The organism is Neorhizobium sp. CSC1952, assembly GCF_030378245.1.
In the GTDB taxonomy this organism is placed as follows: domain Bacteria; phylum Pseudomonadota; class Alphaproteobacteria; order Rhizobiales; family Rhizobiaceae; genus Neorhizobium; species Neorhizobium oryzae_A.
This window is the reverse complement of sequence record NZ_CP128416.1, coordinates 3,908,817-4,024,159: the sequence shown is the minus strand read 5'-3', so window position 1 is coordinate 4,024,159 and position 115,343 is coordinate 3,908,817. Positions and strand designations below refer to the sequence as shown.

The following is a 115,343-nucleotide window of genomic DNA, read 5'->3' as shown; positions in this document are numbered from 1 at the left end:
GCACCCGCCATTGGTCGCAGTTATCGACGACGACGAATCCGTTAGGGAGTCCCTCCTCGATCTACTTGAAGTATTCCGCTACTCGGCAGTCACTTTCGCGTCGGCCCGCGAATTTCTTGAGTCTCCGCGTCTTGCCGATGCCGACTGCCTCCTCCTTGATATTTCAATGCCGGAAATGAACGGCGTCGAGCTCTACAACGAATTGAGACGGCGGAAAAATCATAAACCCGTCGTGTTCATGACAGGACATGCGCAGCACGCGGTTATCAATGAAGCAAGACGCGCTGGCACATGCTTGTTCAAGCCATTCACCAGCAACGACCTTCGCTCGGCCCTAGAAACTGCGGTCAACTCCTAACGGAACGATCTCAGGCAGCATCCGCGACCTCGACCGTCGGCAATGTGAAGAAGAAAGTGGCCCCTCGCTCCGAATTGTTTTCGGCCCACAAACGTCCTCCGTGTGCCTCGACTATGGACCGGCAAATCGCCAGACCCATGCCCATTCCCTCCCCTTTGGTCGTGAAGAAGGGTTCGAAAATTCGATCAGGATTCTGGACACCCGGTCCGCTGTCTTTGATCGCAACCTGTAGCCATCCTGCCACCTCTTCGGCCGTGACCTCGATCAAGCGATCGTCCTGGCGGGGGTCCATTGCCTCCATTGCGTTCCGAACAAGATTTACCAATACCTGCTGGATTTGGATCCTGTCGAGTACCGCCTCGGGAAGATGTTCGCTAACGGACGCTTGCACCCGGACGCTTCGCCGTGCCGCCTCCTCGGCCATGAGTTCCCTTGCATCCGCGACGACCGCCGCGAGTGACGTTGTCGATTTGGCCTCGTTAGAGTGCCTGAACAGAGCACGTATTCTAGTCACGACAGCAGTTGCGGTGTTAGCGCTTCTGATAACTCGCTCTAGTGCCCTCTGGGCACGCTCCAGGTTCGGCGGCTCCGCTGACAGCCATTGCTGGCAAGCATCAGAACTCGATAGCAGAGCCGCGAGCGGCTGCCCCACTTCGTGCGCGATCGAAGCCGTGAGTTCCGCCATGCTGGCAGCCTGGCTCGCACGAGCAAGATTTCGTTGTGCGAGGCCTAGTTCCTCCTGGGCACGGATCAAATCGTCGATATCCAAGCAGACACCATTCCATTGTACGATTTTGCCCTCCTCGTCGAGCATCGCCGCCGATCGAGTTTCAACCCAGCGGTAGGTACCGTCAAAACGTCTGAGGCGGTGTTTCATTACGTAAGGAATGCCCGTGGAAAGCGACCGAGCATAGCGCTCCCTCACAGCCGGAAGATCGTCAGGATGAATGATGGCCGCGAGCGTGCCCTCCAGTCTCGTAGGGCCGATGTTGTCCTTGTCCTCAATATTGAAACCGAGGAACTCACGGAGCCTCTGGCTTCGGTAGATTGGCTTTCCTTCTGGAGTGCTGCAATAAATCAAAGCAGGAAGAGTCTCGACGAGCCGTTGAAGCGATCTCTCCCTTTCTCGCAGCGACTGCTGCACCTTCATCTCGTCGTCCACGTCGATCGTCATGCCGAACCATTCGGAAATCTCACCGTCTCGGGCATGAAGGGGCTCAAACCGACCATCGGTCCAACGATAGGATCCTTCCTTATCCAGTCTACGGTAGCGTACGGAGAAGGCCTCACCGCCCATTGTGCCCCGTCGCATCTGTTCTGCGACTTGAGCGACTTCATCGGGATGAACGCGCGACAATACGGCCGCCGCCAATTCTTCGCGGGTCGTGATCGGACCGCCCAGGTCTTCGAGGTACCGCTGATTGATGTAGGAGAGCCTACCATCTGGTGTCCAGCTGCACACGTGCACCGGGAACGCACCGACCAGCCGCTGAAGGTGCCATTCGCTACGCTGCAGTGCCTCCTCCGCGTGCACCTGATCGTCAATGTCGTGACATAGCCCGTACCATTGTGTGATCCGGCCCTCGCGGTCACGCATCGCCACAGCTCGACTCGACATCCATCGAAACGTTCCGTCTGAACGCCGCAGTCTGTACCTCGATTCAAAACTATCGCCCGTGAGTAGCGACTGCTTCAACGCCTGCCCGAAAACGGTGTGATCATCGGGGTGGATGGCGAGGTTTATCATAGCCTCCAGACGACTTAGTCCCGGCTTCTCGATTTGCGGAACGTCAATCCCGAGATACTCAACCATTCGCGTGTTGAAGAAGTTGGGTTCGCCATCCGGTCCGAGCCGCCAAATGTTGCTCGGCACCATGTTGACCAGTTGCAGGAGTTCTCGCTCACGCTCGTGGAGTGCCTCCATGGTTTTACGCTGTACGTCGATGTCTATCGATGTCCCATACCAACCGACAATGTCGCCGCTTCTGTCCCGTACACAACGAGCCGCGCTACGGGCCCAAGCATACCCGGTCGTTCGGCGAATACGGAACTCAGCGTTAAAAGGGTCTCCAGTGCGCAGAGATCGCAGCCAGCTCTCAGTCACTTCGTTACGTTCATCAGGATGGAGGAGCTTTGCCCAGGCGGATACGCCGTCCGCAATGGATTCATTTAGCTGTTCCGGCGTGAAGCCGAGGGTCGTCTGCGCGAAGATGGGCAGGTATATCCACCTTCCTTCAGCGTCGAAGGCCCAGCCGTTTCCGAAAAGGTTCTCGATTTTTTTCGCTGCAGCGACAGGTTCGGAGGGGTCACGAGGCGCGGTGTCTGTCCACGCAATCCGATTTGCCGAGGTATCAAGTTCATCAACCTCAACCGCTAACTTGGTTCCTGGTTCTGACCTGACTTTGTTCCACTGCAAACTGCCATCAGGTTGGCGCACGCGCAGGCTCATGACCTGCGTGACGTCGGTCCAAAACGCGCGCGAAGAGGCGAACGCAGCAGCCTCCCGATCGGCTTCATGAATCATGACGCCGGTATCAGCCTCGCTCGCATCCTGTCTCGACTTCCTCGATGGGGTCAGAGGGCGGCTCGACTGTGGTGTGACCGTATCTGCCTTCGAGAACGTAATCGCCCTTGCGATGCAGAGGGCGGCCGCGCAAAGTATCGTAAACGATATTGCCTGCTGTCTTACTACTCCCTGAAAGAGGACTGCCGTTCCAGCAAACACGATCAAGCCAGCGAGAAGCAGGACGTTCGCAATTTTCAGGTCACCCCGGCGAGCAAAAAGTAGGACAATCGTGAAAAGCGGTAGGAAACCCAGGATCGAGGAACCAAACCATAACGTAATAATCCCGATCGCCAGGGCCACTATGAGAAGGAAGGTGTGCTGTGCCTTTCGAATAACCATCCCAGCCTCTATGGCGCGCACCACAAACCAACCGGGCGCTTGAAGCGTATCTTTGCTTGAAGACTACCTAAAACTGTCACAGCCGCGACCGCAAGCGCTACGGCCGCTGTCACCTCACCGAGTATGTCATTTATGGTCAATTGTGGAGTGACACACCAATAGGCTCGAAGGCGGTCACGCCTGGTAGTTCGGCGGCGAGGAAGTCGACAAGTGAACGAACCGCTGGCAGCAGGCCATTTCTGTAAGGCATGAGCGCGCTCATCCGAGCATCGGCGGCGATCCAGCCGGGCAGAGTTTGGCGAAGTCTCCCCGCCCTGATCTCCTCTCGGCAAATGTAGCCTGGAAGAGCAGCGATCCCGAGGTTTGCGCACGCTGCCTCCCTGAGAGCAATTAAGTTATTGCTCAGGAACCTTGGCTCGATCGCCACCTCGGCTATTTGTCCCGGTAGTCCGGTCAGTCGCCACATTTCGGCACCGTGTCGATCCATTGCGAGAGTTGAATGATGGGCCAAGCTGTAAGGATCACAGACCTCGCCTGCCTCCTCCAGGTACTCAGGGCTGGCAAACAGAAGCCATGGGACGCTAGCTATACCACGCTGTATCAGTGCCGAATCCTGAAGTGGCGATACATGCCCCCGTATCGCCAGATCGAAGCCCTCGCCCACCAAATCGACGAGCCGGTCGGTGGCTATTTCGACTATCTTTACCTTTGCGTGCCTCTTCAGAAAGACGGGGATGAGGTCACGCAGCGCGAACTGAGCGATCTCGACTGCTGTCGTTATCCGAACGGTTCCACTGGGTTCGGTCAGCCTCTGACGAACAAACTCCTCCGCCGCCTCGGCACTGTAAATCATCTGAAGCGCATACTGGTAGAATTCAGAGCCCACGTCAGTCATCCCGAACTGCCGCGATGTCCGATTTATCAGGCGCACGCCTAGGTTCGTTTCCAATACTCGCACCCTGTGGCTTAGGGTCGATTTCGGAATCCTTAAGCTTTGGCTAGCGGAGGTGAACCCTCCGCGGTCAACGACCTGCACGAAGAAGTATACATCCTTGATATCAAGCATCGCCAATAACCAAATTCACACCACCTCTGAGCAAGACGAAGGCTCGTACGCCTCGGATGATCCAAGCCGATCAGATCACGGTTGAACAGGAATTCAGCCGCGCACAATTGATGTCCTCGCTTGATCGAGACAAGACAAGTAGATTTAACACCGGCTAGTCCGAAACGGAAAAAAACGAAGAGACTTTAAGAGGCGGCAGACACGCCTGGATCTTCGGAGGATTCGGCGAAAATCGAAGCTGGATCGATCTCGTATACCGTGGCCCGAGTGATCGCCCGGGCGTCTGTGTTCCGCGAGCACTGATCTTGCGGCTCCAAAGCGCCAATAGTATCACCTGGTGCAAGCCGAATGTTCTCATCGTCAGCCCCGCGAACCTCAACGACTCCCGTCCGAATTACAGCAAATCGATTGGTTAGCTTTTCCCCGGCCTCATATGATTTCAACACGGCCGAAGCAAGCAACCTGTCCCGCTCTTCCGGTTTCAAGCGAGAAAGTTCGGTGGTCGATCCGAGCAATGAGCTAACAGGGCGTACATCTTTCTTCGGCGGTGCTTCTAGTACGGCCTGTGTAGCGGGAGGAAGCGAGAGAGAGATATCGTTCGCGACGCAATGGCGGTAGACGAGATCGACAACTTCGTTGCGCGCCGAAACCCGCTGCGACGGACTCCTTACTTGAAAGAGAAGTTGAATTTCGATTGCGGCACCATTGATGCCAACGAGCGAGACGATCGGCGGGGGATTGTGCACAATAGTATTGCTGCCGTTTACAACCTCTTGCATGACCGCAAGAATCAGGTGCGGTGATCGGTTTGGCACGATGTTGACGGGCAGTACAATCTGATGGGTTTCATCGGGCTTGCTGACATTGGTCAGGCTCTGCTTGGCCAGTACGCTGTTCGGGAGAACGACAACGTTATTTGCGCTGGTCAGTAGATAGGTTGATCGCCAGTTGCTTGCGATAACCCTTCCTTCACTTCCATCGCCGAGCAAAATCCAGTCGCCAATTGCATACGTCCGGCCGAGCGTGAGCGCCACGCCCGAGAACACGTCCCCTAACGTATTTTGTAGCGCTAAACCGAGGATGATCGCCACCACACCTGAAGTCGCGAGCAGCGTCGCGATCGGCGCGCCGAACACAAATGCTAATATCGAAAGGAAGACACCGAGGTAGACTATGGCGACCAGGAGATCTTGCACAAGTCTCGCTTCCCGAGGTCTGCGGTCAAGGACGATGTAGATGCGGACGAAACCGATCGTTGCCCAAGAAAGGTGAGTCCACCACAAGATCTTCGCGGACACCACCAGCGCGCTGTTTTCGTCAAAATGGGGCGCTTCGAACCGGAAGGGAACCACATCAGCAAGATGAATAGTCAGTGACATGCCAAGAAAGCAAATTATCTGCGCTAATAGCCGCCCTGTCGGCCGATTTCGGCCCTGGAAGTGCCAAACGATTATTCCCGCTACACCAAGGACAACAGTAGCTATGACGAAGAGATACGCATGTTGCGGCATTGCGACGGCACCTGTGAGATAGTCGCGCCATCTGGCAGGCCAATTTTCCTACCCCGATGTGTCGCGATGAATTGCGGCAGGCTACAGCGAAAATTTCAGCGGGGGCACCTATCCATTTGGTAGGTGCTGCGGGTCGAATACCGAACAAATCCGGCTGCTATTCATAAGAGAGGAATGCAGAAGCGATCCGCTCAACTATCGTCCGAATTTTTGGACGCAGGTTCCACGGATGGGATGCTTTCGATACGTCTCACGACTCGCCATTTTCGGACCCAACACAGGCGTCGCCAAGCCGCTGAAGGAGAAGAGGATGCACAGCTCAAAATCTACTGGTCGTATCTACGGCCGGTCCGGCGGAAGGCATGGTCGGAGGCGCAACGAATAGCGCGGGTTCCTGAAAGGGCAGCTCTTTGATCGAAGTTGACCATCAAGATTGATTAGAAAATTCCATGCTGTCGAAAATCCAAGAGAACGTACATCTTGATTTGCAGGTCGCAGAGGCGGTCAGCGAGTGTGTAGTCGTCTATGATCAATTTGGACAGATCGTCTACTGGAACCACGCCGCGCAACTGCTTTATGGGCGGTCTAAGGCCGAGGTGCTTGGTAAGCACGGCAAAGATGTCTTCACGAATCCAGGTGCCAATCCTGATTGGGCCGAACTTGAAAGGGTTGGCCTTTGGGAAGGGATAGTCCACCGAACCGATAGTGAGGGAATGCCAGCCCTGGTGCACATAAGGGTGCGGACGGCACGGGATCGCAATGGCAACAACGACAAATATATAGAGTGCGGTTCCATTGCCGACACCAGCAACGTCGAACTGCAGCCCGATGGCCTCCAGAAGGATTGGCTCGCCGTTTGGCGCATCGACGCCTCGCTCGCTGCGACAGCGCTTCATCAGCTTGAAGGACGACTGGGACCAGATCGTATTGAACTAACAGACAGGGATTTCGCACTCATCGCCGAGCATCTCCAAGTCATTGATCGTAACGCGACCGCCGCGAAGTTGTTCGCCGGAAATGAGATAGCCGAAGCGGCCGTTGGGGAAAGTGCGTATACCTCTTGGCCGAAGAAGCATCGGGATAGATTGCTCCAGATGACAATCAAGATGCTATCGGGCCAAGCTGCTGATCAGACGATCATTCGGGAAACGGTGGATAAAGACGTCCTCGCAGTTTGGCGCGAGGGCTCGAGGCATGCGACCACCATTTCCGCGTGCGTACAAGGCTCCTGGAGAGATTTGGAACCCTACTGGGACCTTGCGGCCAGTGAGCAGCGATATCGGAATCTAATAGACAATGTGCCCCTTCCGGTCTGGCAGGTAGACGCACGTGTAATGACTGGCGTTATTGAACAGCTGAAGTACGCAGGCGTGACCGATATTGGCGTCCACCTCCGGGACCACCCTGATCTCGTTGCTTTCTCGAGCGAGGCAGTCGTTGTCACGGATGTGAACGAAAGTGCGATCAAACTCTTTAAGGGCTCTCGCAAAGAGGAATTTATAAGCGACGTCAGGTATATTTTCGCTGGTACTCCAGACGCTGGGGCGCGTGTTGTCATGGCCCACTTCGAAGGCGGCCGCAACTATAGCGAACAGATGAAAATCCTCACATTCGACGGAGAACTCAGAGACGTCCTGTTCTACGTCACCTTTCCGCAGTTTCCGGAGAAGCTCGACAAGACTTTGATCATAATGATCGATGTGACGGAACAGCGACGACTCGAACAACAATTTCGAAAAATTGAGGCGGATCTCGCCCACGCTGCGCGCATTTCCGCTCTCGGCGAGCTCGTAACATCCATAGCACATGAAGTCAGGCAACCTCTTTCTGTTGTAGCTACGGATGCCGAGACGGCACTTCAATGGTTGATGAGAGACAACTCGAACCTCCCGAAGTTGCAGGCAATCATCGGGCGGATCCAGACAAATGCACACCGCGCCAACGAGGTTATTAGCCGGGTGAAGGACATGGCTGTCAAAACCGATCCCGCCCGATCGCTTGTCAATGTTAATGACATAATACGCGAGGGGGTGCTTCTCGTGCAGCCCGAGAGCATCGCGCACCGTATCACCATCGGCATGCGGCTGCATGCCGACCTTCCGCAGGTTCTTGGCGACAGGGTGCAAATACAACAAGTTATAGTAAATCTCCTCATCAACAGCATTCACGCGATTACTACCCACGTCGGTCCGTCGCGGGATATTATGATCACGACCTCAGCAGATCTCGATGGAATGATCCTGGTATCCGTCGTGGATACGGGTGGCGGCATAGCGCCCGACGACATTGAGCGAATCTTCGACGGATTCTTCTCTCGAAAAGCTGAAGGGATGGGAATGGGTCTAGCTATATGCCGCTCCATCATAGCCAATCACGGAGGCACGATCACTGCTCGGAACAACGGCGCGGGCGCGCAGTTTACTGTAGCTCTGCCCCTGCCCGCACAAGCGGAAAGCGAGCCGGGTTTCCGACCACCTGAATGGTCTGCCGCCACATAGCAAACGTTCGTTTACTTGCCCAAGGAAGCGGTGACGATAAAATGAAGCCTGGACGTGAAGTCTATTTCGGTTGGAGGACCGCTTATGGCACAAGCTGCTGCCCGCGACCCTAACGCTGCTTGCTCGACCCATCAGGTCGTACACATCGTCGAAGACGACGAGTTGCTTCGATCGTCCCTACTGGACCTTTTCCAAGCTAATGGAATAGAGGCCGAGGCCTTCGAAGACGCGGCAGCGTTCTTTTCCCAAGTATCTCGCGCCACAAGCGGTTGTCTTCTGGTTGACGTTCGCTTGCCAGGTGTCGGGGGAATCGACTTCGGAAGGCAGCTCAAAGCATCAGGTTACGACCTCCCCTTAGTGTTCATGACAGCTTACGGCGACGTGGCCACAAGCGTCGTTGCGATGAAAACGGGCGCTGTCGACTTCCTGCAGAAGCCCCTCCTTACCCGCGAACTTCTTGATGCAGTAAGCGCTGCTTTCGCGATCGACCTGGAAAATCACCAAAGACGTCTGTTTCAACAAGCGGTCAGGGAGCGCGCTGCGACCCTCACGCGAAGGGAGGACCAGGTAATGCGCCTTGTAGTGTCGGGGCTGATGAACAAGCAAATTGCCTTTGAACTCGGGATCAGTGAGATCATGGTCAAACTGCATCGCGGCAGCATGATGCGGAAAATGCAGGTAACCTCCCTCGCCGAGCTCGTTCGGCACTCAGTCATACTTCTCTAACCAACTGAGTAACGTCGCTCTTCCATAAACAGATCACCGCGGGGACAGGACCTCATGGTCTATACTAGGATTTTATTTTAATGCAGCAGACAACAAGCAAAACGGTGGCTATCGTGGATGACGACCAGTTCCTCCTGGAATCATTACACGACTTCTTCGATGCGATGGGAATCGAAAGCTGGACCTACAATTCCGCGGATGAATTTCTGAAATCTGGTGATATTCCGCGCGTCCACTGTGTGCTCGCTGACGTAAAGATGCCGGGCACCAGCGGGCTTGAGCTACTGGAACAACTTGTGAAGCAGAACGGGCCTCCGGTCTGCTTGATGACCTCGTTTGCGGATGATCGGACCAAGCGAGCGGCTGAGAGGGGCGGTGCCATTGGTTTTCTCGAAAAGCCGATCAGCCCAGCAGCCCTTCTTGCGTTGATTTCATCGTCCGGAGGTCAATAGGAGACGGTTCCGCCGCAAGCTGGGCGCGAGCTGGCGGCCTCAAATGTCGTGTATCTCGAAGGTTGAGGCCATTCTTTGAGGGATCACACGCTGCAGCCTAGCATGCGGGTACTTTCGCGTCAGGATGTCGCGAGTATGTTCGATGGTAGCGTTCGAAGCCTTCGCACCAACTATTACTGAGGTAACAGCTTCAGTCGGAAACGACCGTAGATGAATCTTATCTTGCCCAATGTCGACGGTCTTTTCGATTTGTTTCATTGCACAGTTGATGCGCCATTCGCGTTCGTACGCCCAGTCCGCCCCTTTCGATGACAATGCGGCTTGCAGATCATCAAAAAGCTCTTCGTTCTGCTCATCCAGATACTTAATCTTCTGCAGCTTCGACTTTCCCTTATCGTTCATAAACCAAGGGTGGGCAGTGTCGAAGGCAACGACCACACCCGTGTGATTTCCGCCGTAGTGAGCCCACATGGTAGCGATGTCGCAGCGTTCGGATAGTGAGAAGCACATCAGGATCGAGCCAATATCGGTCAGGAACTCTTCTGGTGTCTTGATCATATCAATACCACCTAGGAACTTGTCGACAAACTCGCTCATCTGACTGCGCATGAAATTGTCGAGAGACAGGCCAAATTGTTGCCGAAACATCTCCTTCACCTGAGAAGTCGGCACCTGGATGCCGCGTTCGGCAAGGTTTGAACGCAACTCCTTCTCTATGTATTCGGGCGTGACCATGGCCCTGATTGCGCGCTGCATGATCTTGATGAGCTTCGGACCTGCAAAGTGCCGAAAGGTTTTCCGAACCTCGAAGCTGTCATTCGTGTCTAGGAGATGCGTAAATCGGACCATTCCCTGTTCGAGAACCCCATCGATACGATCCGCCACCATATACTTATAAAGAATTGGCGGCGGTGATTCGGAAATTTTGAAGTCTTCGGGGTCGAAGATATCCGGAATGGCACTAGGATCAGACATTATCGCTCTCACGAATCGGGTTCTTGATCCAGTATTTCAGGGTCGCCTTTGATGATGCAATGGCTTCGCAACTTCCACGAACTAGAGGAACTCCTGGTTTAAAAAAAGCTCCTAACCTCCCATTTCTTAATCTCTATACCGCTAAACGCCAACTCCACTCAGCGAGCGTCTCAGATCTTGGTCAGCGATCGATGCGTTGGAGGCATCAAGCTCCGAGCCGTACGTGTGCCTATTCGTCATCTCATGCCTGAGAATGCCTTTCTGAGTTCAGTGGCGAAGATCTCCGGCTGTTCCCACGCAGCGAAGTGGCCACCGCGTGGTGCCGTGCTCCAGTAATAGAGATTTGGCCAGGCCGCTTCAGCCCATGAACGCGGCGTGCGATAGAACTCTCGGGGAAAGATCGTTGCTGCCATAGGGAGATCAATTTGACCCGCCGAGTAGTTGGAAAAGCCGGTTCTGAAGACTTCCCAATAAAACCGGGCTGATGAACCAGCCGTGTTGGTGAACCAGTAAAGGGAAATATCGTCGAGCACCGCATCGATCGACAGCGCGTCCTGGATGTTTCCATTGTTGTCGGACCAGGATTGCAATTTCTCATAGATCCACGTGGCTTGGGCTACAGGTGAGTCAGCCAATCCGTACGAAAGGGTTTGGGGTCGGGTTCCCTGCTGGAACGCGTAGGCGGAACCTTCGCTGCCGAGAATTGACATGTCCTCCAGCGCCTTTTGCTCTTCCGCACTAGGATCAACTGGCGGTTCCATCGGGAACACGAGAGGGAGGTTCACATGCGCGGCGATAAGCCCGCTCGGTTTGCGCTGCGCCAGACGATGCGTGATCAGCGAACCCCAATCTCCGCCCTGGGCAACCCACCGGGTATAACCAAGCCGTTGCATCAATAAGCCCCAGGCGTCAGCAGTGCGCTCGGCATTCCAGCCGGAGCCGGAAGGTCTGTCTGAGAACCCAAAACCGGGAATTGATGGTATTACAACATGAAACGCATCTTCCGCCCGGCCACTATGCGACGTCGGATCCGTGAGAATTTCGATCGTGTCAAGAAACTCAACCACCGATCCGGGCCACCCGTGCGTCATAATGATTGGGAGGGCGTTCTGATGTTTGGACTTCACGTGGATGAAGTGAATGCCCAAACCATCTATTTCAGTACGGAATTGCGGATACTTGTTGATGCGGGATTCGAATTTTCGCCAGTCATAATGTTTAGCCCAATAATCCACCAGTGCTTTGGCATCATGAAGCGTGGCACCTTGGCTTCGATCACCAACCGTCTCCTGGTCGGGCCACCGGGTGCCAGCCAACCTGCTCTTTAGATCATCAATAGCCGCCTGCGGAATCTCAACGGTGAAGGGCGTGATTTGGGATGAGGCTCTCGGCAGAGTGAGACCTCCGGAGCTCGCTAACATCGTATTGGGCGCTGTTAACGTCGCGCCTACAGCTGCGATACCGCCGAGAAACCTCCTTCGGCTCTGTGAGTTCAAGGCATTCCGATCGGTAACGAGCTGATGGTGCATCGAATTTAATCTCCAAGATATGACAGATGCTGAAATGGGGCACGACGGGCGGTCTCGTTTATCGACCCTAGCAACGTATCCTCTCAGCAGCTGGGATTTAGTCACGTCGGGGCGAAATCATTAGACGGATCACGGACACAAGACTTGTGCCTACCGGGCGTACCCTGCCCTCCGCCAACGGCTCGGCGTTAATTTATACTGCGAGGCCGAGAAATTGGCGTTGGACGCGGCGCTGTCGAAAGCCTCTTGGGCATTGGCTGGAAAAATGGGTCCAATCCCTCCTTTCCCAATCAATTTGCGGCAGCCCAGCACTTAGCCGCTTAATAACTCTTCAAGAAGATCTGCAAACCTATAGATCAACTGAAATTATTCTATGTCGTATAAACCTGGGTATCCACCAAACGCACGTATAGTTCCTCGAGCTAACCCCAGCCGCTAGCCTAAGCTGTCACTATGCCCCTGAACCCTGGGCATGATCGTGGCGTATTGGCTATCGAACGGAGAAGCTGAAATGAAGAAGGAAGAACTGATTACCAGCCGCCGCAAGGTCATGACGGGAAGCGTTTCGCTCGCCGCCGCCGCAGCGGTCGGATCAAAGGCTGCAGCTGCTGAACCGGGAAAAGGATCGCAGAGCGTAGTGGGCGAGACTGGCTATGTTACCACCAAGGATGGCGTGCACATTTTTTACAAGGATTGGGGACCGCGGGACGGTCAGCCCATCGTTTTCCATCACGGATGGCCTCTAAGCAGCGATGATTGGGATAACCAGATGCTCTTCTTCATGAACAAGGGCTATCGGGTAATCGCGCACGACCGCAGAGGACATGGTCGATCGAGCCAAGTCAGAGACGGGCACGACATGGACCATTACGCTGCGGACGTAGCGGCCGTTGTCGAACATCTCGATCTCCGGCAAACCGTTCATGTCGGCCATTCGACCGGCGGCGGCGAAGCCACTCGTTACACCGCCAAGCACGGCAAAAATCGCGTTGCCAAACTCGTACTCATTGGTGCAGTCCCCCCGCTTATGGTGAAGACTTCGGCCAATCCTGGCGGTCTTCCAATCTCGGTATTTGACGGCTTCCGTCAGGCGCTCGCCGCCAATCGGTCGCAGTTCTACTTTGATGTCGCGAGCGGTCCCTTCTACGGTTTCAATCGCGAAGGCGTGACGGCATCTGACGCCATGATCCAAAACTGGTGGAGACAGGGCATGACTGGAGCGGCGAATGCCCATTATCTCGGCATCAAAGCTTTCTCCGAAACTGATTTTACGGAAGACCTCAAGGTCATCTCGGTTCCGACGCTCGTGTTGCATGGTGACGACGACCAGGTTGTACCTGTGGCGGACTCAGCTGAATTGTCCGCAAAGCTCCTCAAAAAGGCTGCGCTCAAGATCTACAAGGGATTACCGCATGGAATGGCTACAACTCATGCCGATATCATTAATGCCGACATCCTGGATTTTCTGAAAGCATAAGAAGGCTAGATGGGGGTGCTCTAGGGAGCACCCCCCGGCCGATTAACGGCCTAAAGTTTCCCGCCTAACGCTCACCCCCCCTGCGCGCGTGCTATATAGATCACCGTGGCCGGACTAACATCTGGGCCTTTTGCTCTCCTCGACCGCCTTGCGACCAGCGTCATTCTTCCAGAATGATCACGCCAGAAAGACACACTGAGGGTCCAGCGCACGCTACGGCGGTCACGCATCATCCTGCTGCCGACCCGTTGAAGCTTCAGCCTTGGCCCGTGTTTCGCCCACCGCGTTCGCTACTAGACGCTTTCCCCCCTTGCTGGGGATTGACCAGCCATAAGTGGCAGCGCCAACTCCATCTTAGCTCGACTCAATAACAGTTCGAAAAGGGAGTGAGATGTCAGCTAGTTCCATTACGTCGCAAGATCTGAGCATTGGGCAGATATTTCAAAATTTCTACAGAGTTCCCGACTACCAGAGGGAATATGTTTGGAGCGAGTCTGATGCGAAAGGAGAACGCGGGGAAGAGGTCGAGCAATTCCTGAAGGATATCCTGAGCGAGTTCGAGCAGGCGACAAAAGACGGTGCACCTGAGTATTTTATTGGCACGATCGTTGTTTGTCCGGGCGAGGACTCGGTATTTGACTTAATCGATGGGCAGCAGCGTAGCACAACCTCCTTCTTGACCCTTTGTGCCCTGCGAGATCTGCTCGTGGAACTCGGGGAGACTGTACCCAGTACCCTTGCGGGACAAATCGCTGCGCAAGATACGAACTGGCAAGGCGAGACGAGGGAGCGCATGCGCCTGGATCTCCAATATGAAGATGCAAGCGGCGTTTTAGTTGAATATGGAGAAGGCCGAGGCAAAAATGCGCGAAGGGAAGGAACTCGCTCTATAAGAAATCTCGCCAACGCCTACGACACCATTCGCGAGTTTCTCAGCGTTCAATTTCCAAGTGATGCCAACGGCCTACGACGCTTTCATGGTTACTTCACGAACAAAGTGAAGCTGATCCGGATAGAAACCCCCAACGTCAGCCGCGCACTCAAAATTTTTGAGACAATCAATGATCGTGGCGTTGGACTCGACGCCATGGATCTGCTGAAAAACCTCCTCTTCATGAAAGCAAAGCAGAGTGACTTTGGGAAGCTGAAGGACGTTTGGAAGGGCGTAACCCAAGCAATCTATGATGCGCGTGAGAAGCCTCTTCGGTTCTTGAGATACTACCTCTTGGCGACCTATGACGTCGACGCAAAGCTTCAGGAAGAAGACATCTATGACTGGCTTACACGCAACGAGGCTCAAACCGGTCACGGTATCGATCCGATTGGGTTCGCGGAACGCTTGCGGCAAAGCGCTTTAGCCTACCAAAATTATTCCAGAGGACGAAACCCTGCGGGCGGCGCGGACCATGGCATCTACAACACGCGGCTCCTTGGAGGCAGCGCGGTAAAAACCCATTACATCCTGCTGCTGTCAGGTCGGCATCTTGCTCCAGACCTTTTCGAACGTCTGACCCGTCAGATTGAAGAGACGATGTTTGTATGGCTGATCGCCGGGGTAGCGAGCAAGGACTACGAAAGAGTCATCGTTCAAGCGGCGCGGAACCTACGCCGCGCGACGGATGCCGCGACATTCGCGAAGTTCGAACAGGAGTTCCTCGTTCACCAGAAGTCTCTCAACATGCAGATGTTTAGGAACGCGCTGCTTAGGCTCCATACGTACGATCTTAGAAAGTTCAGGCTCCGGTATTTGCTGGCGAAGCTCACTCGTCATTTTGATGTTCTAGCCTACGGTGAGGCTGGCCGTGAAAGTCTGTCGCATTACATGGAGGCCAAAAACGACATCGAGCACATTTTGGCTCAAGGTGCCGACGATGATGCGAAACTTGAGTTCGGAGAAGGTGCGGACTCATTTGAGTTGATACAGCGGCTCGGCAATCTCATGTTAATCGAGGCATCCTTGAACAGGGTCATCAACAATCGCCCCTACTCCGAAAAGATCGCGACGTACCCTTCGTCACAGTTCTTGCTGGCCCGCTGCCAAGCTGCCCCCCTCACCATCGGCGTAAACGACAGGATCACCCGTGCGATCCAGAAACTAGATCCCGCATCTTCTTGGGACCGCTCAGCTATTGACCGTCGGCAACAGTGGATTGCCGATGCTGCGCTCGAAATTTGGGGCGTTCCGAGCCCCAATCCTAAAGCAACTAGTGAGTTCGAGATGCTGATCCCGAGTCCAAATCCATGACCGCACGAGAGGCATCCCAGTGGGGATACAGGGCTCTTCGAAACCTGGCGAGCTTGTGGTGGTGGCGATCGTTGATGCCCCTCAGAAGACAACACATACGAAGTTCCGCTTCCAGCAAGCGTTAAGGCTACGCTGCTTTAGTGCACTATGAATCGAAAGCGGCAACCCTGTATTCGGGCTGCCGCTTATCCGTACCCACCTGCTGCCGAAGCAGGGCCTTATCTAGAAGTTTTGGCTTAGCGCGCCGGGGGTGGCGTTGCCGTTTTAACCCATTCGGAGAACAACGTCTTCCCGAGCCGTGCACCGTCCGATGGCATGAGAGTCTTGTCGTCCAGACGAACACCGAAATAAGGAGTTTGGCTGTCGATAACAATCTCGCGGTTGTCGCCGATCTGACGCATGTACTTTTCAACCGCATCGGAGATACGGATCGGCTCAGGACCAGCTATTTCGGCCATCCCATCGAGAGGCTTACCCAGAACGAAGTCAACAAGCGCGTCTGCGACGTCATCCGAGTAGATCGGCTGCATCATAGCAGGGGAGAGATGCACTTTATCACCCTGAGCACCAGATTGAGCGATGCCGAACATGAACTCAAAAAACTGTGTTGAATGGACAATAGTGTAAGGAATGCTAGCTTCCTTGATGAGCTTTTCCTGGGCGAGCTTCGCGCGAAAATAGCCGCTACCCTGCAAGCGATCAGTTCCGACGACGGAAAGCGCTACGTGGTGCGTGACGCCAGCGGCAGCCTCTGCCGCCAGAAGATTACGACCAGAAGACTGGAAAAACTCCATGACTGCCTTGTCTTCGAAGGATGGAGAATTGGCCACGTCCACCACAATTTGAGCGCCAGCAAGAATCTCTGCCAGCCCCTCACCTGTGACAGTATTGACGCCAGATGCAGGCGAAGCGGCGATGACATCATGCCCCTTTGCCTGCAGGCGCTGGACAAGCTTTGACCCGATTAGGCCCGTACCACCAATGACGACAATCTTCATTTTTGCTCTCCTTTAGATGATTATGACGGGTGCCACACCGACGCCGATGCAACACATTCCTTAGTTCAACTCAGCCTTGTCGAGCCCGAGAGCTGTATCGAATGATCCTGGTACGGTCATGAAGCCAGCGTTGACGCGGGTCCAGGCGTTGGCAGACATGACGACGAAGGTCAGGTCAGACAGCTCCTTTTCACTAAGCTGCGAGCGAACGCGCTCGTAGATGTCATCCGGCACCCCAAGGTCAGGAAGCTTCGTGAGGATTTCTGCCCAGGCCAGCGAAGCGCGTTCGCGCGGAGAGAAAAGCATTGACTCGCGCCAGGATGCGAGGTGGTAGAGCCGGAGCTCCCGCTCGCCGTGGAGCTTGGCTTGCTTGATATGCATATCCAGGCAAAAGGTGCAGTTGTTAAGCTGCGCGACGCGTACGTTCACCAGATCCCGAATGGATTCTTCAACGACGTTGTCCTTTGTGGCAGTCACGAATTCCATGAACTTCTTCATGATATCCGGAGATTCCTTCGCGAAGTTGATGCGCTGTGTCATTGCGTTTTCCTGAGTTGGGAGTGAAGAACCGGTCGCCTGCATCGGGCTACCCTGAGCAACTCTAAGCGATCACCCATCGGGCGATAGATAAACGTAGGTTTAAGTGGTCACAGTGCGCGACAGCTACGATCTCAGGTGGAATGACGTAGCGGCATAGTCCCGCTTCAGGATTTTAACGAAGGCTTCCGACATGCCGTTTGACTGCGGACTGGCCACCGGCGTGAAGCAAGGCGTCAGATTGAGCGCCTGTGCAAAGAGCCTCGTATTCCTCGCAGTGTAAGCTGAGCCATTGTCCGAGAAATGCTCGATTGCGTGCGGGACTCGGGTTGCTGCGAACCGCTTCTCGACCGCCTCCAGCATCATATCGCGCACGTCTGAGCCCGAGATGCCTGCGTTGGCGACCGCCGTCCAGGCAATGATCTCGCGGTCGAAGACATCGATGATGAAGGCGAGACGAATGACCTCGCCATTCCAGCAGGTGAACTCCAAACCGTCGGAGCACCAGCGCAGGTTCGAGCGCATGACCATGACCTTGCCGTCATGGATGCGGCCCTTGCGAACGGCCGTATGCTTCTCGCCTGGTTCGAAACTCTGCTCAATGATTGTCAGCTTCTGCTCGGTTGTCCACCGCCTGCGGCGGACATCGCCCGTCAGCAATTCAATGTGTCGGTACTCGTTAGACATAAGCCTATACCCAAGCCTGTGCTTGGGCCTTTCTGCTTATGCCGACTGTCCGGTCGAAACGGGGGGCAGTTCACGTCGTTTCGAGATCCTGAACCACGGTTCATACCGTCCATCTTGTCTGATGGAGAGCCACACCCTAGGTGGAGCGGATGTGATCTCTAGATATCCTTCTGCTCTCTGTCAGCCGTAAGGGTTTTCTGAATTATCGGCAATGTAAAAGAAAAGCTCGCGCCTTTGGGCTCATTCTTTTCGACCCAAAGTTCGCCGCCGTGCGAAGTAACGACAGAGCGACAAATCGCTAGGCCCATCCCCATCCCATGCTCTTTTGTAGTAAAAAACGGCTCAAATATTTTTGCAGAGTTCTCAACCCCTTGGCCTGTGTCGCTGATTGAAGTGAGAACAGAATTGCCTTCACGGCGTACGCGCACAGTTAAGACCCGATCGTCGCCACTCGCTGCGATCGCTTCGATGCCGTTTCGCATGAGATTGATAACCACCTGTTGGACCTGAACACGATCAACTATGAGCATTGGAAGATTTTCTTCCAGATCTACGTCAAGTTTTATTCTGTGTCGCTGAAGATTGCCGGAGAGTAGCTCTCTTGCCTCCCCAATGAGCTCAGATAGATCAGTAGGGGCTCGGGCTTCGGGAGACTGGGCAAATAGTGCACGGATCCGCCGAACTATGTCTGTCGCAGACTTACCGCTTCGAATGATGCGTTCCAACGTTTGTTGAGCACGACCTATATTTGGAGGGTCTGAAGCCAGCCATAGCTGGCATGCCTCGGAGCTTGAAAGGAGCGCAGCTAGCGGCTGAGCTACCTCATGGGCAATAGAAGCGGAAAGCTCTGCGAGATTTGCTGCTTGGCTTGAACGCGCAAGATTTTCTTGCGCTACGCGCAACTCTTCCTGGGCGAGGACCTGGTCGTTGACGTCAAGGGATACCGCGTACCATTCGATAATCGCCCCTTTTGCATCACGTATCGGTTCTGCACGACTGTCCATCCACCGGTAGACACCATCGTAGCGCCGGACACGATATCTGATTGCGAGGCGCTGACTGGTCGCCATTGCTTCCCAGATTGATGTGCTAAGTCTCTTTAAATCATCTGGGTGAATAGCCTCTCTTACGACATTGAGGGTGGCTGTAGGATCGTTCACCAACTCCTCTCCCAACGCGAAGAAATCGAATGTGGCTTTACTGATGAATGTTGGATGCCCCTCGCCATCGAGCCGCATTATGTGGACCGGCACCATATTTACGAGTTGTGACAGTTCTTGTTCACGGAGTCGAAGTGCAGCTTCGGTTTGTTTATAGACGGTGATGTCGATAGACATGCCGTACCATCCGGTTATGCGCCCCTGTTGATTTCTCGTTGGCCTCATTGCAACTCTGTGCCAGCCGTACTCTCCGGTTGAGACCCGTCTGAGACGGTACTCGTTGTTCCAATGCTCGCCGGTTATCAAACTGTGTCGGAGAGAGATGGCGACGCGCTCATACTCGTCCGGGTGAAAGATATGTTTCCACCCCAGATCGCCACCCGAGAGAAAATCTTTGGATGTGAGACGCTCATTCATCTGTTCAAGGGTCTGGCCAACAGTCGTTTGTGCATTCGGGGTCGCGTACGTGAAACGTCCGGCCGTATCCATTGACCAACCCGTACCGAACAATGTTTCCAACACCAGCGCGATGCGCGCAGCTTCGACTGTTTCACCGACCGACTCTGCTATTGACCAAGGTAGATGCTGTGCTGAGATTTTAGCCGGTGTATCGCCTGCAATATCGTAACCCGGTTCAGCTCTGAATTCGCTCCAATCGTAATCACCTTCTGATTGCAGTCTTCTGTAACGGACAATCTGGGGGAATCCGCTCCAGAACGCTCTGGATGAAGCCTGACTCACCACATCTCTGTCTTCAGGATGGACGGTCTTCAAGAATTTTTCATTCAACGAGTGAGGCCCTGGCTCACTTTGCTCTCGCGATACGTCTTTTGTGGCACGTTGTCGCTCTGCTGAGTGCGCGATAAACAAGGCGCTTATACATAAAGCGGTGATGAAGAAAGAAGTCCACGATTTGGTTTCGAGGCCCTTCCACCCCAGCCAATTGATTGATATCCCGCTAACAAGTGCTACGCAGATAACAACGGTAAGGATGACCATCGTGCGCCGGTTGGCATAGAGTCCAATGGCAACGACTGCCAAAAGAAGTCCAATTTCGTTGGTTGTCAGCCAATAGAGCAAAAAGCCGATGATGCACCCTAAGATGAGAAATGCTCGGCGCACGTGATCGGGCTCGGGCTTATCCGTCATACTATCCGATCTCATTTATCCAACGAGAATGCATCGGCGCGCACGTTCATAGTCCATCGTCCTTAAAGGCCTGTAGCGCGTTATCAGTTTGCGTTTACTTTCGGCAAAATGAATGTGAGAAAAAGTACGCCAGCAATCAGGAAAAGCGAGCCAATGATCGGACTGTCGGGGTCGTGTTGGTAGAGCGTTGTGCCAACCACGGGCCCGATTGCCGAACCGAGTCCTCTTGCTGCCATGTTCAATCCGCCGATTTTACCCTGTGTACCTTTACCACCAAGCAGGCTAATCGCACCGAGTATCGCCGGTGCCAAAAAGCCGACAGCAAGCCCGATGATCGCCATTGCCAGGCACATTTCAAGTGTATCGTTTGCGGGCAGCAGCATAATTAGGCCGATGAAAATACCAATGCTGCCAAACTGCAGCATTAGAGTTGGTTTCCAATTTCGCCGGGTAGCGATCAGTACCTGTGCTGCGCAAACCGCGATGACTCCAACTGTTAGGACTAATCCCGTTTGCGATGCGGCAGACCCGCTATCGAAACTAAACTTGTCTATTAGCCTAAGCGCGAAAATTGGTGGCACCGTCGTGTAGCATGTAAAGCCTACGAGCGTGATCAGCAAGTACGGCCAAATCTTGTGTACGGGAACTACAGATTCGGCCTTGGAGATTGCCATTCGTGTGCCATTCGTCGGCAAAAAGGCTGCCGCACAAACGCTTGCCAGCACTCCAAACACGGCAATTGTTGCGAAGCCAGAAACGACACCGTATTTGCCCGTGAGCCAGAGGAGCGCCGAACCAACCAAAGTACCGGCACTAACCACAGCGCTCAGGGTTCCCATCCCGCTAACACGACGCGAGGGCAAAGTGTAATGTGCCATCGATGCCTGTGCCACGGGTATGAGAGCCGCTCCAAAAACGGCTTGGATCAGCCTCGCGACACCAAGTGCAGTTCCAATCATGGAAGCTGGTAACAGTATCCATTGACTGATAATTACCGCCATCGCGGCGGGGCCAAGCGTTACCATTGGCACGGCAACGAGCAGCATCTTGCGTGGGCTCAATATCTCGGAAACGTAACCCCAGAATGGAGCCGCGATGACCCCGATGAGTGCGCCACCACCAAGAATTAGTCCAGTCTCGAGTTCGCTGAGGCCGAGTTGTCTTCCTGCCACGGCGAGACCTCCAGTCATGAAGCCGTTCGCCGATGTATAGATGACTACACCGAATAGCATTGTCGCGACTTCACGTAGAGAGTAGTTTCGCGGCATCTCAATCCCGCTGATGTTGCCCGTCATCTTTCGTTATTCACCTCATTGTTAGATTTTATGTTGCCAGGAATTTGTCGCGTCGATTGACGAAATACTCGATGCACTTCAATTTCATGGTCTTATTCGCTCAAACAACGAAGTCCCGGACAACTTTAGAACGCACCGTTAGTATGACGGATACGCCGATTAACGTTCCTAGAGTTTGCTCAACTTACGTCGATCGTATCTATTCACGCTATTCAGACTATTGTCATTCGCAGACTTATTCACGTTTGGCATCCTATTAAGGCACTCAGGCTAGCCAAACGTTGGTTTTATATGAACCGTTGACGATTTGAGGCTCTCAGGTTCGTTTTCAATGCCTGGGAGTTTGCGATGCATTTTGGTGTTTTAGCCGCCCTGATTTGTTGGTTTCCGCGCAGAACTGATGGAGTGGATGGCCCCTCCCGTCGGCCACGCCGCGTCGTGAGAACTTCCAACGTAGTCTCCATGTAGCTACTTCTCGTCGCTTTTTCATGAAAGCTCGATCACGCATCAGACGGCAGTGGGCAACGTGGGGTGGAACAGCGGTTACCTTGGCTCTGTCGCGAAGAATTCGTTGTTCGCTGAAGTTTCCGCCGTACCTCGCGAACCTTGCTGAGCTATGCTGACCGTAACGGCAGGGTAGACCTACCGCTCACACCAAGTCGTGGCGATCCGGAAGCCGTGGTGCGGTTCACCCGTTCTGTGCGGGTTCAAGGTAGCTGACATGGGGGGCTGCTTAGCGTTGTCTCGCTGCCACAAAGGCCCCAGTTGGAGCTACGCCGCCTGAATGCGGGGAGGCTCCCCCGCGACCCGCTGCAACTGCTCGACACACCGCACCAGCGCGGCCAGAGAGCGGCATTGCATCTTCCTCATTACGCTCATCCGATGCAACTTGACCGTCATTTCGCTGATACCGAGCTCGAATGCGACCTGCTTGTTCATTAAGCCGCTTACGACAGCGTGCATAACTTCTTTTTCTCTCGGCGTCAGCGTGTCAGCCAAGAGGCGGATCTTATCGAGTTCTTCATCTGCTTTGCGCCGCTCTGAGTCCAGCTGGATGGCATGCTCGACTGCTTTCAGAAGCTCCTGATTGGCAAATGGTTTGGTGATAAAGTCACTAGCTCCCGCCTTCATCGCCTTGACGCTCGTGGGTACATCCGCATAGGCGGTGAGAAAAATAACTGGCAGCCTGCTACCCATGGAGATGAGCTGACTTTGAAGATCCAGGCCACTACCGCCCGGCATTCGCAGATCAACTACCACGCAGCCTGGTGCTTTTGTGTCGGCTAGTTCGATGAATTCAGTCCCGCTCGCGAACCCAGATGCGCGCTTTTTCGTCACCATGAACAGATCAAGCAACGCCTCCCGCATTTCCAGGTCGTCGTCAACAACGTATACGATAGGTTCGGCGGACATTTCTATTCCGGCCTGAGCGCTTTGCATCGTGTCGCCTCAATATCTGAAAAAGAGCTCACGTTTTCGCGCCTCTTTCCCACGTTCATATCTCTATTCAACCGCGTCCGTTTCATATCACCGATTTTCTGATAACCAGTGCTCTATATCACAAATTCAAGTCATATGGGACCAAACCTTGGTTTAGGTTCCCAGCGGTTCGCTAATGTAGAACCCCCGAAAGCTTGAGGCGATAGAAGGGTGGCTCGGTACTAGCACGCTGCCTGAACAGCAGCTCGCCACTTGCCGTTCAAGGGTGCATCTGATCTTCCAACGCGCTATTTGGACCGCCTGGTCCGTGCGGATGTTCCGAACTGTACGAGTGCGTTGTTTTTTGAATGTCACCGATGGCCTGGTTCCCGTCCATTCCATAAAACGAGAAATGAAGGCCCCAGTACGAAGCGCAGAAAACAACCAGCGCAGTAGTGAGGCCGATCGGAATGTTCACCAGCCTGCGCTTGAAGGATGTCATGAGATCCACACCTGAACGCTGATCAGCCGACACTGCAATTAAGATTGCCATGATGAGCCCGTGACCGATGAGGTCCACCCGGCCGAATGGCCAGACCGCGGCTGTAAAAATTACGAGGAGGGCGATAGCAGAGAGTCTGCGGATCAATGGCGTCCAAAGCAGACCAAATCCCAGTGTAAACTCCGTAACTCCCGCCATTGGGATGAACACATCACGCGGCATCCCGAAAGTGAGGAATGGCTTCTCGACAACAAGCGGATAGAACCAGCTAGGGAAGGCAAACTTCTCCAGACTAGACCACATCAAAGCTATTGCCAGCCCCCAACGAAGCGCTTCAAAGCGGCGCGACCGAAGATTTTCATTGCTCATTGGTTCGAGGATCAGGTATCCGGCTACGCCGAGCCCTAGTGCAAGGTAGTCAAACAAATGAAAGAGCTCGTAATCACGTAGCGCAAAGATCCAGAGGGCAACAATACCGGCCCCAGCTATCGGCATGGTTGGGCGAAAGAAGATGCAGCACGCGATCACGAGCTGCAACCAAGAAACCCATTCCGCGGGCGTCTTCAGATCAGGTGTGAGATAGACGCCGCCAACGGCGAAGATTGCAACAAAGAAAGCGGCAATGATCGACCTGATGTAGTCGTCTTGCCGCCTCCAGAGCGGGCCGGTGGCATAGTCGAGCCCCTGAATAATGCTGGCTCCGTATGAACTGCGTTCGATCACTCGAGCCAGCATGAAGAATAACAACACAAGGCCGATGCCAACCCAAAACCAAAGGTCATGCAGGGTGCGCGTAACTGATTCGGGCGGAGCCCCCACAATAAAGGGGGCGAACCATTTCACATGAGCGGAGACCGAACTCGGGAGCAAAACGATACCAGCCGCGAACGGCATCGTGATCACAAGGCATCGCGATGTCTTGAACATGACTCTGCTTTCTTTTGGCTAGGACCACGCGTTGCCTGTGCCCGCCGAACATTCTGACCGACAACGACGTAGTGTTTGGCTGCCGATGGAATGATTGGTGGGTAGGTCGCTTAGTAACCGCATGGCCGATGAACCAGGCGGGCGAGTGCTCGACGCGATCATCGGTACTGAGTGTCAACGACAAGGCAGAAGGAGACGCCCTCCCCCTCTGCTGTCTTATCAAACGCCTGCTATCGCCATCTCCGCATTGGAGCTCGAGCGTTTAGCCTGAGCGAACGCCCACCACGTTGCTGCAATTCCGAACAACGCAGGCAAGCTGACTGCCGGAAAGTCGCGTATGATGACCGACGACGAGCAAATACCGACTGCCACTTCCCACAGATGGAAACATCCATGTGCAATGAGCCAGAGCGTGGCGGCGGCCCAGAGCTCTATACGCCGGTTGGGCTTGAACAATCCCACGGCGAAGGCGGCCGCAACGAAGCCCTGGATGATGCCAATGTCCCGGATGAAATGCTGGTTAAACATACCGGTATCGGTTACCCCCGGTACGAAGTAGTACCAGCTTTCCGGATCGTAAAGCATGTGAATGGAGAGCCAACCCGCCAAAAGGATGTTGAAGCATACCATGGCGTACACGCTGATTTTCACCGCTCTCATATCTATCTCCTGCCGTTGAAATGATTGGAAACGTAACACCGAGGTTCAAGCGACACCTCCCAAACCATGGTTTAGGACCCCCGCGAGGTTTCCCTGTCATCGTGCGAACAAGGACCTGATTGAGAAAGGGGAGCGGCGGCGATGGCCGGACCTCCCATCACGAACGCAGATAGGGCCGGTGATACTGAGCCGAAACCCATTTGAGATGGAAAATAGCGGCTTATGTTCCGAATCCACGGAGGATTATGGTCGGCAAGACGAACGCCCGCTCCTTCACTCACCTTGTGGTGACATACGAAATCTTCAAATTCAGAACTGCTGTTTCGCCTTCGACGATCCACCGAGACGAAACGCATAGAATTTCCGCAGGCCACTAAAACGAAAGTTTGCGTCGTCCCTTCCGCATCGAAGGGTTAACTTTGCGGCACCTTGCCTACCCGACGGATGGCGGCGGCACCAGTGGCCTGATGACAGCTTTTGCCGACACTCCTCGCGTCGTGAGAGGCCGAAATCGTTTCGGAGATGCGATGTCTTACGAGTTCGGACCCTTTCGTTTGGTACCCGCCGAGCGAACCCTGGAGAGGGACGGTTCCTCCGTAGCTATTGGTAGCAGAGCGTTTGATTTGCTTACTGCTCTTGTCGAGAACGGCGGCGCTGTTGTCAGCAAGAAAGACCTGCACGCGCGCGTATGGCCGGATATGGTTGTGGACGAGGTCAGTCTGCGCGTTCACGTATCCGGTCTACGGAAACTGCTTGGAGAAGCGAGTGGCGGAAAGCAGTACATTACGAATGTTTCCGGACGGGGCTACGCTTTCTCAGTTCCCGTCCGTCGAGCACCTAGTGATGCAATTCCCCCAAGCATCTTACCCGACGGCGCGACATCCGTTCTTCCTCCTCTCCTTTCGCGTATGGTGGGACGCGAGCATCTAGTACAGGACATCGCGGAGCGGCTGCTACAGTGCCGCTTCTTAAGCCTCATTGGACCGGGCGGCATTGGGAAGACGACCGTTGCGGTGGCGACAGCTCACGCGGCCCAAGCCGAATTCTCCCACGGTGTGGTCTTTGCGGATCTTACTACGATCGTGGATGGTGACTTGGTCGCATCCGCTATCGCTAATCTTCTGGGAGTTCCCGTAGCTTCCCGTGACCCAACCTCAGATATCACCTCTGTCGTTCGGCAGAAACGTCTTCTGTTGGTCCTCGACAACTGCGAGCACATCATTGATGCAGTCGCCCGGTTCGCCGAACACGTTTTCCTCGAATGCCCGGAGGTCTATCTCCTCACGACTAGCCGGGAGACTCTGAGGGTCGAGGGGGAGCATGTGCTCGTCGTCCCGCCGCTCGAAGCACCGCCCGAAGGACATCCTCTCAGGCCGGAAGAAATGCTGGCCTTTCCAGCCGTTCGGCTGTTCGTAGACCGAACTTACGCCAGCGGCGGGAGCCTCGAACTGACCGCGGAGGAAATTTCTGTGGCGGCGAGTATTTGCCGACGCCTAGAAGGAGTTGCTTTAGCCATCGAGCTTGTCGCGGGACGCGCAGGCGTCCACGGCCTGCTACAAATGCCGGACCTGCTTGACTATCGATTCGGACTCTACTGGCAAGGCCGTCGCACGGCGTTACCTCGTCATCAGACTATGGCGGCTCTGCACGACTGGAGTTACAACCTTTTAAGCGACCGGGAAAAGCTGGGTTTCAGAAGACTTGGCTGGATAGTCGGCGAGTTCAGTATTGACGCCGCCATGGCCATCTGCGGCTTCGATGATATCGCGGAAGCCTCACTTATGATCGAAGGACTCGCCGATAAGTTCCTACTCTCACGATTCCTCAGCCAGGATGGGACCCGTACTTATAGGATGTCTGAAACCGCCAGGGCATATGCCCTAGAGAAGCTGCAGCGGTCACAGGCAAATGAATTGCGAGAAACAGCTCTCGGGCACGCGAGGTATCACTTGCGTGTGTTGGAGGATGCCATCGGCAAAGCCGATACGTTTCGTCTAACCGGAACCCCGGCTTCACATCGGAAAGCTCTTCCCAACATAAGACTTGCTCTGCGGTGGTGCTACGACGACGAGGCGAGCGTCGAGACTGGAGCTCGCCTCGCCGCAGCGAGTGCACCTGTTCTCCTTGAGCTCTCCCTTCTCGATGAGTGTCATAGATGGACCGCACTCGCACTGGACCGTCTCCCGGCAGAAATGGCGGGGTCCGTTGAAGAGGCCCGCCTCCAGCAAGCGCTTGCCGTCTCCGGCATCATCGTCCGGAACGGCAATAGCAACGTTTCCGAAGCATTCTCCCAGGCCCTTGCTATAGCGGAGCGGATAGCCAACGAACGGATGCAGCTTGACATCCTTGCTGGTCTCAACATTTTCGAGATGCGCGCCGGGAATTGCTACAAAGGCCTTGATATCGCGCTAGAGAGCCAGCGGATCGCGAGCGTCAAGGACCTGGAGGCTCGTAATCTTGTCCAATGGATGCTTGGGGTTGCTTTCTCCTATTCCGGCGACCTGAAACGGGCCTCAGAGCATCTCGACGCGAGTTGTTCCGACTGGCGGTCCGAGCCTGTGAGATTCAATCTCTGCGTCTTCACCCAGCGTATTCGGGCTTACGTCCAGTTCGGCCGAGTGCTTTGCCTGCAGGGCCACGGAAGTGCGGCTAGACGCTACGTATTGAAGGCGATTGAAGATGCGTCGGCGTACGGCCACCCGATTCCTCATTGCATTGCCCTTGCATACGCTGCCTCTACCCTCATCTGGCTTGGGGACTGGAATGATGCGGCGGACTTGGTGATGAGATTACGCACCATCGCTGGAGAAAATTCCTTAGCGGCCTTCAGCGCTGTTAGCAAAGGCCTGGAGGGAGAGCTGGCCGTTCGAAAGGGGCTCTCCGACGTCGGTGTTCCGTTGCTCGAAGAAGCGCTCGATATCATGACGTCCGAAAACCACCACCACATGATTGTCAGCTTCCTTGCCGCGCTCGCCGAAGGTTTGGCGCGAACGGATCGATATGACCGGGGCAGAGCCACCCTTATCGAGGCATTTCGCGTGGCTGAGGCTAGCGGCGAAAAATTCCAGATCGCAGAGATGTGTCGGCTACAGGCGGTGCTGGCTCTCCAAAGTGAGGGCCAGCCAGTTGAAGAAGCTCGGAAACATTTGGACCGGGCGTGGGATCTCGCGTGCGAACACGGAGCCCTGGCGTTCCAGTTGAGGGTCGCTCTTACGGCGCGACACTACCCGCAACTCTTGAGCGACAGCGTCCCGAATGTCGAAGAGGTTTTGGCGCGTTTCGTATCCGACGAAGACAGCCACGATATCAGGTTGGCGAAATCGTAGATCCGTCACGTTGCCACTGAGCCCGCAGCAGTATCTATGCTAGCTCGGGTGTTTAGCGGCTCCCGGGCGATCTGCTGTGGCCTCGGCAACGCGTCGAGGCTCATCAGCAAGTCCGCGGCTCTGATTTGCGACCATGAGCCGCGGACGAAGTTCGATGTCTTGAATAAACTGCTCTTAGTTCGGACGGGTTGCACCCTCGTAGTAGTCGCCGCTATCGATCTTCGCTTCATCGCCTTGAGCGGCCTGGAAGCTCGGCACAGATCCGGTGCTATCGTGGCTGATTGCTGCTTCCGTCTTCTGCTTGGAGGCACCTTCGTAGTAGTCGCCTTCTGCAAACGACACGCCGGAGAATAGCGGCATTGCAACGACGGTGGCGATGACAGCTGTAGTTACTCTAGTCATATTAGACTCCTTTCATAATTCGCCGCTGGCGAGCGCCAGTTCGGCTGGCGGTGGTGAGGTCTCGTACGGAAAGATCCGTCGAGATTTCAGAGAGACCTTGCTCTGAAACGGAGCGACCCCCGGACGCGGGTCGTGTCTGTAATTTTTCGAGGTTCAGCCCGCTGCCTTCTTCGACATGATCGGAGACTTTGAGCGAACCAGGATTGAGAAACTTGCCAATGATGATCTTCGACGTGATCAGAACTGGAGCTGCACCAACGAAGAACAGTGCGACAGCAAGGAAGGCCGTGTCGAAGGCGACTATGCTCGCCTGTCTTGTAACCTCTTTCCCGAGAGTTTGAACGGCGGCGTCAGCGGCTGCACTCGCGTCCAATCCGCGCGAGGCGAGGCTGTTCATCAAAAGCGCAATACGATCTGAGACGGCAACGCGGCCTGGGACGATGTAGGTTACGAGCACGCTTTTATTCAATGCGGTTTGATGATCAAGCAGAGTCTGCAGGGCAGCGACGCCCAGGAGACCGCCCGTTTGGCGACCGACATTGAAGAGACCCACGCCGTACGCCATTTGCTGCTCCTCAAGATCGGGCAGCGTGATCAGCGTGATTGACAAGAACAGGAAACCAAGTGCAAGGCCCCGAAGGAGGATAGCTGGCATCAAGTCGGGAAAGCCGCTTTCACCGGTAACGCCAGAAAGCATCCACATAGCTGCGATGAAGCAAAGAATGCCGAATGGAACGGTTACGATTGGAGGAAGCCCACGCCGCTGCACCAGAAACGTGGTCAAAAGCAGCGTTGAAATAAACATGAGTGTGCTTGGAAGCAGAAGCATTCCCGCTTCGGTAGGCGTCATCCCGATGATCGAGACGGCGAAGGTTGGTATAAGATAGGCGCTGCCAAAGAGCGCGAACCCTGCTGCGAAGCTTGCGATGAACCCGAACGCAAATCCGCTATTCCGAAAAATTGTGAGATCAAGAACCGTGTCAGGCTTCTTCGTATTGAACTGGTAAACGAGGAACAGGAGCAACGCGAAGCCACCAACAATCAGCAGATGCGCGATCATCGGTTCTTCAAACCAATCCCATCGACTTCCCTGATTTAAAACGTACGTGAGGCAAAAGGCAGCTCCGGCAAACAAGACCGCTCCAAGCCGGTCAAACTTCCCTTCGCCAATCCGCTCATCCAGGCCTTCCTTGGTAAAAGCAAGGAGGATCAGGGCTCCCATGCCGATCGGCACGATGCATAAGAATATCCACGACCAGGACAAGCTGTCGACCAACCATCCTTGCATGTACGGAGTAAGCGTAGCAGGCGCGACAACTGCGCCGATAGCAAAAATGCACTGTACAATAGGTTGATGTGAACGGGGAAACATCAGGAACAGCATTGTCTGTCCGCTCACTAGCAAGCCCCCTCCCGCTGCGCCTTGAAGCAGGCGCAGCACAGTGAGAGCGTCCAGATCCGACGTTATGGCAGCCGCACCACAGACGACCGTCATGGTACCTGTTGCGGCGCGAAGGCAGCTTAGTGGCGAAAGCCGAGCCATGAACCACGGCGCGAGGATATAGGCCACAAGCTTGGCGGCGGTGTATCCGACGTCCAAACGCGCCAACTCATCGGATGTCGCATAGGTATCGCCAATAATATCGAGGCGGGCAGTAGACAAAACGGTACCAGCAACTGCTTCCATCAGCGCGGCAAGCACGACACCGGCTACAAAGAGTATGGCAGGCGCACTGTTGCGGGAGTCTGGTAGGGTAGCGACATGACGCGGATCGATTACCTGCACGGTCACAACGCGCCCTCCCCTGCGGAGGTTTTAATCGCTACTCGAGCAGACAAACCTGGGACGAGATGAACGTGAGAAGGGACATCAGTGAGTGTGATCTTCACAGGCACTCGTTGTACGACACGAACGAAATTGCCTGTCGCATTGTCAGCGGGAATCAGGCTAAAGGCCGCTCCGCTGCCCGGTGCAAGACTATCAACGACGCCAAGCACTTCCGCATGGGGATAACCGTCAACAGAAACACGTACCGGCTGCCCAACGCGAATATCCTCAAGCTGAGTCTCTTTGTAGTTCGCGACGATCCAGACATTGTGGACAGGAACAATATCGAGCACGGGGGCACCCGTGTTCACTAGTCGGCCGACCCGGATTTGACGGTTGCCAACGACACCGTTCACCGGCGCGCGCACGGTGGTGTTGTCTAGATCAATCTGCGCCAAAGTACGTGCAGCCTCAGCTTGAGACAGCGCTGCTCGGGCAGCGTCTCCTTGAGCAGCCAGAACCTCTAGTTTCCTCTGCTGAGCCTGAATGGTGGCTTTCGCTGCGCTGACGGAAGCTTCAGCCTGTGCAATTCCAGCTTCGCTCTCCTCGAACTTTGCTTGGCTGACGGTGCTGGTGCGTACTAGCGACTGGTTGCGATCAAAGTTTTGCATTGCCAGTGTCTGGGTGGCGAGCGCAGACCTGAGTTGAGCTTCACCTTGCGCGATAACTGCTTTCTGGAGGCGTGCCTCGGCTTCAAGGTTCAGCAGGGCGGCACGGGCAGAAGCGATATTTGCCTCTGCTTGCGCAAGCCGAGCCTTGTAATCCTTGTCATCGATCTGAAAAAGAACGTCCCCTGCCTGGACGGTCGCGTTATCCGCCACACTCACCTTGAGAACGTAACCTGTAACCTTGGGGGCCACCGAAGTTATCTCGGTACGTACGTAGGCATTATCGGTTGTCTCCTCAAAGCGGGCTGTCGTCAGCCAATGCCACCCCCATGACCAAGCAAGCGCCACGACGAGGACCGCTAAAGCCCCTAGAATTCCAACTCTTATAACGCTTCGCATTGTGAGGATTCCGTTTGGTACTGGTCATTACCATTGACAAATACGGTAACGTACCGTACCAGTCAAGAGGCTCTCAAAAGGATGAACAGAATGGATGCATACAGGGGCAAGAGATTGTCTGCCGCAGAACGGAGGACGGCAATCCTGCAGGCCGCTGCCACAGTCTTCTTCGAGCAAGGCTATGCAGCTACAAGCATGGACGCCATCATCGAACGAGTTGGGGGCTCGAAACGAACCATCTATAGCGAGTTTGGGAATAAGGAGGGGCTGTTTACCGCTCTTGTTTCTGAGGGAGCAGATAAAGCACTCGCCGCACTGGCTGTCGAAGAAATCGGTGGCCGTAATTTGCGGGAGACTATGCTGGAATTCGCTCGAAGACTTGTTGAGGTCTATATGTCGCCTACTATGATCGGCGTGTACCGTGCGATCATGGCCGAGGCCTTGCGGTTCCCGGAGCTTGCGAAAGCCTTCTATGATCGTGGTCCAGGTCGTGCCGCCATCCGCCTCGCCGAGGTTCTGGAGGAGGCAAAGAAACGCGGTGAAATTGACGTTGACGATTGCAGGTTGGTTGCCGACCAGTTTGCGGGAATGCTGCGCGACAATATCCACCTTCAAGTTGTTCTCGGCTTGCGCCCACCTCTTAGCCCTAGCGAAACCGAGAGAATGGCGCGGTCGATAGTGAGTATATTTCTCGACGGCCTTCAATACAGAGCGGGAAAGCCTGATTGAGCTATATGCCAGCATCGTGAGGTTACTCTCAATGCGGTCGTAGGCCCGGGCATCTGGTGCGGAGGTCTTCGCTTCAGCCAAGACCTCTGGCAGGCAGATCTGCGGAGTAGCCGGGCTTCTCACCTGCGTTTTCCGATACATGGCGAGCTCCTTCGCATCTTGGGCGTCGTCTACGAGAGAGGTTCACATCAAGGTCCGCTATCCACGGAGGTTCGCTTCCGAAAAAGGGGGCTCGTCAAGGAATATATCCGCGCCTATTGAGCGATCGATATACTTGAAGACCAAGATGCTGAGGATCGATGCCACCATCGCCGCAATTATGAAGCGCATACCTCTTCCCTTTCCGTCCAGGTAGTTTCGTCGTCTTGGCAGCACTTTTACTGTTAGTCGCGCCCTCCGGAGATTTACCAATAGAGGATCACGTCCCCGGAGGACCGGAAAGCCAGTCTGATTACTGTCGGAAATCTAGTTCAACCTATATGGTGCAGGAAGCTATACGTTGGTGTTGATGATAGGCATCATGTATCTGATGCGAGCTTCCTTAGGGAGACGGACGCGAGGATTTCAAAGCCAACCTATTTGATCCATGCGGCTCAAGTGCCTTGCGATTCTGCGCGGGAAAACGACATTTAAGGTGGTGATCGAGAGCGATACGTTTACAACGCCGCATTACTTCCACTTCGGACGCCATCCGCTTCTTAAGCTGGGACATAGTCGCGGCTACCTTGACGGCGTGTTTGTTAGAAAAGAACCCTGTGGAGAGGAAAACGGCACGACTTTCATATTCCACTGTGACGGGGATGGGGTTGACCACTCTACAGCCGATTTAGCCGCGGTGCTCAGGGCGACCACTGCTTATGTAGGTTTTTGGATAGCGGACTCAGAAGCGCATGAGCTACATCCTAGACATCGGCGTTGGGGCGACACAGACCTTGCGGCTAGTTGGACCGTCAAACCCGCCTTGCGCTTCACGGCGGCTGCTATGCGCATGCTTGACAACTTAGACTTGAATACAGAATTCGGCGTGATGAGGCTCTGAGCAACTGCAGAACGCAAACAGGCGGCTGTGGCGCGTCACTGAATTTGTCAATGCGCCTTCAGATGACACCACGGCGGCCCGGCAGCCTCTTCCGGGTGAAGGCCTTGAGGCTTCGGAACCCCGATACGCCGATTGCGGTCATTCACCCGTGAGTCGATTTCGGCATTCTCCCCAGCCTCGCCGTACCGAAGAGGCTTGCCACAAGATCTCGGATTTTCATTTCGGCTTCGGCGTCGGCAGTTCCAAGGCGACAGTATGACGACAAGGCCATGCTCGACTGCACTTTGGCTGGAAGCCGTAGCCACCGTCTTCCTCGATAATGATCAATCGGCTTGAGGGCCGGGCATGGTGTAGGTGTCAGGGTGTGACTAGCGGGCCGATAAAATCGCGATGTCCATTGATCAGCACAGCCGGGATCTCCTAGCTCTCGGACACCAGAACATTCCCACATTTGCGCATTCTCGATTCGTCGTTATGAGGATTGCTGGGTCACTTACCCCGTTTGCTCTGTCCGTAATTTCGCTTCCGGGGGTTGTACGTGTGCTGTTTCTCTGGCGCAGCTGCCGCCTCTTCAGGTTCCGGAATCGCGCCTGCGAGGACCATCAAATTATCTTGGTCGGCAGGAAAATTTATTGGCGAGAATAACATGTCTCAAACCGAAATCTTCATCAATTTCATGATTGAAATATGGCGCGGGCTAACTGCGATTTCACGGTCACGCTCGGTCGCTGACGCGAACACTTGGCGGACTATGATAACCTTGGGGGAAGCGTTTGAACTATTTAGAAGACGCCGCACATGCGGTTGGTTCGGCAATTTTCATTGCTGTGCTCTTCACGCGATTGCGACACTCTCTGGCAGCATTTTCTCTATACATGCTATTGACTGGAGCCGTAATCTTTTACTTTTCAGGGCCACACACGCTGACGCAGACATTGGGCGTCGCCTTTATCTGCGTGTTGGCCCTAACCATCAATTACTTGGTGAACAGAGGATTCGTGGCCAAAGTCGCAGAGGCCAAAGGATCGGAGATAAAGCACCTCAAGATCGACGTCGATGATCCCCGTTTCTTGATGATTATGCGGTTGTGGGTATTCACCTTACTTGTAACACTCACAATGCGCCGCTTCATCGTCCAGGGCGTACCTCTGGTAACCCAAGAGTTCTATGTTTCTTGGGGCGTCAACGTGGCATTCTTCACCGTGATCGGCTTTGCGGTAGCTTTGGTTTCACTTCGCCTACCACATAGAGAGGATTTCAAAGATCGTATTGGATTCCTTTTTGCTGCCCGGGTGGAAGCTGACCCAGAACTTCGTAACGCTGCACTTGAGCATCTCAGTTCCGACATCAAGAAATTGGGATTTGTTAGCTCCAGGACTGAGCGGAAAATAACGGTCATTGAATACAATCCCGATTATGATGCCTATCGAGCTTATGTCACTGTTAACACGACTCTGGTCAATCTCTTCGGTGACGTAGAGGCTAAAGACGACACCAATTTCGAAATTAGGCCCGATAAGTTCGAGGAAGGCAAAGGTCCAGTTCTGGCTGGACAAGTCATTTCCTTAGTAGTCGACGGTACGGAAAAAATCAGCAGCGGTCCCCTCAACATCGAGCTTAACAGCAGCAAAAAATTCAAAGAGGAGTTCACTGTTGGAAGAATGGAAAAATGCTTCACTTTGAAGTATTGGGCTTGGTTCAAAACCGAAGAGCCCGCCGCCTTCACCTCACGGCGTTTTTGCAGGTCGTTTTCCGTCACGATCGTCAATCGAATGAAAGATGATGCCTCAGGCGAGGTTACGATAAACCGACTTAGCAACAACCAAAAGCTACCGACAGTTCTCCGGTACAATGAGAAGACGGTGGTTCAAGAAATAGATAATATGCAGCCCGCCAAGCGGTATGAGCTCTTCAAGTTCGATAGGCCAGCCGCTAAAGCCCTTGATTCAAGCGAGAATTCGCCTATTGTTAAAAGCGAAGCGGACCCGTAGTTACTCTACGGCCACTGGCGTTAGGGTTTGGAGAGACGGAAGGAGATTAGCATGTTTAAGAGTGACGAAATCGGCATCTAACGACTAGAAGGAGGCTTGAGGCCTCCTTTTTCATGTTCTCTTTCTTAGACATGGGGACAGCCCGAACGCCACGCCGCAAGGGATAGATGTGCGGGGGGTAGGTTGCTAGCGTCGCCGCCGCTGCTCAGCACATCTATAAACGTTCTGGTTTCATGTATCGCGACGCTGCTATGGGTAAACATCGCATCCCCGTCAGCCGATGCTACGGGATCGTGAGTGCGGTAGTGCTCAAGCGCAGCCTGCTTCTGGGCCCGGGAAAACTTCGGCGCGCGAGCCACAGAACGAACGCGCAGGTCTCAATGCTGCTCGTGTTCGCGGTACCAGTTCCTAAGCGCATTCTTGGTCGGATAACCCAATTGGCGGATTGTCGCCTTAACCCGCTTGCCGAGCTTGATATACAGCTCGACCGCGCGAATTCTGTCTGCATGGGAATACATGAACCACCTCCTGGTGGTCTAAGTTTTCGTCTGCATCCCCCCGGGGTCAATTCTCAGCGCAAATCAACACCCGCTGCTTTGCGAGCTTTGTTCCCGCTCCTTTTTTAGCGTAGCTGGCATGCACCTCGGTCTGTGCTTTCGTATAGCTAAGCCCTTGTATAACTCGGAAAAAGCCGCTCCCCGTACGATAGTCTTCTCGTCAATGCAGGAAATGCTTCCTGCCAAACAGGAGACACGAAAAATGAAAATCCTCATAAGCGTACTTACCCTCGCCGGGTTGTCGGCAACCTCTGCTTCCGCACTTGAGCCCATCCCGGGCAGCATCACCTACGGTGGCCAACCGCACTCCAGGCTTCAGAAGGCACCGGTCGGAAGCGTCGTTACTCATGACTTCTACAGCGGCGGTAACCGTTACCGCGAGATCTACCTCCTTCAGCCCGATCGTTCACTGAAACTGACCGACCGATCGCAGTCTAGCAATCACTAAACAAGATGTCAGTCGCCGATGGCAGTTCAACGCGACGACGTGACTAGCGTTACGAGAGCGTCCCTCTGGACCAGGCTCACCGAGAGCCTGTTATCCCGCCATCGATCTCAGCAACTCAACGAGCATACAAATGTCTGCTCTCTCTTATCAAAGGAAGTCCGTTATGAACATCATGAGCGTAACAGCAGCGACATTCGGAATATTGTTTGCGGTTACCACAACCGTTGCTGCTCTCCCGGTTGACAGCGGCGATTACTACGAAGGCATCGATCGCAACTCGGCGGCCGACGACGTGGCAAAGCATAGTTTCGGCTATTCCGGATCGATCTCCCGCGTCGTGGGCCCCACCAATGTCACGAACCGCAGCCTCCCCGACTCTGGGGACTACTACGAGGGAGCAGTACGCCCAAACTGAGCGATCTTCAACACAATGAACTATGGCTCGCTCGCAAGTTCACGACTTGCAGCGGGCCGTCCTAGCAGAAGCCCAAGATCATGAATTGTCGCGATCAGGGGCCTTGTTTACGGCTGTTTGCTTTCAATGTCAGATAAAGAATCCAATAAATCACAAGTTCAGGATATGTGGGAAGTGGCCGAATATTGCATTCGGGTAGGAATTGACGAAACCCAGCAAAAGCGGTTGGTACAACTGCTCGGCCGATATGCGTCAAGTCACGAACTGCAGATGAATGTCCGCCGCCACATCCGCCTCCGTTGAGGCGGAGTGACAAGATGAAATTGGCTTCGTCGCAATGTACTTCGCTATAGGCCACACTCACAAGGTTCGGTGAGTGTCTGACGTATGGGAATCACATTCGCGTTCAACTATTTGTAGCGATCATCCTTTCACTGACAATCCAAAGCCTTTCTGCAGCGGTGTCGTCGATAGCCCATTTATTAACGCCAAAGCGTGACGAGCCGTCCTCGGGCGTCACCGAGGCGACATCGCAGTTCTCGCAATAAACACCTCCGAGACTAGCAAGGCGTGGACTTGTCGCGCACCAAACGGCGGTCGCGGCTCCCTGCTCTGCGTTCTTAAGATCCCGCTCCGGATCTACGATCACCCTACCCTGGTCATCGTAGACATCGAACTCCTTGATCTCGTCCTCAGTGAGATGCCGAGCCAGCGGCCCGAGGACCGTGCCGGGATGAAGCGCGAAAGCTCGTATTCCTTGTCTTTCGCCCCGTTTGTCTAGAGCGACGGCAAAAAGCACGTTCGCAGTCTTCGATTGGCCATACGCTATCCACTTGTTATAGGGTCGCCGTTCAAAGTTGATGTCGTCGAAATCGACGGGCGCAATTTGGTGCCCCCCGGACGAAACACTTACAACCCTGGAGCCATGGGCCTCTGCTAGGGCTGGCCATAGTTTTTTGGTCAGATGGAAATGACCAAGGTGATTAGTCGAGAACTGCGCTTCGTACCCGCGACTATCGCGCATCAGCGGAGTCGCCATGATGCCTGCGCTGTTGATCAGGATATGGAGGGCCCTTCCCGAAGCCAGAAACCGCTCAGCAAAAGCCTCGATCGAGGCCGCGTTCATCAGGTCAAGCTCATCTACTTCGGCGTTTTCTATGTTTGCCACCGAAGCTAACGCTCTCGCGGTGTCTCGCGCGGGAATGACGACGTTGGCTCCCGCTTCTGCTAATACACGGGCCGTTTCCAGGCCCAATCCGGAGTAACCACCGGTCACGATTGCCGTCTTACCGGAAAGATCGATACCTTTGGCTACCTCTCGGGCAGTCGTCGCAGCTCCATAACCGCTGTTTAATGGTGCCTGTTTCAAGTTCGCCATTGCTGTCCTCGCTTTATCTACTCTTGACTGGACATTACCTAGCGACCATGAGACGATCAACGCAGTATCGTCTGAGAAATTATCGCAATCGTCTGATGAACGACTCCCTTTCCAACATCCTGGATTTGCTTGAAGCGAAGAGCTATGTTTCTGTCGGACTGAGCGCAGGCGGGAACTGGTCGGTTCTGACCTCATCATTCGATGGTCTCAAGTTCAACGCGGTCGTCAAAGGCGAGGCATGGCTTAAGACCGCCGATATGCAGGAAGGACTCCTGCTGCAGCAGGGTGACTGCTTTATCCTTACCCGGTCCGTCTCCTTTGTCATGGCCAGCGACTTGGATCGCGAGCCCGACCTTGCTTCTACAGTTTTTGCGAACGTGTCACAGGGTGTTGCCAAGTACGGACTATCTGAGGAGTTTCTCGTCATCGGAGGCAAAATGACCATAGACGAGAGCTTAGCGCGGCCACTTTTGCAGGATCTTCCGACGCTCATTCACATTCCGGCAGACACACCTGGCTCCAATTCTATTGCGTGGTTGATCGATAAGCTCGCTGGAGAGATTGAACACCCCTTGGCTGGGTCGACTTCTATTCGCTCCCATTTGTTGCACGTGCTAATAGTGGAAGGCTTTCGAGCATTTTTGACTGCTAACCAGCGCATCGGATCCGGCTGGGCCGCGGCGCTGCGCGATCCTCGAATCGACAGGGCCATGGCCGCGCTTCATTCTGAACCAGGCAAGCAATGGACGCTTGTTCAGCTTGCCAACATTGCGGGCATGTCGCGAGCGAATTTCGCCCTGCGATTCAAGACTCTCATCGGCACATCTCCGATGGAGTACCTCTCGGAGCTGCGGATGCAGCTTGCGAGCCGAGCTCTGCGGCGAGGCGGCCAAGCGATCGGCGACATCGCGAATGCCCTCGGGTTCAGTTCCGAGAGCGCATTCAGCGCGAGGTTCAGGCAGCACTACGGCCACTCGCCTCGCATGCACAGACAGGCGAGTACCTTGCTTTAGCGGAGCTTTGCTCGCCGTGTACGTGATCCCATTACAGGTTTCGCAGCGTGGCGTTCATCTTGTTCCCCTGGTACCCTTTTAAGTGTCAGCCCGCCTCTAAGAAGGCAGTGTCCAAGAACAAGACTCCCATTCAGCGGGACGCGGGTGAACGGAGCGGAAAACGGCATCATGGCGGACATCAATCGCCGATCAGCAGGCTGCAACGGTACTTCGAAGAACCGAGGATGTACTATATTTTCAGCGGCGCGGGCTGTTTTGGATGAGCGGACGCACGGTGCAAAAAGACTGACCTGCGACCTATCTATGATCCTCCGGCTATCCAGAGTATCCAGCAGGTCGACATCCCTCACTGCCCAATGCGTCCGATGGCCTTCGAGTTCGCGAGAGCCCAGGCGGATATGCCAGGGAGAAGAGACGTCCGCGCTTGATGATCGAACACCTGTTTCGGTTCGATCCAGACACGTCCGGCGCATCAACATGTGAAAGAGGCCATCCAAAAGCCGATCTCGATTGATGCGGTTCCTAAACTCTACCTCAACTTCACCATCGCCCAATCGGATGACGCCACAGCGATACTTGCGCGCTAAGCAGATTGCCGATCCGAGAGAGGCTCAGAACCTTCATAGGTGTACGCAAGTATGCTGGTGCGCGTTTGTCCGGGCGTTAAACATTATGGCTGACAGACCGCAGGGCTAGCGCCCCGCCTCCAACCTTCACTTCTTTCGCAAGAGGATGCCTATGTCTGCGCCCGCCACACACGAACACGCCACTAAAATCTCCCCGATGCATGCCGAGGCTCACGAGAAAATCAGATACGATCTGTCAGAAATGGCAGCCTCCTTTGCGAAATCGAACGGTCTTGAACAGTTGAACATAACCAGCCTTAGCCGGGCCTCAGGCATCAACCGACTCGCCGAAGAAGGTCACATCGAAAAAGCGTCAGATGCACTTCCGAGTCCAGCCAGGACAAGAAAGGAACCATCCGCATGTCGCAATAAAGTGCTCCCGTCTGGTGAGCTCACACTTGACGAACTCCTGAAAGACCCACTCATCGCAATGGTAAATAGGGCAGACGGCGTCAACTGGCGGTCGTACGCCCAGCTGATGCAAAGCGGGGCTAGGGTCCTTGGCGGGCGCGTTTGACTAAATCAGATAGGGCCCTCTGGCTTCGAAAGCTCGAATTCAGATGAGCGAATGGGGTTCTTGATTGAAGTCGCATTCATCAGAACGGCGGACACCATCTTTGCCGACAAGACCCCAGGTAAAACTGGCTGCCCTCTGAAAGCGGAATAACGGTTCAGTCCAGCGTCGCATCGCTCGACGGCTGACGCTGGAACTGCTTTGTTCAGCCAATCGGTTTCTCGATAGTTCCACGGGTCACGCGGAAGACCGAGCCAAAAGCTTGAGTGTACTCCTGCTCGTTCAGCTGGCCCTTCCCGTCCTTGTCGAGCTCGTTCCACGTCTTTTGGACATCTTCGATCTGCGGCTGGTAGCCGTTCGGTCGGCGCTCCATCTTGTCGTCGATGTACTCCTGCCGCGAGACAATTCCATCACCGTTGGTGTCGTCGCGGTTGAAGTTGCTCTCCGCCAACTTGGCGAGGAAAGCGGCTACTACCTCATCGTTGACCGGAGTTCCCCCACTGACCCGTGGAATCGAACTCGCCTGCTCTTCGGGAGTACCGGAGGCATCTTTTGATTTGGTTCGAGGCATAAAAAGCTGGTGAATTTCGGAAGCTGATCCTACGCGCATGGAATCTCCCTTTTTTGTTTGCATTGTTCCAGTGCGACAGAGATCTTGTGTGAGGCTTGACGATTTGCGCCTAGCATCGGGCATTGGCTTCAATTTTTAGGCAAGGAGTCCTTCTTTGCCTTTACCGGCAGTGGGACATGAAGCCGATTCATATACGCCTCCACGCCAGCCAGTATAGCCGTTGTCATCAGCGCGGCGATCAGAGCCCATTCAATCCAAAACATGACCGTATCCTTTGCTGTTGGTTGGTGAAGAGTTGGATACGCCTATCAATGTTGATGCGTACCAAGGCCATCCAACCCTTCGGCGAAGGTAAGCGCTACTGGAGGGCTCTGATAGATATACGTATAGTAACACTCTGTTCGCGCATTGCCGGAACAGTAGATCCGCCAAAACGTCTCAGACGGGACATGGATGACTCGATAGATCAGTCCGCTCGATACCAGCCTTACGTATACTTATAGCCCCTTCTTTCTCGACCTATGATCAAAGTGGCTGTCGAGGATCTGCCGGACATATAGCCACTCCGCGACAAGCATCGGCATCGGGATGGTCATCGCGCCTCCGTTCCTGCTGACACCACTTCAACGCGACCAAAGATCAAAGGCAAGACCGTGAAATCAACCAGTTTTCAAACCATTGCCGGTGTCACCGTTCCGGCGACCGACGTCGTTCAAACGGCGTTCGAATACGCGCGCAGACGGTATGAACCTTATCTGTTCAACCACGTTGTGCGCTCGTGGCTGTTCGCTGTCAGGATAGCTGACATTCAGGGCATTGAGCATGACAGGGAGGTCGTGGCGTTGGGCTCCCTGTTGCACGACATCACATTGAACGAGAGTTTCGTGGGACCCCGGAGGTTTGAGGTAGAAGCGGCTGATCTGGCTCGCGCGTTTGCGATCGACAATGGACTAGACACGCGCCGCGCCCAGCTCATCTGGGACAGCGTAGCCCTGAACTCGACGCCTTCGATTGGCTTGTTTAAGGAATCTGAGGTGGCCCTTTGTACGGCGGGAATAGGACTGGACGTGGTGGGGTTCCAGTATGAAGTCATTCCTGCGGCTGAGATACAATCGATCATAAAGTTCTTTCCGCGCCTTAAAATGAAGCAAAAGATGATCCGCTGCTTCTGCCACATGGTCGAGAGCGCTCCAGGAGCCAGTTACGGCAGCTTTCTAGCAGACTTCGGTCACCGTTACGTCGCAAAGTATTCAGCGCCGTCCGCAGTGGACATGGTGCTCGAAGCTCCTTTCGAAGAGTGACCGGGCGGCTGCGTGGCTCTGCTCGCGCCATTCGAGGGCAATGTCTCTTTTGCCCGCACGCGGCCATCCCTATGGAATAGTCATAGTGAAAACTTTCGTGGTGCTTCAGTCTACCTCATTAGTCCAGCACGCCTTAGCAAACTCATGTATAGCTGCCCTGAAGGTCCTCCCTGCGGTAGTTTTCAAGCGTCGCCTCCCCTCCTCCCGAACCTGCAAGGCGACACGCTTCGGTCATGCCCCTCCCAATCCGAAGCAGCGGAGAAGCTCCGCAGGCCGCCCCTTTCGGAGGGGCGGCCTTTTTCAACCGATCGCTACAATTCATGTCGTGGACGACAACCGCTTAATCCTCTGGCGCGCTGACGGAACTTGTCTGCCTTTTCCTGTCTTACTGCACAACTAGCCCGCCTTCGCCCGCCTCGGCGCAAGTAGCACAGCCGACGGCCTTCAAAGATCACTCGGGGCTGTCGACTCCCCAGCTTTGGAGCGAACTCGCGAACACGGGAGTCATACTGACATGCTCGCAATCGAGGCAGAACTCGCTTCACGAGGAGAGACCGCCTCAGGCGAGGAGTACCTCGGCCGCGAGACCAGCTCCCTGGTCGGCAATCATATGTGGGAAACGACCGCGACTGCTTTCGCACAGGCTCCACGCTTCTTCCAATCCGCTGGCGGCCCATACTCCGATCCAAACGGATTAGACCGAGATGACGATAGGTTTGCGTGCGAATTTGCGGCAACTATCCGAACCACTGCCGCTCGCTATAACAGCGACGCAAGCCTAGAATGCCTAGCACCAGCAGGATCACGTCCAGAAGCGGATGCTTTGTGAGCCCGCGCGGAGGGAAATAGCTCCGCATAGGACTACCGCGCTTCCGGCATTCCAATCCATTTAGGAGCGACTGGGACGCGCGTAGTCGTGAGCTTATCGATTAACATCTCCGGAGAAGATTCGCAGAGTAGGATTTCTCGGTGAACAGACTTTAGAAAGTGCTCGGTTACAAGACTGTCCAGAAAACCGTTCAATCCATCGAAGAACCCGTCTACGTTTAGCAGGCCGACCGATTTGCTGTGGAAGCCCAGCTGTGACCATGTCCACACTTCAAAGGCTTCCTCCAGCGTACCTATCCCACCCGGCAAGACTGCGAAACCATCTGACAGGTCGGCCATCATCGCCTTCCTCTCGTGGATTGAGTCAACCAGATGCAGCCTGGTCAATCCGCGATGTCCCACTTCCTGATTTGCAAGCTTTCGGGGCAAGACGCCAATGACCTCGCCGCCTTCGTTGAGCGCGGCGTCGGCGACGGCCCCCATCAAGCCGACAGAAGCACCGCCGTAAACTAACCCGAGGCCTTTTCGAGAGATTGTCCGGCCCAAGCTCACGGCAGCGTTCCGATAAGTCTCCGATCGACCAAAACTTGATCCGCTGAACACACAGATGCGCATGAAATGTTCCTTCAGGTAAATTGCAGCAAAGCGTCTGAAAGCAGTCGGACTGCCACTTCGCGTCTATAGATTTCAGTCGAGCGGTGATCGTTGATCGGAGAAATCTCTTTGACGAGAAATTCGCTCGCGCGTTCTAGGTTGGGTTGGTTGATGGCCTTGCCCAAGAGAAAGCTCGTGGTTGTCGGGCACGTCATCGGTCTCGGTCCCACAGCACCAAAGGCCAATCGCAGGTACTGGATGATGCCATTTTCTATTTTGACCACCATTCCCAAAGAGACTTTGGAGATGGCCTGAGCACGTCTAGGTCCAACCTTCCGGAAGAACTGGCGAACGTCAGCACCACGAGGCTGACGCGAAATCAAGATTCCCGTGATCAACTCCCCTCGGCGGAGCGACGTGCGGCCCGGCCCGGTGATAAAATCAGCGAGGGACTCGCGGCGCTGATACGCTTGATGGGAGATTTCCAGTTCTACACCCAGCGCACTCAGCGCGACCAGACCATCACCTGCAGGCGAGGCTGTCGCGATGTTCCCAGCTAGTGTACCTACATTGCGAACTTGAGCGCTGGCGACAGTGCGTGCGGCTTCGATGAGCAATGGCGCTTCCCGCATCACGTCTGCGTTGCACAGGATATCGGTCCACGTGACGAGCGGACCGATCACCAATCCCTGATCGGAACACCGAATGACGGCCAAACCGGTTTCATTAAGTCTAGTAAGGTCGAGAAACCTTTTATCGACAAGATCATGCTCGTGCCGAACCAACAGGTCGGTTCCACCGGCAATCGGAATGATGCCGGAATCGGCGGCCAATCGGGAAAGCGCGTAAGTAAGCTGCATGTCCCGCCTGGTCGTGACCACCAGGGGCGTCTTCCGTTCGGTCGGGATCGTCTCAAGTGCTTGGCGAATCTTGGCATAGCCGGTGCAACGACAGAGATTACCTTCAAGAGCGGCATCGAAACCGTCAGGCAGACCGAGTGCCACCTGTCCTGCCGCGGCGACAACGATACCGGGCGTGCAAAATCCGCACTGGACCGCGCCAGCTGTGATCATCGCACGCACTACATCTCGGCCTATTTCGGTTTCAGCCACAAACTCCACGGTTCGGACATCGTGTCCTTGGGTCGAAGATGCCAACTGAAGACAGGCGCAAATAGGCTTGCCATCCAGTAGTACCGTGCAAGCCCCGCATTCTCCTTCGCCACAGCCAAGTTTAGCACCGCTAAGACCAAGCTCGTTTCGTAGCACCTCCAATAGGGTTTGATTGCCTTCGTGCGTTTCATGAACGACGCCGTTGACCGTAAACATTGTCATGGCCGCTCTCCTTTCGCGAAAGGAAGGAGGGTTTCGGGACGGACTGGAAACACATCGAAACGCCGACCCGTTAGAGAGGCCAGAGCGTTCGCAGTGGCCGCAGCTACGGGTGTCAAACCAACTTCGGCGATACCACGTACTCCAAGCGGATTAGAGGGGCTTGGGGTACTGTGTAGAATCGTGCGTAATTTCGAGGGCACGTCCCGGATCGTTGGAATGATATAACTGGAAAGGCGGTCGTTCAGCACCATTCCGTCCTGAAGCGCAAGTTCTTCGAATAGAGCGAAGCCCAGACCTTGTGCGAAGCCACCCTCGACCTGCCCGCTGACACCATCGGGATTAATCACCTGGCCGGGATCGAGATATGTCTCCGCCTCCTCAACGGTGACTGCTCCTGTGACCGTATCGAGTGCAATGCGCACCAACTGGATGCCATAGGCGTAGTCGATGTGCGGCGCACCGATAACAAGACGCTGACGCAAGTCAGGCGAGTAGTGGGCCGTTTCTTCGATCTCTCCGTTCTCGCCCGCGTCGATCCGTTTCCGAACGGCACGCGCAGCCAACAGCACCGCACTTCCAGTCACCGCAACGGATCTCGAGGCGTTGGTAGACCAGGCGTTCATTTCGTCGGTCGAGCCGTTCTTCAACCGGACCGCATTCAACGAGCATCCGAGCGTGTCGGCGGCGATCTGCATGAACGCCGTTGAATTACCTTCTCCAAGATCGGGGGCGGAGCAGTCGAGAATAAAGCCGTCGTCCTTGTCCCGCCGAATGGACACAGTGGAACCTTGCTCGACGCCCGGCCCAAGCCCAAAACCCTGCCATACAAATGCAAACCCGGTTGCACGCCGGACGCTTCCATTGGTCTCCGGCGGGCTACGAAGAACGCTTTCGCGTGCTCGTTTGGCCAACCCATGTAGGCTAACATCCGAGGTGACGATATGGCCTGCGCCTGCACGGTCACCCTTCTTAAGGAGGTTGTGGCAACGAAACTCAAGAGGATCACACCCAAGTTTTCCGGCCAACTCGTCCATCGCCTGTTCTATGCCGAGGATAACCTGCGGATTGCCGAAACCGCGGAAAGCGGATGCGTTCCCATTGTTCGTATGCACGACCCGACCGCTTATCTCGGAGGCAGCGAACCTATACGGTCCCGGTGCATGTTCCGCAGCAAGTGTCAGAACGCTGGGCCCGAGAGTTCGGTATGCTCCGGTGTCCACTAGAATGTCAGCTCGGAAAGCAGTCACTTTGCCATCAGAGTCCGCTCCAACCTCCACTTCCACTTCGAAGCGATGGCGCTTAACCGAAAACGCGATGCTTTCACTCCTGTCGTAAGCCATGCGAGCCGGACGACCTGTGTGCATCAAGACAAGCGCGAGAACGGCTTGGACATTGAGATCCTCCTTTCCTCCGAACGCACCGCCCATGGGCGGGTGCTTCACCCAAATCCGATCCTCCGGCAGATCTAGGATCATCGCCAACTGTGACCTGTCCGCAAAAGGGTTCTGCCCGCCGCATGTGATACAGACCCTGCCCTGTTCATCGTAGAATGCGATGCCTGCCTCTGTTTCCAGATAGGCATGTTCCTGGCGGCCAGTAGCGTAGGCAATTTTTACCACATGCGCCGAAGCGGCCAGAACCGCCGGAACATCCCCGAATCCAAGGCGCAGTTCCGAACAGAGATTTCCGCCTTCATGAATATGAGGCGCATCAGCACCGAGCGCTTTTCGCGGGTCGAATAGTGTTGGGAGATCGACATATTTGACATCAATTTTAGCCAGTGCTGACCGCGCCTGTGCTTCAGTCTCGGCTGCTACGATCGCAATTGCGTCTCCGCAGAAACGAACAATTTCTTCACACAGCACCGGCTGATCAGGCGTCACGAGACCAAACCTGTTGATGCCCGGAACGTCGCGTGCGGTAAGGACACAAGCCACTCCTGCCGAAGAAAGCGCATCCTTCACTTCGATTCCAGCTAACCGCGCGTGCGGGCGAGAGCTTCGTAGAACCTTGACGTGAAGCATGCCTGGCAGAGACAAATCTGATGGATAGCAAAATGCGCCACGCGCTTTGTCATAGGCATCCCATTTGACGACGGATTGTCCGATCATACTCATGGTCTCCAACATAAGTTCGATGATACAATACGATACGTAGCGAAGCAATATAAATCGATACGCGGCGTTGCGAAACTGTCGATTACCTATACAGTGGGTTCAGATGGATATGACGAGGTTAACTGTGGGAGAGACTAAACAAGCAGGCCGACCGCGCAGGGAGGAAATCAGCGAAAAAGCACGCGGCGCGGCAATACGCCTGGCGCGGGAATTGGGCGCGGAAAAAGTCACGATGGAAGGCGTCGCTTCACAGTCAGGGGTCGCAAAGACAACGCTGTATCGGCGCTGGCCCAGCGCCCCACATCTCGTTATGGATGCTTTTCTTGCGGATCTGCATCCTCTGATCGCCTACCGCCACGGCGAAACGCTGCGCCAGACCCTGATCTACGCGCTGACGGACCTTGCCTCTGCTCTCGATAGCAAGCGTAGAGAGCTCCTGTGCCATCTGATTGGAGCGGCTCAGTCCAATTCCCAGCTACGTCAAGCTTTCTGGGAAAGCTGGATACGCCCCCGTCGGGAAGAGGGTTTGAAAGCAATGGCGGCGGCGGGTGTGATCCGCGAAAGGGGGGAGGTCATCCTAGATTTGCTGTTCGGCGCATTCTACTACAGGATGTTGATACCCTATGCTCCGATCGACGCAGAATGGATCAAAGCCATTGTTGGTAATGTTCTTCCGGACGAAACCCCAGAGAAATAAAAGGTTCAGCAAATCTTCGGTGTCTTCGCGTCTCCGTAAATATCCGGATGCGGCAGCTTGTGCCGACGCCATCGCTATCTTCGGTCACGGACGGCAGACAGACAGGGTGCGCAGACATGATCATGGCATTCTGTTCATTCAGCTCTTAACGGAAACCAACGGTTCTTAACATGCCAGCCGCCTCTTCCACGGGGTATGATCCAGGCAAATTGTTTCCGAGGAGCCACGATCAATGAACTCGCAACTTTCCGAAGCGCGGTGTCAACCAGCCACTTCTTGGGCCCTTCCCCCGGCGGTCGTAGCTTTCCTTCAGGCTGTAAACAACAGCGACGTCGTCCAAATGTTGGAGCAATTCGCCGAAAGCGCGGTCGTGAACGACCAATTCGAAGAGTTTCAAGGAAAATGTTCCATCGAGGATTGGAGCAGGCGAGACGTCATCGGAATGAACATGAACATCTCGGTGTCGGATGTCCGGCAACGGCCCGCTGGTGTAATCCTCACAGCCGAGGTTAAGGGAAGTTTCGAAGGATACGGCCTTCCCGAGCCACTCGTCCTGCTGTTCTACGTTACCCTTCACAACGAGCAGATCGAACAGTTGATCATATTGCGTAAGGCTCTGTGAGGGTCACCCGCAAGTGATTGTAAGCCTACGATGATGTGAGCGTAGAGCTTAACCAACCCACGAGCACCTGAGCGGCGAGCAGAGATATCCCCTGCTCGCCGCTTAGCGTTTCGGGGTAAAACAAGGCCGAGGCGGTGATGCGGTTACACCTAAGGGTCGTCGGCTCGGAAACATACAAAGACGCGCCGTTACCGCCTTCTCATATCAGCCGCGCGATCCCTGGGTCTGGGACGCCATCCTGTCCGTAGCACGCTGTCCCCCCGCCCTTCCCGATTCCGCACCGCTAACAATCGGCAACTTTTAGCGCGGCATAGGTCAGCCATCGGCACTTCCAGCACGACCGAACACCAACATTACTTCGCAAATCAAAACACATCTGAACTCGCTCGGCGCGCCGATGTCTACCAAAGTTCATGGGCTACCGAAACACATTCACAACTCGGAGAATAACGCCATGGAACTGCAAACCGCGACGACAACCGAAGGGTTCGACATCTTCCGCGAGGCGACCGCGTTCATCATCGACGGCGACCCACAAACCCGGCTCTCACTTTTGCGCCTCTTTACCGACTACGGACTGGAGGCTCAGGCTTTTGACGATCCGCGTGATTTCCTGGCATCGGTGGCCGACGACGCTCGCGGATGCATCGTCCTTGGAAGCAGCCTTCCTACCGGGTGTGGCCTCGACTTCCATGATCGGCTCTGCCAGCTGGACATCAATCTGCCAGTGATTTTCATCAGCCAGGATAACGATGTTCAGAAAAGCGTCAGGGCTATGAAGGCTGGCGCAGTTGACTTCCTCCTCCAACCACTCGATCGCGGCGAAATTCTCAACGCAGTGAATTACGCACTTAAGAAAGATGCGGAGCGGTTTGCTGCCGTGTCGGCGCGCCGAGCGGTTCTTTCGAGGCTAGCGACCCTCACACCAAGGGAAACGGAGGTTTTTGAAGCCGTGACCAGCGGGCTGATGAATAAGCAGATCGCCTACAATCTCGGAGTTAGCGAGATTATGGTAAAGGTGCACCGCGGCAAAATGGTCCGGAAGATGAAAGCCCGCTCCGTCGCCGAACTCGTTCGAATGCACGAAATCACACGCGATGGAGGCCGCGCACAGGAGCGGCAGTCGTTCAGAATCGTTCATTGAACGACAGTATCCTTGGCTCGATCGTGGCGTACATTCGCCCGATCGCGGCCTATCGAACACGGAAAAGGCGACATCACGTTGAGCCGTTCTTTGCGGGCCCTGACATCAGGCTATCACGGGGGGCCGACTTGAAGCGTCAGACGCCGCTCACTAAGTTGGCCTGGGCCCGACGGCTCGGTGCTCCTACGGCGAGCGCCGACCACGCAGTGTTTTCTTTTTGAATATCTATCAAACACTAGCATGCCAGAATTGAGGAAAAGAAAGAATGAGCGAGTTAGTTCCGTCGACGGTGAACATTCAATCGGTACGTCTGTTCGAAGACGTGCACCACTATTGCACCTACGCTGATGGTCGTGTCGAAGAAGGATGGGGCCTCGCATGGGTGGCTGCAACGCTGGAGAAGCATTTCGATGGTGACCAGGGCAGCGCGCTGCAGTTTTTCGGACGGATCCACGAGTTCGTTAGAGACAATCAAGTTGAGGAGGAGGATCAGGTCAGCGTGGAGATCAGACCGGATGGTGAAGTGGTCAACATCGAGATCCGGCGTAAGGGGCACAAACCGATCCGGTATCCAAACGATTTCATTTTCTACGAGTCCACGCTGTGGGCTTTCGAGCCGGTTGAAGAGACCGTGGCTGCCTGACCGCCGGACCATCCTCGCTGAGGTTCTCATCGGCGACATCGCACTGTGCTACATTTAGCATTGGCGAGGTCTATTCCGATGAGGTCCGTCTGCGGCGTCTCCGACGATGGGGAGAACGGCGTGAAGTGGTCGCCATGCCGTGTTTCGTTCCGAACTCTCTCTGTTCCTATCCCATGACAATAGGTGCTTTTTGAAAGCTTGGATCGTCAGTGACCTGCACGTCGCCCACGCGGAGCGTTTGCCTGCGAACTCGATTGAAATCCCAGATGCCGATATTTGCCTATGTGCTGGCGACGTCGCTGGTTTCATCCAGATGTCACTCGACTTCCTCGTGACGCGGGTCGAGCCGATAATGCCCGTGCTCATGGTATTGGGCAATCATGATTGCTACGGCAACACGATCGACAACGCCCTTGCGACTGCCAGGAACCTTACCGAAGGAACACGGATTTCGGTCCTGGAAAACGAAACCAAAGTCTTCGGAGACGTGCGCGTTGTCGGTGCAACGCTATGGACAGATTTCGAGATTGAATGGGGCATCAAAGAGGAGGTTTCGTTGCCGGATCGTCGAAAGATGGCGATTGATGTCTGCAAACGATACATGGTGGACTTCCGCGAGATATTCCGTTCCGACTGGCACGAAACCGGTATGCCGGGATTGCTGATGGCCCGAGAGCTGATCACTCGCCACGTTACCAGCCGAGCATTCATCGAGGCGCAACTCGCGAAGCCGTTTCACGGCACGACAGTCGTGCTCACGCACCATGCGCCATCGCCAAGATCTCTGGATCCGAAGTTTCATGGGCAAGAAACCAACGCGGCATTCGCGTCGGACCTCACACCGACAATCCGGAATGGAAAGCCCGACCTATGGGTCCATGGCCATATCCACCGCTTCATCGACTATTACGAGGGTAGTACCCGGATCGTCTGTAACCCGCGCGGATATCCATACGAGCGAGAGAAAAATGGTTTCCAAGCGGGTTTTGTCATCAATATCTAGCCAAACAGTAAGTGACGCCCACCGTCAGAGAGGAGAAAAAATGTTCTCAGCGGTGATAGCCTCGATCCCTGCTGTTCATTCAGTGGATACTTCGTTGTAGCGCTGAGGTACACGGACTCTCAGGCCAACTGCGGGGTTCTCCAAGGCGCAGAACAGGAACGCGAGACTATGGATTTTGCTGCCCGCGCAGACCAGCAGCACGCTCGCCCCGGGCAGATCGCTCACCGCGGAGATCCAAACCCTGCCCTTAGCTGTCTAATGCGCAGAAAACTGCGACGCCGCACCAAACGAGGCATCCACCGACCGCAGGAACAATGCTTCAAAGAGTATGCGGTAAATTTGCTGTTCGACTAGCCAGGATCAACCGGCACATTGGATATCAGCGGGTGCGTCCCTCCCCGGACAGTCTACGCTTACATCAAATCTTGCCGTTGGACGTCCGGCCTCCAGCCGCACGTGAAGCCTCCACTCACGTACGCTGTTGTGATGTGCAGTTGCTGCCGCAGGTGATCACGGTCCACCAGGAGCGTCGAGATCGCGGCGTGCAAGTCCGCGAGAACGCCGGTTTGCCCGTCACATCACAGGCCTCCTTCGCCAATCGTCCTCAACTCTCAAGCTACGGAAAATCCTTGACTTCGCAGCAAGTATTAGACCGTCCAGGTACCTATTTTCTTGGCTGTATAGCCGGTCAAACGCCCGAATGTAGACATCAACCGCCTGAGCGAGTTCTTTCATCGCAATGTCGCATTGGACCCAGTTCTGGTTTGACTCTAGCTTCACATACTCCACGCCACACGCGAGATTGTACGCGAACTCGATATCATCCTCGATTTCGAGGTTTGCGCTGTGTAGGGATCGCTGGCGGAGCCGCTGATCGCAATCCATGATCATTGTCGTGAATTTTTCTGGTGTCGCCGCAGTGAACTCAGGCTCGTCCAAAAGGGCCTCGTGCCCACTTCTTGCGAAGTCGCTGTCATCGCAATTCTTCGAAAATGGTGGAGCCTTATAGGTTGAAAGCACGGTTTCCTTGTCGTGCGTAGGTAAGGGAAGCACGGCACCGCCCTCATGGAAAAATAAGTGTGTTGCTCCAGAAAACGATTGACCAAGAACGAGGTCGATTTCGGGCGTTCCGTGATCAGGCACTTTCGAAGATGATCGTGTCTCGCACTGGATTAACAGGCCGCCCTCGAATGGAGCACACGCATAGTCCATTTTGAACCTATCGCTCCGGAATAACCACTCGACGGCAAAGGGTGAAAGATGAAATAGGCTGGCTTCGAAAACCTTACGCGGCATGAGGAACGGTTCATATGGACTTCACTGGGTATGATGCTCAGCTGAATACGCGGCCTTGGCAAGCCAAAAAAATGACATTGCCTAATACATTTATGAATCGCCTCCGCCCTCCACGGCCCTATTCACAGCAGGCACATGGCCAGACACCATCAACTGGAATCGGTAGAAACTACGTTCGAATACCAATGAGTTCACGCAGTTGGTCCTGCACATCTCCCAATAGGTCTATGGCCTCTGAGACTTTTTCCCCTTCCAGCAACCTGGCGACCTCGGCCAACCCCGCATGGGTCTCAAGGCGAGACTGCATCTGATTGACGAAGCTTTTGAGCGATTGGGCCCGAGACTCGGCCGAGCGGACTTCGAGCTCCCCGTCCTTGGTTTGGCGCTTTTGTAGAATGTCGTGCAGATAGGGCATGAGCGAGACCGGATGTAAGTGGCCCATATCCTTCGCAGCCATCACAAGCACAGTTTCTTCCCAGTTCGAAGTGGGATCGACGTAGACGCCACCTTCCTGCAACCTATCCAGTTGCATCTCGATCTTCTCGGTGATGAATTTAGCCCGCAAGCGATGGATGTTGGCCTTCTTGATGCCAGCCTGCTTGAAAAAAGCTCTGAAGATGCGGGTAATGCTATCCGTAACCAGCGCATCGCCTGTCCGTTCGGACAGAAACACGAAGTTGTCGTTACGACAGGTCCCACCCAGAGCACTGTTGACAATGTCGAGCCGTTCCGGATCACAAGCGATGTATTCCGCCGTACGGAGTGCGAGATCGTCGGGAACGCGCAACATGCTTCGGCCACGGTTCTTACGCTCGACCCAGACTTCGAACATCTTGGGACTGCCGTCATCCGAGAAGAATGCGCTGATATCATCGAACGGCGGCAGATCGCTCTCGCGGACCTGGACGATTTCGCTCACGCGAGCGCCGGTGAGTAGCGCCCAGTCCATTATCAGCCGGTTACGGACCCTGTGACGCCCCTGGGTTTCGACAATCTCCCCCAGCTGAAGAACTTCGGACGACGTCGGAGTATGTCGAGCACCATAGGTACTGTGCTCGGCTCCGCCCGTGAGTGTAGACACCCACTTCACATACGCTTGACCATGCCGCCCGGATACCGACACCTGCTCACTGGATATAGGGAACACATAATCATCCGGCAGATCACTATATTCGCCCTTAGGCGCTGTCTGGACATGATTTGTCAGTAGGCCCCTGCCATCGGCCCACTTGAAGAAGTCGTGGACCGCGGAGAGAACCTCGTCACGGCGCTTCGTCGTGGATCGACCGTCGCTCTCCATTGCACCCTGAAAGGCAAGCAGAAAGTCATCATCGACTTGATGGTATTGAACGCCGTGCGTACGTTGAAACCGGCGGAATTGCCGGAGCTTCTTGACGGTTTCTTCGACGCTGGAGGTGCCATTCTTTACGCGAAAGGTGAGATGTCGTGCATAATCCGCAACCCACTCATCCATCCCGTCTTCCCAAACGAGCGTCGGAACAATTTTCGTCTGCGCCTTGACGGCTTGGGAGATCGTCACGGGAACGCGCAAGATCCGCCCTGTCGACTTTCGTCGGAGAAAAACGACGTTTGTATCATCGTACGTTCGACGCTCCGTCGGAACCATCTTCTTACGATGCTTCTCTTCCCAGACATTCAAGGCCTTTCGGAGCCGAACACTGGTCGTTAGCGTCGAGACGGAGCAATGGATCCTTTCCGCGAACCAAACGCGTGAAAACCGGCCTCTATAGGAGGGAACATTGGCCGGATCGCACGTGCGGAGGAGCTCACTTAGACGGCTGAGTAATACCTTACTCCGCGCCTGATTGGACGCTGGGAGATTCTCGTCGAACCCTGCGTCCTTGGCAGGCGTCGCCTCGACGCGAGCGATGTCGAATGGGTTTAATTCGATATCCATAGATCATTCGACCACGTGAAGGACGCCGGTTTTCGCCGCGAGTAAGCGGGTGAGCTGCGCGTTATCCTGCTCAAGCTTCGCCTTCTCGGCTCTCAGCCTTTCAGTGGTCTGCCGCTCTATTTTCAAACTCAGCTCCGAGGACACAAGCGCTTCTCTGGTTTGTTGAAGCTGGGTGACGGTAGCTATCAGTTCGGCTTCAAACTCCTTGGCTTGGCTTTGCGCGCGGTAGGTCCGGGTCGCCTGAGGAACATATACACGCTTGTTTTCAGGGGCCGGGACTGGTGCGGGAACATTCGCTTGGTTTCGGGAAAGCTTCCGGACCTCCGCCTGGGGTTTGAGCTGGGCGATCAGAGCTTTGATCTCCTGAACAATTTTCCCGTATTCAGGGCTTCGCGTGTTGAAGTACGTCTTCGTCCCGACACCACTGATGCCGAACTGCTCGCACTTCCATCCAACGGCGGCACTCTGCGTCTTCGGGTACTCGATTCCGTTCGGTACACCCGTCTCGACCCAAGTCGTGAAAAGAGCCTTGATCTTCTCGAATTCTGGCATCTTGGACATCTATTTTGCTCCCTGCCCTCCATGTCCCGGCGGGCCGCGCCTGTCACGCGGCCTTGAGGTCCTCCAAGAACCCCGTGATTTTGACGACATTCGCGGCCTGCAACGACGCGAAGATCGAATTGCCGTACTCTGCGGATGCCTGGGCACTGGCAGACATCGCCTGCGCTTGTTCTTCGATATAGGCAATGTTCTCGGGGCCGATAAGGGCGAACGGGCATTCTGGGCAAACGGTCGGCCCGGCCGCAGCGAAGTCCGGTCCGACATCATTGTCATTGTACCCAGCCGCCTTCCGACAGGCCGCCTTTTCGCAGCCCTTACGGTTACGTGGGCACGAGCAAGTCACCCAGAGCTTCGGGGTCAAAACGAGCTGGTTTTTCCTGATCTGCCGGACCACAGCCCCTTCAGTTATTTGAAGATGGCGCACTACGGCTGCCCCCGCAGCCTCGCTGACAACCTTGACCTGAGAAGAGAACTTTTCACGCAGACGCTTGACCAACGTGGTCAGACGCTTGCCCATTGGACCCTTATAGGTGACGCGGCCATCAACAATTTCCCTGGCGATCTCGATCTGATGGTGCCAGACCTCCTGGTCCCAGAGCTTGTGAATGTCTGGATCCAACGTGACGTAGTCGTTCGTCATCCTAGAATCGAAATGGCGAAGATGATGGGCGAGCGTCTTGATCTTGCCCCTGTAGCGATAGAAGAAGATGACAGCGAACAAGCGGCGGAATTGTCTGGTGACCCAAGTCCACGTCTGGGTTTTCTTCGTGTTGTCGTTCGCATACTCGCGGGCACCAATCGATTCCGCGAAAGTATCCAAAAGGTTCTCGGGATACAGATTGACAACCTTGTTTTGCGCGATGTCGTGGAACTGAAACAAGTCAGCATCCGGATCGACCTCACTATCAGGAGTGAGAGAACGCACCGCGTTGAACGCGCGAGCCACGAGGCCTGGCACCGGAATCCAGGTCCACTGGCGTTCGGTCTTTTCGATGTAGACTTTCATCCACCAGCCGTCGCTGTCATTGCCAGCAGTGCAATCGCGTCGAAGCATTTTTATCTCTTCTGCACGACGAGCGGTGAAGGCTGCGATCAGGATGTAGGCTGCGGTGACGATGCTTCGCACCTGTGTGCCAACCTCCAACGCTCGCGCATACCATCCCTCACTTCCGCGCGAACTGAGAGCGTCATGATAGGACTTAACGACGTGGTCAACATGGTCCACCAGGTAGCGTGTAGTGTTTTCCAGGAGGCGCATGGCTAGTTCCGGGGGCGGAACAGGTGTTCTGGTGGTGCCCCGGCCCAAGTTGAATGCACGCTGCGCCGCTCCTTCTGGAAACGGTCGAAACGAAATTGACGTCGCTTCGATGAAATCGCGCAAAGCGAAGAGACCCTCGAACAGCATTGTGACAAGCTGAACGTTCTGGTTTGTGATCGGCTCGTCTTTAAGCGCAGCGAGCGAAACGATGGTCTTTCCGTTGATACGCGCGGTTGCTGCTTCGATTTCGGAACGGACCTCCGGCAGAGCCCATTTCGGGGGCAGGTTGAGATTGAAAATGACATCCGCCTCGTGAAAAGCGTCCCGCGTTCGCAGCTCGGGAGGCACGTCTTCCCAGCTGTGATACTGCCCCAGCATCTTCCTCACCAATGCCGATGCACCGGTGAGCCCGTCGACGCCAAATGCGGCTTCTTCACAAATGATATCGATGTCGATAGAGGTCAGGGCCGCGAAGGAATAGAAGCCCCTCGACGTGAGACCGTAGCAAAGCCTCAGCATCGTTTCAGCGTACTGCTTATGCCTGTAAGCATCGTCGAAGCGCGTGTAGTTTCCAGCGCGAATCCAGAAGAGCAGCTCTTTCGCACTATTGTAAAGTTCAGTGTGATAGATGAGCGACCGTCCATCTGCCATCCGGACGTCGAAATCGACTGTTTTTTCGTCGCTTCCACAACCCGGTGAGTCGCCTAGCACCCACTTTGTGTCTTCGTAAGCGCTCAGCCAGGCGCGTCGGCGGTCTTTCGGGTCTACTGCTTGGTGACGTTTACCAAGAGGCTTCGCTAGCAATTGTACCGGCATCAGAAAAGCCTCATCGGTTGGAAATTCGGGTTCGCAATAATTTTCTCGGAGATAGCCGTAGCCGCCTTCCATACCGGGCCAAACGTGCTGCGCATCTTCACCTCAACGGCATCAACGAAGCACAACCAAGGAAGCCACACACGCTCCCACCGCTCCGGTTGATCACGGATCCAATCCCCTTCGACCAATCGTAGGGAATGCTGCCAGATTTGCAGAATTGCGATCTCTTCCTTCTTGGCGATGACAATCAACTGCGGACAATCATTCCAGCAGTCAATCGAAGTGCACACTGCGCCATCGTTGCCAGGGCGACCTTTCTGGTTTTTGCAGAGCGTGCCCAGGCCCGTCTTCATGACGGACTCGATACGGCGAGCCATGCCATCGACGTCAACACCCAGTATCTCGTGGGCGTTCTCAATACCGCTGACGACGGCGGTCTCAAGCGCATGGTGGAAGTGGTAGATCTCGGTATCGCGCAAAAACCTCATCGGATACTTGTTGACGTAGCCCTCGTGCACCTGCAGGCTCTGCTGTCCCATCGCCCTCGATAGCCTCGTGAGCCCCCCAGCCTCCAAGGCCGCCTTCAGCAGGACGGACGGTCTGATCATGTTCGGGGTAAGCGTTAGGTTTGCCAGCTCCGGGATCGTCTCGATCAGCCGCTTGAACGCCGCGCGATACGTAAACTCCTCAATGAGCTTGATCTCTTCACCAACGCCACGGGAGATGAAAAGCTGCTTTCTGGTCTCTGGATCCAATTCGGGAATTCGGCCCACGGCCTCTTGGAGCCACTTCATGGCCTTCACCGCCTCGCACCGATCCTCCATGACAGCGAAAATCGGTTTGCCGCCTGCACGAGCCTTGTAGCCTGTCACTTTCGAATGATGCGGCTCCTCAGTCGTTTCAATGCAATCGAAATAAAGCGTGCGACCGACGGAGACGTTGCTGCCGGATTCCAGGAGGTACAGTGTGAGAACCGCGGCCATCGTATCCTGCGAAGGGATCAGGTAGGCCTGTAACGTCTTCGCTCCGCCATACTTCAGGGCCCTCTTTTGGAAAAATTGACCCTCGGAACGTCCATCCTTGTTGGACGGATAAATCCAGTTATACCGGTCGGCCACGACCCTCAAGAGGTTTGCAATGCCCTGGTCACGGTCATGCACGTCGGGGAAATGCTCATGCAAGAGCCTCACCCGAACGGGTTCGCTAATCCTTCCCTTTCGAACGATTACATCGAACAATTCCCCAGGGTCTTTCCCCCGCTCGAGCAATTCCTGCCCGTGCTCCAGAAGCCGCTGGCCCTCCTGCACCATTGCCCATGCGGCGTTCCTGATAAGGGTAAGACGGCGTTCCAACACACGCAGGATCAACGTGGCCGGATTATCAGCCGCCGTAAATTGCTCCCTCTCAAGCTCCTCGCGAAGAACCTTGTTGAAATCACTTTGGTCAAGGCTACTCAATTCGATTTGTCGAAGCTCGGCCGCCTGCTTGAGCATTGAAGTCGCAAACATCAGATAGTCGTCGACGTGAGGCTTCGAGCGCTTTCCGTCTTGGCTTTCGACTGCTTCGGCAACAGTCTTGCCGTGGTTTTTTTTATCGCTTCTATATTGGATCAGGTACAGCGTAAGCGATGGAAGAATGGAGTCGGCGCTCAGCTTACGGATAATGCCGTTCGTGACGCTAATCTTAGCATTACATGTGTCCGTGTTTTCGTTCGCTGCTCTGAGGTATTCTCGATACTCCTGCGCGGCCATCGTGAACTCGCGGCGCAAGGAATTTGGACGAACTCCGTTGCCCAGACCGTGGAACAGAGACCGGCAGTATTGCGAGCCGTGGCCAGCCAAGAACGCAAACAGTTCGATCAAGCTCGCAAAACAGGTTTTCGCCTCCTCCTTCTTCTTAGTCCGGTACAAGCGTTCGAAGCAGGTTTTGGCCCGGATAGCATACGTTTCCGGCCAACCTTGCTCAACGAGGCATCGGAACTTGAATATCCGGCCGCCCGCAAAGGCAGTTAGTGGATCCTCCTCCAGGCTCTTGACTATACCAATGTCGGCGTCACGCAGGCGCTCCGCAAAAGGGAAGCGTCTGAGGTTTCCTTGGGGGATTCTAATGAGTTTCGCGACTTCTTTTCGGTGTATCGAACGGCCATCTTTGCTGACCGGAGGATCGTCAGCAAGTATCGCTTCGAGGGCCTCAAGTCTCTCTCGTATTGGACCGGGAACGTATCCCGTGGACCTAATGCGGTCGTCCATCTCCTCCATAACGGCCCCAATTCTCGGGTAACGAAGAAAGATCAACGTGTTTTGCGGCAGACCAAAGTGATCGGTAAATTGCTTACGGCTGACTTTGCCATCTCGTGTTTCGAGTGTTCCAGCATCGAACTGCTCTTCCAGCCAAGAGCGCATGGCGGGAATATTGGCTTCGTGAACAGACTCTTTGCCGCCAACGGCATCTTCGTAGTCAACCAGAATAGGCAAATAAGGCACAGTTGCTGTGCCACTCAGCCCAAGTTGACTTGTAATTGCCCGACGACTGATTTTTCCGCCCCTGCTCCGCTCCAAACCACCGCTCACAAGCTGCAGGTTCAGGATCCGAACAATCGCTCTCGCCGTACTGTCGACTGCGTAATGCTGGTGCTTCAGAAGCTCAGGGTACAGTGAAACGACATAGAGTGCCGCGTCGTCCATCGGCTCGCCGTGCTCGGGATCCGCTCCGAACTTTGGCGCGTCCGGCAATGACGACAGCGGCTCGACATGCTCCAATACAGCCTCGTAGGTTTCGAGGATGTATCTTAGATGCCCGAGCATTCCGTGGGTTACACCCACCTTCTGAGCGAAGAAGACGCGACTGATTTGCGTCGGGTCGCGTTTGGAGCGAGGAATCCGTCCCGCATGCAGACACTCGTTGAGGCAAGCAACCAACTTACCTTTTGTCGTTGTTGGCCGATAGTTCTGATGAGCGGCAAGTGAAGGAAAACGTGCGATCAGGTCGCCACACGGTTCCACGCCGTGCCCCGATGAAGCTCGTTCTTCATTGTCCAGAGAGGCAGTGATGTCGCATTGTGACGCTTCTCCGGCGAAGAGTTCATGCATGTCGCCCGTCTCCGGCACGAGGTTGGGAAGCCCAGACTGAAGATCGAGCGAAGCCCGGGTGAGTGTTCGCGTCGGAGCGAGGTCGGCTGAACCAATGTCGTTCCGATCGGAGGGAGCAGACTGAAGCTGCCTCCCAAAATTCCGTGCATCTTCTACGAGAACTTCCGACGACATCTGTGCGTTGACAACATCCGAGAACTCCAGCTGCGCGTTGTCCGCGAGGCGGCTTCTTCCTTTGATATCTTGACCTTTTTTGCGCATACGTTCGCCCTGTCCCGGATCGACACATCCAGGCCTAAGTTTCAGTTGTTTACAATTGGTATCAAATTGCCGGTTGCATTCCGCGCGCAAGCAAGCGACCAGTACCAGGACGGGTCGATTAGCTTTTGCTAATTTTCCGGTATGCTTTCCAGACTCCTAACGAAGTCACCGTTTCAGCTCACCAGAACCTGGATCGCCTTTTGATGTATGGCACCCTCGTCGGAGACGGTGCTGTATCAAACGGCCACCGGTGCCTCGATTGCCGGATGTGGATCATAACCCGTGACCTCGAAGTCATCGATTGTGTAGTCGTCGATCGATGCTGGTCGTCTCTTGAGACGAAGCTTCGGGAACGGTCTGGGTTCGCGGCTTAGGATTGTCCGTGCCAAGTCAAGGTGGTTCAGATACAGATGGACATCGCCACCGACCCAAATGAGCTCGCCTGGGACCATGTCGACCTGCTGCGCAATCATATGTAGAAGGGCCGCTTCCTGAGTCACATTGAATGGATTCCCCAAGCCAACGTCGCAAGATCTCTGCCCAACGAGAAGGCTGAGCTTGCCGCGCTTTCCAGCGCTCGCATCGGTCAACGCGCTCGGGTCCGTATTGCCATTTGCGCCTTCCCCCATCTCACTGACGTAAAACTGGTAGGTCATATGACACGGTGCCAACGCCATCTGATCGAGTTCAGCGACGTTCCAGGCGTGGAACAACATCCTGCGGCTGGCCGGGTTCGTCCGCAGTGTCTCAATCAAGGTCGCGACCTGATCATATTCGACCCCGTTCGCAAGCCAACGTCGCCATTGCTTGCCATAGACCGGACCAAGGTCACCCCATTTGGCGGCAAAGTCATCGTCAGCGAGAATCTTCGCTTCAAAGTCTTTCTGCGAAATGTCCTCGCCCGTCGCCTTTCGATATTTGTCTAGCGGCCAATCCGTCCAAATATTCACGTTCTCACGAAGCAAGGACTGGATGTTGGTTTGCCCCGTCAGGAACCAGAGCATCTCCTTCACAGCTGTTTTCCAATATACGCGCTTCGTCGTGTAGACGGGAAAGGTCCCGTCAGACAGATCAAACCGCATCATTGCTCCAAAAGTGGAGAGGGTTCCGACACCTGTTCGGTCGATCCGGCGATCACCCTTTTCGAGGAGATGCTCTATCAGGTCGAGATATTGATACTCGGGATGGCGAGGCATGTTGTGCAATTCCTATGGCGTTAGAAACAGTCTGACGACGGCCGGAAAAACGCGCAAGTCATCAAATGCATTCTCGCCGTGACCGGATCAAATTGGAGCGAGTACCGATACCGGAGAGGAAGACGGGATAACCTTTCGGAACCAATTAGTTAGTCCCGAAGATACAGACTTGATGTCGGAAAAGAATGGCACACCGAGAAAGACGTCGCCGGAGCGCTGGTAGAGCTGGCAGGAGAGTTTGCCGTCGGCCACGTAGAACTGGAACAGGCAGTGGCAGGGCGGCAGCGCCATTTCGTCGACAAGCGCCGGGTTCCAGGCCGAAACGATATGCCGTCGGGAATTGGGATTGACCTTCAATCCCTCGATCAACTGGGCGATCTGGTCGACATGGCGGCCGTCCGGCGCCGGCCAGGAGCGCCACTGGGCGCCGTAGACGGGACCGAGATCGCCGTTCTCGTCGGCCCATTCGTCCCAGATCGAGACGCCGTTTTCCTTGAGGTAGGCGATGTTGGTATCGCCTTTCAGGAACCAGAGCAGCTCGTGGATGATCGATTTCAGATGCAGCTTCTTGGTCGTGAGGACCGGAAAGCCCTCGTTCAGGTCGAAGCGCATCTGGTAGCCGAAAACCGACCGCGTGCCCTTGCCGGTGCGATCGCCGCGGTCGATACCGGTTTCCATCACATGCCGGAGAAGGTCGAGATATTGTTTCATGGGTCAGGCCGCCGATTCCATAATCATGGAATTACATAATAGCACAGGACGGCCCGACCAATCTCCTCCCTCGGCTTTCCCCGAGATTTTACCGGAAACGCTCAGAGCGTATCGAGCTTGCCGAGCTCCTTGGCGACCAGATAGTAGAAGGTCACGCGCGATTTGGTCCTGTCGGCGGCCATGGCCTTGGCGGCGGCGTTGACCGCTTTGTCGGCCGCTTCGCCGTTGACGCCGAGCTTCTTGCCGCACCAGTTGGCCTTGACCCGCTCGAGCTCCTTCTCGTCGCTCGCCGAGACGAGCGAAGAATCCCGGTTGCGCAGCGCGATGCCGAGATGCTTGACGATCTTGCCCACCACCGCCTCGTCGGCAGCGCTGTCATACTTCTTCACATCATCAAAATATTCGCTCATGTCCCTCTCCTCTAAAAAAGGCGCCCATTTCAGAGACCCCTAACAAATGTTGTTGTAGAAGCGATTGCGAATGTTACGCAACCCCTTTTCATACGCGAGGGAAAATCCTATATGAGGGATGCCGGACACCCGTCCGGCTATGGCAATAAACGGTCGGTGCAATAAACCTATTGGACCCGGGGGCGGTACCCGGCGCCTCCACCAAAAACCGGTCACCCAGGACCGGCTTCTGATGGGGGCGAAATAGGATCGACAAGGGTGTAAAGATCGAACTTTTGCTCGGCATGATACCACCGTTATCGGGTCAAAAAGTGTAGTTGCAAACGACAACAACGCTAAGGAATACGCTCTCGCTGCCTAATGGCGGTGCGGGAATTCCGCTCTGAAGTCCTCTTGGTTAGCACCTTGAGGCGGGGTCCGAAGGCACCTGGCAACAGAAGCCTTCACCTTCGCTCCCCAGTCGAATACTATGGAACTGACTCGGATCGTGAGCGGGGCTTTCCCGCATCCGGTCGGCATGGCATAACGCGTCTGACTAAAAGACGAGAGAATGGGAAAGACAGGACCGTATGGGGCAGGATCATATCCGTTACGATATTCTGGCGCAGGACGCGCTGCGCGGCGTCATCCGTAAGGTTTTGTCCGAGGTCGCGGCGACCGGCCGCCTGCCCGGCGACCACCATTTCTTCATCACTTTCCTGACCGGCGCCCCCGGCGTGCGCATCTCGCAGCACCTGAAGGCGAAATATCCCGAACAGATGACCATCGTCATCCAGCACCAGTTCTGGGACCTCAAGGTCACCGAGACGCAGTTCGAGGTCGGCCTCTCCTTCTCCGACACGCCGGAACGTCTGGTCGTGCCTTTCAACACGATCCGCGGCTTCTATGATCCCTCGGTGAATTTCGAGCTCGAATTCGAAGTGCCGCTGTCGGAGGAGGACGACAGCACCTCCGCCGAGATCACCGCCATTCCGGTCGAGGCCGTCTCGAAGCCCGCGGAAGCCGAAGCCAAGACCAAGACCGACGAGGAAAAGAAGCCCGGATCGGTGGTTTCTCTCGATTCCTTCCGCAAGAAGCAGTAGCGCGGAGGCGCTATCCCCATGAGCGCCGAGATCGTCAACCTGCGTCAGTTCCGCAAGGGCAAGGCCCGGCTCGAAAAGGAAAAGGACGCGGAGCAGAACCGAATCACCTTCGGCCGCAGCAAGGCGGAAAAGTCGCTCACCAAGGCGCGCAACGAGAAGGCCGACAAGGCGCTCGATCAGGGCCGGCTGGAAAATCCCCGCAAGGAATGACATCCGGACACCCGTTAACCCTCTGTTAGCCAAGCCCGGACCGGCCAGCTTGACGGCGAAGGCGCGGCGGTTTGAATAAGCGCGCATTTGTTCCCGACGGCCGGAGAGCTTGTTGATTCGTAAACATTCCGCGACGCTTCATGGTCATCGCACCAGCTTTTCCCTCGAAGACGAATTCTGGTTCGAACTGAAGGCGATCGCCGTTCAACGCGGGATCAGCCTCGCAAACCTGATCGCGGAAATCGACGATCAGCGCGGACCGGACAGCAATCTTTCCTCGGCGCTGCGCGTCCATGTGCTGATCTGGCTCAAGAAGAAGGCGGCTTGAGCCTTCGGGCCGGCATGCCGTCAAATCAGCGCTGGACGCCCGGCAGGTTCGGTACCTCCGGTGGAAGGATTTCCGGCAAGGTCTGGCGCAGGGCGCCTTCGGTGGGCGGCACGATCAGCTGCGGTTCGCTGTTGTTCTGCCGCTGGCGCTCCTCCTGCGCTGCGCGGGCCGCGGCCTGCTGCCGCTGGCGTTCGGCCTCCGCCGCCTGCCGGGTCCGCTCCTCGGCCTCCGCCTTCTCGCGCGCCGCCTGCCGTTCGGCGGCCTGAAAATTGTAGAGCGCCGCTTCGCGACGCAGACGCTGTTTTTCCAGGACGCTCGCCTGCAGCGTCTCGACGCGCCGCCGCTCCTGCTCGAAGGCGCGCTGCGACAGGAAATTGGTCATGGCCGCGATGTCGATGTGTTTCGCGGGTGCGGCGAGATCGCCCGAATAGTCGAGCCTCACGGTCGGATCGCCGCCCGCAAGCCCTTCCTCCCCGGCATCGTAGGTGATGGCGAGCCCGGCGCTCATGCCGTCTTCCAGGAGATCGAAGCGGCCCTCCCCCAGAAACTTTGTCGTACCGGCCGAAGCGGCGATATTCTGGGCCCGGGCCTCGCCCGCCGTGATGGTGAAGGGAATGGTCACGTCGCCGATGTCGACGCCGCCCCGATGCACCAGGCCGGCGACGAGCGGCCGGACCTTGTCTTCCGTCACCTCGCCGCCGAGCTTGTCCACCTCGGCCATCAGCGGCTTCAGCGCGTCGGCATTGATGCCGCTGACGGTCAGCCCCTTCAGCCGCAGCTCGGCCGAACCGCTGGCCGCGCCGAGAAGCTCGGCGAGATTCCGGCCGGTCGATTCGGCGGAAAGGTCGAAATCCAGCTTTCCGCCAGCGACCGGCTTGCCCTGAGCCTTCCAGACGAGCGGCGCGAGATCGGCATCTTCCGCCGAGAGCCGCATCTGCAGAAGCCCGCTGCCGTCGCCGTTCGACATCATCACGCGGCCGGTCAGTCTTCCGCCCTGCCAGCTGCCTCCGGCATTCTCGATGGTGATCCCGCCGCTGCGATGGGTAATTTTTGCGGAGAAATCCGCCACGTCCCCGAACGCGCCGGTGCGGAAGAGGCCCGCATTGACGTCGAGGGCGACATCCGTATCGCCGAAGATCGGCGAGCCGAACGGTTTCGAGGAAAAGGCGCCGGTCGCAGGATCGCTGGTGGCGCCGAAGACCGCCTCGCCAAGCCAGGCGAGGTCGAGCGTATCGACCTTGAGGGAACCCGAGGCCGGCAGGCCCGGCGCCTTCCGGTCGATGGCGATCTCGCCGCCGAAATCGTTGTCCGCCACAGCGCCCTTGAGCCCCGCGACCCTGACCGCATCGGTGGTCATGGCGACATCCGCGTCGAGCGTGACCGGCAGGCCCGTTCCGAACTGCGGCAGACCGATGCCGTTCATCAGCAGATAGGGCTCCAGATCGGCGCTCTTCAGCGTCACGTGGCCGCTGCCCTCGCCAAAACCCTCGTTCCGGAGGTTCACCTCGCCCTTCGCATCGAAGGAGGTCCGGCCGGTCGCAAATGAGAGCCCGGCTTTCGCCGCTCCTTCGGAACCCTGTTCGATGTTGAGCGCGAGCCGTCCCGCCCCGTCTCCGTCGAATGGCAGCGGATCGAGCCCCGCCTGGCCGAGGAGAACCCGCGCCTCGGGATTCTCAAGCGACGCATCGAGCGTCATGCCGGTGCCGCCCGTCAGGTCGAGCAGACCGGGAAGCTTGAGGTCGCCGTTCACCGTGCTGCCATTGGACTTGCCCTTGAGCGCGACCTCCACTCCGCCGGTATCTCCGTCGACCGAAAGGTCGGCGGTCAGGTCGGTATTGGCGAACCACGCGGCGTTTCCGGCAAGCCGCCGCAACACCGGATGGGGCGGCAGCCGGTCGCGCAGCATGGCGAGGAATGCCGCCGGATCGGCGGAGCGGAAGCTCAAGGTGCCGTTGCCGGCATAGGAAAGCAGCGAGCCTTCCACCCTGCCCTTCGCGGCGATCGTCGCCCCCTCCACATCGCCGACAGCCAGCCGCTCCAGCGAGAGCACGCCCCCGGCCATGGTGAAGGCCGTATCGACATTGTCGGCGGCGACCCCGAAGGCCGTAAACCGGTCGGCCTTCAGCGTCGCGGCAACCCGATGATCGAGCACGTCCTGCCCCGCATCGTCGCCCGTGAACAGCGAAGCCAGCGCCCGCATGGCGTCGATATCGATCTCGTTGCCGGCAAGGCTCACCGAAAGGTCCGGCACGTGCCCTTGCTGCGACTGGCGCTCCAGCCTGCCTCTCAGCGTCGCCGGCCCGATCGCCAGTTCGAGCGTTTCGAAACGCTGCAGCTCCGGCGTCAGGTTGACCTTGGCCGAAAAGCCGGCGGAGCGGAGCTGGCGGATTTCGGGCGCGACGCTTCCCGACAGCCAGTCCGCAAGCCCGGACGGCTGGTTGGAGGCGACCAGCATATCGCCGACGAAGGAGAACCGGTCGCGCAGCACGAGGCTGCCCTTGGCTTCGAGCTGGGTGCGGCCCGGCAGGGTCGCCACGACGTTGTCGACCGTCCAGCCGCGCCCGGCGGGGCGGACATCGAGCCGGATGTCGCGTATGGTCGTGTCGTTCACCACGATCGCCGGCAGTTTCAGGCTGGCGCGGCCCGGCACCTGCGGGATCGGGATCGATGCCGCCATCTGGATGAAATTGTTAATGCGGCGCTGCGCAGATACGGCGGGATCGCGACCGGTCTTGGTCTGGACGCCCTCGCCGATCTGGTTCACGTCGATCTGCTGGCCGTCGGCCGTCAGCAGGAATTCCGGCTTCTCGCCGGTATCCAGCGTCGCCTCGCCGGTCACGACATAGGGATTGCCGGCCGCTCCGATCTCCAGCCGGTATTCAGGTATGCGGATGCGTTCGTTGGTGAGTTCGAAACCGCCCTTCATCCGTGGTCCGGGAGGCGGCGGCGTGACCGGCTCGGTCTCGTCCTCCTCCTGCAGGATAGCGAGGGAGAAGTTGCCGTTATAGGCCGACTTGTTGTCGGCTAGCGTCAGCTCGCCGTCGAGATTGAGTTCGACCGGCTGCGCGTCCGGCCAGAGCCTCAGCCGCAACGGCATGCGCCTGGCTTCACTGTCGGCCGTGCCGCTCGCGAGGCTGAATCTCGCCTCGTAGCCGTCGAGTGTCGCATTGCCCTCGCCCCGCCAGGGACCGCGCAGCGACGCGGCGGAGAAATCGGCCGAAAGGCCGGTGATCTGCCGCGACTGGCCGGACTGTTCGTCGATCAGGTCGATCTCGCCGCCGCTGACATGGATGTCCTCGATGACCACCGTGCGGGCGGGGATCGCCGCCCGGCTGCCGCGCATCCAGTCGAGCGTGCCGTCCGGCAGCACCCGCAGGCGCGCCTTCGGCTCCTCGATGCGCATGTCGAAGATGCGGGCCTCGCCGGAGAGGAAGGGCGCAAGCTCCATATCCATGGAGAAGCGCGCCACCTGCACCAGCGGCTGGCCGTCGGTATCCGTACCGACCCTCACGTCATGCAGCGTGACGGAGGGAAACGGCAGTATACGCGCATCGACGGCACCGTGGACGGAAACTTTCTTGCCGAGGATGCGGCTTGCCTGGTCCTCGAAGCCGACGCGGAAATTGGACCAGTCGACGAAGAACGGCGCGAGCAGCGCCGTGAACAGCGCCACAACCACCAATCCGCCGAATGCCACCAGGATGCGTCCAAGCACCGTTTCGTCTCCCTGGATCCCGCTAAGAGACTAGTTCCATCGGGCTCCGAGGCAAGTCAAGCTTCGGGGAGCATCTCATTCGGCGCTCCGGAAGATCTTGCCCGGATTGAAGATACCGTCGGGATCGAAGCTCTTCTTGACGGCGCGCATCAGATCGACCGCGCCGCCGAGCTCCTCCTCCAGGAACGCCATCTTGCCCTGGCCGATACCGTGTTCGCCGGTGCAGGTGCCGTCCATGGCAAGCGCCCGCCGGTTGAGGCGCCCGATGAAGGCCTCGACCCTGCCGACCGAATCCGGATCCTTGCCGTCGAAAAGCACCAGTACGTGGAAGTTGCCGTCGCCCGCGTGACCGACGATCGGCGCGAGCAGCCCCTCCGCGACGATATCGGCCTGGGTCTCGGCGACGCATTCGGCAAGCCTTGAGATCGGCACGCAGACATCGGTCGAAAGCCCGTCGAGCTCCGGCGCCAGCGCCCGGCTCGCCCAATAGGCATTGTGCCGGGCGTTCCAGAGCTTGGCGCGCTCCTCCGCGTTGGCGGTCCAGAGGAATTCGTCGCCGCCGCATTCGGCGGCGATTTCGGAAAACTGCGCCGATTGCAGCGCCACCGTCTCCTCCGTGCCGTGGAATTCCAGAAAGAGCGTCGGCTTTTCCGGATAGGAGAGCTTCGAATAGGCGTTGCAGGCGCGCATCTGCACGTCGTCGAGGAGTTCGATGCGGGCGACGGGAATGCCCATCTGGATCGTCATGATGACGGCGTCGCAGGCGGCCTTGATCGTCGGGAAGGCGCAGACCCCGCCGCCGATCTTTTCCGGGATGCCCTGGAGGCGCAGCGTGATCGAGGTGATGACGCCGAGCGTGCCTTCCGAGCCGACGAAGAGCCGGGTGAGATCGTAGCCGGCCGAGGACTTCTTGGCGCGCCGCGCGGTGCGGATCTCCTCGCCGTCGGCGGTGACCACGGTGAGCGACAAGACATTGTCCTTCATCGTGCCGTAGCGCACCGCATTGGTGCCGGAGGCCCGCGTCGCCGTCATGCCGCCGATCGAGGCGTTGGCGCCCGGATCGATCGGAAAGAACAGGCCGGTGTCGCGCAGCTCCCGGTTCAGCTCCTCGCGGGTGATGCCCGGCTCTACCGTAACGTCAAGATCGGCGGGGCTGACGCGAAGCACTTTGTTCATGCGGCTGAAATCGATGGAGATTCCGCCCGACGGCGCGTTGACCTGGCCTTCCAGCGAGGATCCGGTCCCGAAGGGAATGACCGGCACGCGGTGGGCGGCGCAGGCCTTCACGACCGCCTTCACATCATCCGTGCTTTCGGCGAAAACGACGCCGTCCGGAAGCTGGGCCGGCAGATAGGTGGTCGTATGCGCGTGCTGCTCGCGAAAGGACTGGCCGGTCTGGAAACGCTCGCCGAAGGACTGTTTCAGGATGCCCAGAACCGTCCTGATGCCCTCTTCGTTGCGAAGGCCCGTCTTCACGTCCCTGACTGCCATCACCATTCTCCTCATGATACTGCGGAAATTGGTTAGGCGACGGGTCCGGCTTTGTCCAGAAATAACGACAGCCCCGGGTTCGACCTCGGGACGGACACCGCCCTTTGCCCTCGGATCAAGCCCAAGGGTGACGAAAGACAGAATGCTCCCTTGGCGATCCGGAAATTTTTCAAGTCGGACGGGGCGCTGAAAGCTGCCTCTTATGTTAGTTTAACAGGTGACACCTCTCAGCGCCCCGTTCGGCGGTTTTTATCCGCGACTTCGGTCTCTCTGCCTTGGCCTTCCCGGACGATGTTCTCCTCGGGTTAAACCCGAGAATGCCGCATGGACCCCGGGCGAACCGAGTTATCGCCAACGATCCATGACGCCGCCGCCGGACTCTCCGCTTTACGCGGACGGACAGAAAAGTCCGGCGAAACCATCCGTTCGGCCACCCTGTGTGCCGCACAGGCACGCCCGGCGCGCTCTTTCGGGCATCAAGAGACGATGGGCCGGTCCGCTGCCCGTCACCTCTCCCCGTGTCGCCGGAGGGAGACCATTTTCCGCGAACCCGGATGGTGAGGCTTTGCGTCTTCCCCTCAACACCCGCGCCGGCCCCGCCTCGCCGGAACGCCTTCCGGTGTATCCGATGCGGGACGGGGTGATTGTAGGCATGAGGCGGGAGGACGGGGATGAGAAAGGGGTCAAGTGATTGATAGAGCTGAGGCGGGTTTGCGTTTTGTCCATCAGTGCCGGTGGATGCCTGCCGCCGCACCCCCCTCTGCCCTGCCGGGCATCTCCCCCACAAGGGGGGAGATCGGATGGGGGCGGCGGCTTCCCTAAACGACGAGCGCCGCTATTCGGCATACCGCATACGCATACGGGGGACGGAGCGGGTTCTGCTTGCGCCCTCTTCTCCCCAGCGGGGAGAAGTGCCGAGCAAAGCGAGGCGATGAGGGGGTGTACACGCGGCAAAACACATCACCCGATGGTGGCTCCGCCCCCCTCATCCGCCCTGCCGGGCACCTTCTCCCCGCTGGGGAGAAGGGGAGAGCGAGCCGCCGCCTCGTCAGCTTCAGGCGTTCTTCGCTGCAATCGGTTCGCTGGTCAATTGCCCGCTACTCCGCGGCGAGCAGCGGTTCTTCCTTGCCCTTCTCTTCCGTATCCGAGTTCTCCGCCTTGCGGCGCGAGGCATGCGCGAGTTCCTGATGCAGGCGCTGTTCCTCGTGCACATGCGGCTTGGCGAAGCGGGCGATCAGGAGATAGGCGACCGGCGTGATGAAGAGGGTCACGAGCACGGCAAAGCCGAGGCCGCCGACAATGACCCAGCCGAGCGCGATGCGGGCTTCCGCGCCGGCGCCCTTGGCGAGAACCAGAGGCACGCCGCCGATGATGGTGGCGATCATCGTCATCATGACCGGGCGAAGGCGCATGGCGCAGGCGGTCTCGATCGCCTCCCGCACCTCCGCCCCGCGGTCGCGGAGCTGGTTGGCGAATTCGACGATCAGGATGCCGTTCTTCGCCATGACGCCGACGAGCAGCACGAGGCCGATCTGGCTGTAGACGTTGAGGCTCGAGCCCGTGAGCACCAGCGCGATGGCCGCACAGGCAAGCCCGAGCGGCACGGTGGACATGATGATGAGCGACGACAGCACGCTTTCGAACTGTGCGGCGAGCACCAGGAAGATGATGGCGATCGCAAAGCCGAAGGTCAGCAGCATGGCGTTGGAATTCTCGCCGAGCGTCTTTGCTTCCGCCATCGGAATGAGCCGCACGCCGGCCGGCAGCAGCGGCTGGGCGAGCGCCGTCATTTCCCGGACCGCGTCGCCGAGCGCGACGCCGTCGCGAAGGCCCGACGAGATCGACACGGACGCAAGGCGCTCCTCGCGGTTGAGCTGCGGCGCGACGGCCCCTTCCTTCAAGGTCGCGATGGTCGACATCGGCACGATCTTGCCGTCGCCGGTCTTCAGGAAGATGTTTTCGAGATCGGTCGGATCGTCGATCGGCCGCGTCGTCGAGGTGAGCTTCACCGGCAGCGCGTCGCCGGCGACGAAGACGTCGACCACCGAACGGCCCTCCAGCAGCGACTGCATGGCCGTCGACAGGCCCGTGATGTCGATGCCGAGGTCGGAGGCGCGTTCGCGGTCGATCGCGACGGAGAGCTGCGTCTGGGTCGGCTCGTTGGTGAGGCGGGGCGTGTCGAAGAGCGGGCTCTTCTCCATTTCCGACACGAGCCTCTGGGCGGTCGAGGTCAGGACGTCGTAATCGTTGCCGACCAGCGCCATCTGCAGGCCGTTGCCGGCGCCGCGGATCTTCAGGCTGTTCGACTGCATGGCGAAGCCGCGGAGCGCCGGCACGCGCTGTGCCGCGGCGTTCACGTCCGCGGCGATCTCGTCCTGGCTGCGGGTGCGCTCGTCCCACGGCGCCAGCGTCAGGACCATGAAGCCGCTGTTGGTGTTGCTGCCGAAGCCGGAGATCGAGAAGATGTTGCGGATTTCGCCGGAATCGCGCAGCGGCTTCAGGTTCTCCTCGACCCGCTGCATCTGGTCGCGCGTGTAGTCGAGGCTGACGCCCTGCGGCGCCGTGAGGCGCAGCATGACGGTCGCGCGGTCCTCGCGCGGCGTCAGCTCGTTCTTGACGAGGCCGAAGACGTTGTAGGCGGCGATCGCGAAGATCACCGAAAAGACGATGACGACGAGCGGCGCGTTGAGGCAGTACCGCAGCGTGATCGCATAGACGCGGGCAAAGGCGCTGCCGAAGGCGCCGAGCAGCCCGTGATGCTCCTTGATCGGCTTGGTCAGCATGCGCGAGGCGAGCATCGGGCAGAGCGTCAGGGCGGTGATCGACGACAGGGCCACCGAGAAGGCGAGCACGAAGCCGAATTCCTTGAACAGACCGCCGATCTGGCCGGGCAGGAAGGAAAGCGGGATGAAGACGGCCGCGAGCGTCGCGGTCGTGGCGATGACGGCGAAGAAGACTTCCTGCGTGCCGAGCACGGCGGCGGCGCGCGGCCCCATGCCTTCCGCCCGTCGCCGGACGATGTTTTCGAGCACGACGATCGCGTCGTCCACCACGAGACCGGTCGCCAGAACGATCGCGAGCAGCGTCAGGATGTTGATCGAGAAGCCGACGAGGTAGATCGCCACAAGCGTTCCGATCAGCGCCACCGGCATGGTGAGGCCCGGAATGAGCGTCGCCCGCCAGTCGCGCAGGAAGAGGAAGATGACGACGAGCACGACCGAGGCCGACAGGATGAGCGCGATCTCCACCTCGTGCAGCGCGCCCTGGATGAAGATGGCGTCGTCGCCGGTGATCGCGATGCGCGTGCCTTCGGGCAGCGTCTTCTGCATCTCGTCCACGGCCGCCTTGACGCCGTCGGAAATGTTGAGCGTGTTCGACTGCGCCTGGCGGATGATGCCGAGGCCGACGCCCTGCACGCCGTTGGCGCGCAGCACCGTGCTGCCGTCGTCCGGGCCGAGCGAGACGGTGGCGACGTCGCGGACGCGCACGTTCGGCGCGATCAGCACGTTCTCGAAATCGCGCGGCGTCGTCAGGTTCGCGGTGGCGCGCACGACGATATCCTGGCTGGTGCTTTTCAGCGAACCGGCCGGCACGTCGAGCGCCGCGCTTTGCAGCGCCTTGTCGACATCGGCGACGGTGAGGCCCCGGCCGGCAAGCGCCGCCTGGTTCACGTCGACGCGGAACACCTTGTCCTGATCGCCGTAGAGCTCGACGTCGGCTACGCCTTCGACGGCCGCCAGGCGGTCGACGATCTCGTTGTTGACGAGCTGGGTGAGGTCCTCCATCGAGAGCGTCGAGGACGTGACCGCCAGACGCATGATGGCATCGGAATCGGCATCCGCCTTGACGATGCGGGGCTCGTCGGCATCGTCCGGCAGCTGGTTGACGACGCGGCCGACGGCATCGCGCACGTCGTTGGCGGCTTCCGAGAGATCGACGGAATCGGAGAATTCCATCGTCACGCGGCTGGAGCCGAACTGCGACTGGGAAGACAGCGCCTTGAGGCCGGAGACGCGCGCGACCGCGCCCTCGATGACCTGGGTGACCTCCTGGTCCATCGTCTGCGGCGAGGCGCCGTCGTAATTGGTGCGGACCGTGATGACCGGCTGGTCGACGTCGGGAAGCTCGCGCACCTCGACGCCCGCAAGGGCGGCAAGGCCCGCGACGACGAGCAGCGTGTTCAGAACCGCGGCAAGGATCGGCCGGCGGACGAAGAGCGCGGTGAAGCTCTGGCCGGATTTCTCCCCGCCACCGCCGTGCTCTGGTTTTTCTTGGCCGGCGCCGCCATGGCCGAAGCCCGGAAGGTCGATCTTCATTGGCTCGCTACCTCTGCCTTATCCGGCGCGCCGAAGATGCGCACGGGCGCCCCTTCCCTCACGCGCTGCAGGCCTTCGGTCACCACCCGGTCGCCCTCGTTGAGCCCCGCCTCGACGAGGACCGCATCCGGATTGCGCTGCACGACGCGCACCCGGGTCTTGACCGACTTGTTGTCCTGGACCAGCCAGACATAGGAGCCCTCGCCGTCCCATTGCACGGCGAGCGGATCGACGGACGGGTATTTCTCGCCCTCAAAGCGCATGCCGACGTTGAAGGCCATGCCGGCGCGCAGGACGTCGTCGGGATTTTCGACGCGGGCGCGGATGCGCATGGTGCGGCTTGCCGGATCGACGCGGTTGTCGATCGCCTCCACCTTGCCCGTAAAGACCTGGCCCGGGCGGGCGATGGAACTCGCCTCGACCGCCTGGCCGGGTTCGATGGCGACGGCGAAGCGCTCGGGCGCCCAGAAATCGACGAGGATCGCCGAACGGTCGTCTATGGTGACGATGCTGGTCTGGGTCGTGACGTTGTCGCCGATATTGACCGCGACGATGCCGGCAATGCCGTCGATGGGCGCAACGATGTCGCGGCGCCTGAGGTTGAGTTCGGCGGTGGAGAGCGCGAGCTTCGCGGCCTGTTCGGCGATCTGCGCATCGAGCACGTCGAGGCGCGAAACGGACTGCAGGTTCTTGTAGGAGGCGGATTTCTCCTGGGCGCTCTTCAGCGACACCTGCGCCTTGTCGCGCTCGATGATCTGCTCGTCGTCGTCGAGGCGGGCAAGCACCTGGCCCTTCACGACCTTTTCGCCGGAGCTGACCATGATCTCGTGGATCGTGCCGGCCGCCTGCGGCATGACGACGACGGACTGGATCGCTTCGCCGCTGCCGATCGCCGTCAGACGGTCGTTGACCGTGCCGGTCGCGACGGGCTCCACCACGACGAGCGTCGCGCGATTGCCGCCGCCCTGGCCCCGCTGGCCACCCTGGCCGGCGCCGCTCTGGCCTTGGCCTTGGCCCTGGCCCTGCTGCCGCGCCGCGGCATTGGTGTTGCCGGCCGTGCCTATAGCCGCCGGCTGGGCCTGTTCGGAACGGATGGCGGCGATCACCTCTCCCGGCACGCCCATCTTGGCAAGCGTCTCACCGGCGCTCGGCACCATGAAGACCCAGAGACAAAGCCCTGCAGCCAGAACCACGATACTGAGCAGAAGCTGTTTCCAAATCCGCATTCACTTCTCCGGTTGAGGCACGCGCGGGCCTATTTGCGAAGGAGTATCCTTTTTTGCCGATGTACAAGCAATGGCTGATCGGCATTCTTACGAAATTGTAATTTCACAAGATTTTGTAGACTTTTTGACTGCCCCGACCGCCTCCGTCTGCCTATCGGGAGGGCAGAACCCGGTCCTTTCCTGGGCGATCTGCATCAACTTACCACAATTTAGCCTCCCCTTGTGGAGAGACTGGGAATAAAAGAGGAACATTTTCTGGTCTTTCGGGTCCGAATCATTACATTGGCCGCATGAGTAACAGTTTCGACGACATCCCGTTCTTCGACGAGGAGCCGCAGCCGGCGCCGCGCAAAGGCCCCGCCCCGACCCCGCCCGGCGCAGGCGGCGGCCTCGGGATTGCGGCGCGCGCCATGGCCGCCCGCGACCAGCACCGCGCCCCGGACTATCTCACCGGCCTCAACCCGGAGCAGCGCGAGGCGGTCGAGACGCTGGACGGCCCCGTCCTCGTGCTCGCGGGTGCCGGCACCGGCAAGACGCGGGTGCTGACGACGCGCATCGCCCATATTCTGGCGACCGGCCGGGCCTTCCCCAGCCAGATCCTCGCCGTCACCTTCACCAACAAGGCGGCGCGCGAGATGAAGGAGCGCATCGGCGTGCTGGTCGGCGGCGCGGTCGAAGGCATGCCCTGGCTCGGCACCTTCCACTCGATCGGCGTGAAGCTTCTGCGACGCCATGCGGAACTGGCGGGACTCCGCTCCGATTTCACCATTCTCGACACCGACGACGTGATCCGGCTGATCAAGCAGCTCATCCAGGCGGAAGGCCTGGACGACAAGCGCTGGCCGGCCCGCCAGTTCGCCGGCATGATCGACACCTGGAAGAACAAGGGCCTGCTGCCGGCCGATATCCCGGAAGGCGACGCCCGCGCCTTCGCGAACGGAAAAGGCCGCGAGCTCTACGCCGCCTACCAGGCGCGGCTGAAGACGCTGAACGCCTGCGATTTCGGCGACCTTCTGCTCCATCCGATCGCGATCTTCCGCCAGAACCCGGATATCCTGAAGGACTATCACGGCAGGTTCCGCTACATCCTCGTCGACGAGTACCAGGATACCAACACGGCGCAATACATGTGGCTCAGGCTGCTCGCGCAGCGGCCGAAGGGAACGCCGCAGAACGTCTGCTGCGTCGGCGACGACGACCAGTCCATCTACGGCTGGCGCGGCGCGGAAGTGGACAATATCCTGCGCTTCGAGAAGGATTTTCCGGGCGCGAAGGTGATCAAGCTGGAGCGCAACTACCGCTCTACCGAACATATTCTCGGCGCCGCCGGCCATCTCATCGCCCATAACGAGGGGCGGCTTGGAAAGACGCTCTTCACCGACCGGGTCGATCCCGACGACGAGAAGGTGATGGTGCATGCCGCCTGGGACAGCGAGGAAGAGGCACGCGCCGTCGGCGAGGAGATCGAGCGTCTGCAGCGCGGCGATGCCGACGGCAAGCGGCATGCGCTGAACGACATGGCGATCCTGGTGCGCGCCTCCTTCCAGATGCGCGAGTTCGAAGACCGCTTCGTGACGCTCGGCCTCAACTACCGCGTGATCGGCGGCCCCCGCTTCTACGAGCGGCTGGAGATCCGCGACGCGATGGCCTATTTCCGGCTCGTCTGCCAGCCGGCCGACGACCTCGCCTTCGAGCGGATCATCAACACCCCGAAGCGGGGCCTGGGCGACACGACGGTACGCTACCTGCACGACTATGCCCGCGCCCGCGACGTGCCCATGCTCGCGGCATCCGCCGAGATCATCGAGACGGACGAGCTGAAGCCCAAGGCGCGCAAGGCGCTGTTCGACGTGGTGCAGAGTTTCAGGAACTGGCAGCAGCGGCTGGAGACGACCCCGCATACCGAGCTCGCCGAGCAGATCCTCGAAGAATCCGGCTATACGGACATGTGGAAGAACGACAAGTCGGCGGAAGCCCCCGGCCGGCTGGAAAACCTGAAAGAGCTCGTCCGCTCGATGGAAGCGTTCGAGAGCATGCGCGGCTTCCTGGAACACGTCTCGCTGGTCATGGATGCCGAGCAGAACGAGGACATGGATGCCGTCTCGATCATGACGCTGCATTCCGCCAAGGGCCTGGAATTCGACACGGTCTTTTTACCCGGCTGGGAGGAAGGCCTCTTCCCGCACCAGCGGGCGCTCGACGAGGGCGGCCGCGCAGGCCTCGAAGAGGAACGCCGCCTCGCCTATGTGGGCATCACCCGCGCCAAGCGGCGCTGCCACATCTGGTTCGTCTCCAACCGCCGCATCCACGGGCTGTGGCAATCCACCATGCCGTCGCGCTTCCTCGACGAACTGCCGCAGGCGCATGTGGATGTCGCCGTATCCGAGAGCAATTACGGCGGCTATGGCGGGAGGGGCGGCTACGGCCAGTCGCGTTTCGACAAGGCCGATCCCTTCGCCAACTCCTATTCCACGCCCGGCTGGAAACGCGCCCAAGCCAACCAGACGGACGCCACGCGCGACAACTGGGGCACGCGCTCGGGCCATGCCGTGGAGCGCATCGGCTATGGCGAAAGCGGCCCGCGCGGCCGCACGATCGAGGGCGAGCTGGTGGCGAAATCCGTGGCCGACACGCCCTCGCAATTCTCCATCGGCGACCGGGTGTTCCACATCAAGTTCGGCAACGGCAATATTTCGGCGATCGAAGGCAACAAGCTGACGATCGATTTCGACCGGGCGGGTCAGAAGCGGGTGCTGGAAGGGTTCGTGGAGCGGGTGTGAGTGAGATGGCCGGCGATCTTTCTCCGAGACTGAGATCGATTGTGGACACTCTACCTCTCCGCCCCGACATGCACGTCCTCGAGATCGGTTGCGGCCCGGGTGCCGCGGCCAGGGAAATCGCCCGCCGCATCGGCACCGGTTATGTGCTGGGAATCGATCGCTCGGCTGCCGCGATCCGGCAGGCGATCGGCGGCTCGGAAGCGGCATCGCGCATCCTGCGGTTCCGCCGCATTGCTGCTGAAGATTTTGAACCGGAACCTGGTGAAGCGCCTTTCGACCTGATCCTTGCAATACGGGTTGGGGCACTGGACGGCAGGCATCCCGAAGCCGGCAGGCTGGCTGCGAAGCGGCTTTCCCGGGTGATTTCACCAAGCGGAGCGCTTTATGTGGATGGACAGCGAAGGTCCCTCGAAGCCTATCTCTAACCGGGGCAGGCCTCGGCCTCATCCTACTGCTTGACTGCAAAGCCCCTTCACCGGCCGTTCCAGCGCCTTGGCAAGACCGGCCGCACGAACCTCCTGTCGAGCCAGACCATTCCCGCGCCCACGACGAGATAGCCGATGGCGATCGCGGCGGCGTTGAGGAAGACCTGTGTCCAGCCGAGATTGCCCGCATCGAGGAACGGATAGGCATATCGTCCCTCGATGGTGCCGCGAATGGCTGCGTAGACGAAATAGAGAACCGGATAGAGCATCCACTGGAACGGGGCACGGAAAGACAGCGTGTTCTTCGGCACGAGAGACAGCCAGAACAGCGGAACCAGGACCGGATTGAGCCTGTGAAGCAGGAAATTCGCGAGAGCCCCGGCGCCGCTGAGCTCGCGCAGTCCCTGCAGCAGAAGGGCGAAGACGATACCCACCAGCATGATGCTCAAGGCCAGCCCGCCGGCCGCCCAGGCATGGCCGGGACGCAAGCCTGCGATGGCGACATGCGTAAACAGCAAGGCGACCAGGAAATTCGTGATGATGGTGAAATAGCCGAAGATCGCCCAGATTGCGGGCAACAAGGTCGCGCCGTTCGACATGATCGTATTCAGCTCGATCAGGATGCCGACCCATGCCGAAACGGCGATCACCGCCGCGAATATGCGCGACAGAATAGACGTGCGTACCGGAAACATCAGCACCTCCCCTCACCGCATGGTCAGCCCGCCATCGACGGCGTACCGGATATTCTTTCCCGCAATCCGGCTCATCCGCCCGCCTTCATACCCGGGCCTTCAATTGTCGGGAATGCGCCTTAGATATGCCCTCGGCCGGCGTCGGCAAGCCGATGACGAAAGTTTGTCGGACTGCGTGGCCGGGCAAACCCTATCTTGTCAGGGCTCCTGTCACCCATTACCTCACGCATGGAGATCGTTTGGGATCCGAGGGAGGAATTCATGAAAGCTATCGTCACAGCACCCGGCGGACTGGATGCCCTGAAGCTTGTCGACCTGCCGGACCCCGGCAAGCCCGGACCCGGAGAAATCCGCGTCGCGCTGCATGGCAGCTCGCTCAACTATCACGACCTCGGCGTCGCGAGCGGCAGGACGCCGACCGATAGCCGGATTTTGATGGCGGATGGTGCGGGCGTGGTCGAGGAAGTCGGCGAAGGGATGACGGAGTTCAAGCCGGGCGACCGTGTCGTCTCCTGCTTCTTTCCCGACTGGCAGGACGGCCCGCCCCTGCCGGGCGGATTTTCGCGTGTCCCGGGTGACGGTATCGACGGCTTCGCGGCTGAATATGCGGTACGGCCGGCGACCGCCTTCACGCTGGCGCCGAAAGGGTTCAGCCATGTGGAGGCGGCGACGATCACCACCGCAGGCCTGACCGCATGGCGGGCGCTGGTCGAGATCGGCAGGCTGAAGGCCGGCGACACGGTGCTGGCGCTCGGCACCGGCGGCGTCTCGATCTATGCGCTGCAGCTGGCAAAGGCGATGGGCGCGCAGGTGGCGATCACCTCCTCCTCCGACGAGAAGCTGGAGCGGGCGAAAGCCCTCGGCGCGGATTTCACGGTGAACTACCGGACCCATCCCGAATGGGCCGGGAACGTGCTCGAATGGACCGGCGGCCGCGGCGTCGACCACGTGGTGGAAGTGGGCGGTCCGGGCACGCTCGGCCAGTCGATCCAGGCGGCCCGCATGGCCGGCAGCATCACCATGATCGGCGTGCTGACCGGTGCGCGCGGCGAAGTGCCCACCGCAGCCCTTGCGGGCAAGCAGATCACCCTTTCAGGCCTCATCGTCGGCAGCCGCCGGCAGCAGCAGGATTTCGTCCGCGCCCTCGATACCGGCCTCTTCAAGCCGGTGATCGACAGGGTGTTTCCGCTGGAAAAGCTGGCCGACGCCTTCCGCTACGAGATGGGCGGCGGCCACTTCGGCAAGATCGGCATCGAATGGTGACGGGCCGGGCGGAGGTTTTCCTTGCCGAAAATCCCTGCCCCATCTACCTCTTGGGCTACACCCAAGGGAGCGGCCGCATGTTTCTTTCCAACCAGGACGTGATCGAACTCACCGCATGGCGGCGGAAACTGCATGCCATGCCGGAGGTTTCCGGCGAGGAGATCGCAACCGCCGCAGAGGTCCAGGGCTTTCTGGCGGATACCGGGCCGGACCGGGTGATCTCCGGCCTCGGCGGCACCGGCATCGCCGTGGTCTACGACAGCGGCGCGCCCGGTCCGACGGTGATGTTCCGCGCCGAGCTCGACGCGCTGCCGATCGAGGAAACCGGCACGCCGGAGCACCGCTCGCGAATTCCCGGAAAGGGCCACATGTGCGGCCATGACGGCCACATGACCATGCTCGCGGCCCTCGGCCGGCAGTTCGGCCGCGAAAGGCCGAAACGCGGCCGCGCCATCCTGCTCTTCCAGCCGGCGGAGGAGACCGGCGCGGGTGCCGCCGCCGTCATCGCCGACGGGAAATTCGCGGACCTGACGCCGGACTACAGTTTCTCGCTGCACAACATGCCCGGCCTGCCGCTCGGCCATGTCTGGCTCAAGGACGGCATCGCCAACTGCGCCTCGCGCGGGCTGAAGATCGTGCTTTCGGGCCGGACCGCGCATGCCTCCATGCCGGAAACCGGCATCTCGCCGGTGCCCGCCGTGGCAAGGCTGATGCCGGCGCTGACGGCCCTGAGCAAAGGCAGCATCGCGGCGGAGGACCTGGTGCTCGCAACGGTCACGCATGCCGCGATCGGGGAGCCGGCCTTCGGCATCGCGCCGGGCCATGCGGAGGTCTGGGTGACGCTCCGCGCCATGACCGACGGCGAAATGGAGGCGCTGGTCGCCGCCGCCGAGACGCTGGTGAGCGAGATCGCCGCGGAAGCCCGGCTCGAACATGCCCTGGAATATCACGACATCTTCGTGCATTCCGAAAACGATCCGGAGGCCGCCGCGCTGCTGCGTGCCGCGCTGGAGGCGGAAGGCGTTCCGCACGAACCTGGCGAGACGATGCGCGGCTCGGAGGATTTCGGCCGCTTCGGCTCGGTCTCGAATTCGGCGATGTTCTTCCTCGGCGCCGGCGAGGACATACCGAACCTGCACAACCCGAACTACGATTTTCCGGACGACCTGATCCCGATCGGCACGCGGATTTTTGCGCGCGTCGCCAGGGATATCCTGGGGTGACGAGATGGGGCATGGTGCCTGCCGACGTCAGAGGCAGGTCGTCACCCCAACTGCGATATGCTTAGGCTTGGATCCTCAGGACAAACCCGAGGATCTACACGTGGGAGATATGAAGCCCCTCACCCGGTGGAATGGGGAAACGGTGGCGGCGGGAGCTCCCGCCGGAACCCGATCAGGCGTCCTTGCCCTTGAAGAGCTTGGCGAGGAAATTGTCGCCGCCGCCGCCGCGACCCGGGCGCCTGCCGTCCCATTTCGGCACGATCACCATATGGGTGATCTCGCCGCGCTGGAAGGCTTTCAGGAAGCGGTCGTATTCGGCAAAGGCGACGCAGCCGTGCGAATCGCCCCGCACGCGCAGCAGAAAGCTGTGGGCGAGGAGGCCGGTGCGTCCCTGCGGCGCCTTGCCGTCCACCGGCGTCAGGCGGATGGCGGCCACGCCATGGAACAGCTTTTCGCGCATGGAAAGCTTGTAGGTGCCGGGCGGCGTCGGGCCGCGCATCTTCACATGCGTGAATTTCGGGTTGTCGCGCATGCTGCCGATGCCGGAATGGGCTTCGAGCCTGGTGCCGTTCGGCAGGTGGACGACGGCGTTGCTGATGTCGTAGACCGCCACCTTGGCGCCGATGCCCGGCCAGCTCGGCGCGGACGGCGCAGGCGCAGCCGGCGTCTCGCGCATCGGATTGTCGGGTTTGGCGAAGGCGAGTGCGGTCGGCTTGTCGTCGTCGCCGGCCCTGCCCGGCTTCTGCGGCGCGACGGCGGCGATCGCGGCCAGCGCATTCGGTTTCGCCGGCTTTGCATCCGCCGTCGCCGTCGAGGGACGGATAACCGGCAGGGGCCCGGCCTTCGGCAGGTCGTAACCCGGCACGGGCGCTTCGACGATCGCGACGGCTTCCTCTTCGCCGGCATCGTCCTCGACGGCGGTCTCTTCGAGCGCTGCCATCTCGACCGGCTTCATGTCCTTGAGTTCGGCGACCGTGGTGGCCGGCGCGGCATCCTGGATGAGATCGGGCATGGTCTCGCTGCCGCGCGGCGCGACGACGACGAGGTTTTGCATCGCCGGAGCGAGCGCGGCGCGGATGGCATCCGCATCCGGACGGATTTTCGCGAGCGAGGCGAACTGCTGCTCGTTCTCGGCATGGCGGGCGGCCATGGCTAGAGCGGCGTCGAGCATCTGCCGGACGCTCGATCGATCCGGCTTGCGCGCCTCGAGCGCCGCCACGTCGGCCCCGGAAAGGCGCCCGCCCTTGGGATCGGCCGGCGTGCTGCCGGGCAGACGGGAGAATTTCGAGACCTCGATCTCGCGATCGTTGGAGGCGATCGGGACGGCGGGAGCGATCGGCCGTGCCAGCGCCGTTTCGAATTCGACGTCGGAGGCGGATTTGACGGCCGTCGCCATGGTGACCACGGAAGCGCCCACCAGGGCGGATACGGTGAGACCGATACCGAGGGCGACATTCGTCAGGAGAGAGCGGGATTTCTTTCGGCGAGGCGGTGCCTTACGTGCCTGTTTGCCATTCGCGGAAGCCTGGACCGTACGCGCCATCACTCGTTACCCGAACCGTTACATACACCGGCGGAAACCGCTTGCGCGAAGCCGCCAACACAACCCCGGCGAAGTGCGCGCAGAGAGGGAATCTGCTCACTGCCGCCGAAGGACTGCAGGTGAGGATGAACGATTATGGTAACCAATGTCTTTACGCCGCCCCGATTTGATTTCGGTGGTGCGCATAAAAGCGCATGCCGCCGGAAGTTAAGCCGAAATATGGCGTTAACGTGTTTGTGATATGCGAAAGGGTGACAGTCAAGAGAAGAACGGTCGAGCGACAGCCAGGATTCCGGCCCGTGTTGCCTCACCGCCTCATTTCGGCAACGATTTCCCCGACCGAGCGGCTGGCGCAGGCCTGACGGCTAAAGGGCCCAAGCTCTTCGAGCTTGATCCCTCCGCCCATGATTGGCATTTTATTTCGGCCAAGGTTCGGAGGAAGACCGATGAAAGCTCTGCTCCTGATCGACATCCAGAACGGCTTCTGCCCCGGCGGCAATCTGCCGGTCGCGCATGGCGACGAGATCGTGCCGGTCGTCAACCGGCTGATCGACGACGGCGGCTACGATCTGATCGTCGCCTCCCAGGACTGGCACCCGGAAAACCACGGCAGCTTTGCCTCGCAGAATCCCGGCAAGAAGCCTTTCGAGATGGGCGAGCTTTGCGGCAAGCCGCAGGTCATGTGGCCGGACCATTGCGTGCAGGGCACGCCGGACGCCGAATTCCACCCGGACCTGAATGTCGAGGCGTTCGACTACATCCAGCAGAAGGGCGACAATCCCGCGGTCGACAGCTATTCGGCCTTCCGGGACAACGATCAGGCGGCGCTGACGGGGCTTGCGGGCTATCTGAGGGCGCAGCAGGTGGCCGAGATCGACATCTGCGGGCTTGCGACGGACTATTGCGTAAAATTCTCCGCGCTCGACGCCGTCGAGATGCTGCCGGAGGTGAAGGTGCGCTTCATCGAGGATGCCAGCCGGGGCATCGATCCCAAGGGGGTGAAGAGCGCCATTGCCGAGATGAAGGCGAAAGGCATCGGCATCGTCAAGAGCAAGGCCATCCTCGCGGACTGACCGGCCGAGCAAACGGCAGCCGCCGACAGTTCAGCAGAATCGATCGTTCCATCAGCCCAATTGAATTGCGCCGCCCGCCGCACGGTTCTAAAGCCGGGGCGGAAGGATTTCTCGTATGAACAGCAGTGAATTTTACGCGGGCCTGAAGGGCGGCATCGTCGTCGCGCTCTCTTCGGCGCCTTTCGGGATATTGTTTGGCGCCATTGCGGTCGACAACGGAATTTCGGTGCTGGAAGCGGCACTCATGAGCGCCACCATCTTCGCCGGCGCGAGCCAGCTGGTGGGCATCGAGCTCTTCGGCCATCATGTCGCCGCCTGGCTGATCGTGCTGTCCGTCTTCGCGGTCAATTTCCGCCATGTCCTCTATTCGGCGGCCATCGCCCGCTTCATCGGCCATTTCACGCCGGTCCAGAAATTCTTCACCCTCTTCCTTTTGACGGACCCGCAATTCGCCGAAAGCGTCAAGCGCGGCGAAAGCGGCCGGGGCGTCAGCTTTCCGTGGTATATCGGCTTCGGCGTCGCGGTGTATTTTCCCTGGCTCTTCTTCAGCGTCGTCGGCGCCTTTTTCGGCAAGATGATGGGCGATCCGCGCGCAATCGCGATCGACGTCCTGCTGCCGGTCTATTTCCTCGGCCTGGTCGTCGGCTTCCGCCGCAAGCCAGGCTTCCATCCGGTTGTGGCGGCAAGCGCCCTCGGCTCCGTCTTCGGATACCATTTCGTGGGTTCGCCCTGGCATGTCAGCATCGGCGCGGCCGTCGGGGTCGTCGTGGCGGCACTGCTGCCGCTGCCGAAGGAGCGCGTGCCGGTAACCGCCGCCAGCGAGGTGGAGACCTGACATGGCCGAACCGATCTCGATGGACATGGCGTTCCTGATCTTGGCCGCGGCGGTTGCGACCTTCCTGACCCGCATCGGCGGCTATGTGCTGATCAACAGGATGAAGACCATCCCGCCGCGGATGGAACAGGCGCTGAATGCCGTGCCGGCGGCGGTCCTGACCACGCTGGTCGCGCCCGCCTTCTTCGACGGCGGCTGGGACGTGAAGATCGCCATGCTGGTGGCGCTCGTCGTCAGCCTCAGATATCCGGGCCTGCTGATGCTGATGGCCGGCTGGGCGGCGGCGATGATCTGCCGCCACCTCCTGGGCTTCTGATATCAGGCGAGCGGCTCGGTCGCCTTCACCAGCCAATCCCTGACGGATGCGTCGTCGATGAGCGGCATCAGCTTCTCGCGCACCGCCGCGTGATAGGCATCGAGCCAAAAGAGCTCTTCCGCCGTCAGCAGCGCCGGCAAGACGAGCCGCCGGTCGATCGGGCACCAAGTCAGGGTCTCGAAGGAGAGCATCGGCTGGTCGCCGCCCTCGATCTCCTCCGCCGCCTTCACGTAGATCAGGTTCTCGATGCGGATACCGAAGGAGCCGGGGCGGTAATAGCCGGGCTCGTTGGAGAGGATCATGCCGGGCAGCAGTTCCTGGGTCGAGAGCCGCGAGATGCGCTGCGGTCCCTCATGCACGGAGAGATAGGAGCCGACGCCGTGGCCCGTTCCATGCGCATAGTCGCCGCCGGCCTTCCAGAGCGCGATGCGGGCGAGCGGATCGAGATCGCAGCCGCGCGTGCCCTTCGGGAAACGCGCCGTGCTGATGGCGATCATGCCTTTCAGGACCAACGTGAAGAAACGCCTGCGATCCTCCGGCACGGCGCCGACCGCGACCGTGCGGGTGATGTCGGTCGTGCCGTTGATATATTGCGCTCCGGAATCAATGAGGAACAGCTCGCCGGCTTCCAGCTTGCGGTTCGTCTGGCTCGTCACCCGGTAATGGATCACGGCGCCGTGCTCGCCGGCACCCGAGATCGTTTCGAAGGAAATATCCTTCAGCGGGTTCTGCATGCTCTGGCCGACCCGGGTCCGGGCCGCCTCCAGCGCCTTCACCGCATCGATCTCGGTGATCGTGCCGGGGGTCTGGACGTCGAGCCAGTGCAGGAATTCGACCATGGCCGCACCGTCCTGCAGATGCGCCTTCGCCGAACCGTCGAGTTCCGCCTTGTTCTTGCAGGCGCGCGGCAGCTTTGCCGGATCGCCCGCCTCGACCACCTGCCCCCCGGCGGCATCGATCGCCCTGGTGAGCGCGAGCGGCGTCAGATCCGGATCGACCAGGATCTTCGCGCCGTCCTTCGAGAAGGCCGAAAGCCGGGCCAGGAATTCCGACGGCGGGCGCTGGACGGCGAGCTGCGCCAGATAGGCTTCCTGTTCGATGCCCGTCTTGCGCTTGTCGAGGAAGATTTCCGCCTTGCCCTCGGCCGGAATGATCGCGCGGGAAAGCGGATGCGGCGTGTGCGGCACGTCGTCGCCGCGGATGTTGAAGATCCAGGCGACGGATGTGGGATCGGCGATGACGACCGCGGCAGCGCCCTTTTCCTTCACCTGCGCAGAAATTGCGGCAATCTTCTCGCTGGCGAGCGTGCCGGCATGGTCCAGCTTCTGGATCGAGACGGAGCCAAGCGGCTCGGGGGGGCGGTCTGTCCAGATTTTGTCGAGCGGGTTGAAGGGCAGCAGGACGAGCGAGCCGCCGATCTCGGCAAGCGCCTTCTCGAGCCGGCGCACTTCCGCGCCCGCATGCAGCCAGGGATCGATGCCGAGCCGGAAACCCTTCGACGCATGGCGCGGCAGCCAGACATGCGGCGGCTCGTTGACGAGATCGCCGCCGGTGAAGACCGTGCCGTCCACCTGTTCGGCAAGCTGGGTCACGTAACGTCCATCGACGAAAACCACCGCCTCACGCCGCGTGATGAGCGCAATGCCCGCCGAGCCGGTGAAACCGGTCAGCCACGCGAGCCGCTCGGCGCAGGCCGGCACGTACTCGCCCTGGTATTCGTCGGCGCGGGGCACCAGAAAACCGTCGATGCCGAGCTCGTCGAATTTTGCCCGGAGCGCATTGACGCGGTCGCGGCCGAACTGCGGGGCGGATTTCACTTCGAAAGACTGAAACATGGGCTGATGATCCGGACTTGTCTTTATTCCGAGAAGGCTCTGATTCCGAGAAGGTCGCCGCATGTTAGCCGATGTTGATCGGACTAGGCCAGCGGTAGCGGCAAGTGCCGGCCGATTGTGCAATTGCCGCCCTGCTATGGATCGAAAAGCGGCGTCCCATGCGCAGAACGCATACCACCTTTGAGCGAAGCCCTCTCACTGTGCGGTGCAGCAAAGATTATATAAGAATCATCGAACGGGCGCCGAACAAGGCCCGTTCCAAAAGGACACGTCAACATGGCCTCCTCTTTCTTTCGCAATGCCTTGAACCGCATGGTCGAAGCTCGTGAGCGTCAGGTCGCCCGCTATGTCAACGGCGCGCTTCTCAACCTCGACGACGAAACGCTGAAGGGCCTCGGCACCAGCCGTGAAGAACTGCGCCGCAAGGGCGCTGCAAACTACGTATTCTGAGCAAGGGCCGGGGCGGTTCTCCTCCTCCCTCACTCGCACCGGCTTTCAGGATACGGGGCCCGCTTGAGCATCCTCCTCCCGGCTCGCGGGCACGATCAATCCTAAGATTGATCGGCAAGGCGACACCTTTGGTGTCGCCTTTTTGCTGTCCGTCGTCCAGAATCCGGAAGCCGCCTCCTTGTTGCGGCGCACAATATCTCAACCATGACGCAAGTGTATCGTCACCCAGCCGTTGCGCCAGATGGTCCGCACATGGCGGAGCCTCGCCCCGTTATAGGCGGCCAGCACCTTCCAGCGCTGCTCGGCCAGGATGCCTGAGAGGATGACCGAGCCGCCCGGCGCCAGGTGGCCCGCGAGCTGCGGCGCCATTTTCATCAGCGGCCGTGCCAGGATATTGGCGATGATGAGGTCGAACGGTCCTTCCTGACGGAAAGCGGGCGAATGGAAGCCGGGCGCCGTCTCGAGCCGGATGCCCGAGGCAATTCCGTTGCGGCGCACGTTCTCCTTCGCCACCCGCACGGCGACCGGATCGATATCGGTTGCGAGCACCGGAACAGGCCTGAGCTTGCGCACGGCGATCGCCAGCACGCCGCTTCCCGTCCCGAGATCGAGTGCGTTGCGGACCGGACGGGCGCGCAAGACCTCCTCGATCATTTCCAGGCAGCCGGCCGTCGTGCCGTGATGGCCGGTGCCGAAGGCCTGGCCCGCATCGATCTCGATGGCGATATCGTTCGCCTTCACCTTGCCGCGGTCATGCGAGCCGTGGACGAGGAAACGCCCTGCCCTCACCGGCTTCAGGCCTTCGAGCGATTTGGCGATCCAGTCGATATCCGGAATCACTTCCCTCTCGATCGCCGCATCCGGAAAGGCGTGGCGGATGCCCGCCGCCATCCTGTCGCGGACGACCTCTTCCTCGTCCCTCATCAGATAGACGGAGGCTTCCCAGATATCCTTCTTCTCATCCACTTCGGTGGTGGCGATGGCGTAATCCTCCTCGCCGAACACTTCCGACAGGATGTCGAGGATCTGCGCTGCCCCCTTTTCGGTGGACGTGACGTAAAGGCGGATTTCGCTCAAGGGAATGTTCTCTCAGCTATCGACGGATGGCCGAGAGGATTGCCACAGAAGGGCCTTCGGCTTCAACCGCCAAAGGTGTCAGCCCTTGATCAGATTTTCGAGCTTTTGGACGGCGACATCGGGATTTTCGCCATAGGCGATCGTGCCGGCGAAACGTCCGCCGTCGTCGAGCAGGAAGACGGACGCCGTGTGATCCATCGTGTAATCGCCGTTCGGATCCTTCTCGTTGACCGGAACCTTCTTGGCATAGACCTTGAAGCCCTTGATCATTTCGTTGACCTTTTCCGGCGGACCGGAAATGCCCTTCACCCGGTCGGTGACATTCGAAATATACTGGCCGAGCAGCTCCGGCGTGTCGCGTTCCGGATCGACGCTGACGAAGAAGCCGTTGAGCCTGGTGCCGTCCGGATCGACCTTGTGCAGCCAGCCATTGAGCTCGAAAAGCGTGGTGGGGCAGACTTCCGGGCAATGGGTGAAGCCGAAGAAGAGCGCGGTCGGCTTTTCCTGAAACGCCTTTTCGGTGATCGGCTGGCCGTTCTGGGCGACGAGCTCGAACGGCACGCCGAACGGCCCCTCGGCAAGCTCCTGCTTCGAGCGCGTCACTTCCGTCGTCAGCCAGACAAGCACGCCGGCAAGCACGACGACCGCAGCCCAGAGGGCGGCACGAAAGGTCTTCATCGGAATTCTCTTCACGTTCACGCCTTTTCGGCGATCAGGCCTCACATTGTTCCACGAGCGATAGACCCGAAGAGGCCGAGATGCAATTCAAGAAGCCGTTCTCGAAGAACGTCGCGCTGATTTGTCCCACGGGGCGGGCATTCCTCAGAAGCACCAGGAAAGGCCGCGCTCGCCGAGCGCCAGCAGGATGGAGGAGCCGTGCAGCAGCCAGCCATAGAAGGCAACGCCGGCAATGCCCAGCAGGAACAGGCTGACGGCTGCGATCAGCGGCAGGCGCTGGCTTGTGACGATGCTCCGGCTCATGGCGCCATTCTAAGGCCAATCCGTCCTTTCCGGAAGAGCCTGCGATCCCCGGCGCAATTAGCGGAAGATTAATCTCTCTCTGAGACGCTGGAAGGAGCGAAACTGGTTCGATGAATCGATCCGGCGATCGGGAATGCCGAGGCAGCGCGCCGGCGGCATCCGCGACAAGCCGGCGAGGCGGAACCACGAAAGACATGACGTCGCCGAGACCGGCTCATCGATATGCGCCGGGAAGGACGCGCTGACAATCAGCGATCACGTTCACGCGAACTTCATTGTCTGCGCGCGAACAATCGACCGGACTGACAGAGATCGACACCGCGATCGGCCAGGAAAACCTGGCGATGCGACGGACGCGGATCCTCAGACAAATGGAAAGAATTCTGATATGACGAACGCCATCAAGCAATCCGGCGCCTATCTCGAAATCGTCTCCTTTCATCTCGGAGACCAGGAATTCTGCATCGACATCATGGCGATCCGCGAAATCCGCGGCTGGGCGCCGGTGACCCCGATGCCGCACACCCCACCCTACGTTCTGGGCCTCATCAACCTGCGCGGCGCGGTGATCCCGGTCATCGACATGGCCTGCCGCCTCGGCATGAAGATGACGGAACCTTCCGAGCGTTCGGCGATCATCGTCACCGATATCGCCGGCAAGCTGGTCGGCCTGCTGGTCGAACAGGTATCCGACATGATGACCATTCGCGGCGAGGACCTGCAGCCGGCGCCGGAAATCATTCCGGAAGCCCAGCGCGCCTTCTGCCGCGGCATCGTGGCGCTGGAAAAGACCATGGTCTGCTTCCTGAACCTCGATACCGTCATCGCCGACGAACTGGCCCGCGAAGCCGCCTGATCTTGCAGCGCAAAAAGATACTCGCGATCTTCCGCTACACGCCAGCGTCGCGGAAGATTAAATCCATGTAATTATTACATAAATTTAAGAATTCCGCCACGGAACCGCCGTGCCGGCATGCGAGTTCTTCCGTCGCAAAACGCCCAACCGAACCGATCCAAAACTCTTCGGCTGGTTTTCGAAGATAGGAGAATGACCATGAACAAGGCTTTTGCTCTCGCAGTCATGATGTCCGCCGCAGCGATGGGAAGCGCCCATGCCCGTGAAATGGGGATGGCGGTAAAGCCCGCCACCGACGTCGCCATCGTCTATACCAATCCTGAAACGCCCGACGTCGCCCGCCAGCTGGACATCCCCGACACCATCCTTCATCCGAGCCAGCCGATGATCCGGAAGGCCCAGGCGGAGATCCGCCAGGATCCGGCGCTGCATGCCGCGCTCGTCAAGCAGGATGTCGAACTCAACAATGTCGTTGCCATCGACACCGCCGCCGACGGCAGCAGGATCGTCTACGTCCGCTGACCGGACCTTCACGAATGCTTCAAAACCGGGTTCGCCAGTCGGACCCGGTTTTTTCATGCTCATTGTCGAGTGCCGGCTTTGCCGATTTCGTTCGGGAACCGGAACCGCATCGCCGCGACCGACCTCTTACTGAGGCTTGCCCTTCGTCCAGGTCACCTGCTGACCGTAGAGCGGGACGGTGGAGATCGCCATCTTGGCGGAGCCTTCGACGACCTGCCGCGAATGGGCGAGATAGATCAGGGTGTCGTTCGCCTTGTCGTAGATGCGCTTCACGAGAAGATCCTTCCAGATCAGCGAACGGCCCTCGCGAAAGACCTCCTCGCCGCCCCTGGACAGGTCTATCTCGCCGATCTCGATCGGCCCGGTCTGGCTGCAGGATATCGCGCTGTTGGACGGGTCCTCGAACCAGTTGCCCTGCTTCAGACGATCGATGATCGAACGGTCGAAATAGCTGACGTGGCAGGTCACGCCCTTGATTTCCGGATCGGTGATCGCCTCCACGACGATGTCGTTGCCGATCCAGTCCACGCCGACCTTGCCGACTACCTGCGCGGCGGCGGGAATGGACAGAAGGCCGAGCGACAAGACGGCGGCGGATGCGAGGCTGGTGAGGCGGTTCATGGGCTTGGGCTCCGGTAAACGATCCGTGATCTGAGATAAGACGCGCCGGCGCAGTTGCAAGCCGGGTCGGAAGCCGAAGCGGCCGGAAGCCTCACTTGAGGCGGCAGGTGCAGGGCGCATAGCCGCCGGAGAACAGCCGGCCGACCTTCATGCCGATCGCCGCCGGAATGTCGCGGACATGCGGCACCTGCAGGGATTTGGCGATGGCGACCGTCGCCCTCGCGCAGATCGCGGCATCCTCCGCCGCATTGTGATGGGCGAAGCGGAGGCCGAGATGCGCCGCGAGCACATTGAGCTTGTGCGAGCCGAGATGCGGCCATGCCTTCTGCGCCATCTTCACGCTGCAGAGATAGGAAAGCTCCGGATAGCTCTGCCTGTAGAGATCGAGGCAGGCGCGCCAGACGCTGAAATCGAAGGCGGCGTTATGGGCGATCATCGTCGCCCCGCGGAAATCGTCCGCGAACTCGTCCATGACTTCGGGAAACTCCCCCGCATCCTCGACATCTTCCGGCCGGATGCCGTGTATGGCGACGTTGAAGGAGGAAAAGCGCATGTCCTTCGGACGGATCAGCCGCTCCTCCACCCGCACGACCTCGTCGCCTTCGAGCCAGGCAAGCCCGACCGAACAGGCGCTGCCGCGCTGCTCGTTGGCGGTTTCGAAATCGATGGCGATGGTCTTCAAGGGCTAATTCCGAACAGAGATGGACCAACTTCTATAGTCCGCAATCCGATTCGGCAAAGACCGATGGCATCCCGTCCCTTGACGCCAAGCCGTGCCTCTGGCTTCATGTCGCGCATGACCAGTTCCGCCGCCTGCATGCATCTTACCGTGACCATTCACCCCACAGGGTGCGTGGCGGTTTTGGCTCGTTAGCCGGTCATCCGTCCACCAACCCTGCCGGAGCTTAGGCGGGGTTCGGTGTTTCCGCTCTGCCTCGGCCTGAAGACCAAGGAGAGCATTCATGCAAGATTTCGATATCCCGCCGCCTCTTGATCCGGACGCGCGATGGCCAGACGGCTTGTCGATCCGCGCACGCACGCCCGCCGATGCCGCTGCGATCGCCGCCTTGCACAATCTGCCCGGCTACCGCTACGGAACGCTGCGGACGCCCCACCACACGCCGGACGAGATCCGCAAGGGGATCGAGAATCAGTCGAGCAATTCCTTCAGCCTCGTTGCCGAGCAGGATGGCAGGATCGTCGGCGATTGCGGACTGACCCGCTTCGCCAATCACCGCCGGGCCCATGCCGGCAGCATCGGCATGGGGGTCCACGACGCCTACCACGGCCGCGGCATCGGCAGCGCGCTCATCGGCGAAATCCTTGCCATCGCCGACCGCTGGCTGAACCTGAAGCGCATCGAGCTGACCGTCTATACCGACAACGAACCCGCGCTGGCGCTCTATCGGAAATTCGGCTTCGAGGTGGAGGGACATCTCAAGGCCTTCGCCTTCCGCGACGGCCATTATGTCGATGCCTATTCCATGGCACGGCTGAGGACGTGAGCCTTACCCGGCGATGAAGGCCAGCCATTCGTCCTCGTCCATCACCTGGACGCCGAGTTCCCTCGCCTTGTCGAGCTTGGAGCCGGCGCCCGGACCCGCTACGACGAAATCGGTCTTCTTGGAGACCGACCCGGCCACCTTGGCGCCAAGGCTTTCGGCCCTTGCCTTGGCTTCGTCGCGCGTGAACTTTTCGAGCGAGCCGGTAAAGACGACCGTCTTGCCGGCCACCGGGCTGCTGCTTGCCGCGATCTGCTCGGCGGCCTGCGGCGTCACCTCCTTCAGGAGCCTGTCGATCACCTCGACATTGCGCGGCTCCTTGAAGAACTCGACGATGGCGCGGGCCACCACTTCACCGATACCTTCGATGTTGTTGAGGTCCTGCCATGCCTCGCCGGAAAGGTTTGCAGCCTCCTTCATCGCCGCTTCGAAGGCTTCATAGGTGCCGTAGGCGCGCGCCAGAAGCTTCGCGTTCGTCTCGCCCACATGCCGGATGCCGAGCGCGTAGATGAGGCGGTGGAGCGCGATGTTCCGCCGCTCGTCGATCGCATCGAACAGCTTCCTGACGCTCACCTTGCCGAAACCCTCGATATTCTCGAGCTTGGTGAGCGGTGATTCCTCCTGCCGCTTCTTCAGCGTGAAAATGTCCGGTGCGGTGCGGATCTGCAGCGCCGGGTCCTCGCTCTCGAAGAAGAAATCGATCTGCTTGGCGCCGAGCCCCTCGATATCGAATGCGTTGCGCGACACGAAATGCTTGAGATGCTCGACCGCCTGGGCGCGGCAGACGAAGCCGCCGGTGCAGCGGGTGACCGAATCGAGCTTGCCGGTCTTTTCGTTCTTCTCGCGCACGGCATGGCTGCCGCAGACCGGACATTTCTTGGGGAACTCGTAAGGCACGGCGTCCGCCGGCCGCTTTTCCATGACGACGTCGAGCACCTGCGGGATGACGTCCCCTGCCCGCTGCACGATGACCGTGTCGCCGATGCGGATGTCGTGCTCGTCCTCGCGGATGCGCTCGCCGGAATTGCCGATGCCCTTGATGTAATCCTCGTTGTGGAGCGTCGCATTGGTGACCACGACGCCGCCGACCGTCACGGGCGTCAGGCGCGCGACCGGTGTCAACGCGCCGGTGCGGCCGACCTGGATGTCGATCCTCTCCACATGGGTGAAGGCCTGTTCGGCGGGAAACTTGTGCGCGGTCGCCCAGCGCGGGCTTCGCGACCGGAAGCCGAGGCGCGCCTGCAGGTCCAGCCGGTCGACCTTGTAGACCACGCCGTCGATCTCGTAATCGAGGTCCGGCCGCTTCAGCCCGATATCCTTGTAATGGGCGATGATGTCCTCGACCGCGAAGAGCCGCTTCATCAGAGGATTGACCGGGAAGCCCCATTCCCTGAACTTTTCGACCATGCCCATCTGCGTGTCGGCCGGCATTTCCGACATGTCGCCCCAGGCATAGGCGAAAAATCTCAGGTTGCGGCTGGCGGTGACCCTGGCGTCGAGCTGGCGCAGCGACCCGGCCGCCGTGTTGCGCGGATTGACATAGGTCTGCTTGCCTTCCGCCGCCATCTTCTCGTTGAGCGCCAGGAATTCGCTCTTCGTCATGTAGACTTCGCCGCGCACCTCGACGACGTCGGGCACGCCCGCGGGCAGGCGATTCGGAATTTCCTTGATGGTCTTGATGTTCTCCGTGACGTTCTCGCCGGTCGTACCGTCGCCGCGGGTGGCGGCATTCACCAGCCGTCCGTTCTCGTAACGGATCGACATGGACAGCCCGTCGATCTTCGGCTCGGCGGTGAACGCGATCGAACCGTCCGGAAGCAGGCCGAGGAAGCGATAGACGGAGTTGACGAAGTCGCGCACGTCCTCGTCCGAAAACGTGTTGTCGAGCGACAGCATGGGCCTCGAATGGGTGATCGGCGCGAAGGTCGGCAAAGGCGCGGCGCCGACACGGATCGAGGGACTGTCGGCGCGGATGAGCTGCGGGAACCGCTTCTCGACCGCATCGTTGCGCCGCTTCAGCGCATCGTATTCGGCATCCGAAATCGCCGGCGCATCATGGCCGTGATAGAGCTCGTCGTTTTTGGCGATCTCCGCCGCCAGATAGGCAAGCTCGGCGGCTGCCTGTTCCTCGGTCAGGTCTTCGACGGGCGTTTTTTCGGCAGGCATGCGGGTCCACTCCTCGGGTAGAGGATTCGTTTTGTAGAGCAATTTTTGTGGATGGGAAGGGTGGAAGGAACTGGAGAGGGCGTGCCGTGTCCGCCCCCCTCTGGCCTGCCGGCCATCTCCCCCACAGGTGGGGAGATCGGCTGGGCGCGTCGGTTTCCTCAAACAATGAACGTGTCATCGACAGCCGCAAGAAGCGGCGCAGCAGCCGCTGGGTGATGTGAGGCGGGAAGGCCATGCCGCTTGTGATCTCCCCACCTGTGGGGGAGATGGCCGGCAGGCCAGAGGGGGGCGGACACGGCACGACCTCTATTAGAAACCGGAGCCCTACCCGTTCCCCGCCAGCAGCCGCTTGGCAGCCGCGCGCGCCTCGTCGGTCACCGAGGCGCCGGCGAGCATGCGGGCGATCTCTTCGGTGCGGTGCTCGGGGGCCATGGTCGCGACACGCGTGGCGATCTTTTCCGAGCCTTCCGCCGCCGGTCCCTTGGAGATGAGGAGATGTGTGGCCGCGCGCGCGGCCACCTGCGGCGCGTGGGTGACGGACAGCACCTGCACCTTGTCGGAAAGCCGTTTCAGCCGCTGGCCGATCGCATCCGCGACTGCGCCGCCGACGCCCGTGTCGATCTCGTCGAAGACCAGCGTCGGAGCCGAGCCGCGGTCGGCAAGCGCCACCTTGAGCGCCAGCAGGAATCGCGACAGCTCGCCGCCGGAAGCGACCTTCATGATCGGTCCCGGGCGGGTGCCGGGATTGGTCTGGACATGGAATTCGACCGTGTCGATGCCTTCGGCGGTGGCGGTTTCCGGATCGGCTGCGACCTCGACCATGAACCGGGCGCGCTCGAGCTTCAGGGCCGGCAGCTCGGCCATCACCGCATCCGCCAGCGCCTCGGCGCCGCGTCGGCGCTTTTCGGAAAGCGCGGCGGCAGCCTGGTCGTAATCCGCCTTTGCGGCTGCCGCCAGCTTTTCGAGCTCGGCAAGCTTCTCCTCGCCGGCATCCAGATCGGCGAGGTCCGCGACCATTTTTTCGGCAAGCGCCGGCAGGTCGGCGACGGCGACGGAATATTTGCGGCCGGCGGCACGCAGCGCGAAAAGCCGCTCCTCGACCCGCTCCAGTTCGCGCGGATCGAATTCGGTTTTCCGAAGCGCGGCCTCGACCTCCATCTGCGCGTTGGAGAGATGGTTGAGCGCGGCGTCCAGAAGCTCCACCGTCTCTTCCAGAAGACCGGGCGCTTCGTGGCTCTTGCGCTCCAGCCGCCGCACCAGCGAGGCGATCAGCGGCACGGGCGAGGCATTGCCGTTCAGGAATTCGGAAGCCTCGGAAATGTCGCCGGCGATCCGTTCGGCCTTCTGCATGCGGGAACGTTCTTCCGCGAGCTCCTCCTCCTCGCCGTCGCGGGGCGCCAGCGCCTCCAGTTCCTCGACCGAGGCGCGGATGTAATCGGCCTCGCGGGCTGCAGCTTCCACTTTGGCCCTGTGCGTCCTGAAGGCGCGTTCGGCGTCCTTCCAGGTCCGATAGAGGCCGGAAAGCTGCAGCGCTTCGTCGCTCAGGCCAGCGAAGGCGTCGAGCAGCGTGCGGTGGGCGTCCGTATCGATCAGCGCCCGGTCGTCGTGCTGCCCGTGGATTTCCACGAGAAGCTGCCCGGCCTGGCGCATCAGCTGCACGCTGACGGGCTGATCGTTGATCGACGCGCGGGTGCGTCCATCGGCCGACTGGACGCGGCGGAAGATCAGGTCGCCGTCGTCATCGATGCCGTTGTCGCGCAGGAGCCGGCGGGCGGCGTGGCTGCCGGACACGTCGAAGACCGCGGTCACCTGCCCCTTCTCCTCGCCGTGACGCACAAGGCCGCCGTCGCCGCGACCGCCGAGCGCCAGCGACAGGCTGTCGAGAAGGATGGATTTGCCCGCCCCCGTCTCGCCGGTCAGCACCGAGAGGCCGGTCTCGAAGGCAAGATCCAGCCGCTCGATCAGAACGATATCGCGGATCGACAACTGGATCAGCATGCCTCAGACCTTATGCGCCGATGAGCTTGGCCCCGGCGCGAGAAATCCACGAACCGCGATTCTCGCGGGGTTCGACACCGCCCGTCTGCAGCAGCTTGTAGGAATCCGCATACCACTGGCTGTCGGGATAGTTCCGGCCGAGGACGGCAGCGGCGGTCTGCGCCTCCTCGACGATACCCATGGCGTAATAGGATTCCGTCAGGCGCGCCAGAGCCTCTTCCACCTGGTTGGTATTGGAATACTGCTCGACCACGTTGCGGAACCGCCGGATCGCCGCAAGATATTCCTTGCGCTCCAGATAATAGCGTCCGATCTGCATCTCCTTGCCGGCGAGCTGGTCGCGGGCGAAGCGGATCTTGGCCTGCGCATCCTCGACATATTCCGAATCGGGATAGTCGTTGATGACCTTGTTCATCGCGTCGATCGTGCGGACGGCCGCGCGCTGGTCCTGCGTCACATCGGCGATCTGGCGCGCGTAGGAAAGGCCGACGAGATACTGCACATAGGCCGAATCCGCCGAACGCGGATACTGGCTCATATAACGGTTGCCGGTGGTGATCGCCTCCTCGCTGCGGCCGAGACGGTATTTCGTGAAGGTGCTCATGACGAGCGCCTTGCGGCCCCATTCGGTGAACGGGTTCTGCTTGTCGATCGCGTCGAACTTGCGGCTCGCCTCGGTCAGGTTGCCGGCCTTCATGTTCGCAAGACCCTGATTGTAGAGCGTTTCCGGCGGATCGGTCTCCATGCCGAGCTTGGTGATGTCGATATCCCGGTCCGATTGGCAGGCGGTGATTCCAAAACCGGCGCCGATAAGTACCAGCGAGACCAGCGCCATCCGTGCCGTCTTGCGCATTCCAACAGACCTTACATGGTTCATTCGAGAGTTCCTGATCGTCCCGCGCACTGAAGCCCCTGCCCCGATGAGGCCGTTCTAGCCATAAAAGCAAAAGGAGAGCAACGCAATGATGGCTCAATAATGCATTTTTGTGGCATCGACCGGTGTTATCTCCAAAAGAAAAGGCCGCCTCCGAAGGAAGCGGCCAAGTCTACCGGGTCAAATTTACTCAGGCGAACCAGGGCGTCAGTTCCGGCATGCTGACCGGAACGAATTCCCCTGCCCGCACGCGCGCCGCACGCGACGACGGCGCTTCGACGACTTCGTAGGCCGTCGGATCGCTCATCAGCGCTTTCAGGGCATTGGCGTTCATCTTGTGGCCGCCGCGATAGGAACGGTAGCAGCCGATGAACTGCGCGCCGGCGAGCGCCAGATCGCCGACGGCGTCGAGCGTCTTGTGACGGACGAATTCATCCGTGTAGCGCAGGCCCTCGACATTCACCACCGTGTCGTCGTCGGAGATGACGACCGAATTCTCGAGCGAGGAGCCGAGCGCGTAACCGGCAGCCCAGAGCCGCTCCACATCGCGCATGAAGCCGAAGGTGCGGGCCCGCGAAAGCTCCCGCTTGAACGTCTCCGCCGTCAGATTGCCTTCCCACTTCTGGCGGCCGATCATCGGCGAGGAAAAATCGATCTCGACCTCGAAACGGGTTCCGTCATAGGGGCGGAATTCCGCCCAGGAAGCGCCGGAATCGATGCGCACCGGCTTCACGACGCGGATATAGCGCCGCTTGATGCCGAGGTTGACGATGCCGGCCTGCTCGATCGCTTCGATGAACGGATAGGAGCTGCCGTCCATGATCGGCATTTCGCCGCCGTCGACCTCGACCATGACATTGTCGATGCCGAGCGCATAGAGCGCGGCCATGACATGCTCGATCGTGGCAACCCACTTGGCCGGCGAACTGCCGAGAACGGTGCAGAGGTCGGTCGGTCCGACCTGCGAGGAAACGGCGCGATACTCGACCGAGCTGCCGTCCTCGAAAAGGCGCGTGAAGACCACGCCGGTGCCGGCTTCGGCAGGCTGGAAGGTTATGGAAACGGGTGCTCCGGAATGAACGCCGATACCCTTCATGGTCACCGGGGCGGCGATGGTGGTCTGGAAACCGAGCAATCCAATGGTCATTCTTATTGCCTTCTTATCGCCGGATCCTCAAAGTACCGGGATCCGGAATTCCTGACGCCTCTTCAATCGGCCGATCACGTGAATCGGTGGTCCCTTCGGGCGTCTTTCAGCGTTCTTCATACGCAGCCATCCGGCACAATCCAAATCACTGTTCGTTTCGGATTGTTACGTTGTTAACTCCGCGTCTTGATTGATAAAACGCGCAACGGCCCGGATCGGTGATCCGGGCCGTCTTCACGTTTCGTGACCGCAGTTAACTCAGCTGGACTGGCGCCGCAGGAAGGCCGGAATTTCGAGCTGGTCTTCCTCGTGATGAGCCTGCGGAATGGCGCGGCCATGGTCATCGAGATTGCCGCGGCGCGGTGCGTAGAGGCTTGCTTCCGGCGACAGCGGACGGCGCTGCTGCGAAGCCTGAGCAGGCGCCGGAGCGGTCATATCGGAGCTGACCGGCTCTTCCTCCTCCCGGCGCCCGAGCGAATTGGTGATCCGCTTCAGGAGGCCCATAGGACCGCGCTCTTCCTGCACATGCTGGACCGGCTGGGAGCGACGATCGAGCTCCGCCTTCACCACCGGCGGAAAGTCCTCGACCTTCGGCATGCGCACCGGCTCCACGACCGGAGAAAGCGGCTCGTGATGCGCCGGCTGCGCCATGCGCGGAGCGGGCTGGTTCATCGCCGGGGCCTGATACGCATGAGCCTGGACCGGAGCCGGCTGCGGGGCCGGAGCAGGACGGCTTGCAACCGGCGCCGGAGCTTCGGCCGGAGCGGCTGCGAAGATACGGCTCTGCGGACGGAACTCCTCCTGCAGCGGCTGCGGAGCGGCCGGCTGGGGTGCCGGAGCGATGCGCGGCGGTTCGGCGATGGCGAGCTCGCGTTCCATCTCGGCTTCCGCCATGCGGATCGTCTCGGCGATCGGGTCGATGGCCGGCTTCAGGACGGGTGCCGGGGCGGCCTGCATGACCGGAGCGGGCTGCTGGACGACCGGCTGAGCCGGAGGAATGGCGGCCGAGGGGCGGACGACCGGCTTGGCGGCGGCGCGCATTTCGGCGGCACGGATATCGACCGAGGCCGCGCCGCGATCGATGCCGGTCGCGACGACCGACACGCGGATCAGGCCTTCGAGCGCTTCGTCGAAGGTCGCGCCGAGGATGATGTTGGCGTCCGGATCGACTTCCTCGCGGATGCGGGTCGCGGCTTCGTCCACTTCGAAGAGGGTCAGGTCGCGGCCGCCGGTGATGGAGATCAGGAGGCCCTGCGCACCCTTCATCGACGTCTCGTCGAGCAGCGGGTTGGCGATCGCCGCTTCCGCAGCCTGCATCGCACGGCCCGGACCGGAGGCTTCGCCGGTGCCCATCATCGCGCGGCCCATCTCGCGCATCACCGAGCGGACGTCGGCGAAGTCGAGGTTGATCAGGCCTTCCTTCACCATGAGGTCGGTGATGCAGGCAACGCCCGAATAGAGGACCTGGTCCGCCATGGCGAACGCGTCGGCGAAGGTCGTCTTGTCGTTGGCGATGCGGAAGAGGTTCTGGTTCGGGATGACGATCAGCGTGTCGACGGACTTCTGCAACTCCTGGATGCCCGATTCGGCAAGCCGCATGCGGCGCTGGCCTTCGAAATGGAAGGGCTTGGTGACGACGCCGACGGTCAGGATACCCTTGGAACGGGCGGCCTGCGCCACGACCGGGGCGGCACCCGTGCCGGTGCCGCCGCCCATGCCGGCGGTGACGAAGCACATATGCGTGCCGGCGAGATGATCGGAGATCTCGTCGAGGCATTCTTCGGCGGCGGCGCGGCCGACTTCCGGCTGGGAGCCTGCGCCGAGACCCTCGGTGACCTGAACACCCATCTGGATGATCCGGTCAGCCTTGGTCATGGTGAGCGCCTGGGCATCCGTATTGGCGACAACGAAATCGACGCCTTCGAGCCCGGCCGTGATCATGTTGTTGACGGCGTTGCCGCCGCCCCCGCCGACGCCGAACACGGTAATCCGAGGCTTCAGCTCGGTAATATCAGGCTTCTGCAGCTTGATGGTCATTGCACCCGTTCCTTCTTTTTCTGGCCGCATCGCCGCCGGCCAATTCATTGCAACTCTTCTCTGAAGCGGTGGGCACAGGCCCCCGCATCAAAAACTCTCCTTCAGCCACTGGCCCACACGGGCCAGCCGACCGTTGCCGCTGCCGAACGAAGCCATCAGCCCGCCCTGCGAGGCATGCGTTTCCATGTCCGCGACCTGCGGATAGATCATCAGGCCGACCGCCGTCGAAAAGGCCGGACCCTTGGCCGCCGCCGGAAGACCGGAGACGCCCATCGGACGGCCGATCCGGACATTGCGCGCCAGGATGCGGCGGGCGGTCTCCGGAAGGCCGGTGAGCTGGCTTGCGCCGCCCGTCAGCACGACGCGTTTTCCGACGATCGGACTGAAACCCGATTTCTGGATGCGGTCCCGAATCAGCTCCAGCGTCTCTTCGATGCGGGCCCGAACGATTCGGGTGACCAGAGAACGCGGCACCTGGATCGGCTGATCGCGATCGTCCTCGCCGATCGGCGGAACCGCGATCACGTCACGCTCGTCGGCACTGTTGCCGATCGCCGAACCGTGCACGACCTTCATGCGCTCCGCATCCTCGATACGCGTCGAGAGGCCTCGCGCGAGGTCGGTCGTCACATGATGGCCGCCGAGGCTGATGGCGTCCGTATGGACGAGCTTGCCTTCGGCGAAGACCGAGATCGTCGTGGTGCCACCGCCCATGTCGATCGCCGCGCAGCCGAGCTCCACCTCATCATCGACGAGAGCCGCAAGGCCGCTGGCATAAGGTGTCGCAACCACGCCCTCGACCGAAAGATGCGCGCGATTGACGCAGAGTTCGAGATTCTTGAGCGTCGCCCGCTCGGCGGTCACCACATGCATGTCGACACCCAGCTCGTCGCCGAACATCGCCAGCGGATCGCGAATGCCGCGCTCGCCGTCGAGCGAGAAACCGGTCGGCAACGAATGCAGGATCGCCCGATCCTGGCGCAGCGACTGCTGGCTCGCCGTGACCAGAACCTTCTTCAGGTCCGCCGCTTCCACTTCCTGGCCGCCGAGATCGATCGTCGCGGTATAGACGTCGCTGGCAAGCCGCCCGGCGGAAACGTTGACGATCAGGCTGTCGACGGTGAGGCCCGCCATGCGCTCGGCGGCATCCACCGCAAGCCGCACGACGCTTTCCGCCGCATCGAGATCACCGATCACGCCGGATTTCACGCCGCGCGACCGCTGATGGCCTATGCCGATGATCTCGATATTATGGGTGCGGCCCGGCAGGACCTCGCTTTCCTGGCGCGGCGTCAGGCGGGCGATCATGCAGACCACCTTGGTCGATCCGATGTCCAGGACGGACACCACATGCGAACGCTTGGAAGAGAGCGGCTTCATGCGCGGCAGGCCGAAATGGGAGGAACCAAAAACGCTCACGACTGCTCTCCCAGCTTCTTCAGGGCCTTGGTACGCGCCTCCAGCGCCTGCCGGCGGCGCTCGACGGCCTCAGGGGTAAGCCGTATGGTCGTGCGGTCCTCCAGACGCAGGTCGATCGCGGCGACATCGCGCTGCAGGACGCTCTGATCCTGTTCGAGGCGGGCAAGCACTGTGAGCGCCTTGCCGATATTGGCCTCGGGCAGCTTCAATACGATGCCGTTGTCGAGATGCAGATCCCAGCGGCGACCGGCGACACGCACATAGGCCTTTACCCGGCTCTTCAGCTCGGGCCACGCGGACATCTCGTCCTCGAAGGAGGCGGCGGCGGTTTCGGCGTCGCGGCCGACGAAGAGCGGAAGCGAGGCGAACTTGTTGTCGCGCAGCGGCGCGATCACGCTGCCGTTCTTCTCGATCAGGGAAAGCTCAGCCCCATGCTGCCAGATGCCGAATGCCTGGCGCTCTTTCAGCATGACCTCGATCGTCCTCGGATAGACCTTGCGGACCTCCGCATACTCGACCCAGGGAAGCTGGGAGAGCTTGCGGCGGGCGGCGTCGATATCGAGCGCCACGAGCGAGGTCGTTCCGTCGAGGCCGAGAAGCTGGAGGATATCGATTTCGGACGTCTGCTCGTTGCCGGAGACGCGCACATCCTCGATCGCAAAGCCGACGGCCGCCGTCGTCGCCTGGGCGACCTCATGGCCGTGACCGCCCAATGACATGCCGTAAAGCCCGACCGCCGCGAAGAAACCGAACGCCGACACGGTGCCCGTGTGCGGCGGAATATGGATGCGGCCCGTCGCGAGGCTGACGCAGAAGCGCACAGCCCGCCGAAGCGGCCGCGGAAGAACACGGCGTTCTTCCATACCGACATAGGAAGCCTCGGAACGGCCGCGCGGTCCACCCGCTCTATTGCCGATCAACGCAAACACGTAGCGTCCTCCACCATCCAACGGACGAGCTCACCAAACGAGTGGCCGGCATGCGCGGCCATTTCGGGCACCAGCGATGTCGGGGTCATTCCCGGCTGCGTGTTGATCTCGAGCCAGATAACCTCGCCGTCCTCGGAGAAGCGGTCGTCGTAGCGGAAGTCTGAGCGACTGACGCCCCGGCAGCCCATCGCCTGATGCGCCTTGAGCGCCAGTGTTTGAATCTTTTGGTAAATATTCGGTGAAATCTGCGCCGGAATGACGTGTTTCGAACCACCTTCGGCATATTTCGCGTCGTAGTCGTAGAAGGCATGGCTGACGGGCACGACTTCCGTCACGCCGAGCGCCACGCCGCCCATGACGCCGCAGGTGAGCTCACGCCCATAGATATAGCGCTCGACAAGCACCTGCTCGCCGTAGCGCCACTCGGAAGAGCCGATGACCTGCGGCGGATGGGACTGATTCTCCTGGACGATCACCACACCGAAGGACGACCCCTCACGGACCGGCTTCACCACATAGGGCGGCTTGATGGGGTGGAGGTTTCCGATCTCGAACCGGCTCATCACCTTCGCCTCGGCGACCGGAATGCCGGCGGCCCTGGCGACGTGCTTGGCCTGATGCTTGTCCATGGCAAGCGCGGAGGCCAGCACGCCGGAATGCGTATACGGGATCTCCAGGTATTCGAGGATGCCCTGGATCGTGCCGTCCTCGCCGAAAGGCCCGTGCAAGGCATTGAAGGCGACATCCGGCTTGAGTTCGGCAAGCACGGCCGCGACGTCCCGGCCGACATCGACGCGGGTGACGCGATAGCCTTCGCCCTCAAGGGCGTCGGCACAGGCATTGCCCGAGGACAGGCTGACAGGCCGCTCGGAGGAGAACCCTCCCATCAGAACAGCCACGTGCTTGTCGCTCATCGATCACTCCTGAAAAAGATTTCACTCTACGCCTCGGCGCCTTGCGCCAACCTTGTTTCCGCAGGCGATTCCCGCCGGATATAAGGCATGCCTGCATTAGTGCCCGAATATAGTTAACAAATCGTTTACTTTGATTAATCCAAGAAACCAACAGCATGAAAACAAAGGAAAAATCGAATCGGAAAAGGTTAACGCGAAACCCTGTCTCCCTGGACGAAAGCGCGTGACGCAGACCGTTGATCGTTTTCCCGCGGCAGCATTTCATGAGGCAGGAAAGCAGCTTTTTTGCCGATCATTGCGGATTTTCGGTTTCAGCGGCCAGAAAATTACGCTATTGCCCTCCCCGGCCTCCTATGAGCCTTGAAAGAAACCTTCTTTGAATGGAATCAGCATGACAAACGCGATACCTTCCGTATCGCCGTCCGCTGAGCCGTTAGAGCCTGTTGCATCGAATTCCCCTGCACGAGTCCTGACGGCCAGTCTGGTCGGCACGACAATCGAATTTTTCGATTTCTATGTTTACGCGACCGCCGCGGTCCTGGTCTTCCCGGCCCTGTTCTTCCCAAACAGCGACCCCACGACCGCGCTTCTTGCATCCTTCGCCACCTTTTCGATCGCCTTCTTCGCCCGCCCGCTCGGCGCCGTGGTGTTCGGTCACTTCGGCGACCGTATCGGACGCAAGACGACGCTGGTCGCAGCCCTGTTGACGATGGGCATTTCGACCGTGGTGATCGGGCTCCTGCCGTCCTACGACACGATCGGCGTCGCCGCTCCGCTGCTGCTCGCGCTCTGCCGTTTCGGCCAGGGCTTCGGTCTCGGCGGAGAATGGGGCGGCGCGGTGCTGCTCGCCACCGAAAACGCGCCGGAAGGCAAGCGGAGCTGGTACGGCATGTTCCCGCAGCTCGGCGCGCCGGTCGGCCTGTTCCTGTCCTCCGGCGTGTTCTGGATCCTGCTGCACTTCATCTCGCAGGAATCGCTCCTGAGCTGGGGCTGGCGCGTACCGTTCCTCGCCTCGATCGTGCTGATCGCCATCGGCCTCTGGGTGCGCCTCTCGATCACCGAAACGCCCGACTTCCAGAAGGCGATCGACAAGCATGAGCGCGTCGAGGTGCCGGTCGCGGAACTCTTCCGCAATCACAAGCGCAGCCTGGTGCTCGGCACTTTCGTGGCGCTCGCCACCTTCGTGCTCTTCTATATCGGCTCGGCCTACCTGCTCTCCTACAACATCAAGGTGCTGCAGATGCCGTTCATCGAAGCACTGGAAGTGCAACTGCTCGGCTCCGTCGTCTTCGGCATCTTCATCCCGATCATCGGCAAACTGGGCGACCGCTTCGGCCGGCGGGAAATGCTGATCCTGACGACCGTGCTGATCGGCATCTTCTCCTTCTTCCTGCCCGGACTGATGACCGGCGGCGAAGCGTCGATCTTTGTGTTCGTCACGATTGCGATGGTGCTGATGGGCATGACCTACGGACTGATCGGCACGGCGCTCGCAGCGCCCTTCCCGACCGCCGTCCGCTATACCGGCTCGTCCATCACCTTCAATTTCGCCGGCATTTTCGGGGCCTCGCTCGCCCCCTATATCGCCACATGGCTCCAGGCGAATTACGGCATGACCTATGTGGGCTACTATATGGGCCTTTCGGCCGTGGTGACGCTCGTCTGCATCCTGCTTTCGGGCAAGGACGAAGTCTGACTTCGCAGTTCACAAGAAGAAAGGCCGCGAAAGCATTGCTTCCGCGGCTTTTTTTACTTCGAGAATTGAACTATTCCGTCGTCGCGCCCTGAAACGGCTTCACTTCGCGGCCGGGCATGAAGATGCCGAGTCGCTTGATCTCCCATTCGAGCTTGATGCCGGCGTGTTCGAAGACCCGCTGGCGGACCGTCTCGCCGAGATATTCCAGGTCGTAGCCGGTCGCATGGCCGATATTGATCATGAAGTTGCAGTGGAGCGACGACATCTGCGCGCCGCCGCTCATCAGGCCGCGGCCGCCCGCCTCGTCGATCAGCTTCCAGGCCGAATGGCCTTCGGGATTCTTGAAGGTCGAGCCGCCGGTCTTTTCCTTGATCGGTTGCACGGTCTCGCGATGCTGGCGGACCGCATCCATCTCGGCGCGGATCTTGGCGCGATCCTCGGGGTAGCCTTCGAAGACGGCATGCGTGAAGATCAGGTCCGCCGGGGCGGCCGAATGGCGGTAGCTGTAGCCCATCTCCGCCTTCGAGAACACGTGCTTGTTGCCCTTGCGGTCGACGGCATGAACCTCGGCGACCCGGTCGGCCGTCTCGGTGCCGTTGGCTCCGGCATTCATGCGAAGCGCGCCGCCGATCGAGCCCGGAATGCCGTAATAGAAGGCGAAACCGCCGATCCCGTTGTCCATGGCCATGGCGGCGATATGCTTGTCCGGGCAGATGGCACCGGCCTGGATGCGGTTCTCGCCGACGAGGTCGAGGCCGCCGAACCCCTTGGCCGAGAGGCGCAGTACGACGCCAGGAATGCCGCCGTCACGCACGAGCAGGTTCGAGCCGACGCCGACCACCGTCAGCGGCACCTCCTCCGGCAGGATCTGCAGGAAGGTGACGAGGTCGTCGATGTCGTGGGGCTGGAACATGAGCTCGGCAAGGCCGCCTGCCTGAAACCAAGTGACGCGATCCATCGGCGCGTCCGGCGTGAGGCGCCCGCGCAGTTTTTCGACGCCAACTCCCAACGACGCCAGAAGCTTTTCCCCATTCACCTGTTTCATTTCCTATCGTCCCGATATGCTTTCCAGTTCCTTCGGCAATGCGGCCGCCCACTGCGTAATATTGCCAGCCCCCAGAAGAACCACGAAATCACCCGGTTTAGCAATGCCCGACACAATCGAAGCGAGTTCCGTGGGCGACGCCATGTACCGCGCGTCGCGATGGCCGCCGGAGCGGATGCGGGCCACCAGCGCCTCGGAATTGACGCCTTCAATCGGCTCTTCGCCCGCCGCATAGACCGGTGCGAGGATGATGCTGTCGGCATCGTTGAAGCAATTGGCGAAATCCTCGAACAGGCTCGAAAGACGGGTATAGCGGTGCGGCTGGTGCACGGCGATGATGCGGCCCTGGCATGCCTCGCGCGCTGCCTTCAGCACCGCCTTGATCTCCACCGGATGGTGGCCGTAGTCGTCGAAGACGGACACGCCGTTCCAGGTGCCGGTGAGCGTGAAGCGGCGTTTGACGCCGCCGAAGGCAGCCAGCCCCTTGCGGATGTCCTTCTCCGAAATGCCGAGCCGGTTGGCGACGGCGATCGCGGCGGTGGCGTTCGAGATATTGTGGCGGCCGGGCATCGGCAGCGTCAGATCCTTGAAACTGAAGACCCGTCCGGTCCGGCGGCGACGGATTTCCACATCGAAGACGGACTTGGTGCCTTCCATGCGGACGTTGAAGAAGCGGGCGTCGGCCTGCGGGTTCTCGCCATAGGTGACGATCTTGCGGTCCTCGATGCGGCCGACGAGGGCCTGCACTTCCGGATGATCGAGGCAGAGCACGCCGAAGCCGTAGAAGGGCACGTTCTCGACGAACTGCCGGAAGGCCGCCCGCACCGCGTCGAAATTGCCGTAGTGATCGAGATGTTCCGGATCGATATTGGTGACGACCGCGACATCGGCGGGAAGCTTGAGGAAAGTGCCGTCCGATTCGTCGGCCTCCACCACCATCCATTCGCCCTCGCCCATGCGGGCATTGGTGCCGTAGGCGTTGATGATGCCGCCATTGATGACGGTCGGATCGAGCCCGCCGGCTTCCAGAAGGGTGGCGACCATCGAGGTGGTCGTCGTCTTGCCGTGCGTGCCGCCGATCGCGATCGCATTGCGGAAGCGCATCAGTTCGGCGAGCATCTCGGCGCGGCGGACGATCGGCAGCGACCTTTCGCGCGCGGCGACGAGCTCCGGATTGTTCTTCTTGATGGCGGTCGACACGACGACGACTTCCGCATCGCCCAGATTTTCCGGCTGGTGGCCGACGAAGACCGGGATGCCCTTGTCGCGCAGGCGCTGGACGTTGGCGCCATCGGCCTGATCCGAGCCCTGCACCTTGTGGCCGAGATTGTGGAGCACCTCGGCGATGCCGCTCATGCCGATCCCGCCGATGCCGATGAAATGAACGAGCCCGATGGCCTTCGGCATCTTCATGCCCGCACTCCCCTGTCCTGCAACATCGTATCTGCCGATGTCTTGAATTCCGTAACCGATCTGCGCTCGGCAATAGCGACGACCATGTCCGCAAGCAAGCTTGCAGCGTTCGGATGCCCTGCCGTTTTCGCCGCCGCGGCCATTTTCTCCAGCCGGTCCGGCTCCTTCATCGCCGCCGAAATGAGGGAAGCAAGCTTCTCGGGGGAAAGCTCCGATTGCGGCACGACCTGCGCACCGCCCGTCGCGACGAGCGCCGCCGCGTTGGCCGCCTGATCGTGATCCAGAGCATGCGGGTAAGGCACGAGAATGGCCGGGCGGCCGATCACCGCGATTTCCGAAACGGTCGAGGCGCCGGAGCGGCAGACGACGAGATGTGCCGTCGCAAGCCGTTCCGCCATGTCCGAGAAGAACGAGGAGATATCGGCCGGCGCCCCGAGTTTCGCAAAGCAGGAGGTGACGCGATCCTTGTCCTCGGGACGCGCCTGCTGGGTGACGGCGAGGCGGTCGCGCTCGGCCTTGTCGAGCAGGCTCAACGCCGTCGGTACGGCGGAGGAAAAGAACTGCGCGCCCTGGCTGCCGCCGAAGACCACGAGGCGGAACGGATCACTGCCGCGGGAGGCGACGTAGGGAATGTTCGAAGCGGCGAGCACTGCGGGACGCACCGGGTTGCCGGTCGTGACCGTCTTGTCCGCATAGGGGCCGTCGCTCTCGGGCAGGAAGCCGCCTGCGATCGCCTGGACCTTGGCCGCCAGGGCTTTGTTGGCGCGACCCATCACGGCATTCTGCTCGTGGATCATCGACGGCACGCCCATCGAGGTCGCAGCCATCAGCGGCGGCACGGTGGGATAGCCGCCGAAACCGACGACGGCGAGCGGCTTCAGCCTGCCGATCAGCCGGCGCGCCGCTCTGAGCCCGGTCCAGAGCTTCCAGCCGGTGCGGATGACAGCAACCGGGTTCTTGGAACCCAGGGTCGCGGAGGGCACCACATGGATTTCCTCGGCCGGAAACGTGCCTGCGAACCGTTCCGCCCGGCTGTCGGTGACGAGATGGACGGAATAACCGCGCTCGCGGAGCTCGTAGCCAAGCGCCTCGGCCGGAAACACATGGCCGCCGGTTCCTCCTGCGGCAAGCAGGATGATGCCTTTGGTCATCGAGACGCCTCCACCCTACACCCCCCTCGTCCTTCGGACCTTCGTGACATCTCCCCCTCAAGGGGGGAGATCAAAGGGAGGATGCCGCACTGGCCATTTGCCGATCTCCCCCCTGGAGGGGGAGATGCCCGGCAGGGCAGAGGGGGGTTAACTTGAATCATCTTTATCACTCCGCCGGCACGCCCGAGGCGACCCGGAACAGGCTTCTCTCCTGCGCCCGCTTCTCGGGACGGTGGCGCGTCAGCGCCAGAACGAAGCCGGCCGTGACGCAGATCGCGATCATCGACGAGCCGCCATAGGAGATCAAAGGCAGCGTCATCCCCTTGGCCGGCATCAGTTCGAGGTTGACGCCGATATTGATCAGCGACTGCATGCCGATCTGCAGCACCAGGCCCGCGACCGCAAAACGGTTGAAGTCGTTGCGCTCCTTGAAAGCGTGGTTGAGGCCGCGCAGCACGACGAAGGCGAAGATCGCCACCAGCGCCATGCAGAAGATAATGCCGAATTCCTCCGCGGCAACGGAGAAGATGAAGTCCGTATGGCTGTCCGGCAGGATGCGCTTGACGATGCCTTCGCCCGGTCCCTGGCCGAACCAGCCGCCCTGGAGAATGGCCTCATGGGCAGTCTCGATCTGGAAGCGGTCCCCCTCGCCGGTCAGGAACTTGTCGAAACGCGCCGTCACGTGCGGCAGCATGTAATAGGCCGCGACGATGCCGCCGGCGCCTACCCCGCCGAGCAGGAAAATCCAGAGCCACGGCATGCCGGCCATGAAGAACATGCCGCCCCAGACGACGCTGGTCAGAATGGTCTGGCCGAAGTCCGGCTGGGCGACGAGCAGCGCCGCAACGATGCCGAACAGGATGATGGCGAAGAGGTTGCCCGGAATTTCCGGCTGGCGCGCGTGTTCGGCAAACAGCCAAGCGCAGACCACGACGAAGGCCGGCTTCATGAATTCCGATGGCTGGATGGAGAAGCTGCCGATGCCGAGCCAGCGGCGCGAACCCTTGACTTCGACACCGAAGAACAGCGCCAGCACCATCATCGCCACGGATATGACCAGCAGCACGATCGCGGTGCGGCGCACCTGCCTCGGCGTCAGGAAGGACAGTCCGATCATCACCGCCAGCGACGGCAGCAGGAAAATCGCGTGGCGTTCGACGAAATGGAAGCTGTCGAGACCGATGCGCTCGGCCACCGCCGGCGAAGCGGCGAAGGAAAGCATGAAGCCGAGGCCCATGAGGAGCACGAAGGCAGCGAGGAAGAAACGGTCGATCGTCCAGAACCAGTCTGCGAGCGGCCCACGATCTGCGCGGCTTACCATCTGTCAGCTTCCCCTTCCGTCCCGATCAACCAAGGTCGATCAACATCGTAACGCCGTCGAGTGCTGCGACATGGCCGACGAAGGCATCGCCGCGGACCTCGAAATTCTTGAACTGATCGAAGCTGGCGCAGGCGGGCGACAACATCACCGCGGACGGCGTGGCGTCGGCGCTCGCGTCTTCGGCGGCGTGGGCGACGGCCCTTTCCAGCGTGCCCGATATTTCATAAGGCACCGCCTCTCCGAGGGTCGCCGCGAAGGCCGGCGCCGCCTCTCCGATCAGGTAGGCTTTGACAATACGCCCGAAAAGTGGAGCAAGGCTTACGATCCCGCCCTCTTTCGGCAGACCGCCCGCGATCCAGTAGATGCGGTCGTAGCTGGAAAGCGCCGGAGCGGCCGCATCCGCATTGGTGGCCTTCGAATCGTTGACGAAGACGACCTGGCCGCCGCCCTGGTTCGTCAACCGGCCGACCGGCTGCATGCGATGCTTGAGGCCGGGGAAGGATTTGAGGCCCGCACGGATGTCCTCCGCCGACACGCCGACGGCGAGGCATGCGGCGATCGCCGCAGCGGCGTTCTGGGCGTTGTGGCTGCCTTTCAGCGTCTGGATGCCGCCGAGATCGACGAGCGTCGACGACGCTCCGCCATGCACTTCGACGATCCGGGTGCCTTCGGCATAAAGGCCATCGGCGACGACGCTGCGCTTGGAAATCCGCCTGACGGCGACGCCGGCACGCTCGACGCGGTCGGCGATCAGGGCGCTGTAGGAATCGTCGACGCCGATCACCGCCGTCCGGCTGCCGGCGACCAGCCGCTCCTTCACGTCGGCATAGTGCTGCATCGTGCCGTGGCGATCGAGATGGTCGGGCGTAAGGTTCAAGAGGATGCCGGCGGTCGGATCGAGCGTCGGCGCAAGATCGATCTGGTAGGACGAGCACTCAACGACGAAGTAGCGCTCCGCCTTCGGCGGATCGAGCGTCAGGATCGCTGTGCCGATATTGCCGCCGAGCTGCGTATCGCGTCCGCTCGATGTCAGGATATGGGCGATCAGTGCCGTGGTGGTCGACTTGCCGTTGGTGCCGGTGATGGCGATGAACGGGCAATCCGGCGCATGCGCGCGCCGCTCGCGGACGAAAAGCTCGACATCGCCGATGATCTCGACACCGGCCGCCCGGGCGAGATCGACGCTCCAATGGGGCTTCGGATGGGTGAGCGGCACGCCGGGTGACAGCACGAAGGCGGCCTGCGCCGGCCAGTCGATGGTGCGCAGGTCGGCGGTCGCGATCCCCTCGCCCGCCGCCTTCGCGACGCTGTCCGGATTGTCGTCCCAGGCGACGACCCTCGCGCCACCGGCGACGAGCGCTTTTGCCGTCGCAAGGCCCGAGCCGCCGAGCCCGAAGAGCGCGACCTGCTTGTCCCGGAATGTGGTGACGGGGATCATCGTGGCGTCACCGCAGCTTGAGTGTTGAAAGGCCGAGCATCGCCAGCCCGACGGCGATGATCCAGAAGCGGATCACCACCTGGCTCTCCGTCCAGCCGAGCTTTTCGAAATGGTGATGGATCGGCGCCATCAGGAAGACGCGCCGGCCGGTCATCTTGAAGAAACCCACCTGGATGATGACCGAGAGCGTCTCCATCACGAAGAGGCCGCCGATGATCGCCATGACGATCTCGTGCTTGGTGGCGACGGCGACGGAGCCGATCAGGCCGCCGAGCGCCAGCGAACCGGTATCGCCCATGAAGATCGCGGCCGGCGGCGCGTTGAACCAGAGAAAACCGAGGCCCGCGCCGATCACCGCGCCCAGGATGACGGCAAGCTCGCCGGTGCCGGGAACGAAATTGATCTGCAGATAGTTCGCGAAAACCGCGTTGCCCGCGAGATAGGCGATCACGCCGAACGACGCGGCTGCGATCATCACCGGCACGATGGCGAGCCCGTCGAGACCGTCGGTCAGGTTCACCGCATTGCCGGCCGCGACGATCACGAAGCCGCCGAACAGCACGAAGAAGATGCCGAGATTGATGAACAGGTCCTTGAAGAACGGAAAGGCGACCGAGGTGCCCAGCGTCGGATTGGTCGAGGAGCCGGTGGCGACCGCCATGCGCATCATGAAGAAGACGGCGATGCCGGCGATCACGAATTCGATGGCGAGGCGGGCCTTGCCGGAAAAGCCCTTGTCCGTCTGCTTCGTGACCTTGAGGTAGTCGTCGTAAAAACCGATTGCACCGAAACCGAGCGTCACCAAAAGCGTGGCGACGACGTAGATGTTGGAAAGGTCGGCCCAGAGAAGCGAGCCGCCGACGATGCCGGCGAGGATCATCAGGCCGCCCATGGTCGGCGTGCCGGCCTTCTTGAAATGGGTCTGTGGCCCGTCGGCGCGGATCGGCTGACCCTTGCCCTGACGGACGCGAAGCGAGTCGATGATCATGGGACCGAAGAGGAAGACGATCAGGGCCGAGGTGAAGAGGGCGGCACCGGTCCGGAAGGTGATGTATCGGAACAGATTGAAAAATTGAAGTTTATCCGCCAGTTCCACAAGCCAGATCAGCATTCAGGGCCCTTTCTCAAGCCGCGTCTTATCAAGATTGGCGCCCCGTGTCGGAAAACGCCGGATAGTTGTCAAGAAGTGCGGCGACGATCTTGCCGAAGCCGAGCCCGAGCGACGACTTCACCATCACCACGTCGCCGGGAATGACCGAGCGCACGACGAAATCGGCAAGCTCCGAGGTCTTCTCGCGGTATTCCACCTGGACGCTGTCCGGCAGCGCGTCGCGCAGCGCCGCCATCTCCGGACCGGCAAGCCAGACATGTTCGATGCCGGCGGCGAGCAGCGGGCCTGCCAGTTCCTCGTGCACCCTGCCGGAGAATTCGCCCATCTCGAGCATGTCGCCGAGCACGGCGATTCGCCGGCCGGTCAGTTCGGGCGTCGCGGACGCAAGCAGCGCGATCGCCGCGCGCATGGAAGCCGGATTGGCATTGTAGCTTTCGTCGATCAAGGTCAGGTGGCCTTCGCTGATACCGAGCAGGTGGCGCTCGCCCCTGCCCTTCACCGGCTTCAGCGCGGCAAGCGCCTCCATCGCCCTCGCCATGTCCGCCCCGACGAGCAGGCAGGCGCCGAGCGCCGCCATGGCGTTTTCGGCGATATGCCGGCCGGGCGCGCCGATGTGGATTTCCGACGTCTCGCCGCTCAGCACGGCCCAGACGGTCGAGCTCTCCGCATTGCCCTCGAAATCAGCGAGGCGGAAATCCGCCTTGGCGTGCTGGCCGAAGGTATAGATGCGGGCAATGCCCGCCTCCTGAGCCTTCTGCTCCAGAAAGCCGAATTGCCCGATATCGCGGTTGAGGATCGCCGCACCGCCCGGCTCGACGCCTTCGAAAATCTCGGCCTTGGCGGCGGCGATCTCCTCGAGGTCCTTGAAATGGCCGAGATGGGCGGCGGCGATCGTGGTGATCATCGCCACATGCGGCCGCACCATCTTCACCAGGGGCCGGATCTCGTCCGGATGGTTCATGCCGATCTCGAAGACGCCGAACTCGGCATCCGCCGGCATGCGCGCCAGCGTCAGCGGCACGCCCCAATGATTGTTGAAGGACGCGACGGCCGCATGCACCTTGCCGGAGGGCGCCAGCACGTGCCGCAGCATCTCCTTCGTCGTCGTCTTGCCGACCGAGCCGGTGACGGCGACGATCCGGGCATTGCTCCGCTCGCGCGACGCCACCGCAAGCCGGCCAAGCGCTGCCAGCACATCGTCGACGACGATCATCGGCGCGATCAGACGCCCGAGCGCCGGAAGCTTCGCCTCGCTGACGACGATGAGCGAGGCGCCGTTCGCAACCGCCATGCTGGCGAAGTCGTGGCCGTCGACGCGATCGCCCTTGATGGCGAAGAAGGCCTCGCCTTCCCCGATCGACCGGCTGTCGATGGAAATGCCCGTAATGCCTTCCGGCAGCGTGCCGATCGGCCGGCCGCCTATCACGGCCGTCATATCCTCAGAGGTCCACAGAAAGCTCATGGCTTCAGCTCCTCCAGCGCCTTGCGCACTTCCACATGGTCGGAAAACGGCAGGACCGTGGTGCCGATCGTCTGGCCTTCCTCATGGCCCTTGCCGGCGACGATCAGCGTGTCGCCGGAATGCAGCATCCTGACCGCC

Annotated in this window: 89 protein-coding genes, 1 other RNA gene and 3 pseudogenes (2 of these 93 cut by a window edge); 34 read left to right on the top strand and 59 right to left on the bottom strand. The window is 59.3% G+C overall.

The window, feature by feature from the left end:
• Nucleotides 1-358, top strand: partial view of a response regulator gene (locus QTA58_RS19395; protein ID WP_289670316.1) — the 3' portion only. It extends 5 nt beyond the left edge of the window; the window shows 358 of its 363 coding nt (coding positions 6-363); its start codon lies off the left edge, out of view; it ends in the stop codon at nt 356-358.
• Nucleotides 359-368: 10 nt separating this feature from the next.
• On the opposite strand, the gene QTA58_RS19390 is transcribed toward QTA58_RS19395, so the two are convergent.
• The 3 genes from QTA58_RS19390 to QTA58_RS19380 form a co-directional block, all read right to left on the bottom strand.
• Nucleotides 369-3,263 (bottom strand): PAS domain-containing protein, encoded by a 2,895-nt coding sequence (locus QTA58_RS19390; RefSeq protein WP_289670314.1) that lies wholly within the window; start codon nt 3,261-3,263, stop codon nt 369-371.
• A gap of 136 nt (nt 3,264-3,399) precedes the next feature.
• Nucleotides 3,400-4,329 carry a LysR substrate-binding domain-containing protein gene (locus QTA58_RS19385; protein ID WP_289670312.1) on the bottom strand — a complete coding sequence of 310 codons (930 nt, stop codon included), beginning with the start codon at nt 4,327-4,329 and terminating at the stop codon, nt 3,400-3,402.
• A 185-nt stretch (nt 4,330-4,514) separates the two neighbouring features.
• On the bottom strand, nt 4,515-5,840 hold the full coding sequence (locus QTA58_RS19380; RefSeq protein WP_289670310.1) for a mechanosensitive ion channel family protein: 1,326 nt from the start codon (nt 5,838-5,840) through the stop codon (nt 4,515-4,517).
• 449 nt (nt 5,841-6,289) lie between these two features.
• Here QTA58_RS19380 and QTA58_RS19375 point away from each other — a divergent pair, with 449 nt between their 5' ends.
• From QTA58_RS19375 to QTA58_RS19365, 3 genes are all read left to right on the top strand, one after another.
• On the top strand, nt 6,290-8,338 hold the full coding sequence (locus QTA58_RS19375) for an ATP-binding protein (RefSeq protein ID WP_289670308.1): 2,049 nt from the start codon (nt 6,290-6,292) through the stop codon (nt 8,336-8,338).
• An 84-nt stretch (nt 8,339-8,422) separates the two neighbouring features.
• Entirely contained in the window at nt 8,423-9,064 is a 642-nt protein-coding gene (locus tag QTA58_RS19370) for a response regulator (RefSeq protein ID WP_289670307.1), read from the top strand.
• Between the two features lie 80 nt (nt 9,065-9,144).
• Nucleotides 9,145-9,516: a response regulator gene (locus QTA58_RS19365; protein WP_289670306.1), complete on the top strand. Its 372-nt coding sequence runs from the start codon at nt 9,145-9,147 to the stop codon at nt 9,514-9,516.
• A 39-nt stretch (nt 9,517-9,555) separates the two neighbouring features.
• Here QTA58_RS19365 and QTA58_RS19360 read toward each other — a convergent pair whose 3' ends face one another.
• Together QTA58_RS19360 and QTA58_RS19355 are read right to left on the bottom strand one after the other, a co-directional pair.
• Nucleotides 9,556-10,491: a DUF2971 domain-containing protein gene (locus QTA58_RS19360; protein WP_289670305.1), complete on the bottom strand. Its 936-nt coding sequence runs from the start codon at nt 10,489-10,491 to the stop codon at nt 9,556-9,558.
• 236 nt (nt 10,492-10,727) lie between these two features.
• The gene (locus tag QTA58_RS19355) at nt 10,728-12,020 is read right to left on the bottom strand and encodes an epoxide hydrolase family protein (protein WP_289670304.1); all 1,293 of its coding nucleotides are present in this window, start codon (nt 12,018-12,020) and stop codon (nt 10,728-10,730) included.
• A gap of 511 nt (nt 12,021-12,531) precedes the next feature.
• Between QTA58_RS19355 and QTA58_RS19350 the strand changes: the two genes are divergently transcribed.
• A complete protein-coding gene (locus tag QTA58_RS19350; protein WP_289670302.1) occupies nt 12,532-13,497 on the top strand; it encodes an alpha/beta hydrolase in 966 nt (321 codons plus the stop codon).
• Nucleotides 13,498-13,888: 391 nt separating this feature from the next.
• Nucleotides 13,889-15,742 (top strand): DUF262 domain-containing protein, encoded by a 1,854-nt coding sequence (locus QTA58_RS19345; protein WP_289670300.1) that lies wholly within the window; start codon nt 13,889-13,891, stop codon nt 15,740-15,742.
• Between the two features lie 236 nt (nt 15,743-15,978).
• Here the strand turns inward: QTA58_RS19345 and QTA58_RS19340 are convergent, their stop codons facing one another.
• From QTA58_RS19340 to QTA58_RS19305, 8 genes and pseudogenes are all read right to left on the bottom strand, one after another.
• The gene (locus tag QTA58_RS19340; protein WP_289670297.1) at nt 15,979-16,740 is read right to left on the bottom strand and encodes an SDR family oxidoreductase; all 762 of its coding nucleotides are present in this window, start codon (nt 16,738-16,740) and stop codon (nt 15,979-15,981) included.
• 60 nt (nt 16,741-16,800) lie between these two features.
• Nucleotides 16,801-17,280: a carboxymuconolactone decarboxylase family protein gene (locus tag QTA58_RS19335; RefSeq protein WP_289670295.1), complete on the bottom strand. Its 480-nt coding sequence runs from the start codon at nt 17,278-17,280 to the stop codon at nt 16,801-16,803.
• 153 nt (nt 17,281-17,433) lie between these two features.
• A pseudogene (locus QTA58_RS19330) lies at nt 17,434-17,826 on the bottom strand (DDE-type integrase/transposase/recombinase); the annotation flags it as partial.
• A 296-nt stretch (nt 17,827-18,122) separates the two neighbouring features.
• Nucleotides 18,123-20,273 carry a PAS domain-containing protein gene (locus QTA58_RS19325; protein WP_289670294.1) on the bottom strand — a complete coding sequence of 717 codons (2,151 nt, stop codon included), beginning with the start codon at nt 20,271-20,273 and terminating at the stop codon, nt 18,123-18,125.
• 83 nt (nt 20,274-20,356) lie between these two features.
• Complete coding sequence (locus QTA58_RS19320; RefSeq protein WP_289670293.1) at nt 20,357-21,568, bottom strand: MFS transporter; 1,212 nt, start codon at nt 21,566-21,568, stop codon at nt 20,357-20,359.
• 771 nt (nt 21,569-22,339) lie between these two features.
• The gene (locus tag QTA58_RS19315) at nt 22,340-22,981 is read right to left on the bottom strand and encodes a response regulator (RefSeq protein WP_289670291.1); all 642 of its coding nucleotides are present in this window, start codon (nt 22,979-22,981) and stop codon (nt 22,340-22,342) included.
• Nucleotides 22,982-23,267: 286 nt separating this feature from the next.
• Nucleotides 23,268-24,416 (bottom strand): hypothetical protein, encoded by a 1,149-nt coding sequence (locus QTA58_RS19310; protein ID WP_289670290.1) that lies wholly within the window; start codon nt 24,414-24,416, stop codon nt 23,268-23,270.
• Nucleotides 24,417-24,635: 219 nt separating this feature from the next.
• Nucleotides 24,636-25,076: a hypothetical protein gene (locus QTA58_RS19305; RefSeq protein ID WP_289670289.1), complete on the bottom strand. Its 441-nt coding sequence runs from the start codon at nt 25,074-25,076 to the stop codon at nt 24,636-24,638.
• A 527-nt stretch (nt 25,077-25,603) separates the two neighbouring features.
• Between QTA58_RS19305 and QTA58_RS19300 the strand changes: the two genes are divergently transcribed.
• A complete protein-coding gene (locus tag QTA58_RS19300; RefSeq protein WP_289670288.1) occupies nt 25,604-28,402 on the top strand; it encodes a winged helix-turn-helix domain-containing protein in 2,799 nt (932 codons plus the stop codon).
• Nucleotides 28,403-28,576: 174 nt separating this feature from the next.
• Here the strand turns inward: QTA58_RS19300 and QTA58_RS19295 are convergent, their stop codons facing one another.
• The 3 genes from QTA58_RS19295 to QTA58_RS19285 are packed head-to-tail and all read right to left on the bottom strand — an operon-like array spanning nt 28,577 to nt 31,639.
• The gene (locus tag QTA58_RS19295) at nt 28,577-28,804 is read right to left on the bottom strand and encodes a hypothetical protein (protein WP_289670287.1); all 228 of its coding nucleotides are present in this window, start codon (nt 28,802-28,804) and stop codon (nt 28,577-28,579) included.
• 1 nt (nt 28,805) lies between these two features.
• A complete protein-coding gene (locus tag QTA58_RS19290) occupies nt 28,806-30,596 on the bottom strand; it encodes a DHA2 family efflux MFS transporter permease subunit (protein ID WP_289670286.1) in 1,791 nt (596 codons plus the stop codon).
• On the bottom strand, nt 30,593-31,639 hold the full coding sequence (locus tag QTA58_RS19285; RefSeq protein WP_289670285.1) for an HlyD family secretion protein: 1,047 nt from the start codon (nt 31,637-31,639) through the stop codon (nt 30,593-30,595). The genes QTA58_RS19290 and QTA58_RS19285 overlap by 4 nt, the downstream gene beginning before the upstream one ends.
• Before the next feature lie 90 nt (nt 31,640-31,729).
• Here QTA58_RS19285 and QTA58_RS19280 point away from each other — a divergent pair, with 90 nt between their 5' ends.
• Together QTA58_RS19280 and QTA58_RS19275 are read left to right on the top strand one after the other, a co-directional pair.
• A complete protein-coding gene (locus tag QTA58_RS19280) occupies nt 31,730-32,368 on the top strand; it encodes a TetR/AcrR family transcriptional regulator (RefSeq protein WP_289670284.1) in 639 nt (212 codons plus the stop codon).
• Nucleotides 32,369-34,180: 1,812 nt separating this feature from the next.
• Nucleotides 34,181-35,398, top strand: a complete 1,218-nt coding sequence (locus QTA58_RS19275) for a hypothetical protein (RefSeq protein ID WP_289670283.1) — start codon at nt 34,181-34,183, stop codon at nt 35,396-35,398.
• A 290-nt stretch (nt 35,399-35,688) separates the two neighbouring features.
• Here QTA58_RS19275 and QTA58_RS19270 read toward each other — a convergent pair.
• A pseudogene (locus QTA58_RS19270) lies at nt 35,689-35,916 on the bottom strand (transposase); the annotation flags it as partial.
• 241 nt (nt 35,917-36,157) lie between these two features.
• Here QTA58_RS19270 and QTA58_RS19265 point away from each other — a divergent pair.
• Complete coding sequence (locus QTA58_RS19265; RefSeq protein WP_289670282.1) at nt 36,158-36,403, top strand: hypothetical protein; 246 nt, start codon at nt 36,158-36,160, stop codon at nt 36,401-36,403.
• Between the two features lie 163 nt (nt 36,404-36,566).
• Complete coding sequence (locus tag QTA58_RS19260) at nt 36,567-36,818, top strand: hypothetical protein (RefSeq protein ID WP_289670281.1); 252 nt, start codon at nt 36,567-36,569, stop codon at nt 36,816-36,818.
• Nucleotides 36,819-37,224: 406 nt separating this feature from the next.
• Here QTA58_RS19260 and QTA58_RS19255 read toward each other — a convergent pair whose 3' ends face one another.
• Nucleotides 37,225-38,196: an oxidoreductase gene (locus tag QTA58_RS19255; protein ID WP_289670279.1), complete on the bottom strand. Its 972-nt coding sequence runs from the start codon at nt 38,194-38,196 to the stop codon at nt 37,225-37,227.
• A 95-nt stretch (nt 38,197-38,291) separates the two neighbouring features.
• On the opposite strand from QTA58_RS19255, the gene QTA58_RS19250 reads away from it, so the two are divergent.
• A complete protein-coding gene (locus QTA58_RS19250) occupies nt 38,292-39,209 on the top strand; it encodes an AraC family transcriptional regulator (protein WP_289670278.1) in 918 nt (305 codons plus the stop codon).
• A gap of 1,345 nt (nt 39,210-40,554) precedes the next feature.
• On the opposite strand, the gene QTA58_RS19245 is transcribed toward QTA58_RS19250, so the two are convergent.
• A complete protein-coding gene (locus QTA58_RS19245) occupies nt 40,555-40,959 on the bottom strand; it encodes an EF-hand domain-containing protein (RefSeq protein ID WP_289670277.1) in 405 nt (134 codons plus the stop codon).
• Between the two features lie 89 nt (nt 40,960-41,048).
• The gene (locus QTA58_RS19240; protein ID WP_289670275.1) at nt 41,049-41,183 is read right to left on the bottom strand and encodes a hypothetical protein; all 135 of its coding nucleotides are present in this window, start codon (nt 41,181-41,183) and stop codon (nt 41,049-41,051) included.
• Nucleotides 41,184-41,573: 390 nt separating this feature from the next.
• Here QTA58_RS19240 and QTA58_RS19235 point away from each other — a divergent pair, with 390 nt between their 5' ends.
• Entirely contained in the window at nt 41,574-42,221 is a 648-nt protein-coding gene (locus QTA58_RS19235) for an HD domain-containing protein (RefSeq protein WP_289670273.1), read from the top strand.
• An 861-nt stretch (nt 42,222-43,082) separates the two neighbouring features.
• Here the strand turns inward: QTA58_RS19235 and QTA58_RS19230 are convergent.
• The 3 genes from QTA58_RS19230 to QTA58_RS19220 are packed head-to-tail and all read right to left on the bottom strand — an operon-like array spanning nt 43,083 to nt 47,094.
• The gene (locus tag QTA58_RS19230) at nt 43,083-43,664 is read right to left on the bottom strand and encodes a TIGR00730 family Rossman fold protein (protein WP_289670270.1); all 582 of its coding nucleotides are present in this window, start codon (nt 43,662-43,664) and stop codon (nt 43,083-43,085) included.
• 11 nt (nt 43,665-43,675) lie between these two features.
• Entirely contained in the window at nt 43,676-44,977 is a 1,302-nt protein-coding gene (locus tag QTA58_RS19225) for an FAD binding domain-containing protein (RefSeq protein WP_289670268.1), read from the bottom strand.
• Nucleotides 44,974-47,094: a molybdopterin cofactor-binding domain-containing protein gene (locus QTA58_RS19220; RefSeq protein WP_289670265.1), complete on the bottom strand. Its 2,121-nt coding sequence runs from the start codon at nt 47,092-47,094 to the stop codon at nt 44,974-44,976. The genes QTA58_RS19225 and QTA58_RS19220 overlap by 4 nt, the downstream gene beginning before the upstream one ends.
• A gap of 103 nt (nt 47,095-47,197) precedes the next feature.
• On the opposite strand from QTA58_RS19220, the gene QTA58_RS19215 reads away from it, so the two are divergent.
• From QTA58_RS19215 to QTA58_RS19195, 5 genes are all read left to right on the top strand, one after another.
• A complete protein-coding gene (locus QTA58_RS19215; RefSeq protein ID WP_289670264.1) occupies nt 47,198-47,791 on the top strand; it encodes a TetR/AcrR family transcriptional regulator in 594 nt (197 codons plus the stop codon).
• 232 nt (nt 47,792-48,023) lie between these two features.
• Nucleotides 48,024-48,413: a hypothetical protein gene (locus QTA58_RS19210; protein WP_289670263.1), complete on the top strand. Its 390-nt coding sequence runs from the start codon at nt 48,024-48,026 to the stop codon at nt 48,411-48,413.
• Nucleotides 48,414-48,867: 454 nt separating this feature from the next.
• The gene (locus QTA58_RS19205; RefSeq protein WP_289670261.1) at nt 48,868-49,557 is read left to right on the top strand and encodes a LuxR C-terminal-related transcriptional regulator; all 690 of its coding nucleotides are present in this window, start codon (nt 48,868-48,870) and stop codon (nt 49,555-49,557) included.
• A 265-nt stretch (nt 49,558-49,822) separates the two neighbouring features.
• Nucleotides 49,823-50,200 (top strand): hypothetical protein, encoded by a 378-nt coding sequence (locus QTA58_RS19200; protein WP_289670258.1) that lies wholly within the window; start codon nt 49,823-49,825, stop codon nt 50,198-50,200.
• A 139-nt stretch (nt 50,201-50,339) separates the two neighbouring features.
• Complete coding sequence (locus QTA58_RS19195; RefSeq protein WP_289670256.1) at nt 50,340-51,203, top strand: metallophosphoesterase; 864 nt, start codon at nt 50,340-50,342, stop codon at nt 51,201-51,203.
• Nucleotides 51,204-51,776: 573 nt separating this feature from the next.
• Here QTA58_RS19195 and QTA58_RS19190 read toward each other — a convergent pair.
• The 8 genes and pseudogenes from QTA58_RS19190 to QTA58_RS19155 form a co-directional block, all read right to left on the bottom strand.
• On the bottom strand, nt 51,777-52,499 hold the full coding sequence (locus QTA58_RS19190; RefSeq protein WP_289670255.1) for a hypothetical protein: 723 nt from the start codon (nt 52,497-52,499) through the stop codon (nt 51,777-51,779).
• Between the two features lie 169 nt (nt 52,500-52,668).
• Nucleotides 52,669-54,051 carry a tyrosine-type recombinase/integrase gene (locus tag QTA58_RS19185; protein ID WP_289670253.1) on the bottom strand — a complete coding sequence of 461 codons (1,383 nt, stop codon included), beginning with the start codon at nt 54,049-54,051 and terminating at the stop codon, nt 52,669-52,671.
• Between the two features lie 369 nt (nt 54,052-54,420).
• A complete protein-coding gene (locus QTA58_RS19180; RefSeq protein WP_289670251.1) occupies nt 54,421-54,978 on the bottom strand; it encodes a hypothetical protein in 558 nt (185 codons plus the stop codon).
• Nucleotides 54,979-55,021: 43 nt separating this feature from the next.
• Nucleotides 55,022-57,124, bottom strand: coding sequence for a hypothetical protein (locus QTA58_RS19175; RefSeq protein WP_289670249.1), 2,103 nt, complete (start codon nt 57,122-57,124; stop codon nt 55,022-55,024).
• On the bottom strand, nt 57,052-60,402 hold the full coding sequence (locus QTA58_RS19170) for a hypothetical protein (protein WP_289670247.1): 3,351 nt from the start codon (nt 60,400-60,402) through the stop codon (nt 57,052-57,054). The genes QTA58_RS19175 and QTA58_RS19170 overlap by 73 nt, the downstream gene beginning before the upstream one ends.
• A 236-nt stretch (nt 60,403-60,638) precedes the next feature.
• Nucleotides 60,639-61,598: a thymidylate synthase gene (thyA, locus tag QTA58_RS19165; RefSeq protein ID WP_289670245.1), complete on the bottom strand. Its 960-nt coding sequence runs from the start codon at nt 61,596-61,598 to the stop codon at nt 60,639-60,641.
• A 183-nt stretch (nt 61,599-61,781) separates the two neighbouring features.
• Nucleotides 61,782-62,309, bottom strand: a pseudogene (locus tag QTA58_RS19160) (thymidylate synthase); the annotation flags it as partial.
• A gap of 101 nt (nt 62,310-62,410) precedes the next feature.
• On the bottom strand, nt 62,411-62,719 hold the full coding sequence (locus QTA58_RS19155; RefSeq protein ID WP_085424624.1) for a DUF2853 family protein: 309 nt from the start codon (nt 62,717-62,719) through the stop codon (nt 62,411-62,413).
• A gap of 81 nt (nt 62,720-62,800) precedes the next feature.
• Here QTA58_RS19155 and ssrA point away from each other — a divergent pair.
• The 4 genes from ssrA (at nt 62,801) to QTA58_RS19135 (ending at nt 64,339) form a co-directional block, all read left to right on the top strand.
• Nucleotides 62,801-63,167: a transfer-messenger RNA gene (gene ssrA / locus QTA58_RS19150) on the top strand.
• 121 nt (nt 63,168-63,288) lie between these two features.
• Nucleotides 63,289-63,801, top strand: coding sequence for an SspB family protein (locus QTA58_RS19145; RefSeq protein ID WP_085424625.1), 513 nt, complete (start codon nt 63,289-63,291; stop codon nt 63,799-63,801).
• A gap of 18 nt (nt 63,802-63,819) precedes the next feature.
• Nucleotides 63,820-64,011, top strand: a complete 192-nt coding sequence (locus QTA58_RS19140; RefSeq protein WP_289670240.1) for a DUF4169 family protein — start codon at nt 63,820-63,822, stop codon at nt 64,009-64,011.
• Between the two features lie 112 nt (nt 64,012-64,123).
• Nucleotides 64,124-64,339, top strand: a complete 216-nt coding sequence (locus QTA58_RS19135) for a ribbon-helix-helix domain-containing protein (RefSeq protein WP_085424627.1) — start codon at nt 64,124-64,126, stop codon at nt 64,337-64,339.
• 25 nt (nt 64,340-64,364) lie between these two features.
• Here the strand turns inward: QTA58_RS19135 and QTA58_RS19130 are convergent, their stop codons facing one another.
• The 4 genes from QTA58_RS19130 to QTA58_RS19115 form a co-directional block, all read right to left on the bottom strand.
• Nucleotides 64,365-68,054 (bottom strand): AsmA family protein, encoded by a 3,690-nt coding sequence (locus QTA58_RS19130; RefSeq protein ID WP_289670237.1) that lies wholly within the window; start codon nt 68,052-68,054, stop codon nt 64,365-64,367.
• 75 nt (nt 68,055-68,129) lie between these two features.
• Nucleotides 68,130-69,545 (bottom strand): FAD-linked oxidase C-terminal domain-containing protein, encoded by a 1,416-nt coding sequence (locus tag QTA58_RS19125; protein WP_289670235.1) that lies wholly within the window; start codon nt 69,543-69,545, stop codon nt 68,130-68,132.
• Between the two features lie 1,097 nt (nt 69,546-70,642).
• The gene (locus QTA58_RS19120; protein ID WP_289670233.1) at nt 70,643-73,861 is read right to left on the bottom strand and encodes an efflux RND transporter permease subunit; all 3,219 of its coding nucleotides are present in this window, start codon (nt 73,859-73,861) and stop codon (nt 70,643-70,645) included.
• Nucleotides 73,858-75,087, bottom strand: a complete 1,230-nt coding sequence (locus QTA58_RS19115; RefSeq protein WP_289670232.1) for an efflux RND transporter periplasmic adaptor subunit — start codon at nt 75,085-75,087, stop codon at nt 73,858-73,860. The genes QTA58_RS19120 and QTA58_RS19115 overlap by 4 nt, the downstream gene beginning before the upstream one ends.
• A gap of 290 nt (nt 75,088-75,377) precedes the next feature.
• Between QTA58_RS19115 and QTA58_RS19110 the strand changes: the two genes are divergently transcribed.
• Both QTA58_RS19110 and QTA58_RS19105 read left to right on the top strand, forming a co-directional pair.
• Nucleotides 75,378-77,867, top strand: a complete 2,490-nt coding sequence (locus QTA58_RS19110) for a UvrD-helicase domain-containing protein (protein WP_289670230.1) — start codon at nt 75,378-75,380, stop codon at nt 77,865-77,867.
• 5 nt (nt 77,868-77,872) lie between these two features.
• The gene (locus QTA58_RS19105; RefSeq protein ID WP_289670229.1) at nt 77,873-78,292 is read left to right on the top strand and encodes a class I SAM-dependent methyltransferase; all 420 of its coding nucleotides are present in this window, start codon (nt 77,873-77,875) and stop codon (nt 78,290-78,292) included.
• Between the two features lie 47 nt (nt 78,293-78,339).
• Here the strand turns inward: QTA58_RS19105 and QTA58_RS19100 are convergent, their stop codons facing one another.
• Nucleotides 78,340-78,987, bottom strand: a complete 648-nt coding sequence (locus tag QTA58_RS19100) for a Pr6Pr family membrane protein (protein WP_289670227.1) — start codon at nt 78,985-78,987, stop codon at nt 78,340-78,342.
• A 261-nt stretch (nt 78,988-79,248) separates the two neighbouring features.
• Here QTA58_RS19100 and QTA58_RS19095 point away from each other — a divergent pair, with 261 nt between their 5' ends.
• Complete coding sequence (locus QTA58_RS19095; RefSeq protein WP_289670225.1) at nt 79,249-80,250, top strand: NAD(P)-dependent alcohol dehydrogenase; 1,002 nt, start codon at nt 79,249-79,251, stop codon at nt 80,248-80,250.
• A gap of 77 nt (nt 80,251-80,327) precedes the next feature.
• The gene (locus QTA58_RS19090) at nt 80,328-81,473 is read left to right on the top strand and encodes an amidohydrolase (RefSeq protein WP_289670223.1); all 1,146 of its coding nucleotides are present in this window, start codon (nt 80,328-80,330) and stop codon (nt 81,471-81,473) included.
• A 172-nt stretch (nt 81,474-81,645) separates the two neighbouring features.
• On the opposite strand, the gene QTA58_RS19085 is transcribed toward QTA58_RS19090, so the two are convergent.
• Nucleotides 81,646-83,016 carry a DUF2778 domain-containing protein gene (locus tag QTA58_RS19085; RefSeq protein WP_289670222.1) on the bottom strand — a complete coding sequence of 457 codons (1,371 nt, stop codon included), beginning with the start codon at nt 83,014-83,016 and terminating at the stop codon, nt 81,646-81,648.
• 446 nt (nt 83,017-83,462) lie between these two features.
• Between QTA58_RS19085 and pncA the strand changes: the two genes are divergently transcribed.
• The 3 genes from pncA to QTA58_RS19070 all read left to right on the top strand — a co-directional run bounded on the left by pncA (nt 83,463) and on the right by QTA58_RS19070 (nt 85,240).
• On the top strand, nt 83,463-84,089 hold the full coding sequence (pncA, locus tag QTA58_RS19080) for a bifunctional nicotinamidase/pyrazinamidase (RefSeq protein WP_289670221.1): 627 nt from the start codon (nt 83,463-83,465) through the stop codon (nt 84,087-84,089).
• A 115-nt stretch (nt 84,090-84,204) separates the two neighbouring features.
• Nucleotides 84,205-84,924: an AzlC family ABC transporter permease gene (locus QTA58_RS19075; RefSeq protein ID WP_085424638.1), complete on the top strand. Its 720-nt coding sequence runs from the start codon at nt 84,205-84,207 to the stop codon at nt 84,922-84,924.
• Nucleotide 84,925: 1 nt separating this feature from the next.
• Nucleotides 84,926-85,240, top strand: a complete 315-nt coding sequence (locus QTA58_RS19070) for an AzlD family protein (RefSeq protein ID WP_289670218.1) — start codon at nt 84,926-84,928, stop codon at nt 85,238-85,240.
• Between the two features lie 2 nt (nt 85,241-85,242).
• Here the strand turns inward: QTA58_RS19070 and QTA58_RS19065 are convergent, their stop codons facing one another.
• Complete coding sequence (locus QTA58_RS19065) at nt 85,243-87,075, bottom strand: aminopeptidase P family protein (protein ID WP_289670216.1); 1,833 nt, start codon at nt 87,073-87,075, stop codon at nt 85,243-85,245.
• Between the two features lie 276 nt (nt 87,076-87,351).
• Here QTA58_RS19065 and QTA58_RS19060 point away from each other — a divergent pair, with 276 nt between their 5' ends.
• Entirely contained in the window at nt 87,352-87,525 is a 174-nt protein-coding gene (locus QTA58_RS19060; RefSeq protein WP_200814159.1) for a hypothetical protein, read from the top strand.
• Nucleotides 87,526-87,723: 198 nt separating this feature from the next.
• Here QTA58_RS19060 and QTA58_RS19055 read toward each other — a convergent pair whose 3' ends face one another.
• The 3 genes from QTA58_RS19055 to QTA58_RS19045 all read right to left on the bottom strand — a co-directional run bounded on the left by QTA58_RS19055 (nt 87,724) and on the right by QTA58_RS19045 (nt 89,583).
• Nucleotides 87,724-88,602 carry a 50S ribosomal protein L11 methyltransferase gene (locus QTA58_RS19055; protein WP_289670213.1) on the bottom strand — a complete coding sequence of 293 codons (879 nt, stop codon included), beginning with the start codon at nt 88,600-88,602 and terminating at the stop codon, nt 87,724-87,726.
• 78 nt (nt 88,603-88,680) lie between these two features.
• A complete protein-coding gene (locus QTA58_RS19050) occupies nt 88,681-89,280 on the bottom strand; it encodes an SCO family protein (RefSeq protein ID WP_085424642.1) in 600 nt (199 codons plus the stop codon).
• A gap of 144 nt (nt 89,281-89,424) precedes the next feature.
• Nucleotides 89,425-89,583 carry a hypothetical protein gene (locus QTA58_RS19045; protein WP_159457708.1) on the bottom strand — a complete coding sequence of 53 codons (159 nt, stop codon included), beginning with the start codon at nt 89,581-89,583 and terminating at the stop codon, nt 89,425-89,427.
• A 388-nt stretch (nt 89,584-89,971) separates the two neighbouring features.
• On the opposite strand from QTA58_RS19045, the gene QTA58_RS19040 reads away from it, so the two are divergent.
• Both QTA58_RS19040 and QTA58_RS19035 read left to right on the top strand, forming a co-directional pair.
• Nucleotides 89,972-90,439, top strand: a complete 468-nt coding sequence (locus QTA58_RS19040; protein WP_037087389.1) for a chemotaxis protein CheW — start codon at nt 89,972-89,974, stop codon at nt 90,437-90,439.
• Nucleotides 90,440-90,637: 198 nt separating this feature from the next.
• Entirely contained in the window at nt 90,638-90,961 is a 324-nt protein-coding gene (locus QTA58_RS19035; protein ID WP_289670207.1) for a hypothetical protein, read from the top strand.
• Between the two features lie 126 nt (nt 90,962-91,087).
• Here the strand turns inward: QTA58_RS19035 and QTA58_RS19030 are convergent, their stop codons facing one another.
• The gene (locus QTA58_RS19030; RefSeq protein ID WP_085424644.1) at nt 91,088-91,582 is read right to left on the bottom strand and encodes a CreA family protein; all 495 of its coding nucleotides are present in this window, start codon (nt 91,580-91,582) and stop codon (nt 91,088-91,090) included.
• A 91-nt stretch (nt 91,583-91,673) separates the two neighbouring features.
• Nucleotides 91,674-92,264: a 3'-5' exonuclease gene (locus QTA58_RS19025; RefSeq protein ID WP_085424645.1), complete on the bottom strand. Its 591-nt coding sequence runs from the start codon at nt 92,262-92,264 to the stop codon at nt 91,674-91,676.
• A 280-nt stretch (nt 92,265-92,544) separates the two neighbouring features.
• On the opposite strand from QTA58_RS19025, the gene QTA58_RS19020 reads away from it, so the two are divergent.
• Nucleotides 92,545-93,087 carry a GNAT family N-acetyltransferase gene (locus tag QTA58_RS19020; RefSeq protein ID WP_085424646.1) on the top strand — a complete coding sequence of 181 codons (543 nt, stop codon included), beginning with the start codon at nt 92,545-92,547 and terminating at the stop codon, nt 93,085-93,087.
• Nucleotides 93,088-93,090: 3 nt separating this feature from the next.
• Here the strand turns inward: QTA58_RS19020 and ligA are convergent, their stop codons facing one another.
• The 8 genes from ligA to QTA58_RS18980 all read right to left on the bottom strand — a co-directional run bounded on the left by ligA (nt 93,091) and on the right by QTA58_RS18980 (nt 104,568).
• Nucleotides 93,091-95,250 carry an NAD-dependent DNA ligase LigA gene (gene ligA, locus QTA58_RS19015; RefSeq protein ID WP_289670204.1) on the bottom strand — a complete coding sequence of 720 codons (2,160 nt, stop codon included), beginning with the start codon at nt 95,248-95,250 and terminating at the stop codon, nt 93,091-93,093.
• Nucleotides 95,251-95,574: 324 nt separating this feature from the next.
• On the bottom strand, nt 95,575-97,248 hold the full coding sequence (gene recN / locus QTA58_RS19010; protein WP_289670201.1) for a DNA repair protein RecN: 1,674 nt from the start codon (nt 97,246-97,248) through the stop codon (nt 95,575-95,577).
• Between the two features lie 10 nt (nt 97,249-97,258).
• Nucleotides 97,259-98,125 carry an outer membrane protein assembly factor BamD gene (locus tag QTA58_RS19005; RefSeq protein WP_289670200.1) on the bottom strand — a complete coding sequence of 289 codons (867 nt, stop codon included), beginning with the start codon at nt 98,123-98,125 and terminating at the stop codon, nt 97,259-97,261.
• Nucleotides 98,126-98,312: 187 nt separating this feature from the next.
• Nucleotides 98,313-99,269, bottom strand: coding sequence for a UDP-3-O-acyl-N-acetylglucosamine deacetylase (gene lpxC, locus QTA58_RS19000; protein ID WP_085424650.1), 957 nt, complete (start codon nt 99,267-99,269; stop codon nt 98,313-98,315).
• A gap of 258 nt (nt 99,270-99,527) precedes the next feature.
• Nucleotides 99,528-101,306: a cell division protein FtsZ gene (gene ftsZ, locus QTA58_RS18995; protein ID WP_289670197.1), complete on the bottom strand. Its 1,779-nt coding sequence runs from the start codon at nt 101,304-101,306 to the stop codon at nt 99,528-99,530.
• A gap of 87 nt (nt 101,307-101,393) precedes the next feature.
• Complete coding sequence (gene ftsA, locus QTA58_RS18990; RefSeq protein ID WP_085424652.1) at nt 101,394-102,725, bottom strand: cell division protein FtsA; 1,332 nt, start codon at nt 102,723-102,725, stop codon at nt 101,394-101,396.
• Nucleotides 102,722-103,588 carry a cell division protein FtsQ/DivIB gene (locus QTA58_RS18985; RefSeq protein WP_200814166.1) on the bottom strand — a complete coding sequence of 289 codons (867 nt, stop codon included), beginning with the start codon at nt 103,586-103,588 and terminating at the stop codon, nt 102,722-102,724. The genes ftsA and QTA58_RS18985 overlap by 4 nt, the downstream gene beginning before the upstream one ends.
• A gap of 53 nt (nt 103,589-103,641) precedes the next feature.
• Complete coding sequence (locus QTA58_RS18980) at nt 103,642-104,568, bottom strand: D-alanine--D-alanine ligase (protein ID WP_085424654.1); 927 nt, start codon at nt 104,566-104,568, stop codon at nt 103,642-103,644.
• A gap of 391 nt (nt 104,569-104,959) precedes the next feature.
• On the opposite strand from QTA58_RS18980, the gene QTA58_RS18975 reads away from it, so the two are divergent.
• A complete protein-coding gene (locus QTA58_RS18975; RefSeq protein ID WP_085424655.1) occupies nt 104,960-106,264 on the top strand; it encodes an MFS transporter in 1,305 nt (434 codons plus the stop codon).
• Nucleotides 106,265-106,334: 70 nt separating this feature from the next.
• Here the strand turns inward: QTA58_RS18975 and murB are convergent, their stop codons facing one another.
• The 8 genes from murB to QTA58_RS18935 form a co-directional block, all read right to left on the bottom strand.
• Entirely contained in the window at nt 106,335-107,309 is a 975-nt protein-coding gene (gene murB, locus QTA58_RS18970) for a UDP-N-acetylmuramate dehydrogenase (RefSeq protein ID WP_289670194.1), read from the bottom strand.
• Nucleotides 107,310-107,312: 3 nt separating this feature from the next.
• On the bottom strand, nt 107,313-108,722 hold the full coding sequence (murC, locus tag QTA58_RS18965; protein ID WP_289670192.1) for a UDP-N-acetylmuramate--L-alanine ligase: 1,410 nt from the start codon (nt 108,720-108,722) through the stop codon (nt 107,313-107,315).
• Nucleotides 108,719-109,873 carry an undecaprenyldiphospho-muramoylpentapeptide beta-N-acetylglucosaminyltransferase gene (murG, locus tag QTA58_RS18960; protein ID WP_085424658.1) on the bottom strand — a complete coding sequence of 385 codons (1,155 nt, stop codon included), beginning with the start codon at nt 109,871-109,873 and terminating at the stop codon, nt 108,719-108,721. Before murG ends, murC begins: the two co-directional genes overlap by 4 nt.
• A gap of 166 nt (nt 109,874-110,039) precedes the next feature.
• A complete protein-coding gene (gene ftsW, locus QTA58_RS18955) occupies nt 110,040-111,194 on the bottom strand; it encodes a putative lipid II flippase FtsW (RefSeq protein ID WP_085424659.1) in 1,155 nt (384 codons plus the stop codon).
• A 25-nt stretch (nt 111,195-111,219) separates the two neighbouring features.
• Complete coding sequence (murD, locus tag QTA58_RS18950; protein ID WP_289670190.1) at nt 111,220-112,632, bottom strand: UDP-N-acetylmuramoyl-L-alanine--D-glutamate ligase; 1,413 nt, start codon at nt 112,630-112,632, stop codon at nt 111,220-111,222.
• A gap of 7 nt (nt 112,633-112,639) precedes the next feature.
• Nucleotides 112,640-113,743, bottom strand: a complete 1,104-nt coding sequence (mraY, locus tag QTA58_RS18945; protein WP_085424661.1) for a phospho-N-acetylmuramoyl-pentapeptide-transferase — start codon at nt 113,741-113,743, stop codon at nt 112,640-112,642.
• 28 nt (nt 113,744-113,771) lie between these two features.
• Nucleotides 113,772-115,205, bottom strand: a complete 1,434-nt coding sequence (locus QTA58_RS18940; RefSeq protein ID WP_289670187.1) for a UDP-N-acetylmuramoylalanyl-D-glutamyl-2,6-diaminopimelate--D-alanyl-D-alanine ligase — start codon at nt 115,203-115,205, stop codon at nt 113,772-113,774.
• A protein-coding gene (locus tag QTA58_RS18935) for a UDP-N-acetylmuramoyl-L-alanyl-D-glutamate--2,6-diaminopimelate ligase (RefSeq protein WP_289670185.1) crosses the window boundary here: on the bottom strand, nt 115,202-115,343 show its end. The gene runs 1,319 nt beyond the window's last position; the window shows 142 of its 1,461 coding nt (coding positions 1,320-1,461); its start codon lies off the right edge, out of view; its stop codon occupies nt 115,202-115,204. The genes QTA58_RS18940 and QTA58_RS18935 overlap by 4 nt, the downstream gene beginning before the upstream one ends.

What these genes read in the sequence shown, in the direction of transcription:
- QTA58_RS19390 (WP_289670314.1), bottom strand. Translation starts at nt 3,263, where the DNA reads ATGGTTATTCGAAAGGCACAGCACACCTTCCTTCTCATAGTGGCCCTG.
- QTA58_RS19385 (WP_289670312.1), bottom strand. Translation starts at nt 4,329, where the DNA reads ATGCTTGATATCAAGGATGTATACTTCTTCGTGCAGGTCGTTGACCGC.
- QTA58_RS19380 (WP_289670310.1), bottom strand. Translation starts at nt 5,840, where the DNA reads ATGCCGCAACATGCGTATCTCTTCGTCATAGCTACTGTTGTCCTTGGT.
- QTA58_RS19375 (WP_289670308.1), top strand. Translation starts at nt 6,290, where the DNA reads ATGCTGTCGAAAATCCAAGAGAACGTACATCTTGATTTGCAGGTCGCA.
- QTA58_RS19370 (WP_289670307.1), top strand. Translation starts at nt 8,423, where the DNA reads ATGGCACAAGCTGCTGCCCGCGACCCTAACGCTGCTTGCTCGACCCAT.
- QTA58_RS19365 (WP_289670306.1), top strand. Translation starts at nt 9,145, where the DNA reads ATGCAGCAGACAACAAGCAAAACGGTGGCTATCGTGGATGACGACCAG.
- QTA58_RS19360 (WP_289670305.1), bottom strand. Translation starts at nt 10,491, where the DNA reads ATGTCTGATCCTAGTGCCATTCCGGATATCTTCGACCCCGAAGACTTC.
- QTA58_RS19355 (WP_289670304.1), bottom strand. Translation starts at nt 12,020, where the DNA reads ATGCACCATCAGCTCGTTACCGATCGGAATGCCTTGAACTCACAGAGC.
- QTA58_RS19350 (WP_289670302.1), top strand. Translation starts at nt 12,532, where the DNA reads ATGAAGAAGGAAGAACTGATTACCAGCCGCCGCAAGGTCATGACGGGA.
- QTA58_RS19345 (WP_289670300.1), top strand. Translation starts at nt 13,889, where the DNA reads ATGTCAGCTAGTTCCATTACGTCGCAAGATCTGAGCATTGGGCAGATA.
- QTA58_RS19340 (WP_289670297.1), bottom strand. Translation starts at nt 16,740, where the DNA reads ATGAAGATTGTCGTCATTGGTGGTACGGGCCTAATCGGGTCAAAGCTT.
- QTA58_RS19335 (WP_289670295.1), bottom strand. Translation starts at nt 17,280, where the DNA reads ATGACACAGCGCATCAACTTCGCGAAGGAATCTCCGGATATCATGAAG.
- QTA58_RS19325 (WP_289670294.1), bottom strand. Translation starts at nt 20,273, where the DNA reads ATGACGGATAAGCCCGAGCCCGATCACGTGCGCCGAGCATTTCTCATC.
- QTA58_RS19320 (WP_289670293.1), bottom strand. Translation starts at nt 21,568, where the DNA reads ATGACGGGCAACATCAGCGGGATTGAGATGCCGCGAAACTACTCTCTA.
- QTA58_RS19315 (WP_289670291.1), bottom strand. Translation starts at nt 22,981, where the DNA reads ATGTCCGCCGAACCTATCGTATACGTTGTTGACGACGACCTGGAAATG.
- QTA58_RS19310 (WP_289670290.1), bottom strand. Translation starts at nt 24,416, where the DNA reads ATGTTCAAGACATCGCGATGCCTTGTGATCACGATGCCGTTCGCGGCT.
- QTA58_RS19305 (WP_289670289.1), bottom strand. Translation starts at nt 25,076, where the DNA reads ATGAGAGCGGTGAAAATCAGCGTGTACGCCATGGTATGCTTCAACATC.
- QTA58_RS19300 (WP_289670288.1), top strand. Translation starts at nt 25,604, where the DNA reads ATGTCTTACGAGTTCGGACCCTTTCGTTTGGTACCCGCCGAGCGAACC.
- QTA58_RS19295 (WP_289670287.1), bottom strand. Translation starts at nt 28,804, where the DNA reads ATGACTAGAGTAACTACAGCTGTCATCGCCACCGTCGTTGCAATGCCG.
- QTA58_RS19285 (WP_289670285.1), bottom strand. Translation starts at nt 31,639, where the DNA reads ATGCGAAGCGTTATAAGAGTTGGAATTCTAGGGGCTTTAGCGGTCCTC.
- QTA58_RS19280 (WP_289670284.1), top strand. Translation starts at nt 31,730, where the DNA reads ATGGATGCATACAGGGGCAAGAGATTGTCTGCCGCAGAACGGAGGACG.
- QTA58_RS19265 (WP_289670282.1), top strand. Translation starts at nt 36,158, where the DNA reads ATGAAAATCCTCATAAGCGTACTTACCCTCGCCGGGTTGTCGGCAACC.
- QTA58_RS19260 (WP_289670281.1), top strand. Translation starts at nt 36,567, where the DNA reads ATGAACATCATGAGCGTAACAGCAGCGACATTCGGAATATTGTTTGCG.
- QTA58_RS19255 (WP_289670279.1), bottom strand. Translation starts at nt 38,196, where the DNA reads ATGGCGAACTTGAAACAGGCACCATTAAACAGCGGTTATGGAGCTGCG.
- QTA58_RS19250 (WP_289670278.1), top strand. Translation starts at nt 38,292, where the DNA reads ATGAACGACTCCCTTTCCAACATCCTGGATTTGCTTGAAGCGAAGAGC.
- QTA58_RS19245 (WP_289670277.1), bottom strand. Translation starts at nt 40,959, where the DNA reads ATGCGCGTAGGATCAGCTTCCGAAATTCACCAGCTTTTTATGCCTCGA.
- QTA58_RS19240 (WP_289670275.1), bottom strand. Translation starts at nt 41,183, where the DNA reads ATGTTTTGGATTGAATGGGCTCTGATCGCCGCGCTGATGACAACGGCT.
- QTA58_RS19230 (WP_289670270.1), bottom strand. Translation starts at nt 43,664, where the DNA reads ATGCGCATCTGTGTGTTCAGCGGATCAAGTTTTGGTCGATCGGAGACT.
- QTA58_RS19225 (WP_289670268.1), bottom strand. Translation starts at nt 44,977, where the DNA reads ATGACAATGTTTACGGTCAACGGCGTCGTTCATGAAACGCACGAAGGC.
- QTA58_RS19220 (WP_289670265.1), bottom strand. Translation starts at nt 47,094, where the DNA reads ATGAGTATGATCGGACAATCCGTCGTCAAATGGGATGCCTATGACAAA.
- QTA58_RS19215 (WP_289670264.1), top strand. Translation starts at nt 47,198, where the DNA reads ATGGATATGACGAGGTTAACTGTGGGAGAGACTAAACAAGCAGGCCGA.
- QTA58_RS19210 (WP_289670263.1), top strand. Translation starts at nt 48,024, where the DNA reads ATGAACTCGCAACTTTCCGAAGCGCGGTGTCAACCAGCCACTTCTTGG.
- QTA58_RS19205 (WP_289670261.1), top strand. Translation starts at nt 48,868, where the DNA reads ATGGAACTGCAAACCGCGACGACAACCGAAGGGTTCGACATCTTCCGC.
- QTA58_RS19200 (WP_289670258.1), top strand. Translation starts at nt 49,823, where the DNA reads ATGAGCGAGTTAGTTCCGTCGACGGTGAACATTCAATCGGTACGTCTG.
- QTA58_RS19190 (WP_289670255.1), bottom strand. Translation starts at nt 52,499, where the DNA reads ATGCCGCGTAAGGTTTTCGAAGCCAGCCTATTTCATCTTTCACCCTTT.
- QTA58_RS19180 (WP_289670251.1), bottom strand. Translation starts at nt 54,978, where the DNA reads ATGTCCAAGATGCCAGAATTCGAGAAGATCAAGGCTCTTTTCACGACT.
- QTA58_RS19175 (WP_289670249.1), bottom strand. Translation starts at nt 57,124, where the DNA reads ATGGAAGGCGGCTACGGCTATCTCCGAGAAAATTATTGCGAACCCGAA.
- QTA58_RS19170 (WP_289670247.1), bottom strand. Translation starts at nt 60,402, where the DNA reads ATGCGCAAAAAAGGTCAAGATATCAAAGGAAGAAGCCGCCTCGCGGAC.
- thyA (WP_289670245.1), bottom strand. Translation starts at nt 61,598, where the DNA reads ATGCCTCGCCATCCCGAGTATCAATATCTCGACCTGATAGAGCATCTC.
- QTA58_RS19155 (WP_085424624.1), bottom strand. Translation starts at nt 62,719, where the DNA reads ATGAGCGAATATTTTGATGATGTGAAGAAGTATGACAGCGCTGCCGAC.
- QTA58_RS19145 (WP_085424625.1), top strand. Translation starts at nt 63,289, where the DNA reads ATGGGGCAGGATCATATCCGTTACGATATTCTGGCGCAGGACGCGCTG.
- QTA58_RS19140 (WP_289670240.1), top strand. Translation starts at nt 63,820, where the DNA reads ATGAGCGCCGAGATCGTCAACCTGCGTCAGTTCCGCAAGGGCAAGGCC.
- QTA58_RS19125 (WP_289670235.1), bottom strand. Translation starts at nt 69,545, where the DNA reads ATGGCAGTCAGGGACGTGAAGACGGGCCTTCGCAACGAAGAGGGCATC.
- QTA58_RS19120 (WP_289670233.1), bottom strand. Translation starts at nt 73,861, where the DNA reads ATGAAGATCGACCTTCCGGGCTTCGGCCATGGCGGCGCCGGCCAAGAA.
- QTA58_RS19115 (WP_289670232.1), bottom strand. Translation starts at nt 75,087, where the DNA reads ATGCGGATTTGGAAACAGCTTCTGCTCAGTATCGTGGTTCTGGCTGCA.
- QTA58_RS19110 (WP_289670230.1), top strand. Translation starts at nt 75,378, where the DNA reads ATGAGTAACAGTTTCGACGACATCCCGTTCTTCGACGAGGAGCCGCAG.
- QTA58_RS19105 (WP_289670229.1), top strand. Translation starts at nt 77,873, where the DNA reads ATGGCCGGCGATCTTTCTCCGAGACTGAGATCGATTGTGGACACTCTA.
- QTA58_RS19100 (WP_289670227.1), bottom strand. Translation starts at nt 78,987, where the DNA reads ATGTTTCCGGTACGCACGTCTATTCTGTCGCGCATATTCGCGGCGGTG.
- QTA58_RS19095 (WP_289670225.1), top strand. Translation starts at nt 79,249, where the DNA reads ATGAAAGCTATCGTCACAGCACCCGGCGGACTGGATGCCCTGAAGCTT.
- QTA58_RS19090 (WP_289670223.1), top strand. Translation starts at nt 80,328, where the DNA reads ATGTTTCTTTCCAACCAGGACGTGATCGAACTCACCGCATGGCGGCGG.
- QTA58_RS19085 (WP_289670222.1), bottom strand. Translation starts at nt 83,016, where the DNA reads ATGGCGCGTACGGTCCAGGCTTCCGCGAATGGCAAACAGGCACGTAAG.
- pncA (WP_289670221.1), top strand. Translation starts at nt 83,463, where the DNA reads ATGAAAGCTCTGCTCCTGATCGACATCCAGAACGGCTTCTGCCCCGGC.
- QTA58_RS19075 (WP_085424638.1), top strand. Translation starts at nt 84,205, where the DNA reads ATGAACAGCAGTGAATTTTACGCGGGCCTGAAGGGCGGCATCGTCGTC.
- QTA58_RS19070 (WP_289670218.1), top strand. Translation starts at nt 84,926, where the DNA reads ATGGCCGAACCGATCTCGATGGACATGGCGTTCCTGATCTTGGCCGCG.
- QTA58_RS19065 (WP_289670216.1), bottom strand. Translation starts at nt 87,075, where the DNA reads ATGTTTCAGTCTTTCGAAGTGAAATCCGCCCCGCAGTTCGGCCGCGAC.
- QTA58_RS19060 (WP_200814159.1), top strand. Translation starts at nt 87,352, where the DNA reads ATGGCCTCCTCTTTCTTTCGCAATGCCTTGAACCGCATGGTCGAAGCT.
- QTA58_RS19050 (WP_085424642.1), bottom strand. Translation starts at nt 89,280, where the DNA reads ATGAAGACCTTTCGTGCCGCCCTCTGGGCTGCGGTCGTCGTGCTTGCC.
- QTA58_RS19045 (WP_159457708.1), bottom strand. Translation starts at nt 89,583, where the DNA reads ATGAGCCGGAGCATCGTCACAAGCCAGCGCCTGCCGCTGATCGCAGCC.
- QTA58_RS19040 (WP_037087389.1), top strand. Translation starts at nt 89,972, where the DNA reads ATGACGAACGCCATCAAGCAATCCGGCGCCTATCTCGAAATCGTCTCC.
- QTA58_RS19035 (WP_289670207.1), top strand. Translation starts at nt 90,638, where the DNA reads ATGAACAAGGCTTTTGCTCTCGCAGTCATGATGTCCGCCGCAGCGATG.
- QTA58_RS19030 (WP_085424644.1), bottom strand. Translation starts at nt 91,582, where the DNA reads ATGAACCGCCTCACCAGCCTCGCATCCGCCGCCGTCTTGTCGCTCGGC.
- QTA58_RS19020 (WP_085424646.1), top strand. Translation starts at nt 92,545, where the DNA reads ATGCAAGATTTCGATATCCCGCCGCCTCTTGATCCGGACGCGCGATGG.
- ligA (WP_289670204.1), bottom strand. Translation starts at nt 95,250, where the DNA reads ATGCCTGCCGAAAAAACGCCCGTCGAAGACCTGACCGAGGAACAGGCA.
- recN (WP_289670201.1), bottom strand. Translation starts at nt 97,248, where the DNA reads ATGCTGATCCAGTTGTCGATCCGCGATATCGTTCTGATCGAGCGGCTG.
- QTA58_RS19005 (WP_289670200.1), bottom strand. Translation starts at nt 98,125, where the DNA reads ATGAACCATGTAAGGTCTGTTGGAATGCGCAAGACGGCACGGATGGCG.
- lpxC (WP_085424650.1), bottom strand. Translation starts at nt 99,269, where the DNA reads ATGACCATTGGATTGCTCGGTTTCCAGACCACCATCGCCGCCCCGGTG.
- ftsZ (WP_289670197.1), bottom strand. Translation starts at nt 101,306, where the DNA reads ATGACCATCAAGCTGCAGAAGCCTGATATTACCGAGCTGAAGCCTCGG.
- QTA58_RS18985 (WP_200814166.1), bottom strand. Translation starts at nt 103,588, where the DNA reads ATGGAAGAACGCCGTGTTCTTCCGCGGCCGCTTCGGCGGGCTGTGCGC.
- QTA58_RS18980 (WP_085424654.1), bottom strand. Translation starts at nt 104,568, where the DNA reads ATGAGCGACAAGCACGTGGCTGTTCTGATGGGAGGGTTCTCCTCCGAG.
- QTA58_RS18975 (WP_085424655.1), top strand. Translation starts at nt 104,960, where the DNA reads ATGACAAACGCGATACCTTCCGTATCGCCGTCCGCTGAGCCGTTAGAG.
- murB (WP_289670194.1), bottom strand. Translation starts at nt 107,309, where the DNA reads ATGAAACAGGTGAATGGGGAAAAGCTTCTGGCGTCGTTGGGAGTTGGC.
- murC (WP_289670192.1), bottom strand. Translation starts at nt 108,722, where the DNA reads ATGAAGATGCCGAAGGCCATCGGGCTCGTTCATTTCATCGGCATCGGC.
- murG (WP_085424658.1), bottom strand. Translation starts at nt 109,873, where the DNA reads ATGACCAAAGGCATCATCCTGCTTGCCGCAGGAGGAACCGGCGGCCAT.
- ftsW (WP_085424659.1), bottom strand. Translation starts at nt 111,194, where the DNA reads ATGGTAAGCCGCGCAGATCGTGGGCCGCTCGCAGACTGGTTCTGGACG.
- murD (WP_289670190.1), bottom strand. Translation starts at nt 112,632, where the DNA reads ATGATCCCCGTCACCACATTCCGGGACAAGCAGGTCGCGCTCTTCGGG.
- mraY (WP_085424661.1), bottom strand. Translation starts at nt 113,743, where the DNA reads ATGCTGATCTGGCTTGTGGAACTGGCGGATAAACTTCAATTTTTCAAT.
- QTA58_RS18940 (WP_289670187.1), bottom strand. Translation starts at nt 115,205, where the DNA reads ATGAGCTTTCTGTGGACCTCTGAGGATATGACGGCCGTGATAGGCGGC.